This is a genomic window from Mycobacterium sp. BK086, assembly GCA_004362315.1.
Taxonomy (GTDB): Bacteria; Actinomycetota; Actinomycetes; order Mycobacteriales; family Mycobacteriaceae; genus Mycobacterium.
Window position 1 is genome coordinate 288,358 of the sequence record SNWL01000006.1, and the last position, 115,343, is coordinate 403,700.

General features: G+C 66.6%; 98 protein-coding genes and 2 pseudogenes (2 of these 100 only partly in view). 56 read left to right on the forward strand and 44 right to left on the reverse strand.

Annotation, left to right across the window (positions count from 1 at the left end):
• Positions 1-19: the start of a cytochrome c oxidase subunit 3 gene (locus tag EV580_RS22165; RefSeq protein ID WP_133693641.1), read on the reverse strand. Its footprint begins 599 nt before the window's first position; 19 of the gene's 618 nt are visible here — the first part of the coding sequence; its start codon is at positions 17-19; its stop codon lies off the left edge, out of view.
• Between the two features lie 179 nt (positions 20-198).
• On the opposite strand from EV580_RS22165, the gene EV580_RS22170 reads away from it, so the two are divergent.
• Complete coding sequence (locus tag EV580_RS22170) at positions 199-972, forward strand: hypothetical protein (RefSeq protein WP_133693643.1); 774 nt, start codon at positions 199-201, stop codon at positions 970-972.
• Positions 973-976: 4 nt separating this feature from the next.
• On the opposite strand, the gene EV580_RS22175 is transcribed toward EV580_RS22170, so the two are convergent.
• The 7 genes from EV580_RS22175 to EV580_RS22205 form a co-directional block, all read right to left on the reverse strand.
• Positions 977-1,942 (reverse strand): acyl-CoA dehydrogenase family protein, encoded by a 966-nt coding sequence (locus EV580_RS22175; RefSeq protein WP_133693645.1) that lies wholly within the window; start codon positions 1,940-1,942, stop codon positions 977-979.
• Positions 1,939-3,063: an acyl-CoA dehydrogenase family protein gene (locus tag EV580_RS22180; protein WP_133693647.1), complete on the reverse strand. Its 1,125-nt coding sequence runs from the start codon at positions 3,061-3,063 to the stop codon at positions 1,939-1,941. Before EV580_RS22180 ends, EV580_RS22175 begins: the two co-directional genes overlap by 4 nt.
• The gene (locus tag EV580_RS22185) at positions 3,060-3,839 is read right to left on the reverse strand and encodes an enoyl-CoA hydratase/isomerase family protein (protein WP_133693649.1); all 780 of its coding nucleotides are present in this window, start codon (positions 3,837-3,839) and stop codon (positions 3,060-3,062) included. Before EV580_RS22185 ends, EV580_RS22180 begins: the two co-directional genes overlap by 4 nt.
• A gap of 83 nt (positions 3,840-3,922) precedes the next feature.
• On the reverse strand, positions 3,923-4,480 hold the full coding sequence (locus EV580_RS22190) for a TetR-type transcription factor C-terminal domain-containing protein (protein ID WP_286171746.1): 558 nt from the start codon (positions 4,478-4,480) through the stop codon (positions 3,923-3,925).
• A gap of 135 nt (positions 4,481-4,615) precedes the next feature.
• Positions 4,616-5,377, reverse strand: coding sequence for a crotonase/enoyl-CoA hydratase family protein (locus EV580_RS22195; RefSeq protein WP_133693653.1), 762 nt, complete (start codon positions 5,375-5,377; stop codon positions 4,616-4,618).
• Positions 5,374-6,138 carry an SDR family NAD(P)-dependent oxidoreductase gene (locus tag EV580_RS22200; RefSeq protein ID WP_133693655.1) on the reverse strand — a complete coding sequence of 255 codons (765 nt, stop codon included), beginning with the start codon at positions 6,136-6,138 and terminating at the stop codon, positions 5,374-5,376. Before EV580_RS22200 ends, EV580_RS22195 begins: the two co-directional genes overlap by 4 nt.
• Before the next feature lie 94 nt (positions 6,139-6,232).
• On the reverse strand, positions 6,233-7,063 hold the full coding sequence (locus EV580_RS22205; protein ID WP_133693657.1) for a mycofactocin-coupled SDR family oxidoreductase: 831 nt from the start codon (positions 7,061-7,063) through the stop codon (positions 6,233-6,235).
• Positions 7,064-7,196: 133 nt separating this feature from the next.
• On the opposite strand from EV580_RS22205, the gene EV580_RS22210 reads away from it, so the two are divergent.
• The 4 genes from EV580_RS22210 (at position 7,197) to EV580_RS22225 (ending at position 10,432) form a co-directional block, all read left to right on the forward strand.
• On the forward strand, positions 7,197-7,670 hold the full coding sequence (locus EV580_RS22210) for a PaaI family thioesterase (RefSeq protein WP_133693659.1): 474 nt from the start codon (positions 7,197-7,199) through the stop codon (positions 7,668-7,670).
• Positions 7,671-7,741: 71 nt separating this feature from the next.
• The gene (locus EV580_RS22215; RefSeq protein WP_133693662.1) at positions 7,742-8,167 is read left to right on the forward strand and encodes a nuclear transport factor 2 family protein; all 426 of its coding nucleotides are present in this window, start codon (positions 7,742-7,744) and stop codon (positions 8,165-8,167) included.
• A gap of 31 nt (positions 8,168-8,198) precedes the next feature.
• Entirely contained in the window at positions 8,199-9,389 is a 1,191-nt protein-coding gene (locus EV580_RS22220) for a thiolase family protein (protein WP_133693664.1), read from the forward strand.
• Positions 9,386-10,432 carry an acyl-CoA dehydrogenase family protein gene (locus EV580_RS22225; RefSeq protein WP_166654835.1) on the forward strand — a complete coding sequence of 349 codons (1,047 nt, stop codon included), beginning with the start codon at positions 9,386-9,388 and terminating at the stop codon, positions 10,430-10,432. Before EV580_RS22220 ends, EV580_RS22225 begins: the two co-directional genes overlap by 4 nt.
• On the opposite strand, the gene EV580_RS22230 is transcribed toward EV580_RS22225, so the two are convergent.
• Positions 10,419-11,216 carry an enoyl-CoA hydratase/isomerase family protein gene (locus EV580_RS22230; protein WP_133693668.1) on the reverse strand — a complete coding sequence of 266 codons (798 nt, stop codon included), beginning with the start codon at positions 11,214-11,216 and terminating at the stop codon, positions 10,419-10,421. The two genes, EV580_RS22225 and EV580_RS22230, sit on opposite strands and share 14 nt — an antisense overlap.
• 64 nt (positions 11,217-11,280) lie before the next feature.
• Here EV580_RS22230 and EV580_RS22235 point away from each other — a divergent pair, with 64 nt between their 5' ends.
• Positions 11,281-12,081 carry an alpha/beta fold hydrolase gene (locus EV580_RS22235; RefSeq protein WP_133693670.1) on the forward strand — a complete coding sequence of 267 codons (801 nt, stop codon included), beginning with the start codon at positions 11,281-11,283 and terminating at the stop codon, positions 12,079-12,081.
• Here the strand turns inward: EV580_RS22235 and EV580_RS22240 are convergent.
• Positions 12,078-12,659, reverse strand: coding sequence for a TetR/AcrR family transcriptional regulator (locus EV580_RS22240; protein ID WP_133693672.1), 582 nt, complete (start codon positions 12,657-12,659; stop codon positions 12,078-12,080). The genes EV580_RS22235 and EV580_RS22240 overlap by 4 nt on opposite strands.
• Positions 12,660-12,662: 3 nt before the next feature.
• A complete protein-coding gene (locus EV580_RS22245; protein WP_133693674.1) occupies positions 12,663-13,811 on the reverse strand; it encodes an acyl-CoA dehydrogenase family protein in 1,149 nt (382 codons plus the stop codon).
• A gap of 203 nt (positions 13,812-14,014) precedes the next feature.
• Here EV580_RS22245 and EV580_RS22250 point away from each other — a divergent pair, with 203 nt between their 5' ends.
• The 5 genes from EV580_RS22250 to EV580_RS22270 all read left to right on the forward strand — a co-directional run bounded on the left by EV580_RS22250 (position 14,015) and on the right by EV580_RS22270 (position 19,440).
• Complete coding sequence (locus EV580_RS22250; RefSeq protein ID WP_133693676.1) at positions 14,015-15,181, forward strand: acyl-CoA dehydrogenase family protein; 1,167 nt, start codon at positions 14,015-14,017, stop codon at positions 15,179-15,181.
• A 129-nt stretch (positions 15,182-15,310) separates the two neighbouring features.
• Positions 15,311-16,549, forward strand: a complete 1,239-nt coding sequence (locus tag EV580_RS22255; RefSeq protein WP_133693678.1) for a cytochrome P450 — start codon at positions 15,311-15,313, stop codon at positions 16,547-16,549.
• 5 nt (positions 16,550-16,554) lie between these two features.
• A complete protein-coding gene (locus EV580_RS22260) occupies positions 16,555-16,749 on the forward strand; it encodes a ferredoxin (RefSeq protein WP_133693680.1) in 195 nt (64 codons plus the stop codon).
• A gap of 4 nt (positions 16,750-16,753) precedes the next feature.
• Complete coding sequence (locus tag EV580_RS22265; RefSeq protein ID WP_133693682.1) at positions 16,754-18,298, forward strand: aldehyde dehydrogenase family protein; 1,545 nt, start codon at positions 16,754-16,756, stop codon at positions 18,296-18,298.
• The gene (locus EV580_RS22270) at positions 18,295-19,440 is read left to right on the forward strand and encodes a CaiB/BaiF CoA transferase family protein (protein ID WP_133693684.1); all 1,146 of its coding nucleotides are present in this window, start codon (positions 18,295-18,297) and stop codon (positions 19,438-19,440) included. The genes EV580_RS22265 and EV580_RS22270 overlap by 4 nt, the downstream gene beginning before the upstream one ends.
• Before the next feature lie 16 nt (positions 19,441-19,456).
• On the opposite strand, the gene EV580_RS22275 is transcribed toward EV580_RS22270, so the two are convergent.
• The 10 genes from EV580_RS22275 to EV580_RS22320 all read right to left on the reverse strand — a co-directional run bounded on the left by EV580_RS22275 (position 19,457) and on the right by EV580_RS22320 (position 30,038).
• Positions 19,457-21,409 (reverse strand): flavin-containing monooxygenase, encoded by a 1,953-nt coding sequence (locus EV580_RS22275; RefSeq protein ID WP_133693686.1) that lies wholly within the window; start codon positions 21,407-21,409, stop codon positions 19,457-19,459.
• Between the two features lie 217 nt (positions 21,410-21,626).
• Positions 21,627-22,247 carry a TetR/AcrR family transcriptional regulator gene (locus EV580_RS22280; RefSeq protein WP_133693688.1) on the reverse strand — a complete coding sequence of 207 codons (621 nt, stop codon included), beginning with the start codon at positions 22,245-22,247 and terminating at the stop codon, positions 21,627-21,629.
• 10 nt (positions 22,248-22,257) lie between these two features.
• On the reverse strand, positions 22,258-23,040 hold the full coding sequence (locus EV580_RS22285; protein WP_133693690.1) for a hypothetical protein: 783 nt from the start codon (positions 23,038-23,040) through the stop codon (positions 22,258-22,260).
• Between the two features lie 54 nt (positions 23,041-23,094).
• The gene (locus EV580_RS22290) at positions 23,095-23,724 is read right to left on the reverse strand and encodes a TetR/AcrR family transcriptional regulator (RefSeq protein ID WP_133693692.1); all 630 of its coding nucleotides are present in this window, start codon (positions 23,722-23,724) and stop codon (positions 23,095-23,097) included.
• 290 nt (positions 23,725-24,014) lie between these two features.
• A complete protein-coding gene (locus EV580_RS22295) occupies positions 24,015-24,455 on the reverse strand; it encodes a DUF5078 domain-containing protein (protein ID WP_133693694.1) in 441 nt (146 codons plus the stop codon).
• 5 nt (positions 24,456-24,460) lie between these two features.
• Entirely contained in the window at positions 24,461-24,814 is a 354-nt protein-coding gene (locus tag EV580_RS22300) for a DUF732 domain-containing protein (RefSeq protein ID WP_133693695.1), read from the reverse strand.
• A gap of 37 nt (positions 24,815-24,851) precedes the next feature.
• Positions 24,852-25,790 (reverse strand): NAD(P)/FAD-dependent oxidoreductase, encoded by a 939-nt coding sequence (locus EV580_RS22305; protein WP_133693697.1) that lies wholly within the window; start codon positions 25,788-25,790, stop codon positions 24,852-24,854.
• Positions 25,791-25,855: 65 nt separating this feature from the next.
• Positions 25,856-28,762 (reverse strand): MMPL/RND family transporter, encoded by a 2,907-nt coding sequence (locus EV580_RS22310; protein WP_133693699.1) that lies wholly within the window; start codon positions 28,760-28,762, stop codon positions 25,856-25,858.
• The gene (locus EV580_RS22315; protein ID WP_133693700.1) at positions 28,759-29,229 is read right to left on the reverse strand and encodes an MmpS family transport accessory protein; all 471 of its coding nucleotides are present in this window, start codon (positions 29,227-29,229) and stop codon (positions 28,759-28,761) included. Before EV580_RS22315 ends, EV580_RS22310 begins: the two co-directional genes overlap by 4 nt.
• Positions 29,226-30,038: an oxidoreductase gene (locus tag EV580_RS22320; protein WP_133693702.1), complete on the reverse strand. Its 813-nt coding sequence runs from the start codon at positions 30,036-30,038 to the stop codon at positions 29,226-29,228. Before EV580_RS22320 ends, EV580_RS22315 begins: the two co-directional genes overlap by 4 nt.
• A 145-nt stretch (positions 30,039-30,183) precedes the next feature.
• Between EV580_RS22320 and EV580_RS22325 the strand changes: the two genes are divergently transcribed.
• From EV580_RS22325 to EV580_RS22375, 11 genes are all read left to right on the forward strand, one after another.
• A complete protein-coding gene (locus EV580_RS22325; protein WP_183504393.1) occupies positions 30,184-30,756 on the forward strand; it encodes a TetR/AcrR family transcriptional regulator in 573 nt (190 codons plus the stop codon).
• A gap of 18 nt (positions 30,757-30,774) precedes the next feature.
• The gene (locus EV580_RS22330) at positions 30,775-31,623 is read left to right on the forward strand and encodes a class I SAM-dependent methyltransferase (RefSeq protein WP_133693703.1); all 849 of its coding nucleotides are present in this window, start codon (positions 30,775-30,777) and stop codon (positions 31,621-31,623) included.
• A gap of 86 nt (positions 31,624-31,709) precedes the next feature.
• Positions 31,710-32,309 carry a LysE/ArgO family amino acid transporter gene (locus tag EV580_RS22335; protein ID WP_133693705.1) on the forward strand — a complete coding sequence of 200 codons (600 nt, stop codon included), beginning with the start codon at positions 31,710-31,712 and terminating at the stop codon, positions 32,307-32,309.
• Positions 32,310-32,318: 9 nt separating this feature from the next.
• The gene (locus EV580_RS22340) at positions 32,319-33,302 is read left to right on the forward strand and encodes an ABC transporter substrate-binding protein (protein ID WP_133693706.1); all 984 of its coding nucleotides are present in this window, start codon (positions 32,319-32,321) and stop codon (positions 33,300-33,302) included.
• A 22-nt stretch (positions 33,303-33,324) separates the two neighbouring features.
• Entirely contained in the window at positions 33,325-34,038 is a 714-nt protein-coding gene (locus tag EV580_RS22345) for a queuosine precursor transporter (protein WP_183504392.1), read from the forward strand.
• A 17-nt stretch (positions 34,039-34,055) separates the two neighbouring features.
• Entirely contained in the window at positions 34,056-34,679 is a 624-nt protein-coding gene (locus EV580_RS22350; RefSeq protein WP_133693708.1) for a 5-oxoprolinase subunit B family protein, read from the forward strand.
• A complete protein-coding gene (locus EV580_RS22355) occupies positions 34,676-35,569 on the forward strand; it encodes a 5-oxoprolinase/urea amidolyase family protein (protein ID WP_133693709.1) in 894 nt (297 codons plus the stop codon). Before EV580_RS22350 ends, EV580_RS22355 begins: the two co-directional genes overlap by 4 nt.
• Positions 35,570-35,579: 10 nt before the next feature.
• Entirely contained in the window at positions 35,580-36,131 is a 552-nt protein-coding gene (locus EV580_RS22360; RefSeq protein WP_133693711.1) for a GNAT family N-acetyltransferase, read from the forward strand.
• Between the two features lie 235 nt (positions 36,132-36,366).
• Positions 36,367-36,855 carry a MarR family winged helix-turn-helix transcriptional regulator gene (locus EV580_RS22365; RefSeq protein WP_286171751.1) on the forward strand — a complete coding sequence of 163 codons (489 nt, stop codon included), beginning with the start codon at positions 36,367-36,369 and terminating at the stop codon, positions 36,853-36,855.
• 14 nt (positions 36,856-36,869) lie between these two features.
• Positions 36,870-37,310: an MmpS family transport accessory protein gene (locus EV580_RS22370; protein ID WP_166654836.1), complete on the forward strand. Its 441-nt coding sequence runs from the start codon at positions 36,870-36,872 to the stop codon at positions 37,308-37,310.
• The gene (locus tag EV580_RS22375; RefSeq protein ID WP_133693713.1) at positions 37,307-40,210 is read left to right on the forward strand and encodes an MMPL/RND family transporter; all 2,904 of its coding nucleotides are present in this window, start codon (positions 37,307-37,309) and stop codon (positions 40,208-40,210) included. Before EV580_RS22370 ends, EV580_RS22375 begins: the two co-directional genes overlap by 4 nt.
• Here EV580_RS22375 and EV580_RS22380 read toward each other — a convergent pair.
• Positions 40,207-40,968, reverse strand: coding sequence for an isocitrate lyase/PEP mutase family protein (locus EV580_RS22380; protein ID WP_133693715.1), 762 nt, complete (start codon positions 40,966-40,968; stop codon positions 40,207-40,209). The genes EV580_RS22375 and EV580_RS22380 overlap by 4 nt on opposite strands.
• A gap of 155 nt (positions 40,969-41,123) precedes the next feature.
• Between EV580_RS22380 and EV580_RS22385 the strand changes: the two genes are divergently transcribed.
• The 5 genes from EV580_RS22385 (at position 41,124) to EV580_RS22405 (ending at position 45,266) form a co-directional block, all read left to right on the forward strand.
• Positions 41,124-41,420, forward strand: a complete 297-nt coding sequence (locus EV580_RS22385) for an Rv0250c family protein (RefSeq protein WP_133693717.1) — start codon at positions 41,124-41,126, stop codon at positions 41,418-41,420.
• 68 nt (positions 41,421-41,488) lie between these two features.
• Positions 41,489-42,325 (forward strand): succinate dehydrogenase subunit SdhC, encoded by an 837-nt coding sequence (gene sdhC, locus EV580_RS22390; RefSeq protein ID WP_133693719.1) that lies wholly within the window; start codon positions 41,489-41,491, stop codon positions 42,323-42,325.
• Between the two features lie 34 nt (positions 42,326-42,359).
• Positions 42,360-44,273 carry a fumarate reductase/succinate dehydrogenase flavoprotein subunit gene (locus tag EV580_RS22395; protein WP_133693720.1) on the forward strand — a complete coding sequence of 638 codons (1,914 nt, stop codon included), beginning with the start codon at positions 42,360-42,362 and terminating at the stop codon, positions 44,271-44,273.
• A 2-nt stretch (positions 44,274-44,275) separates the two neighbouring features.
• The gene (locus tag EV580_RS22400; RefSeq protein WP_133693722.1) at positions 44,276-45,031 is read left to right on the forward strand and encodes a succinate dehydrogenase/fumarate reductase iron-sulfur subunit; all 756 of its coding nucleotides are present in this window, start codon (positions 44,276-44,278) and stop codon (positions 45,029-45,031) included.
• A gap of 79 nt (positions 45,032-45,110) precedes the next feature.
• On the forward strand, positions 45,111-45,266 hold the full coding sequence (locus tag EV580_RS22405) for a hypothetical protein (protein WP_133693724.1): 156 nt from the start codon (positions 45,111-45,113) through the stop codon (positions 45,264-45,266).
• A 24-nt stretch (positions 45,267-45,290) separates the two neighbouring features.
• On the opposite strand, the gene EV580_RS22410 is transcribed toward EV580_RS22405, so the two are convergent.
• Entirely contained in the window at positions 45,291-45,773 is a 483-nt protein-coding gene (locus EV580_RS22410; RefSeq protein WP_133693726.1) for a flavin reductase family protein, read from the reverse strand.
• 86 nt (positions 45,774-45,859) lie between these two features.
• On the opposite strand from EV580_RS22410, the gene EV580_RS22415 reads away from it, so the two are divergent.
• Together EV580_RS22415 and EV580_RS22420 are read left to right on the forward strand one after the other, a co-directional pair.
• Positions 45,860-47,572, forward strand: coding sequence for an AMP-binding protein (locus EV580_RS22415; protein WP_133693728.1), 1,713 nt, complete (start codon positions 45,860-45,862; stop codon positions 47,570-47,572).
• Positions 47,573-47,583: 11 nt separating this feature from the next.
• On the forward strand, positions 47,584-48,219 hold the full coding sequence (locus tag EV580_RS22420) for a GAP family protein (RefSeq protein ID WP_133693730.1): 636 nt from the start codon (positions 47,584-47,586) through the stop codon (positions 48,217-48,219).
• On the opposite strand, the gene pe is transcribed toward EV580_RS22420, so the two are convergent.
• Genes pe through EV580_RS22435 form a run of 3 tightly spaced genes read right to left on the reverse strand, consistent with a single transcriptional unit; the run spans position 48,216 to position 53,776 of the window.
• Positions 48,216-49,334: an acyltransferase PE gene (gene pe, locus EV580_RS22425; protein WP_133693732.1), complete on the reverse strand. Its 1,119-nt coding sequence runs from the start codon at positions 49,332-49,334 to the stop codon at positions 48,216-48,218. The genes EV580_RS22420 and pe overlap by 4 nt on opposite strands.
• Positions 49,331-52,309 (reverse strand): MMPL/RND family transporter, encoded by a 2,979-nt coding sequence (locus EV580_RS22430; RefSeq protein ID WP_133693734.1) that lies wholly within the window; start codon positions 52,307-52,309, stop codon positions 49,331-49,333. Before EV580_RS22430 ends, pe begins: the two co-directional genes overlap by 4 nt.
• 57 nt (positions 52,310-52,366) lie before the next feature.
• Positions 52,367-53,776, reverse strand: coding sequence for a condensation domain-containing protein (locus EV580_RS22435; RefSeq protein WP_133693736.1), 1,410 nt, complete (start codon positions 53,774-53,776; stop codon positions 52,367-52,369).
• 351 nt (positions 53,777-54,127) lie between these two features.
• Here EV580_RS22435 and EV580_RS22440 point away from each other — a divergent pair, with 351 nt between their 5' ends.
• From EV580_RS22440 to EV580_RS22450, 3 genes are all read left to right on the forward strand, one after another.
• Positions 54,128-65,173, forward strand: a complete 11,046-nt coding sequence (locus EV580_RS22440) for a type I polyketide synthase (RefSeq protein WP_133693737.1) — start codon at positions 54,128-54,130, stop codon at positions 65,171-65,173.
• A 306-nt stretch (positions 65,174-65,479) separates the two neighbouring features.
• Entirely contained in the window at positions 65,480-67,315 is a 1,836-nt protein-coding gene (locus tag EV580_RS22445) for an acyl-CoA dehydrogenase (RefSeq protein WP_133693739.1), read from the forward strand.
• Between the two features lie 188 nt (positions 67,316-67,503).
• The gene (locus EV580_RS22450; protein WP_133694139.1) at positions 67,504-68,730 is read left to right on the forward strand and encodes an alpha/beta hydrolase family protein; all 1,227 of its coding nucleotides are present in this window, start codon (positions 67,504-67,506) and stop codon (positions 68,728-68,730) included.
• Between the two features lie 199 nt (positions 68,731-68,929).
• Here the strand turns inward: EV580_RS22450 and EV580_RS22455 are convergent, their stop codons facing one another.
• Positions 68,930-70,246 (reverse strand): acetyl-CoA C-acetyltransferase, encoded by a 1,317-nt coding sequence (locus EV580_RS22455; protein WP_208114648.1) that lies wholly within the window; start codon positions 70,244-70,246, stop codon positions 68,930-68,932.
• A 102-nt stretch (positions 70,247-70,348) separates the two neighbouring features.
• Between EV580_RS22455 and EV580_RS22460 the strand changes: the two genes are divergently transcribed.
• The gene (locus EV580_RS22460; RefSeq protein WP_133693742.1) at positions 70,349-71,707 is read left to right on the forward strand and encodes a 3-oxoacyl-ACP reductase; all 1,359 of its coding nucleotides are present in this window, start codon (positions 70,349-70,351) and stop codon (positions 71,705-71,707) included.
• A 10-nt stretch (positions 71,708-71,717) separates the two neighbouring features.
• Complete coding sequence (locus EV580_RS22465; protein ID WP_133693744.1) at positions 71,718-72,563, forward strand: MaoC/PaaZ C-terminal domain-containing protein; 846 nt, start codon at positions 71,718-71,720, stop codon at positions 72,561-72,563.
• Between the two features lie 3 nt (positions 72,564-72,566).
• Here the strand turns inward: EV580_RS22465 and EV580_RS22470 are convergent, their stop codons facing one another.
• Both EV580_RS22470 and EV580_RS22475 read right to left on the reverse strand, forming a co-directional pair.
• Entirely contained in the window at positions 72,567-73,184 is a 618-nt protein-coding gene (locus EV580_RS22470) for a TetR/AcrR family transcriptional regulator (RefSeq protein ID WP_133693746.1), read from the reverse strand.
• 34 nt (positions 73,185-73,218) lie between these two features.
• Positions 73,219-74,424 carry a glycoside hydrolase family 3 N-terminal domain-containing protein gene (locus EV580_RS22475; protein WP_133693747.1) on the reverse strand — a complete coding sequence of 402 codons (1,206 nt, stop codon included), beginning with the start codon at positions 74,422-74,424 and terminating at the stop codon, positions 73,219-73,221.
• A 120-nt stretch (positions 74,425-74,544) separates the two neighbouring features.
• On the opposite strand from EV580_RS22475, the gene EV580_RS22480 reads away from it, so the two are divergent.
• Genes EV580_RS22480 through EV580_RS22495 form a run of 4 tightly spaced genes read left to right on the forward strand, consistent with a single transcriptional unit; the run spans position 74,545 to position 81,483 of the window.
• Positions 74,545-74,718: a DUF2613 domain-containing protein gene (locus EV580_RS22480; RefSeq protein WP_071948071.1), complete on the forward strand. Its 174-nt coding sequence runs from the start codon at positions 74,545-74,547 to the stop codon at positions 74,716-74,718.
• Between the two features lie 46 nt (positions 74,719-74,764).
• The gene (locus tag EV580_RS22485) at positions 74,765-79,009 is read left to right on the forward strand and encodes an alpha-(1->3)-arabinofuranosyltransferase (protein WP_133693749.1); all 4,245 of its coding nucleotides are present in this window, start codon (positions 74,765-74,767) and stop codon (positions 79,007-79,009) included.
• Positions 79,010-79,019: 10 nt separating this feature from the next.
• Positions 79,020-80,024 carry a phosphotriesterase family protein gene (locus EV580_RS22490; protein WP_133693751.1) on the forward strand — a complete coding sequence of 335 codons (1,005 nt, stop codon included), beginning with the start codon at positions 79,020-79,022 and terminating at the stop codon, positions 80,022-80,024.
• Positions 80,017-81,483: an AMP-binding protein gene (locus EV580_RS22495; protein WP_133693753.1), complete on the forward strand. Its 1,467-nt coding sequence runs from the start codon at positions 80,017-80,019 to the stop codon at positions 81,481-81,483. Before EV580_RS22490 ends, EV580_RS22495 begins: the two co-directional genes overlap by 8 nt.
• On the opposite strand, the gene EV580_RS22500 is transcribed toward EV580_RS22495, so the two are convergent.
• Positions 81,461-82,087 carry a TetR/AcrR family transcriptional regulator gene (locus tag EV580_RS22500; protein ID WP_133693754.1) on the reverse strand — a complete coding sequence of 209 codons (627 nt, stop codon included), beginning with the start codon at positions 82,085-82,087 and terminating at the stop codon, positions 81,461-81,463. The two genes, EV580_RS22495 and EV580_RS22500, sit on opposite strands and share 23 nt — an antisense overlap.
• A gap of 100 nt (positions 82,088-82,187) precedes the next feature.
• On the opposite strand from EV580_RS22500, the gene EV580_RS22505 reads away from it, so the two are divergent.
• Complete coding sequence (locus EV580_RS22505) at positions 82,188-83,336, forward strand: spirocyclase AveC family protein (protein WP_133693756.1); 1,149 nt, start codon at positions 82,188-82,190, stop codon at positions 83,334-83,336.
• Here EV580_RS22505 and EV580_RS22510 read toward each other — a convergent pair.
• Genes EV580_RS22510 through EV580_RS22525 form a run of 4 tightly spaced genes read right to left on the reverse strand, consistent with a single transcriptional unit; the run spans position 83,333 to position 88,029 of the window.
• The gene (locus EV580_RS22510) at positions 83,333-84,298 is read right to left on the reverse strand and encodes an SIS domain-containing protein (RefSeq protein ID WP_133693758.1); all 966 of its coding nucleotides are present in this window, start codon (positions 84,296-84,298) and stop codon (positions 83,333-83,335) included. The genes EV580_RS22505 and EV580_RS22510 overlap by 4 nt on opposite strands.
• Entirely contained in the window at positions 84,288-85,505 is a 1,218-nt protein-coding gene (locus EV580_RS22515) for a glucosamine kinase (protein ID WP_133693760.1), read from the reverse strand. Before EV580_RS22515 ends, EV580_RS22510 begins: the two co-directional genes overlap by 11 nt.
• A 4-nt stretch (positions 85,506-85,509) precedes the next feature.
• Positions 85,510-86,817, reverse strand: a complete 1,308-nt coding sequence (locus EV580_RS22520) for a glycosyltransferase (protein WP_133693762.1) — start codon at positions 86,815-86,817, stop codon at positions 85,510-85,512.
• A gap of 36 nt (positions 86,818-86,853) precedes the next feature.
• On the reverse strand, positions 86,854-88,029 hold the full coding sequence (locus EV580_RS22525; RefSeq protein ID WP_133693764.1) for an acyltransferase family protein: 1,176 nt from the start codon (positions 88,027-88,029) through the stop codon (positions 86,854-86,856).
• Positions 88,030-88,211: 182 nt separating this feature from the next.
• Here EV580_RS22525 and pgfA point away from each other — a divergent pair, with 182 nt between their 5' ends.
• Genes pgfA through EV580_RS22545 form a run of 4 tightly spaced genes read left to right on the forward strand, consistent with a single transcriptional unit; the run spans position 88,212 to position 92,110 of the window.
• A complete protein-coding gene (pgfA, locus tag EV580_RS22530) occupies positions 88,212-89,411 on the forward strand; it encodes a cell envelope lipid trafficking protein PgfA (protein WP_133693766.1) in 1,200 nt (399 codons plus the stop codon).
• A gap of 8 nt (positions 89,412-89,419) precedes the next feature.
• Entirely contained in the window at positions 89,420-91,141 is a 1,722-nt protein-coding gene (locus EV580_RS22535) for an MmpA family trehalose lipid delivery protein (protein WP_133693768.1), read from the forward strand.
• Positions 91,135-91,581 carry an SRPBCC family protein gene (locus EV580_RS22540; protein ID WP_133693770.1) on the forward strand — a complete coding sequence of 149 codons (447 nt, stop codon included), beginning with the start codon at positions 91,135-91,137 and terminating at the stop codon, positions 91,579-91,581. Before EV580_RS22535 ends, EV580_RS22540 begins: the two co-directional genes overlap by 7 nt.
• Complete coding sequence (locus EV580_RS22545) at positions 91,565-92,110, forward strand: TetR/AcrR family transcriptional regulator (protein ID WP_133693772.1); 546 nt, start codon at positions 91,565-91,567, stop codon at positions 92,108-92,110. Before EV580_RS22540 ends, EV580_RS22545 begins: the two co-directional genes overlap by 17 nt.
• Here EV580_RS22545 and EV580_RS22550 read toward each other — a convergent pair.
• Positions 92,107-92,571, reverse strand: a complete 465-nt coding sequence (locus tag EV580_RS22550) for a DUF1003 domain-containing protein (protein WP_133693773.1) — start codon at positions 92,569-92,571, stop codon at positions 92,107-92,109. The two genes, EV580_RS22545 and EV580_RS22550, sit on opposite strands and share 4 nt — an antisense overlap.
• Before the next feature lie 509 nt (positions 92,572-93,080).
• Here EV580_RS22550 and EV580_RS33830 point away from each other — a divergent pair.
• Positions 93,081-94,145 (forward strand): annotated as a pseudogene (locus EV580_RS33830) (hypothetical protein); the annotation flags it as partial.
• Here the strand turns inward: EV580_RS33830 and EV580_RS22570 are convergent.
• Positions 94,142-95,299 (reverse strand): glycosyltransferase family 4 protein, encoded by a 1,158-nt coding sequence (locus EV580_RS22570; RefSeq protein ID WP_133693780.1) that lies wholly within the window; start codon positions 95,297-95,299, stop codon positions 94,142-94,144. The pseudogene EV580_RS33830 and the gene EV580_RS22570 sit on opposite strands and share 4 nt — an antisense overlap.
• Before the next feature lie 60 nt (positions 95,300-95,359).
• Here EV580_RS22570 and EV580_RS22575 point away from each other — a divergent pair, with 60 nt between their 5' ends.
• Entirely contained in the window at positions 95,360-96,139 is a 780-nt protein-coding gene (locus EV580_RS22575) for a class I SAM-dependent methyltransferase (RefSeq protein ID WP_133693781.1), read from the forward strand.
• Positions 96,140-96,180: 41 nt separating this feature from the next.
• Positions 96,181-97,653 (forward strand): aldehyde dehydrogenase, encoded by a 1,473-nt coding sequence (locus tag EV580_RS22580; protein WP_133693783.1) that lies wholly within the window; start codon positions 96,181-96,183, stop codon positions 97,651-97,653.
• Between the two features lie 52 nt (positions 97,654-97,705).
• On the opposite strand, the gene EV580_RS22585 is transcribed toward EV580_RS22580, so the two are convergent.
• Together EV580_RS22585 and EV580_RS22590 are read right to left on the reverse strand one after the other, a co-directional pair.
• On the reverse strand, positions 97,706-98,164 hold the full coding sequence (locus EV580_RS22585) for a MaoC family dehydratase (protein WP_133693785.1): 459 nt from the start codon (positions 98,162-98,164) through the stop codon (positions 97,706-97,708).
• 63 nt (positions 98,165-98,227) lie between these two features.
• Entirely contained in the window at positions 98,228-100,057 is a 1,830-nt protein-coding gene (locus EV580_RS22590) for an acyl-CoA dehydrogenase (RefSeq protein ID WP_133693786.1), read from the reverse strand.
• A 263-nt stretch (positions 100,058-100,320) separates the two neighbouring features.
• Between EV580_RS22590 and EV580_RS33835 the strand changes: the two genes are divergently transcribed.
• Positions 100,321-100,458 carry a hypothetical protein gene (locus EV580_RS33835; protein ID WP_166654838.1) on the forward strand — a complete coding sequence of 46 codons (138 nt, stop codon included), beginning with the start codon at positions 100,321-100,323 and terminating at the stop codon, positions 100,456-100,458.
• Positions 100,459-101,091: a TetR/AcrR family transcriptional regulator gene (locus EV580_RS22595; protein WP_133693788.1), complete on the forward strand. Its 633-nt coding sequence runs from the start codon at positions 100,459-100,461 to the stop codon at positions 101,089-101,091.
• On the opposite strand, the gene EV580_RS22600 is transcribed toward EV580_RS22595, so the two are convergent.
• Positions 101,081-101,605, reverse strand: coding sequence for a dihydrofolate reductase family protein (locus tag EV580_RS22600; protein WP_133693790.1), 525 nt, complete (start codon positions 101,603-101,605; stop codon positions 101,081-101,083). The two genes, EV580_RS22595 and EV580_RS22600, sit on opposite strands and share 11 nt — an antisense overlap.
• A 59-nt stretch (positions 101,606-101,664) precedes the next feature.
• Between EV580_RS22600 and EV580_RS22605 the strand changes: the two genes are divergently transcribed.
• From EV580_RS22605 to EV580_RS22615, 3 genes are read left to right on the forward strand one after another with little or no spacing between them, the layout of a single operon-like run.
• Positions 101,665-102,507 (forward strand): PaaI family thioesterase, encoded by an 843-nt coding sequence (locus EV580_RS22605; protein ID WP_133693791.1) that lies wholly within the window; start codon positions 101,665-101,667, stop codon positions 102,505-102,507.
• Positions 102,504-103,664, forward strand: coding sequence for an acyl-CoA dehydrogenase family protein (locus EV580_RS22610; RefSeq protein ID WP_133693793.1), 1,161 nt, complete (start codon positions 102,504-102,506; stop codon positions 103,662-103,664). Before EV580_RS22605 ends, EV580_RS22610 begins: the two co-directional genes overlap by 4 nt.
• Complete coding sequence (locus EV580_RS22615) at positions 103,661-104,707, forward strand: acyl-CoA dehydrogenase family protein (RefSeq protein WP_133693795.1); 1,047 nt, start codon at positions 103,661-103,663, stop codon at positions 104,705-104,707. The genes EV580_RS22610 and EV580_RS22615 overlap by 4 nt, the downstream gene beginning before the upstream one ends.
• On the opposite strand, the gene EV580_RS22620 is transcribed toward EV580_RS22615, so the two are convergent.
• Positions 104,701-105,597: a LysR family transcriptional regulator gene (locus tag EV580_RS22620; RefSeq protein ID WP_133693797.1), complete on the reverse strand. Its 897-nt coding sequence runs from the start codon at positions 105,595-105,597 to the stop codon at positions 104,701-104,703. The genes EV580_RS22615 and EV580_RS22620 overlap by 7 nt on opposite strands.
• Before the next feature lie 72 nt (positions 105,598-105,669).
• Here EV580_RS22620 and EV580_RS22625 point away from each other — a divergent pair.
• Positions 105,670-106,503 (forward strand): annotated as a pseudogene (locus tag EV580_RS22625) (DMT family transporter); the annotation flags it as partial.
• 25 nt (positions 106,504-106,528) lie between these two features.
• Here the strand turns inward: EV580_RS22625 and EV580_RS34310 are convergent.
• Positions 106,529-107,311 carry a crotonase/enoyl-CoA hydratase family protein gene (locus EV580_RS34310; RefSeq protein WP_133693798.1) on the reverse strand — a complete coding sequence of 261 codons (783 nt, stop codon included), beginning with the start codon at positions 107,309-107,311 and terminating at the stop codon, positions 106,529-106,531.
• 155 nt (positions 107,312-107,466) lie between these two features.
• Between EV580_RS34310 and EV580_RS22635 the strand changes: the two genes are divergently transcribed.
• The 4 genes from EV580_RS22635 to EV580_RS22650 are packed head-to-tail and all read left to right on the forward strand — an operon-like array spanning position 107,467 to position 112,015.
• The gene (locus EV580_RS22635) at positions 107,467-108,207 is read left to right on the forward strand and encodes a 1-acyl-sn-glycerol-3-phosphate acyltransferase (RefSeq protein ID WP_255496814.1); all 741 of its coding nucleotides are present in this window, start codon (positions 107,467-107,469) and stop codon (positions 108,205-108,207) included.
• Entirely contained in the window at positions 108,207-109,832 is a 1,626-nt protein-coding gene (gene fadD12, locus EV580_RS22640) for an acyl-CoA ligase FadD12 (protein WP_133693802.1), read from the forward strand. The genes EV580_RS22635 and fadD12 overlap by 1 nt, the downstream gene beginning before the upstream one ends.
• Positions 109,801-111,087 carry an alpha/beta hydrolase gene (locus EV580_RS22645; RefSeq protein ID WP_133693804.1) on the forward strand — a complete coding sequence of 429 codons (1,287 nt, stop codon included), beginning with the start codon at positions 109,801-109,803 and terminating at the stop codon, positions 111,085-111,087. The genes fadD12 and EV580_RS22645 overlap by 32 nt, the downstream gene beginning before the upstream one ends.
• Complete coding sequence (locus tag EV580_RS22650; protein ID WP_286171756.1) at positions 111,080-112,015, forward strand: DUF4436 family protein; 936 nt, start codon at positions 111,080-111,082, stop codon at positions 112,013-112,015. The genes EV580_RS22645 and EV580_RS22650 overlap by 8 nt, the downstream gene beginning before the upstream one ends.
• Here EV580_RS22650 and EV580_RS22655 read toward each other — a convergent pair.
• The 3 genes from EV580_RS22655 to EV580_RS22665 all read right to left on the reverse strand — a co-directional run.
• On the reverse strand, positions 112,012-113,430 hold the full coding sequence (locus tag EV580_RS22655) for a WS/DGAT/MGAT family O-acyltransferase (RefSeq protein WP_133693805.1): 1,419 nt from the start codon (positions 113,428-113,430) through the stop codon (positions 112,012-112,014). The genes EV580_RS22650 and EV580_RS22655 overlap by 4 nt on opposite strands.
• 55 nt (positions 113,431-113,485) lie before the next feature.
• Positions 113,486-114,682 carry an alpha/beta hydrolase gene (locus EV580_RS22660; RefSeq protein WP_133693807.1) on the reverse strand — a complete coding sequence of 399 codons (1,197 nt, stop codon included), beginning with the start codon at positions 114,680-114,682 and terminating at the stop codon, positions 113,486-113,488.
• Between the two features lie 143 nt (positions 114,683-114,825).
• Positions 114,826-115,343 carry the 3' portion of a glycoside hydrolase family 6 protein gene (locus EV580_RS22665; protein ID WP_133693809.1) on the reverse strand. Its footprint extends 469 nt past the window's final position, so only the last 518 of its 987 coding nucleotides appear in the window; its start codon lies beyond the right edge, outside the window — the gene reads right to left on this strand; its stop codon occupies positions 114,826-114,828.

Below are 115,343 nucleotides of genomic sequence, written 5' to 3' on the forward strand. Positions count from 1 at the left end.
TCACCTCCGATGCGGACATGCGCAACGCCTCCTCAGTCTTTGAGATTGGTTGTCTCATATTCTATGTGTGGCAGATAACACAGTCAATATACGGCGAGTGCTTCTATCACCGGAGATGCTCGACAATCCTTGACAGCCCTCTCGGGCGAGCCCTATTTTTGAGATTAGCTATCTGAAATTGGTCTAAGGAGCGAAATGATGACCACCAGCCGAAGCCGATTCTCGGAACAGAGCCAGCGTGCCATCTTGTGGTGGGGTATCGCGCTCGCCGTCATCTACACGCTGTCACTGATTTTCCTGCTCCAGCAAGTGCCGACCAAGAACCCCGCGTGGACCGCCGAGCAAATCGCGCAGTGGTACGCCGCCAACCAGACCAAGATCAAATGGGGCGCGGTGATCTGCAGCTGGACCGGTGCCTTCATGATGCCGATCCTCGCGGTCATCACCATCCAGATGGCCCGCGTGGAGACCGGCGGCTGGAAGATCTGGAGCGCGCTCTCACTGGTGAGCGGCGCAATGATGTCGCTGTTCCTGATGCTTCCGCCGATGTTCTGGGGCGTGGCCGCCTACACCGCGCCCCGCAAGGATCCCGAAGTCACCGCGCTGATGCACGAATTGGCGACCCTGACGCTCACGACGACCGACCAGTACTACATCTTCATGTGGGTCGGCGTGACCGTGATCTGCCTGCGCCCGGCCACCCAACTGGTCAAGAACAATCCGTTCCCGCGCTGGTGGGGCTGGATGTCGTTGTGGATCACCATCATGTTCGAGGCCGGCGCCATTGCCTTCATCCCGCGCAGCGGCCCGTTCGCCTGGAACGGCCTGCTGGTGTTCTGGTCCCCGTTGACATTGTTCGGCGTGTGGATCACCGTGCAGAGCTACCTGACGTTCCGCGCCATCCGCCTGCAGTCCGCCGATCCTGAGCCCGCACCGGTCACCGACCCGCGCGAAGCCGCAACGGTTTTCTAAAAGCTCAGGCGGTGAGCTGCTCCCACAGGGCAGCTTCATCGGCAGCGAGCGCCGCCGCCCCGAGCCGCGCACACCAGCGAAGTTCCGACTGATCCGCATCGCGCTGCGCCCAGAGCGTGCGGGTGTAGCGGTGCAGGCCGTACTCGGTGGTGATCCCGACGGCGCCGTGTAGTTGATGTGCGGTGCGCGCCACCGCGGTCGCGGATTGTGCCGCAGCGATGCGCGCGCTCGCCACCGCCCCAAGGCGCCGCAGGTCCGTGGCACCGGGATCGCATGACGTCGCCAACGCGCGGCGCAATGCCGATTCCGCGGTCCGGATGCCGACGACCATATGCGCCAAACTGGTTGAGACCGCTGAGATCTTGATCAGCGGTGCACCGAACTGATGACGCTCCATCACGTACTGTTTGGTCATTTCATAGGCACCCCAGCACGCCCCGATCAGCGATGCCGACCGCGCCAGTACGAGCCGCTCCATGACGGCGTCGGGCGTGATCCCCGGATGGGTGCACGGCGCATCGGCAAGACGCACCCGGCCGGCCGGCCGGCCGGCGATGTCCACCACCGGATCGACATCGGCATCGGCGAGTTCGAATACCGCGACATCCGATTCTCCGACGACGACCACACGGCGGGCCGACGGTGCGAACGTCACGATCCCCAAACCGGAATCGGCACTGACCGTGACGGTGTCGAATAGGCCGTCGTCGGCGGGACCGACCGCGAAGGCGGCAACCGCCGCTTCGACTATCGGGGTGTCGAGGCCGGCCCTGGCCAACTCGCGGATCACCACCAGAAGATCGCTGAGCTCACCACCGGAACCGCCTGCCTCCTCGGCAATTCCGATTCCAGTAAGACCCAATTCCTGAACCTTCGACCAGACACCGGGCAGCTGCCCGTCCACGGCCGGCACCGCATCCTTGGCCAGATCACGGACCAGGTCGGTCAATTCGTCGGCAAACTCGCTCATGGTGCGGTCTGACTCCTGACTTCGCTCTTGGCGATGATGGACAACAACACATCGGACGAACCACCGCGAATGCTGAAACCCGGGGCTGCACAGAGCGCCTGGGCGAGCGAATCATTGTGTGCCACGCCGAATCCGGCGCGCCGGGCGAACTCGATGACATCGACCTCGAACTCGGTGCCCAGGTACTTCAGGCTGGCGGCCTCGGTGATCGGCGCACGACCGGCGTCGAGCGCTTCCGCGATCTCCCAGCACTGGCGCCGCAGCACCGAAAGCCGGGCCACCAGCTCCCCCAGTTCGGCGTCGAACCGGCCTTCGCCGGCTTCGCGGAGCTCTTGCATGACCTCACGTAGCAGCGGGTAGGTGCTCAAAACCCGTTCAGGGCCGCCCCGTTCAAACGACAACTGCTCGGTGACCTGCCGCCAGCCATTGCCCACTTCGCCGATCAACCAGCCGTCGGGAACGAAGACGTCGGTGAACGACACCTCGTTGAAGTGATGCTCGCCGGACATGTCCCAGATCGGCGACACCTCGACACCATCACTGGCCATGTCAACGACGAACTCCGACAACCCTTCGTGCTTGCGGCCAGACGCGTCGGTCCGGGCAAGCAGGTAGGCGTGGGTGGCGTGGTGTGCCTGACTCGTCCATGTCTTACGGCCGTTGACCCGCCATCCGCCGTCGACCTTGACGGCTGTGGTGTGTACGGCCGCCAGATCAGAGCCTGCCTCCGGCTCGCTCATCCCGAGACAGAAGAGGTATTCGGCGGCAACGATTCCCGGCAACAGCTCGTGCTGGAGCTCGGGCGTGCCGTACCGCAGAATCGTCGGGCCGATCTGCCGGTCACCGATCCAGTGCGCGGCCACCGGAGCTCCGGCCCGCAACAGTTCCTCGGTGACGGCCAAGCGTGAGCGGGCATCCAGTCCGGCTCCGCCGAATTCCGTCGGCCAGGTCAGCCCGATGAGACCGCGGGCAGCCAGCTCGCGAGAGAACTCGAGATCGAACGAGCGCAGCCAGCAGTCGCTGCGCGGGACATAGCGACCGGCTGCCAGCCACTCGGCGGTCAAGTCACGAACGGTCTGCCGAAGATCGGTGACGGTACGGGCCGGATCGAGGACGCTCATCGTGCCGCGAAAATCGGGGCGCGGCGTTCGGTCGACGCACGCACGCCTTCGGCGAAGTCCGCGGTGTCCCGCAGCCAGGACTGTTCTGCCCGTTCATGTTCCGTCGCGACGCCAACAGCGTCCGCCAAGCCCTGGCGCAAGGTCTCGCGGATGCTGCGAACCGCCAGCGGCGCGGCGGTGGCGATCTCGCCGGCCAGTGCGATGGCGGCATCCCGAATCTCGGCGTCGGTCCCGACAAGACGGTCGGCCAGTCCGATCCGGTACGCCTCGGCGCCGTCCAACCGCCGGCCCGTGATCAACAGGTCCGCGGCATGTTGGGACCCGACCACCCGCGGCAGTGTCACGGTCATACCGAATCCGTGGTGCAGGCCGATGCGGGAGAAGTTCGCGGCGAACCGCGACGACGGGCCGGCGACCCGGAAATCCGCCGCCAGGGCCAACCCGAGTCCGCCGCCGACAGCGGCCCCCTGCACCGCCGCGACGATCGGAAGTGCGGCCTCGAAGAGCCGTACCGCCGCCGCATACAGCCGCCGCGCGCCCTCGTCGGCCGACACCTCGGCCGCGCCGCTGACTCCACCGAAATCCGCACCGGCACAGAAGTTCTTGCCTTCGGAGGCCAGCACCAGAACGCGGGCGGCGTCGGATTGTGACAGTTCGTGCGCCGCCGAGGCGATCGCCTCGATGAGGTCGGCGTCGAAGAAGTTGTTCGGCGGTCGCCGGATCTCCAACACGCCGACGCCGCCGGATAGCAATTCGATACCGAGATCGGTAGTCATGACTGAACCCCAAACTATTTTGAGTTTACTCGTCTCAAATAATAGTCACGGGCGTTGACGCGGTCAATCCGGTCGGTTTGTGGTCATGCACCTTCCGGCAGGACCAGCGATACCGCCACGCGCGCAATGTCTTCGATCTCGAAGCCGTCCTCGGGCCGATACCAGCGAGACACCCACAGGCACATGCCGAGCAACAGCCGGGTGGTGGTGCCGACGTCAGCCTGTTCGAGGACGCCCTCGGCCATCGCCTCTTCGACGCAATTGCGCCACGTCGCCTCGTAATCCCGGCTCCAGGCATGCCAGCGCTCGAAGACATCCGCGGGCAGACCCTCACCGCCGAAGAACACCGGCATGTAGCCGCGCATACGCACCGCGGCCTCGACTTGCATGCCGATCAGACGGATCAGCTTGTCCCGCACTGAGACCTCGGAATCCACCACGTCCGACATGACCTCGGTCTGCTGACGCGTAGCCCGCTCGAACATGATCCCGACCAAGTCCTCCTTGGTCGGGACCAGTCGATACAGCGTGGCCCGCGACACGTCGAGTCGTTCGGCCGCGCCGACTATCGAGATAGCCTTCTCGCCGCCGTCGATGACCAGGCCGGCCACGGCGTCCGCCACCGCATCGAGGTCGATCACCGTGCGAGGCCGGCCCCGCGGCCGCGGACTATCCGCAGGCGGGTCCTCAGGGTGCTGCCCCGGCATGGGTCGACCTCCCGCATCTAATCTGAGACTGGTGGACTCAGAATAGATGACGATCGGCCGTGCGGATGCTTAAGCGTCTTGCCAGACCGGTGGGCGCTTTTCCACAAACGCCCGGGCACCCTCGGCGGCATCAGCAGAATCACGCACCGGATCGGTGTAGCGGCGCTGCAACGCAAAGCCGTCGGAGCCATCCCAATGCACCGCGTTGACGGCCACCGCCTTGGCGGCGCGCACGGCCATCGGCGCGTTGGCGGCGATGGTGTGGGCGACCTCGATGGCCCTGGCCAGGGCGGTGCCCGCCGGCACGACGTGGTTGACGAGTCCGACCTGATAGGCCCGGTCGGCGGTGATCGGTGAACCGGTCATGATCATTTCCAGAGCCACTGCCCTGGGGATCCGGCTGGGCAGCCGGAGCACACCGCCTGCGGTGGCGACCAACCCGCGGGCCACCTCGGGAAGTCCGAGCTTGGCGTTGTCGGCGACGACGATGACATCCGCCGACATCGCGATCTCGAGGCCACCGCCGAGGGCGGCACCCTCGACCGCCGCGATCATCGGTTTGGCCGGCGGCTTCTCCACGATCCCGAAGGCACCGCGCGTGGCGGTGATGGGCCGCTGGTTCGTCGCGGTCAGCGCCTTGAGATCCATCCCCGCGCTGAAGATGCCGTTGCGCCCGGTGATGACGATCGCCCGGATCTCCGACCGGGCTTCGAAATCGTCGAGCGCGGCCGCGATCTCCTCGGCCGTGGGCAGGTCGATCGCGTTGCGGACGGCAGGCCTGTTGATCGCGAGGATGCCGACATTCTGTTCGACGTCGACCTCGATGTTCATCGGGGTGCCATCCGGATCGCCCCGTCCAACCGGATGGTCTCGCCGTTGAGCATGCCGTTCTCGATGATGGCCAGCGCCAGGTGGGCGAACTCGCCGGGATCACCGAGCCGGCTGGGGTGCGGGACGGTCGCGGCCAGCGAGTTGCGCACCGGCTCGGACAATCGCGCCAACAAGGGGGTGTCGAAAGTCCCCGGGGCGATGGTGTTGACGCGGATCTGCTTGCCTGCCAGGTCACGCGCCGCGACGATGGTCATGCCCACCACGCCGGCCTTGGACGAGGCGTAGGGAATCTGCCCGATCTGGCCTTCGAATGCCGCCACCGACGCCGTCATGATCACGACACCGCGATCACCGTCGAGGGGTTCGTTGCCCGCCATCCGGGCGGCCGCCAGCCGCAGCACGTTGAACGACCCGATGAGGTTGGTCGTCACGATCTCGGTGTAGAGCTCCAGCGAACCCGGTTCGCCGTTCTTGTCCACGACCCGGACCGGGCCACCGCGTCCGGCGCAGTGCACCACCGCGCGGACCGGTCCCGCCTCGGCGGCCAGATCCAGGGCTGCGGTCACCTCATCGGTGCTGCGGACATCCGCCGGCGAAAAACGCGCACGCGGACCGAGTTCGGCGGCCACGGACTCCCCCGCCGATGTCGGCAGGTCGACGATGACCACGTGCGCTCCGTGGTCGAGAAGCCGCTTGACGGTGGCCAGGCCGAGACCCGATGCGCCGCCTGTCACCACCGCGGATGCGCCGTCAATGTTCATGGGACTGCCTTTCACTGAGATGGAACGGACCTGCACACACCGACACGCCGATCCGGCAGTGTTTCTACCGGATCGGCGGAGTTCGTGGCGGTGATCAGGCCCGGCTGGAGAACCCGGCGTCGACGCGGAACTCGGTACCGGTGATGAACTGACCGGCATCGGAGACCAGGTGCATGATCGAGTTGGTCACGTCCTCGGGCTCCAACAGCCCGTTGGGCAACGGGAACGGGTTCTGCATGATGGCTGCGACTTCGGGATATTCCTGGACGAACCGGGCGAAGGCCTCGTTGGCCACCATCGGCGAATTGACTCCGGTCGGGTGCACGGTGTTGACCCGAATCCCGTCCTTGGCAAGGACATTCGACCAACCGCGCATCAGGCCCACCACGCCGTGCTTGGCGGCGATGTAGCCCTGGATGCCGGGGGAACCGTCGGACAGGCCGCCGGTCAGGCCGGCCGTCGAGCTCGTGATCACGATCGACCCGCCGCGCCCGCCGGCCCGCACGTGCGGAATCGACGCTTCGACGGTGTTGTAGACCCCGTTGAGCATCACGTCGATGCCGACATCCCAGGCGGCGCGACGCAGTCGGTGCTCACCGGTGATCGCCATGACACCCGCATTGGCGAGCACGATGTCCAGTCGGCCGAGCTGCGCGACACCGGAGTCGACGACGTTCTTCACGGCGTCGTAGTCGCGGACGTCGGCGACCTCGAGGATCGCCGTGCGCCCGAATTTCTCGATCAGGGCCTTGGTTTCGTCGAGATCGGCCGGAGTGGCCAGTGGGTATTCAACGGCGTCGTCGTCGGCGCAGATATCGAATCCGATGATGTCGGCGCCCTCTTCGGCAAGGCGCACGGCGTGAGAACGTCCCTGCCCACGCGCCACTCCCGAGATGAACGCGACCTTTCCTTCGGCCAGCCCCATATCCCGATCTCCTTGTTCTGGACTCATTTTTAAGTCGTGCTGTCTCATAATTGCCTACAGCCCCAGTCTGTGTCAACGCTCACAAGGCGGTTCTCATGAAAACGATCGTTATCGTTACGGCTAAGCTGAGGTCATGTCCGAGCGCTCCGATTATTACGATCCGCGTGAACCCTGGTGGTTACCCGCAGGTGATTCCGACGCGGACTGGCTGTCCTGGGTTCACACGCTGCCGTTCTGCCGGGATCTGGGCCTGGAGTGCGAGGAGTTCACCTCTGATCTCGCCGTGTTCCGGATGGCTCGACCTGTCCTCACCCCCAACCCGAACGGAGCGGTCAACGGCGGCATCGTCGTCGCCGCGGCCGATCAGGTGATGGGCGCGATGGCCATGCGGGTCAGCGAACCCGGCCAACTTCCCGCCACCGGTTCACTGCACATCCAGTACCACCTCCCCGCACTCGCCCCGCTACTGTTCCGTGCCACGCCACTCGGCGGTGGACGGCGGATGAAGTTCATCGAAGTGGTCGTCGAAGATGCGAACGGAAATCGCTGCGCCACCAGTCACGGAACGATGGTTGCGGGCGGCTCCTCCGCCGTCCGGCTGGACTGAGGCACATTGCCCTTCGATTACTGAGACGTTAGTGTCCTAAAATCGGATCGCCCAGAACACGAGGTGTCTTCATGCCAGAAACAACGTTCAGCCCGCGCCAGCTCGTCACCGATTTCTACAACGCGCTATCGGCCGCCGATACCGAAACGATCGTGCGCGCGATCGAGAATCGATTCGCCGAGAACGCGGCGATCGAATGGCCCCCGTCATTGCCCCACGGTGGTCGGATCGAGGGTGCCCGACGGTTGCGCGGGGTGTTCAGCGCATCAGCCAACCCGGACGCCCCCGCCGGCGCCAAGAATCTGCGGCTGGTCAACGCGATCGGTGACGGCGACGAAGTGGTCGCCTGGATCACCTTCGACTGGCTGCAGCCGGGAAGTGCTGCCCCCGTGGCCAATCAGGCCTTGGAGCTGTGGCGATTCACCGACGGCCAGGTGCAGGAGATCCGGGCGTTCTACTGGGATACCGACGCGATCTCGGCGCCCCAGCCCGCCTGACCGCCCACGCCGACTCGACTGGAGGAGAACCATGACACGACAAGCCGTCATCATCGATGCGGTCCGCTCACCGATGGCGAAAGGCAAGGCGCCCAAGGACGGTAAGCCGGGCGGCGCGCTGTCCGGTGTTCACCCGGTCGAGTTACTCGGCCAGGTCATCGCGGCCCTCGTCGAGCGGACCGGCATCGATCCGGCAACCGTGGACGACGTGATCGCCGGGTGCGTGAGTCAGGTCGGTGAGCAGTCCGGCCCGGTCGGCCGGTGGGCCTGGCTGGCGGCCGGGCTCCCCGAGACGGTGCCATCGGTCGCGGTTCACCGGGCGTGCGGTTCGAGTCAGCAGGCGGCCGACTTCGCCGCCCAGTCGGTGATCGCGGGCGCGTGTGACATCGTCATCGCGGCCGGCGTCGAGTCGATGAGTCGCATCCCGATGTTCACCGCCCGGATCGGCCAAGATCCCTACGGCCCGTCGGTCGCCGACCGCTACGCTCCCGGGCTTGTGCCGCAGGGGGTTTCGGCTGAGCTGATCGCGTCCCGGTGGAAGCTCGACCGCGAGGCCCTCGACGAATTCTCCGCGCGCTCGCACCGCAACGCCGCGGCAGCGGACTTCAGCGCCGAGATCGTCGGCATCACGACACCCGACGGTGTGGTGAGCACTGACGAGACCGTCCGGCCGGCCACCACTGTCGACGGCCTCGGCGCCCTGAAGCCGTCGTTCTATTCCGATGACATGGCGGCCCGGTTCCCGGAAATCACCGACTGGTCGATCACCGCGGGCAATTCCTCCCAGCTGGCTGACGGCGCGGCCGCGGTACTGATCATGGCCGATGACACCGCGGAACGTCTCGGCCTCACACCGCGGGCTCGGTTCCACGGCTTCGGTCTGGCCGGCGACGATCCGCTGACCATGCTGACCGGTCCGCTCCCGGCGACCGAGAAGGTATTGCGCCGAACCGGTTTGACGATCGACGAGATCGATCACTACGAGATCAACGAGGCGTTCGCGCCGGTGCCGATGGCGTGGGCCCAGCACTTCGGCGCCGATCCCGACAAGGTCAATCCCCGCGGCGGGGCGATCGCGCTCGGCCATCCGCTCGGGGCGTCCGGTGCCCGGCTGCTGACGACGATGCTCTACGCGCTGGAAAGCACCGGCGGTCGCTACGGACTGCAGTCGATGTGCGAGGCCGGCGGAATGGCCAATGCCACGGTGATCGAACGGCTGTGACGGCCCTGGCACGACGGCCGGATCCGACCTCGGACCACGCGGCCTTCCGGGAGAGCGCGCGCCGGTTCGTCGCCAGCAATGTCACGCCGAACCTGGCTGACTGGCGGCGGGACGGCGCCGTCTCTCGGGACGTGTTCAGCGCCGCGGGGGCGCACGGCTTCCTCGGCACCTGCGCGCCCGAGGAGTTCGGTGGCGGCGAGGCCGGCGACTACGCGTTTCTCGCGGCGCTGATCGAGGAGACCGTCGACGCCGGGTCGATCGGCTTGGCTCTCCTATGGGCGCTCCACGCGGGTGTGGTGATTCCCACGCTGCTCGGCCATGGCGGCTTGGAACTCCGGCAGCGGCTGCTGCCCGGCTTGGTATCCGGCGACACCGTCGCCGTCGCGGCGGGCAGTGTCGACGGACATGCGGTGATCGGCGCCCGGCTTGCCGACATTGTCCTCGTGACGGGCGACGGCGAGGCGGCTCTGCTGTCCGCCACCGGCCCGAGCGCATCGACCATCCCGTCGCCGGCCAGTCTGGCCGCGCCCGAAATCGGCTGCGCCGAAATCGTGATCGGATCGACCGACCCGGATAACCTCACCCCGTTGCCCGGATCCGGTGATGGGCCGCGGCGCGATATCGACCTGTGGATCGCCGTGGTGGCTCTCGCGGCCGCTCGCCGGTCGATGGAGCTGGCGGTGGAATACGCCGAGAGCCGGCGGGTATTCGGGAAGCCGCTTGCCCAATTCGAGAACACGCAGATGCGCCTGGCCGAGATCGCAGCTGAACTGCGCTCGGCCACAACATATGTCGACCAATGTGTGTCGGCACGGTCGGCTTCTGACCTGAGTGTCACCGATGCCGCGGCAGTCCGCGAGGTCGCTGTCCGGCTGGCCGGCCGGGCCGCCGATCAGAGCCTGCAGCTGCACGGCGGATACGGATACATGCGGGAGTACCCGATCGCGCAGGCGTTCGCCGACACCCGTTTTCTGTCCACCGCGGCGCAGGGGTTCTCCGACTCGCGCCGGGTGGTGGCGACGGGCCTGTTCAGCGACCGGTGAACTCCGGCGCCCGGCCTTCCTGAAACGCGGCGATCCCCTCGAGCAGGTCGCTACTGGTCAGCGTCTGATCCTCCAGCTCGAAGGCGAGATCGACGACCTCAGCGGCCCGCTGCTTCGCGAGATGGTTGAGTGCTTTCTTGGTGCCCTGCACAGCCATTGGCGGCAGTGCCGCGATGCGCTCTGCAATCAGTCGCGCGGCAGGGAGTGCCTGATCCGGCTCGTCCACCAGATCGGTGACGAGACCGATCTGGTAGGCGGTCTCTGCGTCTAACGCGTCGCCGGTCAGCAGGTGCCGTTTGGCGCGGAGCAATCCGGCGGCGTGCGGCCACACCAGGCAGCCACCGTCACCGGCCACCAGCCCGATCTGCACATGGGTGTCGGCGAGCTTCGCGCGCTTGGCGGCGACGACGACGTCGCACATCAATGCCACCGTGGCCCCGAGCCCGATGGCCGCGCCCTGGACCGCGACGACGACGGGCTGTCGCAGATCGAGGAAGGCGCGCAACAGATCCTGGCCGGCGGCCACCGTGTCGGCACGCACCGTGTCGTCATCGTGTGCGGCCCGCATCAGCGCGAAGTCACCGCCCGCGGAGAATGCCGGACCGGTCGAGCCGAGCACGATCGCGCGCACGCGGTCGTCGTCGCCGAGACGACGCAACGCCGAGGCGAGTTCGACCTGGAGCAGGTTGTCGAATCGGTTACGCAGGTCGGGCCGGGTGAGCGTGATCTCCCAGACCCCGGCGCCGCGGTCCGCCAGCTCCAGGCCGTGGAATTCCGGATTCATCTGTCCCTCTTCCCTATTATTAAGACTGATTGTATCATTATTGCGAATGGAGGTGGCTCGCCGTATGCCCATGATCGATGTGGAAGATCAAGTGCGCGTTCATGTTCAGGATCTCGGCGATGGACCTGCCGTGGTGTTCATCTCCGGCTTCGGACTCGATCACGAGCTGTGGGACCGCCAGGTTCGCGTGCTCACCGACGCCGGATACCGCACCATCTGCATCACGCAGCGCGGCCACAGCCAATCCGACCACCCCCTGCACGGCTATGACATCGATCGGCTCAGCGGTGACGTCTTGGCTGTCCTCGCCGCCCTTGACGTCGACTCCGCCGTGATCGTCGGGCATTCCTTCGGCGGGCAAGTGGCCTTCCACACCGCCGCACTCGCGCCCGAGTTGGTGACCCGGCTGGTGCTCGTCGGCTCGAATGCCGTACGAGCCAGCCGAAGCGAGGAATTCCCGTTCGGCGCGCCGCCCGACGACGTCGTCGCGCAGATGGTCAGAGCCGAAGAGACCGACCGGGTGGCGGCCCGATACCAGCTGATCCAGACGAACTTCGCCGTCGAACCCGATCCGCGCGTGGTCAATTGGTTGATGGGCACGTGGATGCGGATGCCGACCTGGTCGGCGATCGCCTGCTACAACACCTTGCTGCGCACGGATCTCATTGGTGAGATCGGAGCGGTGCGCCAGCCTGTGCTCCAGATCAACGGCACCGGTGACCGGGTGCATTCGACCAAGGGCTCGCATTGGCTCAAGTCCCAGTTATCGGACTCGACGATGGTCGAACTCGAATGCGGGCACTTCCCGATGCTGGAGTCTCCCGACGAGTTCGACAAGGTGCTCGTCAACTTCCTGGTGAGCTAGTCAAGCACCCGCAGGGCGCTCAGTCCGAGTCGCACGAGCAGCTCCTCGGCATGCGGAGCCGCCCGCCCGCCCGGTGGCCGAAATGCCTCCGACAGCAACAGCAATTGGACCCCGCGCGTCGCGGTGACGAGTTCATCCGTCGAGGCTCCGGGGTAGCAGCGGTGCAGACAGCTCACCCACCGTTCGGTCACCCGCTTGTGTCTACGGTCGTGCTGGTCGCGGTAACGTTGGGCCAGCGAGCGCTGTTCGCGCATCCAAATCGCGACGAGGCGCTCGTGACTGGCGACCAGACCGGCGAACGCACGCAGCAGCCGCTCCAGATCCGCATGCGGATCGTCGGCAGGTTCGCCGATCCGCAGGAGCAGCGTGTCGAGAACCTTGTCGAACAACGCCGCCAGGATGGCGTCCTTGTTCGGGAAGTACCGATAGATCGCCGATCCGCTGGTGCCTGCGGCCTTGCCGATCTCGTCGACACCGACGCCGTCAAAGCTGCGTTCGAAGAACAACCGCTCGGCGGCCGCGAGAATCTGTTCTTCGCGGGAGATCGTGTGGGTCGGAGCCGATCGTGTGGAGCCCATGGCTCACAGGCCCAGATCCTGGCCGATGATGACCTTCATGATTTCGCTTGAGCCACCGTAGATTCGGCTGACGCGTCCGTCGAGGAAGGCATTGCCCATCGGTGAATCGCTGTCCCACACGCTTCCCGGATCCCACAGGCCGAGGCACCGGTCGACGACCCTGCCCTGCATCTCGGTGCAGTACAGCTTCGCTACCGCGGCGTCCCGGCTCGTCAATCGGTCGGCGATATGGGCGGCCAGCGACTGATCGATCAGCGCCTGCCCCGCCGCCACCTCCGAAGCGCTCTGCGCCAGCGTGAACTTCGACTCTTGGCCGAGGTCTCCGCGAGACCGCTTCTCCCGCAACATCTCTGCTGTCCAGGAGACCGCAGCGGACGCCGCAGCCTGAGAGTTGATCGCGATCGACAACCGCTCCTGGGCGAGATTGGACGTCAGGTAGGCGAACCCTTCGTTCTCCCTGCCCAGCAGGTTCTCTGCGGGCACCGCCATATCGGTGAATGACATCTCGGCCAGGTCCTGGGCTTTCAGCCCGAGCTTGTCGAGCTTGCGGCCGCGCTCGAAACCTTGGGTGCCTGTGTCGACCAGCAACAGGCTGATCCCGTTGCGTCCCGCCGACGGGTCGGTCTTGACCGCGAGGATCACCAGATCGGCTGCCGCACCGTTGGAGATGAAGGTCTTGGCGCCGTTGACCACGTAATGATCACCGTCACGATGAGCACGGGTCGCCATCGACTTCAGGTCTGACCCCGCCCCAGGCTCCGAAAGGCCGAGCGCGACGATCGCTTCTCCGGAGGCCAGTTTCGGCAACCAGGCCTGCTGCTGCGCCGGCGAACCGTGGTGCAGAAGGTAGGGCACGCAGATGTCGGTCTGCACCCGCAGCCCGCCGATCGCCATCCCGAGCGCCTGGATCTCTTCGGTGACGACCGCGCTGTGCCGGTAGTCCGAGCCCGGCAGGCCGCCGTACTGTTCCGGGATCCCGATCCCGAGGATGCCCAAGGCTGCGGCACCTTCCCAGAACCGCCGAGACGGCTTTCCCTCGTTGACCCAGTCCGGATAGTCCGGGAGCACCTCACGGGTGAGGAACTGGCGGACCGCACCGCGGAACCGCTGCTGGTCGGCGGTGAAGATCGGGCGCTCGACCTCGGTGGCCATCTCAATGGCTCCCTTCTGCACGTCTCCAGCTAAAGAACGACCGTTCACTTCACGCGGTAGAAGCGGCGCGAACCTCGCCGCGACAGCCGCCGATTGACCGTTTCCAGCCTGAGGACTTATTATTTGAGACAATCTAGCTCATAAATTGGGATCCGAGTGCCGGTTGTGCTCGCCTCGTGATCAATCGTTCTCAGGAGGTACCCGTGGAAGCGTTGTCGCTCACCGAGGAGCAGCGCGAGCTCGCCGCGGCGATCCGCGAATTCGGACGCCGTGAGTGCGGAACGCGGGAGCAGCGCGACGCCCTGACCGATCACGGTGCCGAACAGCACCACGCCGGCGTGTACCGGAAGCTCGCGGAACTGGGCTACCTCGGCGTGTCCATCCCGGAGGAATACGGCGGCAGTGGTGGCGGCCTCACCGAGCAGGTGATCCTGTTCGAGGAACTGTGGCGTGCGCTGGTCCCGGTGCACGGCGCCGGTACCTCGCACACCGTGGCCGGCATCTACAAGCGCTTCGCCAGCGACGACCAGAAGAAGTCCGCCCTGGGTTCGATCTGTGCAGGCAACGTCATGTCGATCAGCATCTCCGAGCCGGGCGCGGGTTCGGACGCCGCCGCGGTCAGCTGCCGGGCCGACAAGGTGGACGGCGGCTGGCGCATCAACGGACAGAAGACCTGGTGCTCGGACGCCCAGTTCGCCACCACGATTCTGGTCGTCGTACGCACCTCCCGGGGCGCGCGGCCCCACGATGGCCTGACGCTGCTGGAAGTCCCGGCTGATGCCGAGGGCCTGCAGATCAGCCCCATCTCGACCATGGGCGGAAGCGAGGTCAACGACCTGTACTTCACCGATGTGTTCGTCCCGGAATCGGCGCTCGTCGGCGTCGAGGGCGGTGGCTGGAAGCACGTCATGGCCGGCCTCAACGGTGAGCGGTTGGTCTGCGCCGCACAAGGTCTCGGAATGGCACAGCGGGCATTCGACGATCTGCTGGCGTACGTGACGGAACGGCAGCAGTTCGGCGCCCCGATCGGCTCGTTCCAAGCAATGCGGCATCGGATCGCGGATCTCGCCATCGAGATCGAGGCCGCCCGGGCACTCACCTACGCCACCGTCCATCACATCGAGAACGCCATCGGTAGCCCCGAGGAATGGGTCCGCGCGACCTCGATGTCGAAGGTGAAGGTGACCGAGACGGCCAAGAAGGTGGCGCTCGAAGGCGTGCAGATGATGGGGGGCTACGGCTACTCGTCCGAATTCGACATGGAGCGCCACCTTCGCATCAGCATCCCCGCCACCATCTATGCCGGCACCAACGAGATCCAGCGCGACATCATCTCCTCGACGTTCGGCCTTCGCCCGTCGAATCGGTGAAAGCGCACCTTGCGTACCTGTGATGCTTGACACTGGACAGAGCATTCTTCAATAATTGAGATTGATTGCCTCATATTTACACCTCGGGAAAGTACCCAGGTCAGCGCCACCTTTGGTGAGGAGCAGGAAATGACTGTCACACAGCCCGACATCCGAGTGCTCGACGCCGAGACGTATGCGAACGGCGACCCGACCACGTTCGGCTTGCCGCTCGATCAGTACGCCTGGCTGCGAGACAACGAACCCTGCTATCTCCAGGAGTTCGACGACCCGATGCTCATCGACCGGGCCTGGGTGATCAGCCGCAACGCCGACATCTGGGCCGTCGATCGCAACTCGGAGCTCTACACCACCGCCCGTGGCGGGGTGAACATCTGGCGGGTCACGCCGCTGGACGCCGAGGCGGGCGGCAAGCCGGCCATGCTGACGATGGACGGCGCCAAGCATCGCGAGCAGCGCGGGGTGATGAGCAAGGCGTTCACGCCGAGATTCGTCCGCGGGCTGGAAGAGAAGTTCCGCGAGTACGCGGTCAACATCGTCGACGAGGCCCTGGAGAAGGGCAGCTTCAACTTCGTCGACGACATCGGCAACGCCATGCCCATGGAGGCGCTCGGCGACGTGCTCGGCGTGCCCGCGGGTGACCGGGCGAAATTCTTCGAGTGGGTCGACAAGTTCGCCGCACCGTTCGACACCAGGATCACCCCGTCCTTCGAGGTGGTGTTCATGTCGATCATGAACCTGTTCAACTACGCGGTCGAGCTCGGCGATCTCAAGCGCGAGAACCCGGGCGACGACGTGATCACCCAGCTGGTGCAGGCCGGTGCCGACGTGATTTCTCAGGACGAGCTGATGGGCAACGTCGCGCTGCTGGCCAGTGGTGCAGCGGAGAGCACGCGCACCGCCCTGTCGCACGGGATGCACGAGCTCATGCGCAATCCCGAGCAGATGGCCTGGCTGCGGGAGCGCGCCGACGACATCCCCGATACCGCCATCCAGGAGATCGTCCGTATCTCGTCGCCGTTCACCCATCTGTGCCGCACCGCGACCGCCGACCACGAGTTCCACGGCAAGGAAATCAAAGAGAACGACAAGGTGCTGATGCACTTCGCGGCGGGCAACTTCGACGAGCGCGCATTCACCGATCCGAATACCTTCGATCTCTCCCGGGAGAAGAACCCGCATGTGAGCTTCGGCCGCGGCCCGCACCAGTGCCTCGGCAAGCATGTCGCCTCGCTGGAAATGAAGATCCTGCTCGAGGAGCTGCTGCGGCGGACCAAGACCATCGAGCCGGCCGGCGACATCGTCTACGTCAAGGACGCGTATTCCCGTGGCGTATACCAACTTCCGGTGACGATCACAGGAGCGTGACATCCATGCGGGTCATCGTTGACAGCGACCGGTGTGAACTGCACGGCGAGTGCATGGTCGCCGCACCCGACGTGTTCGATATCGGAGACGACGACGAGGTGGTCACCGTGCTCGACGCCGAGCCCGGCGAGCATCTGCGCGCCGCCGTGGAACAAGCCGTCCTGATGTGCCCGCTCGGCGCGATCAGAATCGAGGATTGACAACGTGACCGCCATCAAGGACCCCGCCGCGACCGGAACCGTCGTCGAGGTGCGCAATCCCGCCGACGGCTCGGTAGTCGGGGTGGTACCCGACATGACACCCGAGGCCGTCGGCGCGCTGGCCGACCGGCTCCGCGCCGCGCAACCCGCCTGGGCCGCAATGACTCCGGAGGCGCGCGCCGGCCACCTGCGTCGCTGGCTGGACTGGATCGTGGACAACCAGGACCGCATCCTGGGGCTCGTCCACCGGGAGGCGGGCAAGTCCTGGGGTGACGCCCAGATCGAGCTCCTGGTGTGCATGGAGGTCATCAACTACTACGCCAAACACGGCGCCGAGTTCCTCGCCGACGAGACCCGGCGGCCGCACGGCCCGGCCTCGTTGACCAAGAACCTCCGAATCCGTTATGTGCCTTATCAACTCGTCGGCGTCATCACACCGTGGAACTACCCGGTCGGGATGCCGATGATGGACATCCCGGGCGCCCTGATGGCCGGTGCTGCGGTGCTGAGCAAGCCGTCGGAGGAGACACCACTGGCCTGGGCCGAGATCGTCCGGGGCTGGAATGAGGAGATCGGCGCACCGCCGGTGCTGGGCCTCGCGACCGGGCTCGGCGGTACCGGAGCCGCCGTCGTCGACGCCGTCGACATGGTGCAGTTCACCGGATCGACGGCAACCGGCCGGCGGATCGGCATGCGTTGCGCCGAACGCCTCATCCCGGTGAGCCTCGAACTCGGCGGTAAGGACGCGATGATCGTGCTCTCCGATGCACCGCTGCAGCGGGCGATTCGCGGCGCGATCTGGGGTGGCCTGTTCAACGCCGGGCAGTCCTGCATTGCCGTTGAACGCATTTACGTCGAGTCCCCGATCTACGACGAGTTCGTCGCGGGTTTGGTCGAACAGGTGAACACCCTGCGCCAGGGGCACGACTCGCAGGGCAGCTTCACCGCCGAGTTCGGCGCGATGGCCACCGAGAATCAGATGCAGATCGTCGAGCGCCACGTCGCCGACGCGGTGGCCAAGGGCGCTCGCGTGCTGACCGGTGGTCACCGCTCTGAGAGCGGGTTGTTCTATCCCCCAACGATTCTGGTCGACGTGGACCACACCATGCTCTGCATGCGCGAGGAGACCTTCGGCCCGTTGCTGCCGATCATGAAGGTCCGCGACGAGGACGAGGCCGTCCGGCTGGCGAACGACAGCCCGTACGGTTTGGCCAGTAGCGTGTGGACCTCGTCGGTGCGCCGCGCCGAGCGGGTGGGGACCCGCATCGAAGCGGGCGGGGTGAACATCAACAACGCGATGATCAACGTCTTCCAATTCCCGTTGCCGATGGGCGGCTGGAAACAGTCCGGCCTCGGTCATCGATTCGGCGGCCCGAACGGTGTGCGCAAGTTCTGCCGCCAGCAGGCCTTCGTCAGCGAGAAAGTGCACCTCGAGACCGAAACCCATTGGTATCCCTACTCGCGTAAGAAGGCACGCGTGACGGCTGCGGTGCTTCGGCTGGTCGAGATGAACGACTGGCGCCGTCGGCTCGGGCTGCGCCCGCGGTGACGAACGGAGGGCCACTCGCCGGGGTCAGGGTCATCGAACTGGCCGGTATCGGCCCCGGGCCATACGCGGCAATGCTGTTGGCAGATCTCGGCGCGGAAGTGATCCGGGTGGAGCGGCCGGGGCCGGCCGCCAGCGAGGTACCGCCGGAACTCGATGTGCTGCGCCGCAATCGGCGGTCCATCGTGATCGATCTGCGCCATCCCGAAGGCCGCCAGACGGTGCTGGCTTTGGCGGCCAAGGCAGATGTCCTACTCGAGGGTTTCCGCCCCGGCGTCACCGAACGCCTCGGGCTCGGGCCCGACGATTGCCTGGCGGTGAATCCGCGCATCGTGTACGGCCGGATGACAGGCTGGGGCCAGAGCGGCCCGCTGGCCCCGGCCGCCGGCCACGACATCAACTACATCGCCATCACCGGGGCGCTCGGCGCGATCGGCCGATCCGGCGACGCGCCGGTACCGCCGGTGAACCTTGTCGGCGACTTCGGCGGCGGCTCGACATTCCTGGTGATCGGCGTTCTCGCAGCACTTTTCGAGGCCGCACACTCCGGGCAAGGGCAGGTGGTCGATGCCGCGATCGTCGACGGCGCGAGCTCACTGACTGCCCTGCTGCACGGGCTGCTGGCCGCCGACCGCTGGATCGACCGTCGTGGCGAGAACTTCCTCGACACCGGCGTCCCGTGGTACGACAACTACCAGACCTCCGATGGCGAATGGATGTCGGTCGGCGCGCTCGAGCCGAAGTTCTACGCGGAGTTCACCACATTGCTCGGCCTGGATACCGAAACGGCTGCGCTGCGCGCCGATCCGTCGGGGTGGCCACGGCTGCGGGCGGCGATCACCGAGGCGTTCGCGGCGCGCACCAGGCAGGAATGGGCGGATGTCTTCGAGGGAACCGACGCCTGTGTCGCCCCGGTGCTCTCGCTCACCGAAGCCGTCAAACACCCGCACCTGGCCGCACGGGAGACCTTCATCGACGTCGGCGGGGTATACCAGCCCGCGCCGGCACCCCGGTTCAGCAGGTCTGTCCCCGGCCATCCGTCTGCACCGCCCGCCGTGGGAGCCGATGGGCGTCAGGTGTTGTCCGACTGGGGAATCCACGACGCCGAAAGGTTGATCGAGGCCGGCGTCATCGTCTGCGACTGACGCCGGCCCTCGCCGGTCAGCCCGTCAGCTCACCGGCGTCGACCGACGCCTTCACCTCGTGGTAGTCGGCGCGGTCGAACGGCAATAGCAGCCGCCAATAGTCGATGTACTTCCACGGCCCGGTCACCACGATGCGGCCGAACTCGTTGCGGTAGTAGGTTGTCATGCCCGGGTGCGACCAGATGCAATGCGAGAGAGCCTCATCCAACTTCGCGTTGTAATCCTCGAAGCGATCCCGATCCACCTCGATCACCCCCGACGGGGTCTGCAGCAATGCCCCGATCGCCTCCATGACGTAGCGCACCTGGAACTCGGTCGCATGAATGGCGCTACCGCCATGTCCGGCATTGGTGTTGGGGCCGTTGAGGATGAAGAAGTTCGGGAAGTCGGGCACGGTCACGCCCAGGTACGCCTTGGCGTCGTGCACTCCCCATTGCTCACGCAGTGTTTTGCCCGAGCGCCCGACGATGTCCATCGGCCAGAGGAACTGCAGGATGTTGAATCCGGTTGCCAGCGCGATCACATCGGCATCGCAAGCATCGCCCGACACCGCGACGACGCGGCTTCCGTCGATCTTGGCCACGGCCGCGTCGACCAACGTGACGTCATCGCGCGTCATCGTGCGATACCAGTTGTTGTCGATCAGGGGCCGCTTGCCATAGGGCGGGTAATCGGGCAGGCAAGCGTCGATCAGATCGGTTCGGTCGCCGAGTTGATCCTTGATGTACTTGGTCAAGAACACCCGGTGCCGCTCGTTGGTGGCGTTGACCGAGCGTTCCGGATGCTCCCAGTTCGGGTCGATCTGCAGCGAGGAATGCAGCCGGTCGCTGAAGTTCCAGAATGCCCGCAACCGATACCACTGAAGGTAGAACGGGACCTCTCGCATGAGGAACTGGACGGTCGACGGGACTTCGCGATGGTAGTTGGGGTGTGGCACCGCCCATTGTTTTGATCGCTGGAACACCGTCACGTGTGCGGCGTCGTCGGCGATCGACGGCACCAGTTGCATCGCGCTGGCGGCACTGCCGATCACCGCCACCCGCTTGCCGCTCAGGTCTACCGCGGGATCCCATGCGGCGGTGTGCAGTACAGGACCGGGAAACTCGTCCAGCCCCGGCAGTTCGGGGATCGACGGACGGTTGACCATACCCACGGCGCTGATGACGACATCGGCACGAATGGTCTCGGCCTGCCCGTTCGCACGGGTGTCGATGGTCCAGCGGCCGTCTCCCGACTCGTAGCGCACGGCCGCCACTTCGGTCCCGAATTGGATGTGCCGCCGCAGGTCGAACTGGTCAGCGAGGTGCTGCAGGTAGCCCTGCACCTCCGCCTGCCTGGCGAAGTAGCGGGTGATGTCCGGATTGGGCGCAAACGAGAACGTGTAGAGGTGCCCGGGGGTATCCACGCCGCACCCGGGATAGACGTTCTCCAGCCAGGTGCCGCCGAGGTCGTCGTCCTTCTCCAGAATCGTGAAATTCACTCCGGCAGAGGCGAGTTGAATGCCCATGGCAAGACCCGAGAGGCCCGCTCCGATGATCACCACCCGAAAGTCGGGATCGCGGGCCTCATCGGGCAGTGCCACGTCGCGGGAGATGAAACCCATCTCCTCCGAGAGGAGTTCGCCGTACTCCGCGGGGACGTCCTCGACCATCGCACAGGCCAGCATCTCGGCGACCGCCTCCGGCGCCGGTTGCACCGGAGCTAGCCGGCCTTCCCGATACGCGATCACCGCATCCAGGACCGCCTCGCGCACCTCGCGCTGGATCTCGGCCGGCAACTCGCCAGAGTCGTTGTCATCCAGCGGTTTACCGCGCAAAGGCCGGTACGGCTCCGCTGTCCACTTCGGATCGCCCGTCAGATGACGAAGAACCATCAGCAACGTCGGAATGTTGCCGTCGGGCAGAGCCTCGCGGATCGCATCAACCCATTCCCGAGGTGCCGCCGAGGGCACCTGATACGACGTGTGCATGACCCCAACCTTCGCGATGTAGTGGTCCTGACCTGGCCACCATGTTTTTGAACTTATGCGTCTCAATATAGCGTCGGGGTTGAGTACGCGCAATCCTCCTGCGAGATCCCTTGTACTGTTTGGCCATCGAGCGGAGGCATGCAGGAGGCAGCCCGTCACCTGTGCAAGTGATGGTTGTATTCGCCACCGCGGCGGGCGGCACCCGATCAGCCGGGCGTCAGGCCTTCGGCAGCTTCAATCGCAGCAGGGTGATCGCCGAATCCGCGATCTGATCGGCCGTGATCTTCTCGCTCGGCCGGTACCACCGCGACACCCAGATGATCATGCCGAGGATCAACCTGGTGGCCACCACGGGATCGTTCTTGTCCAGGCAACCCTTGTCCATACAAGCCGCAACGACAGTCGACCAGCGCTTTTCGAACTGCCGGCTCCATTTGCGCCACCGCATGAAAACGTCGGGCGGCAGCCCGCCTCCGCCGAAGAACACCGGCATGTAGCTGCGCATCTGGATGGCCGCCTCGGCCTGCAGTCTGATCAGTTCGACGAGTTGCTGGTCAGGTTCAGAGGTCGACGCCAGCACGGCATCGGTGCGCTCGGTGAGCTCGCGCGTGCTTCGCTCGAACAGAATCCCCAGCAGCTCTTCCTTGGTGGGCACCGTGCGATACAGCGTCGCGCGCGATACCGAGAGCTTCTCGGCGGTGTCCGCGATCGACACCGCTTCGATGCCGCCTTCGGAGAAGAGCTCAGCCACCGCGTCGGCGACCGCGTCCCGGTCGATCTCCAGGCGTGGACGTCCCCTGGACCGAGACGGACGACCGCCGTTCACTTCGGTTGACATCGACACCTCATCAGACGCGGGAGCGCGCAGGCGCAGAGCCCGGCGCTGTCATGGCGTCGATTTTAGAGGCAGGCTGCTCCGAAATCCCGGATGGGCCCAACGTCGCCGCGCCGCTGCGCAGCCGAGCAACGAGGACCGTGACGCCGACCAGCATCACGAATGCCGCGGCACCCACCGTGAGGTACTGCCAAGTGGTGAAGAACGGCCCGTAGAACGTGGCCGTGACTCCCCACCACAACACGACCATCGCGGCGAAACAGCCGTACATCAGCGCGTGCTGGCTCACCGCCGAGCGGCGCCGCAGAATCAGCGCGGTCGTCGCGACCGGCAGGGCGAACAGGGTGATGGCCGGTGCCGCCTGGTAGAGCGGATCCCCCCACAGTGACTTGAGGTACTCCCACAGGATCACCATCGCCGCCGCGCCGGCGATGACGAGGGCACCCCAGGCCGCGCGACCGCCATTGGGCAGGTACTCGCGGCGCCCGACGGCGATCGCCTGGTACAGAAACACCAGCTCGAGCAGGAATGCGGTCAACAGCCCGACCCAGAACAGTTTCAGGAACCAGTGGTCGTAGGTGTTGAACCAGGTGTCGAATCGGGCCACCACGCCGAGATCGTGAGCGAACCACAGGTACGTGCACGGGAGTGGAATCGAGATCCAGCCTTCGCGGCGGGTCATCACGACCGCGGTCACCATGGCGATGTTCTGCAACACCATCGCCAACCCGAAGCCGATCAGAATCGGGATCTTGTGCTGGTCGATCGCGGTAAGGATCATCTGCGGGTCGTACATGACCCGATTATGATACGAATCGTCTCGATATAGGAAGAGTTGGGCGGTCTGCCGCTACCGCGCGGGCGCGCTGACGCCGGCAGGCAGGAAGGCCGGCAGCACGAAGGACCGCAGCAGGACGCGGTGGCCCGGATCGTCGGCTCGCGCGAAATCGAGGCGCCCGACGAGAATGAACTGCACCAGGGCCAGCCATTCCGCCACATCGCCCATTGCGAGATCGTCGCGGATCTCGCCACGTTCGGCCGCAGCCTTGAGGATCGGCTCCCACATTTCGGCGGTCAGTGCGGCGGCCAGACCGGCTCCGCCGACCAGCGTGGTGGCCATCTCCATGTGTTCGGGGCTGACCAGGATGCGCACGATCGGGTCCCTGCGCCCATGGTCGACCAGATAGATCAGACCCTCGACGAGTTGTTCGGCGAACGTCTCGTGACTGGCGATGAAGGTTCTCGCGCGTTCGAACAACATCCGCGACCGCCGCTCGATGAGCGCACCCAGCAACGCGTCGCGGTCGCTGAAGTAGCGGTAGACCGTCGGGCGGGACACGCCGACTTCCTTGGCGATGTCGTCCATCGTGGTCTTGTCGACGCCGAACCGCAGAATGACCTGCTCAGCGGCACCCAAGATCTGCTGTCGCGCCTCATCGGCGTCGACACTGAGTCCGGTGCCGCCCCGTCGGCGCCCCATAATGTCTCCTGTCGACCTGTCGCTGGGCCAAGCCACAGCCCGCGATCTCACAGAATTTTACAATCATCTTTTCTTGTCAGTTGTCACATTGAGCAAGAGCGTAGATTTGGTGACCAGCGTGACGAGTACCCGATTCGGACGCCACCGTGCACCAGCGGCCGAAGAAAGGTCGGCGTGCCCTGTCTGGAGTCGGGGCGTCAGACGCGCAGGGCCCGTCTCAGACTCGCGGTGGATGACAGAGTGTCGACGGTCAGTGTGCACGCCTCAGACCACGGGACAAGGTCCGGTCGTTACCAGTCCCAGACGGACGCGTCGTTCGGCGGGTAGTCCAGGCAGATGTCAGTGCCGTGCGCGACGACACCCTTGTTGTTGAAGAACAATTTGGCCCAGTTTCCCCAACGGGTCGCCACCTGCTCGTAGTAGACCTTGGTCGCGGTGTCGTCCGAATACTGTCGGCGGGCAACGTAGTCCGGGGAGAAGAACCAGTAGATGCGATCGCGGGCGCCCTCTTGGATATCGGCGGGCCGGTTCTTGTAGTCGGTCATGTAGCGCTCGTAGTAGACCGGATCCACGTCGCGTACGGCAGCCATGTACTGGTCGACGGTGCAGGTGGTCTTCAGGATCCGACTCGGAATCGGGTAGTCGTCGCTAGCGTCAGCCGACGCGACTCCGGCTGTGGCGAGGATGGTTCCACTCGTCACGATCGCCACCAACCCTGCGTGTAAATTCATGGCGCTCAACCCAGTTCAGCTTCCCGGTGCAGCACGGGCGCCAGTTCGGGGCAGTAGGTGTCGATCGCGGCGCCAAGGAACTGCCACGTCTGATCGGTCGTGCTGCCCTTCGGCAGTTGAGCGAAGACGAACGTCGCGGACTTCTCGGCATCTGGGTCGAGCCCGTTGTTGAGCCGCTTGCACGTGATCTTCCCGATCCACGCGTTGTAGTCCTTCGGCCCAAAGATGCCGTACGTGTGGAGTTCGTTGGCGAAATCGGTGTCGGGATCGGCGTGCGCAGGCCCTGCAACAGCGATGCCGGCCACGACCGCCACGATCCCCGGCAGCACCCAGGCGCTCACACTCGTGATTGCTCTCATACGGTTGCTCCTGTCGGTGGTGCTGCCGGTGTCCCGTTCATTCCGGTGCCGGTAGGCCGGCGTCCTCGGCCAACAAACTCTGCACAATCGACGTCGCAGCGAGGGAACCTGTCGCAATCGCCGAGGCCACCTGCGGCATTTGCGCTGTGGCGTTGTCACCGGCCGCGAAGACTCCGGGAACCGTTGTCCGGCAGAGCGCATCGATTGCGATGGGATTCGCCGTCGTCGGCGTCGGCTCACCGAATCCGACGCCGAGTTGTTCAGCCAACTGCGACCGTTGATGGATTGTCGTCGCGACCAGCAGACCGCTGCGCGCCAGCCGAGTTCCGTCGGTGAACACGATGGCTTCCAATTCGCCATTGGTTGAGTCGAGTTGGGCAATGGACCGCTCGTCGACCGGGATTTGTGCGGCGGCCAACAGGGATCGGGCATCACCATCGAGCTCCGCAGGTCCTCCAGTCAGGAGTACAACGTCGTCACTCCATCCGCGCAGCAATACCGATGATTGCAGGGCCCGCTTGCCGTTCGCCAATACCGCCAACGGTTGATCGCGAACCTCCCAGCCGTGGCAGAACGGGCAGTGGAACACAGACCGCCCCCACAACTCCGCGAGCCCGGGCAGCGCAGGCGGCCGATACTCCATGCCAGCGGCCAGCAGCAGCCGCCGCGCGCGTTCACGCCGACCGTCGGACAGTTCCAGTTCGAACACATCGCCGGCACGCTCACCCGCCACTACTTCACCGGTCCGCACTTCGACGGACGGGTAGGCGGCAATCTCCCGCCGCCCGGCCTCGTACAGCTCACTCGGCGGCCGACCGTCGTGACCCAACAACCCGCCGATTCCGTGGGCGGCCAAGTTGTTCTGCTGTCCCGCATCGACCAGAAGCGTTCGCCGCCGCGCTCGGCCCAGTACGAGACCCGCGCTCAAGCCTGCGGCTCCGCCACCGATGACAACGCAGTCCCATGTAGTGTTCATGATCCAGTTCTCCTCATTGATTTGATTGTGCCGCAACGTCTTCGATATGCGATCCGCCCGCCCGGTCATGCCCCACCAGTCCCGCCCGTTGAGGGTCTGGGATCTGGTCCCAACAGTTTTCGGACGGAGATCCGCGAGCCGAACGGCTGCAGCATCTGACTGGCCGGCCTGGTGCGCACGTTCAGGGGCCACCAGAACCAGCGGCCCAGTAGCGCCGCGATCGACGGTGTCATGAGCGAGCGCACAATCAACGTGTCGAAGATGAGGCCGAGGCAGATCGTGGTGCCGATCTGCTGGATCATGACCAGGTCGCTCACGATGAACGAGCCGAGCGTGAAGGCGAACACCAGTCCTGCGGCGGTGACCACTCCGCCGGTGCCGCCCATCGCGCGGATGATGCCGGTATTCAATCCGGCACCTACCTCCTCCTTGAACCGGGAGATCAGCAGCAGGTTGTAGTCGGCCCCGACCGCGAGCAGGATGATGATGGCCAGAGCGGGCACGAGCCAGAACAGCTCGACTCCGAAGATGTACTGCCACACCAGGATCGATAGCCCGAGCGCCGCTCCTAGCGAAAGGACGACAGTGCCCACGATCACGATCGCGGCCACGAAACTGCGGGTGACGAAGATCATCACCAGCAGGATCAACGCGACCGCCGCCATCGTGACGATCATCAGGTCGTAGAGCGACGCCTCCTGGATGTCCTTGTAAGTCGACGCCGTCCCGGCGATGTAGATCCTGGCGTCGGAAAGGGGGGTTGCCTTGATCGCGTCGAAGGCAGAATTGCGGATGGCGTCGATATGCGAGATGCCCTCGGGGCTGGCGGGTTTACCCTCGTGCGTGATCGTCATCCGTGCGGCCTTGCCATCGGGCGACATGAACAGCTCGAGACCGCGCTTGAAATCGGCGTTGTCGAACGCCTCCGGCGGCAGGTAGAACGAATCGTCGTTCTTGGCATCGTCGAAGGCCTTGCCGAGCGCGGTGGCGTTTTCCAGTGCTTCGCGGCCCTGTGTCAGGGTTCCGTTGACCGTGGCGTAATTCGACTGCAGCAACGCGCGATTGGTCTCCTGGATGTCCACCTGAGGTGGGATCAGCGACAGCACCTGCGGCTGTAGCGCATTGAGCTTGTCGAGACTCGCGGTGATCTTGCCGAATTGATCACTGAGTCTTGAGATCCCGTCGAGGGAGTCGAATACCGATCGGAAGGCAGCACACGACGGGATGTCGTAGCAGTGTGGCTCCCAATAAAAATAGTTGCGTAGCGGTCGGAAGAAGTCGTCGAAGTTCGCGAGGTTGTCTCGGATCTCGTTGATGGTGGCGACGGTGTCGTGGAAGGCGCGCACCTGCTCGTCGGTGGCATTCGTGGCTTGCTGCTGCAAGGAGAGCTGACGCTGCAAGATATCGATCGCCTTGCCGGTTTGATCGATTTGGGTCAGGAGGTCGCGGGCCCTGTCCTCCTGGTAGCTCAGGTTCATGACCTGGCCTGCGCTCTGGGCGCTTATCTGAAACGGAATGGAACTGTGCTTGATCGGAGTACCGAGGGGCCGCGTGATCGACTGCACCAGTGCGACTCCGGGGGTGTGCAACACCGCCTTGGCCACGCGTTCCAGGGTCAACATGTCCGCGGGATTACGCATGTCGTGATCGGATTCGATCATGAGCAACTCGGGGTTGAGCCGCGCTTCCGAGAAGTGGCGCTCCGCGGCGGTGTAACCGACGTTGGCCGGCGCGCTATCGGGCATGTAGGGCCGTCCGTCGAAGCTGATCTGCGCTCCCGGCAGCGCGAGTAGGCCTACCGCGGACACAGCCAACGCGACGACGAGCACGGGCCCCGGCCACCGCACGATCGTCGTGCCGACACGGCGCCAGCCCGTGGTGCGAAGCACACGTTTGGGATCGAGGAACCCGAACCGCGAAGCGGTCGTCACCACCGCCGGTCCGAGGGTCAGAGCCGCGGTCAACGTCACGACGAGGCCCAGCGCCGTGGGGATGCCGATGCTGCTGAAATACGGGAGTCGGGTGAAGTGCAGGCACGCCACTGCTCCCACAATGGTGAGCCCGGAGCCGACGATGACGTGGACGGTGCCACCGAACATGTCGTGGTAAGCCGCCTCGCGGTCCAGGCCCTTGCCCCGGGCTTCTTGGTACCGCCCGACGAGGAAGATGGCGTAGTCGGTTCCCGCGGCGATGGCCATGCCCGTCAGCAGGTTCACAGCGTAGGTGGAGAGGTCGAACAGGCCCGCGTTGCCCAGCAGTGCGACCACCCCGCGCGTTGCGGCGAGTTCAACCGCGACCACGAGGAGAACGATCAGCATGGTGACCACTGAGCGGTAGACGATGAGCAGCATCACCGCGATGACGAGAAACGTGACGGCCGTGATGAGGTGGGTGCCTTCGTTGCCGATCTCGAAGTTATCGGTGATCAATGGGGCGGCGCCGGTGACGTACGCCTTCAGTCCCGGCGGGGGCGGCGTGTCGGCCACGATCTGGCGGATGCTGTCGACGGATTGATTGGATCGCGCCTGCCCTTGGTTGCCGTCGAGGTAGACCTGTACGAGCGCTGCCTTGCCGTCCTTGCTCTGGGCGCCGCCCGCGGTGACCGAATCGCCCCAGAAGTCCTGTACGTGCTGGACGTGTTTGGTATCAGCTCGCAACTTCGCGACGAGGCTGTCGTAGTAGGTGTGCGCGTCCTGGCCTAGCGGTTGATCGCCTTCGAGCACGACGACGGCTGCACTGTCGGAGTTGAACTCGCCGAACTTCTCCCCGATGTGCTTCATGTCCATGACCGATGGCGAATCTGGCGCGTTCAAGGCAACCGAACGCTCGGTACCGACGATCTCGAGTTGGGGCACAAGCACGTTCGTCAGGCCGGCGACCGCGACCCAGGACAGAATGATCGGGAGCGTAAGCCTGCGGATGACACGCGCTGCCCGAGAACGGTCGGATCCCGCCGTCCCGTGCTGGCTCACGCCGTCTTGTCCAGACAGGCGATGTATCCGTTCACGTCGTTCGTGGACCTTTCCTCTTTGACGATGCCATTGACGGTGATCCGGCAGGTGATGCTGCTCGAATCCCCCTGTGCGCGTAGGTCGGCGAACAGCGTCGTATCTTCGGTGACCAAGTCGTGCGACCACGGCAGGGGTGCGTCGTCGACGCGCTGGGGTTGAGCGTTCTCGTCGAGGAAGTTGATGGTTGCCCGCGCGCCGGGATCTCCGAGGACCTGCAGGTGGACCCGTTTGGGGTTGAATCCGGTGTTTTCGGGCGAATCAGCTGAGGGCCTTGATGTTTGGTGCTGTGATCCGAAGATGCCGTGCAACCGGTAGATGCCGCTGATAACCAGGGCTACCACCACGATCGCCACGAGCACCGCCCATTGGCGAGTGGCCGCCCGCCGAATTCGAAGACGGTCCGGCTTGCCGCCAGATCGGCTCGTCATCCCTCGACGCCCAGGGACTTGCGCAACTGTTTGTCGAAGATCCTGCGGGGAGCGAAGCGCCGCATCGCACTGAGTTGGCGCGCTGAGCCGGCGGGGTAACGCGGCTTCGGCGTCGAGTCCGTCGCGGCGGCCACGATTTGCTTCGCCACGACGACGGGATCGTCGCCGTTGTTGACCTGTTCGGACACTGCCCCGTTGGAGCGCTCCCGCTGCCGTTCATAGACCGCCAACGGATTGTCCGGCTTGGCCGTGTTGTCGTCGAAACCAGTTCTGGTTCCGCCAGGTTCGACAAGAAGCACGCGGATGTTGTGCTCGCGGACCTCATGGTCGACCGATTCGGAGTAGCCCTCGACGGCGTACTTGGTCGCGCTGTACGCGGCCATGTACGGCGCCGGCATCAATCCGAAGATCGACGAAATGTTGATGATGCGCCCGCTGCCCTGCTTGCGCATGTGCGGCAGAACGGCGTTGGTCATACGCATGACACCGAATACGTTGATATCGAACAGTCGCTGTGCCTGGGCGATCGAGTTCTCCTCGCTGGCTCCCGCCAGCCCCATACCGGCGTTGTTGACCAGGACGTCGATCCGCCCGAACTGCGCGATCACGGCATCAACCGCGGACGCGACCGATTCATCACGGGTGACATCGAGATCGACGAACGTCACCCCCTGATTGGACTCCAGGCCCGCCGTATTGCGGCTTGTGCCCACGACGGTGAATCCCGCCTCGATCAGAGCGCGTGCAGCGAACTTGCCAAGGCCAGAGTTGGCGCCGGTTACGAGTGCGACGGGTCGTGCTGTTGACATGTGAATCGCTTCCTAACGGTGTGGCGGTGGTGCGCTTGACGAGAAGAAACTCAGCCGATGTTCGCTCGCTCGCGGACCATACAGAACATAACCGTTCAATATCGGAACGTCAACGTTCTATTCCGGGACAGGCTAGGATCACATCGTGTCCGTGTCGGCAAAGCAACTTTCTGGTGTGCAAGCACGCACCAGAGCCGCGATCCTCGCAGCTACGGCCGCTGCGCTGGCTGCGAACCGGACGGCAACCATGCCGGAGATCGCTGCCGCGGCAGGGGTGGGCCGCACGACGCTGCACCGCTACTTCGCCGACCGCGAGACGCTGATCCACGAGGCGACCTTGGACGCGATAAGGGTGGTCAATGAAGCGGCAGACGAGGCCGCCACCGAGGACGGACCCGCGCTCGACGCGATGCGGCGCTTCATCACTGCAGCCGTCTCGATCGGTGAACGGCTGGTCTTCCTGTTCGGTGACCCGGCGGTGCTGCGCGATATTCAGCCGCCCCAGTCCCCGACTTTCGAGTTGGTGCTCAACCTGGTCACACGCGGACAGCATGAAGGCGTGTTCGACCCGGACCTCAACCCGACCTGGGTTCGGCACGCGCTCTACGGATTGATCCTGCAGGGCTGTGAGCAAACCATGGCCGGCGCACTGCCGCGGCACACCATCGCACCACTGATCATCCGGACCTTCGAGCGCGGCATCTGCCCGGCTCCCTAGCGCGACAGGAACACCGGCATGGATGTCCCACAACCGGCCAACGACGAACAGACCAACCACTGGAGCACAACAACGGGGTGTGCCTGGGTCGACGCGCAGGACCTGCTGGACCGGATGATGAAGGGATTGGAAGAACTGCTCGTCGACGCCGTGGCTGCCGGATCGGGGCGGCGGGTGCTTGACGTCGGCTGCGGCACGGGCGGCACCACCCTCGCCGTCGCCCGCAGGCTCGGCGCCGAGGGTCAGTGCGTCGGCGCCGACGTGTCCGAGCCCATGATCGCCGCCGCCCGCGCCAGGGCCGAAAGGGATGGCACACCAGCGAGTTTCATTCTCGCCGATGTGCAAACCCATCCGTTTGAGCCTGCCAGCGTCGACACGATCATCTCGCGATTCGGCGTGATGTTCTTCAACGACCCGGTCGAGGCCTTCGCGAACCTGCGGCGCGCCGCAACGGACGACGGCGCGCTTCACCTCGTCGCCTGGCGCAGCGCCGCGGAGAATCCGTTCATGACGACCGGCCTGCGTGAGGCGGCCCCGCTGCTGCCGAATATTGCCGTCCCCCCAGCAGACGGCCCGGGACAGTTCTCGTTCGGGGACCCGCAACGGGTCGCTGCGATTCTCGACTCGGGTGGCTGGACCGACGTCGACCTCCAGCCGATCGATGTCGGGTGCGCGCTGCCCGAGCCGGAGTTGATCGGCTTCTTCACGCGGCTGGGTCCTGTTGGTCTAGCACTTCAAGGCGCCGATGAGCGGACCCGCGCCCGCGTCATCGAGGCCGTCCGTCCCGCGTTTGATCCCTTTGTGCACGGAACCGAGGTTCGGTACACCGCCGCGTGCTGGATGATCAGCGCCCAAGTATCGGCATGACGCCCCACCCGCCTGATTAGTTGAACTTAACCTGCTGAAAAATCTTTAGCTGGACTCCCGTAGTGGCAGTTCATACCGTCGACTCCATGACCTCGCCCCTCCTCATCGGATTTCTGACGTCATTCACCCTGATCGCGGCGATCGGCGCCCAGAACGCATTCGTGCTGCGTCAGGGCATCCGCGGTGAGCACGTCCTCGCGGTCGTCAGCGTGTGCGCGGTCTCCGACCTGTTGTTGATCACCGCCGGGATCGCCGGCATCGGGGCGGTCATCACCGCTCATCCCCAGGCCGTCACGGTGGCCAAGATCGGCGGCGCCGGGTTCCTGTTCGTCTACGGCGCCCTGGCCGCCCGCCGTGCGTTGCGCCCGTCGAGTATGGCGCCGGCGCAGAAGGGGTCCGCCCGCCTGATCTCCGTCGTGCTGACGTGCCTGGCCATGACGTTTCTCAACCCGCACGTCTACCTCGACACGGTGGTCTTGATCGGGACGCTGGCCAACCAGCACTCCGACAGCCGGTGGTTGTTCGGGATCGGCGCGGTGACCGCGAGCGTGGTCTGGTTCTTCAGTCTGGGGTTCGGCGCGCGGCGGCTGGCCGGCCTGTTCGCCACTCCGCTGACATGGCGGATTCTGGACGGCCTGATCGCCGCCACGATGATTGGACTCGGCATCTCGCTGGTGGTGAGCTAATCTCGCGCCGTGAGGGCGCAGTGGTCGAGGCGGGGGTTCCTGGGAGCCGCGGGCGCGGCGGGCGCGCTGCTGGTCGCGGCGTGTTCGTCGGACGGATCGAGCGACGACGCCGCCCCCAAGTCGGTGACCATCAAACATCTCTTCGGCGAAACGACCATCTCGGCACCGCCCAAACGGGTCGTCAGTGCCGGCTTCACCGAGCAGGACGATCTCCTTGCCGTCGGCGTCGTACCCATCGCCGTGACCAACTGGTTCGGAGACCAACCGTTCGGGGTCTGGCCGTGGGCGCAACCCAAACTCGGCGCCGCCCAGCCCGTTGTCCTCAACCTGGACAACGGAATTCAAGTGGACCAGATCGCCGCGCTCAAACCGGATCTGATCGTCGCGGTCAACGCCGGGCTCGACGAGGACACCTACAAGAAGCTCACGGCGATCGCGCCGACCATCGCCCAATCCGACAATGCCTTCTTCGAACCATGGAAGGACCAGGCCACCGCGGTGGGGACGGCGGTGTTCCAGGGCAGGCAGATGAAGCAGTTGATCGCGGGTGTCGACAGCAAGTTCGCCGACGTCGCGAAGAACAACACCGCCTTCAAAGACAAGAAGGTGGCGCTCCTGGCCGGCAACTTCTTCGGCGGCACCCTGACCGCGACGCTGCCCGGCTGGCGCACCGATTTCCTGACCACCATGGGCTTTCAGGTGATTGACAGCATCCAGGCCTATGCCGCCGACGACCACCGGGCGGCCATCCCGCACGACAAGCTCGCCGACGCCCTCGACGCCGCCGATGTGTTGATCTGGTCCACCGAGAGCGACGCCGAACAAGCTGCGCTGCTGGCAGATCCGGCCGTCGCCGCGCTCGCCGCGACCAAGCAGAACCGCAACGTGTTCACCGGAAAAGACCTCGCCGGTGCGATCGCGTTCGCATCGCCGCTGTCCTATCCCGTGGTGGCCGATCAACTGCCACCACTGCTCTCACGCGCACTGGGCTGACCGGGCGTGCTTGGATAGCACCGTGACCAGCAGCCAGACCACCGCGCGCGATGCCATCACCCCCGGATTCGCACAGGTCGGTTCTCGCTATTATCCGGTCTTCGTCTCGGTCTTCACCGCCCTGGTGATCATCTCCAACGTCACCGCCACCAAGGGCGTCGCGTTCGGCCCCATCATCGGAAACTGGTCGATCATCACCGACGGCGGCTTCATCGTCTTCCCGCTGACCTATGTGATCGGCGACGTGCTCTCCGAGGTGTACGGGTTCAAGGCCGCGCGCCGGGCGATCATTCTGGGCTTCGCGATGAATATCCTGGCCGCACTGGCATTCTGGGTGACCATCTACCTACCGGCGGCCGATTTCTACACCAACCAGGAACATTTCGAGAACATCGTCCATGGCTACACCGGCCTGATCGTCGCCGGTCTGCTCGGCTTCATCGTCGGCCAGACCATCAACGCCTGGACCGTCGTCAAGATCAAAGAACGCACCAAGGAGAAGCACCTCTGGGCCCGGCTGGTCGGATCGACCTTCGCCGGCCAGCTCGGGGACACCCTGGTGTTCTGCAGCATCGCCGCCCACGTCATCGGCATCAACACCTTTGGCGACTTCGTCACCTTCACCGCGCTCGGGTGGGTCTACAAAACCGCCGTCGAAGTGGTCATGCTGCCGGTGACCTACCGGGTGATCGCCTACATCAAACGGCACGAGCCGACGTACACCCAGATGGTCTGAAGCCTCCGGCAGATCTCATGGCGTCCAACACAATCCGTGACTACGGCGACCAGGCTCTGTTACTCGAATGTGAGTCGACCGAGCAGGTGCTCGCGGTCGCCGCGGCGCTGCGCCGGGCGCAGGCGCCAGAGGTGCTGGACATCGTGCCCGCCGCCCGCACCGTGCTGATCACCCTGTCCGGTCCGCACCACCAGGCACCCACCCGGCAGCTGCTCGCACAGCTGCGGATCGACGACGCCGACAGCAGGACAGACCGGGACACCGAGGTGGTAATCGAGGTCGTCTACGACGGCGCCGATCTGGCCGATGTCGCCGAACTCACCGGGATGGACGTCGACGCGGTGATCGACGCGCATACCTCCACTCCGTGGCGGGTCGGATTCGGTGGATTCGCACCGGGTTTCGCGTACCTGGTCGGCGGTGATCCCCGGCTGGCGGTGCCCAGGCGCAGCGATCCGCGCACCGCGGTGCCTGCCGGCTCGGTGGGACTGGCCGGCGAGTTCAGCGGCATCTACCCGCGGCAGTCACCCGGTGGCTGGCAGCTGATCGGACGAACCGACGCGGTGCTGTGGGATATCGAGCGGCCGCAACCCGCATTGCTGGAGCCGGGCATGTGGGTGCGATTCCGGGCGGTCCGATGATCACTCTCGAGGTGTTACGCACCGGGCCCTTGGCGCTGCTCGAAGATCTCGGCCGGCCGGGCCTGGCTCATGTCGGCGTGACACGCTCCGGGGCGGCCGACCGCCGCGCGCACCGGCTGGCCAATCGCCTGGTGGCCAACCCCGACGGCCACGCCACCGTCGAGATCACCCTGGGCGGATTCGCCGCACGGGTCCACGGTGGCGACGTGGACATCGCCGTCACGGGCGCCGACGCCGATCCTGCAGTCGGCGGAATCCCTTTTGGCACCAACAGCATTCATCACGTACGTGCCGGCGAAGTGATAACCCTCGACGTCCCGCGGGCCGGCCTGCGCAGTTATCTCGCGGTGCGCGGCGGCATCGCCGTCGAGCCGGTTCTTGGTTCACGCAGTTACGACATGATGTCGGCGATCGGGCCTCGGCCACTGCGGGCGGGCGACGCGCTTCCGGTAGGTGTGCGCGCCGACGGTTATCCCGAACTCGACCAGGCACCGGTGGCGGCGATCGCCGAGGATCTCCTCGAACTGCGCGTGGTGCCCGGCCCTCGCGATGACTGGTTCACCGACCCCGACGCCCTCGTGCGCACCGACTGGGTGGCCACCGACCGCAGCGACCGGGTCGGCATGCGGCTGGCCGGGCTCCCCCTTGCCTTCCGCCGGCCTGAGCGGCAGCTGCCCAGTGAGGGTGCCACCCGCGGCGCGATCCAGGTGCCGCCCAACGGCCAACCGGTGATCCTCGGTCCAGACCACCCGGTCACCGGCGGTTACCCCGTCATCGGTGTCGTCATCGATGCCGACACCGACAAGGTGGCCCAGATCAGACCGGGCCAGACCGTGCGGCTGCACTGGAGCAGACCGCGTATCGCAGCGGGGAACTCCTCAGGCTGGTAGAGCTGAGGGGGTGCACGCGCAGGTCCACACCGCCCGGCTGGTTCACACCAGCGACCTGGACACCGAGACCCGCCAGAACGCCCGGCAGATGGTCACCGAGGCGTTCGTCGAGTGGACCGAGTTCACTGATTCCGACTGGGAGCACACCCTCGGCGGGATGCACGCCGTCATCGCCCATCGCGGTGTCCTGGTCGCGCACGCGGCCGTCGTGCAGCGCCGCCTGCTCTACGACGGCCGGGCCTTGCGCTGCGGTTATGTCGAAGGCGTCGCGGTGCACGAGGACTGGCGCGGGCAGGGTCTGGCGCATGCGGTGATGGACGCGATCGAGCAGGTGATCCGCGGGGCGTATGAGATCGGGGCGCTCAGCTCGAGTCCGATCGGGGAGAAGATCTACCGCCCGCGCGGCTGGCTGCATTGGCAGGGGCCGACGTCAGTGCTGGCACCCGCGGGGGTCGTGCGCACCCCCGCCGACGACGACTCGATCTTCGTCCTTCCGGTCGACATCGAGGTCGACGTGACGGCGGAACTGGCCTGCGACTGGCGCGACGGTGACGTCTGGTAGCCGCTGATATCAGCGTCAATAGATAGCCAACGGAATATAACCGGGCGCCGTGGTCATGACGGCCCGGATCTGTAGATGACGGCGTCGGCCGCGTTGGACTGGCTGCACCGCAACAACTCTGAGTCCTTCCAGGCTCACCCGGGCCATCGGTCAGCAAACCTGGGAGGTCCCTGTGAGGGCCTGGTCACGCTGGGTAGTTATTGCTGCTACATAGCACGCGTGATATAGATACCGAGTGAGAAATCAGCTGACTGACCAGCACGTCAGCGACAGCGTCGGCGATGCCCTTGACCAGGCAATGGACCTCACGATCCGATTTCTGAGCGACCGCGCCGACCTCAGTGCGTCCGCGGCATTCACGATGAACCGGGTGTGTCGCGAAGGGCCGATCCGGCTGACGACGCTGGCCGCCAAGGAAGGGGTCAGCCAGCCCTCGATGACCCAGCTGGTCCAACGGCTGGAGCGCGCCGGCCTGGTGACCCGGCTCGCCGATCCCGACGACGGCCGGGCTTGCCTTGTCGCGATCACCGACGAGGGTCAGAGCGTGCTCGACGAGCGCAAGCGCACGCGCCGGCAACGACTGTCCGCGCTGATGGAAACACTCACAGACGACGAGCAGACGCAGTTGTGGTTGGCGGCGCGCGTTGCGCTTCCGCTCATCGGCAAGCTCGCCGCCAATGCGGACTGTGCGACGGAGACGGTCGCACCGCGGCCGATCCACTGACGGAAGGTGTTCGGGTGAAACGTATTCCGGTGGGTCGCGTGCTGAAACGCATCTGGATCCCCTTGGTTCTCATCATCGTGCTGGCCGTCTCCGGGCTGGTTGTCTCACGGCTGCACAAGATGTTCGCGTCGCAGGACCTGAACGCCGGCGCCGGTGCGGGAATCGAGATCGTCCAGTTCAACCCCAAGGTGATGGTCTACGACGTCTACGGCGCCCCCGGGTCCACCGCCCAGATCAGTTACTTCGACCCGGAAGCCAAGGTGCACACCGTCAATGTGCCGCTCCCGTGGTCGGTCACCCTGTCGACGACGTTGCCCGCCGTCAGCGCCAGCCTCATGGCGCGGACCGATGGCGATGAGATTGGATGCCGCGTCACTGTGAACGGAACCGTCCGTGAGGAGCAATCGGCCAATGGCATCAACGCCCAGACCTACTGCCTGGTGAAGTCCGCATGACCCACACCGTCACCGCGCCCGAACCAGCCAGCAAGCCGAAGCGGCCCGCGCTGCCCCGCCTGATCCGCATCCTTGCCTGGCCGATCATCCTGTTCTGGCTCGCGGTCGCCGTTCTGGTGAACGTCGTCGCGCCACAGCTCGAAGTCGTCGGCGAGATGCACTCGGCGCCAATGGCACCCGAGGACGCGCCGTCGATGAAGGCCATGAAGTTGATGGGCGCCAACTTCCAGGAGTTCAACTCCAACAGCACGATCATGATCGTGGTGGAAGGCCAGAAGCCGCTGGGCCCGGACGCGCACCAGTACTACGACGAGATCATCCGCAAGCTGGAGAAGGATCCCGAACACATCCAGCACATCCAGGACTTCTGGGGCGACACTCTGACGGCGGCAGGCGCCCAGAGTGCCGACGGCAAGGCGTCCTACGTGATGCTCAACCTCGCCGGCGAGCAGGGTCAGACCCTGGCCAACGAAGGCGTGGACGCCGTCCGCAAGGTCATCGAGGAGACGCCCGCACCGCCCGGTGTGCAGGCGTACGTCGCAGGCCCGGCCGCGCTCACCGACGATATGCACGTCATCGGCAACGCCAGCCTGGTGCAGATCACGTTGATCACGCTCATTGCGATCGCGGGAATGCTGCTGGTGGTCTATCGCTCGATCCGGACCACACTGATCCAGTTGTTCCTGACGTTCCTCGGACTGCTGACCGCGCGTGGTGTGGTCTCAATTCTGGCCCTGCACGGCGCTTTCGGCCTGACGACGTTCGCCGGAAACATCCTGACGATGCTGGCGATCGCCGCGGCGACCGACTACGGCATCTTCATCTTCGGCCGTTATCGCGAAGACCGTGGGATGGGGCTGGACCGCGACGACTCGTACTACGCCACGTTCAAGTCCGTCGCACCCGTCATCGTGGGATCCGGTCTGACGATCGCGGGCGCGACGTACTGCCTGAGCTTCGCGCGACTGCCCTACTTCACCACCATGGGCGCGCCTGTCGCGATCGGCATGCTGGTGATCGTGGCGATCGCGGTCACGCTCGGACCGGCCGTTCTCTACCTGGGCAGCCGTGTTGGACTGTACGAGTCGAAGCGCCCCCCGCAGAGCCGATTCTGGCGGCGCGTCGGCACGGCTGTCGTACGTTGGCCCGCACCGATTTTCGTGGCCAGCCTGTTCGTCGTGCTGATCGGCATCATCGCCATCCCCGGGTACAAGCCGGCCTACAACGACCGCTACTACCTGCCGACCGAGGCACCGGTCAACCAAGGCTTTGCCGCGGCCGACCGGCACTTCACCCAGGCCCGGATGAACCCCGACATCCTGATGGTCGAGGCCGACCATGACATGCGCAATCCCGCGGACATGCTGGTGCTGAACAAGATCGCCAGCAACGTCATGCACACCGAGGGTATCGCGATGGTGCAGAGCATCACCCGGCCATTGGGTATTCCGATCCAGCACAGCTCGATTCCGTTCCAGACGTCGGTGGCGGGTCAGACCACCAACATGAACCTGCCGTTTCAGCGGGATCAGCTGGACAATCAGCTCAAAACCGTTGACTCGATGAATGTTTCGATCGACATCCTGGAGAAGCAGTACCAACTGTCACTGAAGCAGACACAGCTCACCCAGGACTCGGCGGCCCGGTCGCAAGACCTGCTCGAGACCACCAAGGCGCTCCGCGACAACATCGCGAACTTCGACGACCAGTTCCGGCCGATGCGCAATTACTTCTACTGGGAGCCGCACTGCTACGACATCCCACTGTGCGCGGCGGCGCGGTCGCTATTCGACTCCCTCGATGGGATCGACGAGGTGACCGACAAAACCGAAGGGGTGCAAGGCAATACCGACCAGCTCGCGGCGATCGCACCGCAGCTGACCGCGCTGCTCCCCCAGACGATCGCGTCGATGAAGGTCAGCCGGGATCTGGCGCTGGCGTCGTACAACTCGCAGAAGGCCCTGCTGGACCAGATGCAGGCGACCAACGACACTGCGCTGGCGATGGGTGAGAGCTTCGACCAGGCCAAGAACGACGACCTGTTCTTCCTCCCGCCGGAAGCCTTCCAGAATCCGGACTTTCAGCGCGGCCTGAAGATGTTCCTCTCGCCGGACGGCAAGTCGACCCGCATGTTCATCACGCACGAGGGCGACCCGGCGACGGTGGACGGCATCGCGCGCGTCGAGTCGGAACGCAAGGCGGCACAAGAGGCCTTGAAGATGTCGTCGCTGTCGAACGCCAAGATTCACCTCGGCGGCGTCGCGGCCACCTACAAGGACATGTCCGACGGGGCGCGCTACGACCTGCTGATCGCCGTGGTGTCGTCGCTGACGCTGATCTTCATGATCATGCTGATCCTCACCCGCAGCGCCGTCGCGGCGTTGGTGATCGTCGGTACGGCGGCCAGCTCGATCGCCGCATCCTTCGGCATCTCGGTTCTGCTGTGGCAGGACCTGTTCGGAATACAGGTGCAGTGGCTGGTCATGTTGATGTCCGTCATCATCCTGTTGGCGGTCGGCTCGGACTACAACCTGCTGCTCGTCTCGCGGTTCAAGGACGAGATCCACGCGGGCTTGAAGACCGGCATCATCCGCTCGATGGCCGGTACGGGTGGCGTGGTGACGTCGGCCGGTCTGGTGTTCGCCGCGACCATGGCCGGGATGATGGGCAGCAAGCTGATCGTGTTGGCCCAGATGGGGTCGACGATCGCGATCGGCCTGCTGATCGACACCTTCATCGTGCGGTCGCTGCTGATGCCGTCGATCGCCACGATGCTCGGCCGGTGGTTCTGGTGGCCGCTGGTGGTCTACCCGCGCGGCGACAACCATTTCCTGCCGCCCAGGCCCAATCGCCCGGCTGGCGACGACGTGGATACGGCGGCGCTACCCGCCCAGGCTTAGCGCCAGCGCTCCAGGATCTCGTTGGCCCGCACGGACAGCGCACGCTGCCAGAACGGCCCGAAGCTGATCCGCGCCACCCCCAGCGGCCCGAATGACGCCGGGTCGTCCGACTCCGGGATGCCGATCGCATTGATCGGCAGCGGAAGCTCAGAGGTCAAGCGGCGCATCACGTCTGGCTCGTGCCTGCCCACCGGGTACAGCACGTCGGCGCCGGCGGCGGCGGCCTCGCTCAGCCGGGCAATCGCCCGGTCGACACGGTCGGCGTCGTCACCGTCGTTGCGCAGAAACAGATCGGTCCGGGCGTTGACGACCACGTGGACCCCGGCTTTGTCGGCCGCGGTGCGAAGTGCCCCGACGAGTTCGGCATGCTCGCCTGCCGACCGCAGCCGCTTGCCCTCGCTGTGCACGGTGTCCTCGATGTTCAGACCGACCGCCCCGGCGCTGAGCAATCCCTCGATCAGGCGCTGCGCCGGCTGGGCGTAGCCCGACTCGATGTCGACCGACACCGGAACGTCCACCGCCGCGGTGATTTGGGAGACCCGCGCGACAACGTCCTCGAAGCTCATGCCTTCGCCGTCGGGCTTACCGACCGAGTCGGCCATCGGGTGGCTACCGACCGTCAGCGCCGCGAACCCCGCTTCGACCGCCAGGTTGGCCGACCAGGCGTCCCAGACCGTCGGGAGCACCACCGGATTCCCCGGCTGATGCAGGGCCAGGAGTGCGTCAGCGTGCTTGGCGAGACTGCTCTTATCGGACACCGGTGTCCCCTCTCTCTTTGTGTTGATCCTGGGCGGTGCAACACGGCTGTCGCAACGCCATTCCCGACGTGACCTGTCTCACGTTGCGTTCTAAATGTGGCTAGCATCGGTTGTCGTACTGTGATCCATGACACCTTCAGCCCAGGGAGGTCCCGTTGTCTACCACTACAGAATTGGCCGAACTCCACCATTTGATCGGCGGATTGCGGCGTTGCGTGACGTCGTTGCAGGCGCGCTATGCCGACACTCCGGCAATGCGCCGAATCGTGAATGACGCCGAACGCATCCTCAATGACGTGGAACTTCTCGATATCGATGCCAATGAGCTTGCCCTAACCCAGCAAACGGTGGTGGTCTCCGGAGAGAAGATCGGAATTCCGGATACGCCATACGACAGCGCCTTCTGGCAAGACGTCGATGACGAAGGCGTTGGCGGCCACAATCGCCGCTGACCCCGATTTAGCGGGGTGCCGTGATCTAGGTACCCTCCGATGAGTTAATGCGAAGGGGATCACAGTAGATGAGCGCACCTGCGGGTAACCGCCCTGCGACCGGCGTCTTCTCACCCGGCCGTGCCCAGATACCGCAACGCACGCTGCGGACCGACAACTGGCTGAAATCGCCGATCTGGACGGACTTGGGCTTCGCCGCGTTCGTCATCTACGCGACGGTGCGCGCGTTCCAGCGGGACTACTTCTTTGTCCCGCAGTACCACTACCTGACGCCGTTCTACTCGCCGTGCCTGAGCAAGGCATGCGGTGAGGCAAGCGACTTCTGGCCGCAGATCCTGCCCGCGACCGGGCCGCTGTCGCTGCTGCCGTACGCGTTCCTGTCGCTGCCGTTCCTGCTGCTGTTCCGGCTCACCTGCTACTACTACCGCGGCGCCTACTACCGCTCGGTGTGGCAGTCGCCCACCGCCTGCGCCGTGGCCGAGCCGCACGCGAAATACACTGGCGAGACCCGCTTTCCGCTGATCATCCAGAACACCCACCGGTACTTCTTCTACATCGCCGGCATCATCTCGCTGATCAACACCTACGACGCGATCGTCGCCTTCCACTCCGAGACCGGGCCTGGCGGCTTCGGATTCGGCTTGGGCAATATCATTCTGGTCGGCAACGTCGTGATGCTGTGGGTCTACACGATCTCCTGCCACTCCTGCCGCCACGTCACCGGCGGCCGGCTGAAGCACTTCTCCAAGCATCCGGTGCGCTACTGGATCTGGACACAGGTCAGCAAGCTGAACACCCGGCACAAGCTGTACGCCTGGATCACCCTCGGCACCCTGATGTTGACGGACTTCTACGTCATGCTGGTGGCCAGCGGCACCATCTCTGACCTGAGATTCGTTGGCTGACAAGCCATTCAACCTGAACTAGCGAGGAAGATTCATGGCTGAACTCGAACGGCACGAGTACGACGTCGTCGTTATCGGTGCCGGCGGGGCTGGGTTGCGCGCGGTCATCGAGGCACGCGAGCGGGGTCTGCGTGTTGCGGTGGTGACCAAGTCGCTGTTCGGCAAGGCCCACACCGTGATGGCCGAAGGTGGTTGCGCCGCCGCGATGCGCAACGTCAACACCAAGGACAGCTGGCAGGTGCACTTCGGTGACACCATGCGCGGCGGCAAGTTCCTCAACAACTGGCGGATGGCCGAACTGCACGCGCAGGAAGCCCCCGACCGGGTGTGGGAGCTGGAGACCTACGGCGCGCTGTTCGACCGCACCAAGGACGGCAAGATCAGCCAGCGCAACTTCGGTGGCCACACCTACCCGCGGCTGGCGCACGTCGGCGACCGCACCGGCCTGGAGATCATCCGCACCCTGCAGCAGAAGATCGTCTCGCTGCAGCAGGACGACAAGAAGGAACTCGGCGACTACGAGGCCCGCATCAAGGTCTTCCACGAGTGTTCGATCACCGACCTGATCAAGGACGGCGACGCGATCGCGGGGGCCTTCGGCTACTGGCGCGAGACCGGCAAGTTCATCCTGTTCGACGCCCCCGCCGTGGTTCTGGCCACCGGTGGTATCGGCAAATCGTTCAAGGTGTCGTCGAACTCCTGGGAGTACACCGGCGACGGGCACGCACTCGCGCTGCGCGCGGGTTCCGGCCTGATCAACATGGAGTTCATCCAGTTCCACCCGACCGGTATGGTCTGGCCGCTGTCGGTGAAGGGCATCCTGGTCACCGAGGGCGTCCGCGGTGACGGCGGTGTTCTGAAGAACTCCGAAGGCAAGCGCTTCATGTTCGACTACATCCCCGACGTGTTCAAGGGGCAGTACGCCGAATCCGAGGAAGAAGCCGACCAGTGGCTCAAGGACAACGACTCCGCACGTCGCACCCCTGACCTGCTGCCTCGCGACGAGGTCGCCCGCGCCATCAACGACGAGGTCAAGGCCGGCCGCGGCACCCCGCACGGCGGCGTCTACCTCGACATCGCCTCGCGCATGCCCGCCGAGGAGATCAAGCGTCGCCTGCCGTCGATGTACCACCAGTTCATCGAGCTGGCCGAGGTCGACATCACCAAGGACATGATGGAAGTCGGTCCGACCTGTCACTACGTGATGGGTGGTATCGAGGTCGATCCCGACACCGGCGCCGGCGCAACCCCGGGCCTGTTCGCCGCGGGTGAGTGCTCGGGCGGTATGCACGGCTCCAACCGTTTGGGCGGCAACTCGCTGTCGGACCTGCTGGTGTTCGGTCGGCGTGCCGGCCTGGGTGCATCGGACTATGTGCGGGCACTGTCGCAGCGCCCGGTGGTGTCGGATGCGGCGATCGACGAGGCCACCAAGCTGGCACTGTCGCCGTTCGAGCCGAAGGCGAACGCCGAGAACCCCTACACCCTGCATGCCGAGCTGCAGCAGTCGATGAACGACCTGGCGGGCATCATCCGCAAGGAGGGCGAGCTCGAAGAGGTTCTGGGCAAGATCGACGAGCTCAAGGCCCGCTACGCCAACGTGGTCGTCGAGGGTGGACGGATCTTCAACCCCGGCTGGCACCTCGCGATCGACATGCGCAACATGTTGCTGGTCAGCGAGTGCGTGGCGAAGGCCGCGCTGCAGCGCACGGAAAGCCGCGGCGGGCACACCCGCGACGACTTCCCCAAGATGGATGCGGAGTGGCGCAACAAGCTGCTGGTCTGCCGGGTCGCACCCGGTGACGCCGAAGCGGTCGTGCCCGACGTGACCGTCACGCCCGAACAACAGCCCGTGATGCGGCCCGATCTGCTGGCCACGTTCGAGCTGTCCGAGCTCGAGAAGTACTACACCCCGGATCAACTGGCCGAGCACCCTGAGCGGAAGGGCTGAGAATGGCTGCTTACGACGCGAAGCTGCGGGTTTGGCGCGGCGACGAAGACGGCGGTGACCTGCAGGACTACACGGTCGAGGTCAACGACGGCGAGGTGGTGCTCGACATCGTCCACCGCCTGCAGGCCACGCAGGCCGGCGACCTCGCGGTGCGGTGGAACTGCAAGGCCGGCAAGTGCGGTTCGTGCTCGGCCGAGATCAACGGGCGGCCGCGGCTGATGTGTATGACCCGCATGTCGACGTTCGGCGAGGACGAGGTCGTCACGATCACCCCGCTGCGGACCTTCCCGGTGATGCGCGACCTGGTCACCGACGTCTCCTTCAACTACGAGAAGGCGCGGGAGATCCCGTCGTTCACTCCCCCGAAGGATCTGCAGCCCGGTGACTACCGCATGCAGCAGGAGGACGTGAACCGCAGCCAGGAGTTCCGCAAGTGCATCGAGTGCTTCCTGTGCCAGAACGTGTGCCACGTCAACCGTGACCACGAGGAGAACAAGAAGTCGTTCGCCGGCCCGCGCTACCTGATGCGGCAGGCCGAGCTGTCGATGCATCCGCTGGACACCATCGACCGGCGCGATATGGCGCAGGACGAGAACGGTCTCGGCTTCTGCAACATCACCAAGTGCTGCACCGAGGTGTGCCCCGAGCACATCAAGATCACCGACAACGCGCTGATCCCGATGAAGGAGCGCGTGGCCGACAAGAAGTACGACCCGGTGGTGTGGCTGGGCAACAAGCTGTTCAGGCGCGACAAGTAGTCAGAGCTTTATCGAAGCGGGCCGCGAGAAATTTCTCGCGGCCCGTTCCCATTGCCGCCCATCTGGGTAGCCTCGAACCATGGGTAGCGTCCATAGCGTCAACGACATTCGCACGGCGATCCGCGAGCTCTCCGCCCGCGCCGAGCTGGCTCACAAAGAGGGCCGGCCCGACGACGCGGCCGAGATCGAACAGCGTATCGCCGGCTATCGCGAAGAACTCGGCGAGAAGCCCTGACCCGCGCGGCGGGAGCAGGCTGGGTTAGGCGCCCAGTCTGCGGAAAGTGCTGCGGTGGAACACGATCGGCGGCACGTCGTGCACGGTGACCTCGTTCACCCTGAGCACCACGATGATGTGGTCGCCGGCCTGTACCGACTGTTCGATGGAGCTCTGCAGCCAGACACTGGTGCCGTGCACGAACACCGCACCGCTCTCGTGCGAGTGGGTCTCCAGCCCCGCGAACCGATCGCCGGTCTTGGCCGCCAGCGTGCGCGCGGCGACGTCGTGCGACTCCCCGAGCAGGCTGATGCCCAGCGACGGCAGGTCCTTGAGCTTGGGCCAGGTCTCCGAATTGTTCTGCACACAGAAGGAAACCAGCGGCGGATCCAGCGACACGGGCACGAAGGTGCTGGCGGCCAGACCGACGCGGACACCGTCGACTTCGGCGGCGATCGCGATGACCCCGGACGGGAAATGACCGAACGCTTCACGCAGCGAAGCGGGGCTCAGTTCTGTGTTGCTCATAGCACTTCCATCCTCCCATGTGACCGGGTCCCGCGACCACAGCAGGGTCCGGCACGGCTCATATGACCGTTGAGTAACCTGGCGAAGTGCCGAACGTCTCGATCTTGTCCGTGTTGCGCGAACGCGCTGGTCTGACACCAGACGACATCGCGTTCACGTTCACCGATTACGACCGGGACTGGAACGGGACCGCCGAGACTTTGACCTGGTCACAGCTGTATCGCCGCACTCTCAACGTCGCACACGAAATCAGCCAGCAGGGGCTGCCAGGCGACCGGGCACTGATCATCGCCCCGCAGGGCCTGGCGTACATCGTCGCGTTCCTCGGTGCCATGCAGGCCGGTTTCATCGCCGTCCCGCTGTCGGTTCCGGTACCGGGTTCCCACGACGAGCGGGTCAGCGCCGTGGTGACCGATACCCAGCCGACGGTTGTATTGACCACCTCCGAGGTGTTCGAAGTCGCCGCGCAGTATGTGGACGACGGCGCCGCCGTGATCGCGACGATCGCGGTGGACACGCTCGACCTCGATGCCGTCCGGCCCGTCGACGACGAGATCCCCGAGGGACCGGATATTGCGTATCTGCAGTACACCTCGGGCTCGACGCGGCTACCGGCCGGCGTGATGATCTCGCACCGCAACGTGCTCGCGAATTTCGATCAGTTGATGGCCGAGTATCTGCCTCACCATGGTGGCAAATTTCCACCGGGAACCAGCTTGGTCTCGTGGTTGCCCTTCTTCCACGACATGGGTCTGATACTCGGGATCGCCGCACCCATCCTCAGTGGCCACCCAGCCGACCTGATGAGCCCGATCGCGTTCCTGTCCCGCCCGGTGCGATGGCTGCAGGCCATGGCCCGCCAGCCGAGGGCCTGGTCGGGCGCTCCCAACTTCGCGTTCGATCTCACCGCACGGCGCGCCACCGACGACGAATTGGCGACCCTCGATCTCAGCGGCGTCGTGGGCATCATCAACGGAGCCGAACGCATCCATCCGGAGACGCTGGTCAGATTCAACGAACGCCTCGCGCCCAACGGCTTCCGCCCAGAGATGATCGCGCCCTCCTACGGCCTGGCCGAGGCGACGGTCTACGTCACCAGCAGTGCTGCCAACCGGGTGCCGGAGGTTGCCGAGTTCGACCCCGTGGAGCTATCCCTCGGCACGGCTGTCCCCAAGACCGACGGATCACCATTGTTGCGGTACCGGCTGCCGGTGTCACCGCTGGTGAGGATCGTCGATGCCGACACCTGTCAACTGTGCCCGGACGGCACCGTCGGCGAGATCTGGACGAACGGCCAGAACGTCTCCGCGGGGTACTGGCGCAAACCCGAGCAGACCGGATCCGCGTTCGGTGCGACGCTGCTCGACCCGCCCGCGGGTACCCCGGAGAGCGGTTGGCTGCGGACGGGCGATCAGGGCTTCATCTCCGAGGGCGACCTGTTCATCGTGGGCCGCATCAAAGACATGCTGATCGTGCGCGGCCGCAACCACTACTCCGACGACATCGAATCGACGGTGCAAAAGATCACCCGGGGCCGGGTGGCCGCCATCGCGGTGTCCGACGAGCAGACCGAGACGTTGGTGACCATCGTCGAGCTCAAGAAGCGCGATGATGTCGACGAGTATGCGGTTGTGAAAAACGATGTGATCGCCGCGATTTCGCGTGCGCATGGTTTGCAGGTCGCCGACATCGTGCTGGTGGAACCGGGCTCGATCCCGACTACGACGAGCGGCAAGGTCCGGCGAGCAGCCAGCATCGAGCAGTACCGCCAAGGACAGTTCGTGCGGTTGGATGCGTAGCTGATCAGCCGATGTGGTTCACCCTTCTGGTGATGGCTGCCGCGGTCAGTCTGGAGCCGTTTCGCATCGGGATGTCGGTCCTGATGCTGAACCGTCCCCGGCCCCATCTGCAGCTGGCGGCGTTCCTGTGCGGCGGCTTCGTGATGGGCCTGACCGTCGGTGCGGTAGTGCTGTTCCTGCTCGAATCCCGGATCCCGGCCTCGGCGCATTTCACCCTGCCCCGAGTGCAGGTCGTCATCGGTGGATTGGCCCTGCTGGCGGCGGCGCTGCTGGCGCTCACCAAGGGCCGCGACCGCACCCCGCCGGCCTGGCTTAGCCGTCTGCTCGACGGCCAATCACTGTGGGTGGCCGGTGTCGCCGGTCTGGGTATCGCGCTGCCCTCGATCGACTACCTGGCCGCACTGGCGGTCATCGCCGCGGGCGCGGTCGCCCCCGCGGTCCGGTTCGGGGCGTTGGTGACATTCAACGTGGTGGCCTTCGCGCTGGTGGAGATCCCGCTGCTGGCCTATCTGGTGGCGCCACAGCGCACCCACGCGGCGATGACCGCACTACATGGCTGGGTTCGTGCACGGCGCCGCCGCGAGGTCGCGGTGCTGCTGGCCGTTGTGGGTGTCGTCCTGCTGACGGCGGGGCTGCTCGGCGTCTAGTGCGCGCTTGGTCCGTGACTCAACACGTACTGCATACCGGCCAGCAGCTGCGAGACCGGATCGGTGCCACCGCCGAACGCGGCCTGGGTGGCCGGTGCGGTGACCGCGGCAGGGTCGTAACCGTTCACCGGGTCGACCTCGATCGGCGCGGTCAGCGGATCGTCGTTGCGTGAATAACCGGAATCCACCATGGGTTTCAGCACGCCATCCAGCTGGTTGAGAGTGGCCTCGTCGACGCCGGCGTACTTGAACGGCATGACCAACGGCAGATGCTGTTCGGGGATCAGATAGGTCGTGGTCTTCGCGCCCCTGGAGTTCACCGTCGTCCGGATGTTCTGCGGCGGAACCATACTCGGATTGGTGAAGGCCACGGCGGTGTGACCGGTGGCGAGTCCCACGACGGCGTTGAGCATCGCCATCCAGTTGTCCTGCCGATCGGGCCAGTCGGCGATGCTGTCGTAGGCGGAGACGAAACGGTAGGAGTCGTACTGGCTGTCGATCTGGGGCGGGATCCGGTAGTCCAGCGCGGGAACCACGCTGCCGACCGGGAAGTTCTGTGTCAGGAAGCCCTCGCCGAAGGCGTGCGGCGCAACCGGATCGCCAAATGTGGCGAACGACAACTGGTCTGGCGGCGGCGCATTCGGATCGGTGGCCAGCCGGTTCTGCACGGCATTGAGCACCATCGCACCTTCGGACAGCCCGATGGCCGTGCCCTGGCCGCCGGCCTGGATCGCCCGGATGACATTGCCTTCACCCTCGTCGACCGACTCGCCGATGCTCGGGCCGTCGATACCCAGGCCGGGGAAGTTGTCGTCGAGCCGGCCGATGCCGGGGAACAGGCGCTCGAGGGTGTGGCCCTGGACCTGGCCCGCGGGGTAGTCGACGATCTGCCGGTCAAGGCCGGGGAACCAGTCCGCACCGGTGCGACGGATGTACTCGTCGTACGGGATGCCCAGCACGTGGGCGCCACCCAGGGCATAGCCACGCCCCGGCGTCCCGATCGGCGTCGGCCCGTCGTTGTTCGGCTGACTCGGCGACGGCTGGTCGGCGGTGGCGATTCCGCCGGTGGCACACAGCGTGACGACTGTGGTCACTGCGGCGAAGAGCTTCTTCATGCGGTACTGCTTCCCTGCGTTCTCACTCGTGACGGCCACCAGTTCGCCTTTCCGACCAGAGTAGCCATGGCGGGCACCGTGACCGTCCGGACCAGGAATGTGTCCAGCAAGATCCCGACACCGATGACAAACCCGCCCTGCACCACGGTACCGATGCTGGAGAACAGCAGCCCCCACATCGACGCCGCGAAGATCAGCCCCGCAGCGGTGATCACACCGCCCGTCGACGACAGTGTTCGGATGACGCCGTAGCGGGTGCCACTGAACGATTCGTCCCGCAATCGCGACGCGAACAGCAGGTTGTAGTCGGCGCCCACGGCGACCAGCACCACGAACGCCAGCGGCGGCACCGTCCAGTGCAACTGCTGACCGAACAGGTACTGGAACGTCAGGACACCGATGCCCAGTGCGGCGAAGTACGAAAGCACCACGGAGCCAACCAGATACAGCGGCGCGATGATCGCGCGCAGCAGCAGCATCAACGTCAGCAGGACCACGATCATGGTGATCGCGATGATGAACCGGATGTCCTTCTGGTAGTAGTCACGGGTGTCGCGCAACGCGGCGGGATACCCACCCATCGAGATCGTGGCGTCGGACAGGCTCGTGTTCGGCTGCGCGCTGCGGGCGGCGTCGCTGATCGCATTGACCTGATCCATCGCCGCCGCGCTGAACGGATCGAGCTTGGTCAGCACCAGATACCGCACCGAATGCCCGTCCGGCGAGATGAACATCCTGGAGGCCATCTTGAAATCGGGCAGATTGAGGACTTCTGGCGGAATGTTGAATCCCGCCATCGCCGGGCTCGCGGCGTCCTGTTTCATCGACAACAGGAACGCCGCGGCCTGATCGAGACCGGTCCGCATGAGCTGGATCTGGTCGACGACCTGGCCGACCCCGTTGGCGACGTCCCGGCTGCCGCTGGCCGCGCGGTCGGCACCCTGGCGGAGTTTGTTGGTGGTCGATTGGGCGCCGCCTGGCGAGTCAAGCCCCATCGTGTGCATGACCTTGGTCAGTCTGCCGAAGGCATCGCTCAACTGGGTCAGCGCCGCGTTGAGGGACTGCTTGTCCTGCATCGACTGCAGTTGTGCGGCCAGGGAATTGATCTCGTCCAGCGTTCCGTCGTTACGGGCGTCGACCAATTGCTGGAAATGGCCCCGGGTTTCGGCACAGGACGGATCGAGGTCGCAGACCGCGTTGCCGTGCAACGCCACCAGAACCGGACCCACCCAGGCGAATAGATCCTTGGCCGCCTGGACGTTGATGCCCATCGAGTTGCCGAGCCGGTTGACCGCGTTGACGAGCTTGGCCGCGACTTCGACGTTCTTGACCAGCTTGTCGCCGCCGTATTGGCCCTTGATGGTGGTGAACGCGTCGACCATGCTCTGGATGCTGCTCGCGATCCCGTTCACCTGGCCGCGCACATCGCTGAGGTTGTTCGCGAGCGTGTTGGCCCCGCCGGACAGGCGATTGAGGTCGTTCATGTTGGCGGCGATCATCGACGCGCCGTTGCCCAGCTGAGTGCCGACCAGGCCGGCCTGGAATGTGGCCCTGAACTCTTGGGGCACCGATCCCGTCGGCCGGGTGATACCGCTGACCAGAGCGATGTCCGGCACCTGGCTGATGCGTTCGGCCATCTGTTCCAGATCCGCAAGCGCCTGCGGGCTACGCAGGTCGCGCGGCGAGCGCACCAGTACGTAGGACGGGATGGACTGATTGAGGTCGAAATGGCGTTCCAGGGCGGTGTAGCCGACCGAGCTCGGGTCCGAAGCCCGCACCGCCTTGCGATCGTCGTAGTTGTACTTCGCCAATCCCACGCAGCTGGCGAGCAGGATCAGGATCAGCACGCTGGCCACCAGATGGACCCGCGGCCTGCGCACGATGCGGATGCCCGAGCGTCGCCACCACCGGGCGGTCAGCTCGCGGCGGGGCGTGATCCAGCCACGCGGCCCGGCGAGAACGATGATGGCAGGCAACAACGTCAGCGCGGCGAGGTAGGCCACGCCAACCCCGATGGCCGATGACACACCGACCGTGGAGAACACGCCCATTTTCGCGAAACTGATGCCCAGGAACGTGATTCCGATGGTCGCCGCGGATGCGGTGATCACCTTGCCGACCGACCCCAATGCGTGCCGCACCGCGTCGTCGGAGCTTTCGCCACGTCGCACATAGTCGTGATAGCGACTGATCAGGAAGACCGCGTAATCCGTTCCGGCACCGGCAATCATCGCGCTCAGCAGGATGATGGCCTGGTTCGACACCCCCAGCCCGCTGATATTGGACAGGCCGGCGACCACGGACTGCGCGATCACCAGCGATATTCCGATCCCGATCAACGGCAGCAGCATGGTGATCGGATTGCGATACACCACGAGAAGTACCAGAAGAACCAGGATGCCGATCGCGAGTTCGATTGGCAGCCGGTCTCGTTGGCCGGCGACGGTGAGGTCGGCGACGGTGGCCGCCGGCCCGGTGAGGTGCACTTCCAGCGGGCTGCCCGCGGTGTTCTGTTTGACGAGATCGGCGACCCGCTGGTAGGCGGCATAGGACTCCGGGGTTCCCAACGCGCCCTTCAGGCCCACGGGTACGACCCAGGACTTGTTGTCCTTACTCGTCAAAAATGAACGCAGAGCCGGTGTTTCGACGAAGTCCTGCAGCATCACGACGTCGTGCTGGTCGTCACGCAGCGCCGTGACCAACTTGCGGTAGGTGGCTTCGTGCGCTGGGTTGAGCCCGCGCTCGTCGGTCAGCACCACCAGGAGCAGGTCGTCGCCGCCGGGTTCGGAGAAGGCCTCGGTCATCTGCCGGGCCGCCACGCTGGACGGGGCGTCGCCGGGCAGCATGGCCAGGGGGTGCTTCTGAGCCATGTCGTTCAGGCTCGGGAACGTCAGCGGCAGCGCCACCGCCAGAGCGACCCAGAGCCCGATCATCGCCCAGGGCCACCGCACTACGAAATCGGCTAGCCGTCGCACTTGTTCCTCACCAGCACTGCCCTCACCTGTCCGTGAGGCCTCGCTACACGCAAGTCGTCACCAATGTCCGCTGTCGGCGACCCGCCCGCACACCGACTTCATCGCTGCTATGTATCGGGCGACCGACTTCTGGGCGATCGGGTTGTCCGGGAACATCACCGACATCGCGGTACCGGCCTCGTACCGAAATATATAGATCGTCAACTGGTAGGAGAATCTTCCGTCGGAGTAAATCCCGATGTTGTTCGAATAGCCCATGTCAGCGGCGGCGAGCACCGCGTTCAGCGGCGCCGCCCCGCCGTGCAGGAAGTTCGAGACCGGGAAGTTGGGCCGGGGCTTGTCCAGCCAGGGCGCCAGCTCCAGCACGCGGTAATACGGAACCCTCGCCAGGCTCAGACCGCTGTCGAAGGAGGTCTGCGCCGCCCAGGCGGCCTCGGCGAACTCGGTCGCGGCGATCGGGACGGTGATCGGAACCAGGCCGGTGAACCAGCCCTGGGTGGTGAAATTGTCGGTCGTCCGGCGGGTGTCCCTCGGGGTGAGCCCGTAATAGGTTGCCGCACCGGTGAACTCGTGGTCCGTCATCGCGGTGCAGGCGAACAGACCACCGACATAGCGGACACCTGCCGCCGTGCAGGCCGCTTCGAATCTGACGGTCTGCTCGGCATCCATGATCATGTCGCCGACCATGTCCGCGACGGTCGGTTCCAGCGGGTTGCCCAGCGGCAGCGGGAACTCGGGAAGCGTGCCGTTGTTGTTCTCGGCAAACTCGATCCAGGCGCGGACCTCGGGGGAATCGACCGTCAAATCCGCTGTGGACTCGTGCTCCTGCAGACAGAAATCGTCGAAGCTGCCGGCCTCGGGCAGGGCCATCGGCTGCCCGGTCATCGTCAGCGACGTGTACATGCCGTGGGCCTCGAGCATGGTGATCCCGATCAGCGCCGCGTCGCCGTGGACATGGTCGATGCTGGCATAGAAATCGAAGTGATCGGCACTCTGAACGACCCCGAAGGAAAAGCAGCCCCATTCCAGGGGAGTCGGAATGTCGACGATATGTTTACGCGCATCTTCGGGTGCCATTTCGCCGAATTCAATCGGCTCGAATTCGATATCGTCGGGATTGGCGATCGTGCGCCTGACAATATCGCCGGAGCCGGAGTACTCGAACCAGCTCCGATAGGTGTCGTGGCGGCGCAGGTACGCGTTCAGCGCGTGATTCATGGCCGGAATATCACACTGACCTGGCACTTCGCAGGTCGCAATGATTTGACGCGAATAGTCGAGTCCGGCCGCGTCCTGTTCATACACGCCGCGAATGTGTTGGCCCTGCATATAGCTGACCGGCACCGAACTGACCGGCGCTTGCCGGGCTTTCTCCAGGGCCGCACTTGTCGGACGCCAGGAAATCACCGCACCGGGCCTCGGCGACCAATCATCGATTGTGCCGATTGAAATCTTCCCGATACGCAAATTCTTCTCCTGGGTCGCAGCGGCTACGGTCTCCAGACCGGCAACACTGGTGGCCAGACCAACATAGCGCCTGCGGCTGAGACGGTCGCCGACAGACCCGATAGGCCAGCTCAGAGGTGGTAGCGGACCCCGAAGCGAGGGTGCGGCCACCCCGCTGTCAGGCGCCTGACAGCCAACCCGAAACGACGTCCTTCAGCAACGCACATGCAATACTGACCCACGGGAGATGAGCCGGCCGTCGCAGTCGGGAGATGACCGGGCCGTGGCCGATCGGAACCTAATCCTGGCCTTGACGTGGTCTCCCGGAGTGAATCGACGTATTTACCGGCCCGACGCGGAGAACACAATCTGATGGCTTTAACCGAACATCCGACGCAGCAGGCACCCCGCTTCGCGATCGTCGGCTACGCGGCCCGGTTCCCCGGCGCCGCGGATGCGGACCAGTACTGGGACCTGCTGCAGGACGGTCGGGACGCGGTCACCGAGGTGCCCCAGGACCGGTGGGATGTCGAGGAGTTCTTCGACCCGGACCCGGACGCGCCGGGCAAGATCGTCACCCGGCGCGCCGGGTTCATCGACGATGCGACCGGGTTCGACGCGCCGTTCTTCGGAGTCTCGGCCCGCGAAGCCAAGGTGATGGATCCTCAGCATCGGCTGCTGTTGGAGACCGCGTGGCGCGCTGTCGAGCATTCCGGAACCGCGCCAACGTCTTTGGCGAACACCCGAACGGGTGTGTTCGTCGGATTGGCCACCCATGACTTCCTGGGCATGGCATCGGACTCGCTGACCTACCCCGAGATCGAGGCCTACCTGGCGGTCGGCACGTCCAGCGCCGCCGCGGCCGGCCGGATCAGTTATCGGCTGGGGCTGCAGGGACCCGCCGTCACCGTCGACACCGCGTGCAGCTCGTCGCTGGTGGCCATTCACCAGGCCTGCCAGGCGCTGCGGCTCGGCGAATGCGATCTCGCGCTGGCCGGCGGCGTCAACGTCATGCTCAGCCCGGCCACCATGATCACGTTCTCGCACTCCCGGATGCTTGCGCCCGATGGTCGCTGCAAGACCTTCGACGCCGCCGCCGACGGCTACGTGCGCGGCGAGGGCTGCGGCGTCATCGTCGTCAAGCGCCTCGAAGACGCCATCCGCGACGGTGACCGCATCCGGGCCGTGATCCGCGGCAGCGCGGTCAACCAGGACGGCGCATCGGGCGGCCTGACGGTGCCCAACGGAGTCGCCCAGCAGCGGGTGATCGGCGAGGCGCTGGAATGCGCGGGCCTGACCCCGAGCGATATCGGCTATCTGGAGGCACACGGCACCGGGACGTCGCTGGGCGATCCCATCGAGGTCCAGGCCGCGGCCGCCGCCCTCGGCAAGGGCCGCGCCGCCGACCAGCCCCTGCTGATCGGCTCGGCCAAGACGAACATCGGCCACCTGGAAGCCGCGGCCGGCGTCGCCGGTGTGCTCAAGGTCGTGCTGGCCCTGGAACACCAGGAACTGCCGAAACACCTCAACTTCCGCACCCCGTCCCCGCACATCCCGTGGGATCGCATCCCGGTGCGGGTGGTGGACCAGGCGGTCGCCTGGGAACGCTCCGAGCGGCCCCGTATCGCCGGCGTCAGCTCCTTCGGGTTCTCCGGCACCAACGCGCACGTGATCCTCGAGGAAGCTCCGCCGGCGGCGCCCGTCGCCGCGGCTGCCGATGCCGACGAGCGCCGCTTCATGGTGCTGCCCGTGTCCGCGCGCACCCCGGCCGCCCTGGTGCAGACCGCGGAGCAGTATCGCGGCTGGCTCAGCGCCCATCCTGAGGCCACACTGGCCGACGTGTGCCTGACGGCCGGCGCCGGTCGCGCACACTTCGAGCACCGGGCCGCCCTGGTGGTGAACTCCCTGGAGTCCGCACGCGAACTCCTCGGCGCGCTCGCCGACGACCTGCCCGCACCCGGGCTGGTGCGCGGCGACTCGGTCGACACGCCCAAGACCGCCTGGCTCTTCCCCGGGCAGGGCAGCCAGTACGCCGGTATGGCCCGCGAATTGTTCGACACCGAGCCGGTTTTCGCCGAGACCATGACCCGGTGCGCGGAGGCGGTTGCCGATGTTCTCGAAAGACCGTTGCTGGACATCATATTTGACGCGGACGGCACCGAAACCCTGAAGCAGACCCGGCACGCTCAGCCCGCGATCTTCGCCGTGGAGATGGGTTTGGCGAGGCTGTGGCAGTCACGCGGATTCGAACCGGATGTGGTGCTCGGACACAGCGTCGGTCAGTATTCGGCGGCCTGCGTGGCAGGCGTTTTCGGCCTCGAGGACGGCGCCCGGCTGCTGGCCGAGCGCGGCCGGCTGTTCGGAAATCTGCCCGACGGCGGGCGGATGTGCGCGATCTTCGCGGACCCGGATCGCGTCGAGCGCCTCACCGACGAATTCCCCAGCCTCTCGGTGGCCGCCTACAACGGCGCCAACACCGTGCTGTCCGGACCCGCCGCCGACTTGGAGCGCGCGGTCGCCGAGCTGACCGACGACGGTGCCCGCTGTGACTGGCTGGACACCAGCCACGCCTTCCACTCCGCGCTGCTCGACCCCGCCCTCGATGAGTTCGAGACCTATGCCAATGGGTTTGAATTCGGTGCGCCACAACGGATTCTGGTGTGCAACCGGACCGGGGCCGCGCTCGGGCGCAATGCGAAACTCGACGGCTCCTACTGGCGCCGCCACGCGCGCCAGCCCGTCCAGTTCGCCAAGGGCGTCGCCACGTTGGCCGAACTCGGCTGCGCACTGCTGCTCGAGATCGGCCCCCAGCCGGTGCTCACCGCAGCGGCCCTGCGGGCCTGGCCGGATCCCGCGACCGCACCCAAGGCGGTCCCGTCGTTGCGCCGCAACGGCGCCGACCACCGGCAGATCACCGAAGCCCTGGCCAATGCCTACGTCGCCGGACACCTGCCCGACTTCGCCGCCTTGATCCCGCACCCGGCGCGCAAGGTCGATCTGCCCACCTACTCGTTCCAGCATCGCCAGTACTGGTTCACCAGCAAGCAGGTCCAGACGGCCGCCAACGACTCGGCGCGCACCGAGGCTGTCCGGCTGCTCGAGGACGGCCGGATCGAGGAACTCGCCGCGCTACTCGACGCTTCCGGCGGAAGTCAGACGACCGCCGAAGTGCTGAGCAAGCTTGCCGCACAACACAACCAACAGCGCAGCGCGCAAACCATCGCCGACATTCGCTACGAGGTCCGCTGGGAGAAGTCTGTCAACTCCTCCCCTGACGAGATCGGCGAAGGGACGGCCTGGCTGCTCATCGGGGATGACGCGGCCGTCATGCGGCCCTTGATCGATGTGTTGACCACCAATGGCCACCGGCACCGTGTCCTCGGTCTGCCGGTGTCCGATGCCGACGAAGAGCGCCTCGTCGACGAATTGCGGTCCGCGGTCAACGACGAGCCGGGATTGCGCATCCTGCACATCGCCGCGCTCGACACCGACGGCGCGCCATCGATGCGGTCGCTGCTGCGAATGCAGCACCGTGTCCTCGGTGGCACCCAGCGACTGTTCCGCGCGGCCGCCGCTGCCGAACTTCGCACCCCGATCTGGGTGAGCACCCACGGCGCCCAACGGGTTACCGACACCGACACCGTGTCGCCAGAGCAGACCGCCCTCTGGGGCTTCTGCCGCGCCGCAGCCCTGGAATACCCGCAGGTGTGGGGCGGACTGGTCGATCTGTCCGCCCGTGGCACCGACGAGTGGTCCCGGGTGATCAAGCAGGTCGTCACGGCATCTCCTGGCGAGGACCAGATCGCGCTGCGTGAGGATTCCGTACTGGTTCCCCGGCTGGTTCGCCGCACCGGTCAGGCGAACTCGACGCCGTTGGAATTGCGGTCCAACGCAACGTATCTGGTGACCGGCGGGCTGGGCTCGCTCGGCCTGGAGATCGCCGGATATCTGGCCGCGCACGGTGCCAAGCAGCTGGTGGTGACCGGGCGCCGAGCACCCAGCGAAGCCGCGCAACGTCGTATCGACGCGATCCGCGAGCAGCACGGATGCGATGTCCGTGCGATCGCCGCTGACGTCTCCGACCCACACGACATCGCCCGTCTGCTGGCCACGGTCCAGGCCGAACTTCCCCCGTTGGCCGGCATCGTCCACGCCGCCGGCGAGAACAACACCACCGCGCTGAGCTCGCTGGACAGCGCCGAGGTGGACCGGGTGTTCTCCGGAAAGGTCTGGGGTGCTTGGTATCTGAGCGAGGCAAGCGCCGACCTGCAGCTGGACTTCTTCCTATCCACCTCGTCGATCTCCTCGGTGTGGGGTAGCTACGGGCAGAGTGCCTACAGCGCCGCGAACGCCTTCCTGGACGGGCTGACCTGGCGCCTGCGCGAGCAGGGCGTTCCCGGGATCAGCGTGAACTTCGGCCCGTGGTCCGCGGGCATGGCCGATCAAGATGCCCGCGCGCAGCTGGACCGCCGCGGCATTCGCACCCTGTCGCCATCCGACGCCCTGGCCGGGATGGCCGATGTCATGGTGGCCGCCGGTTCCCAGGGCCCGGCAGAAGCTGTTGTGGCACGCATCGATTGGGCCCGATTCCTGCCGATCTACCTACAGGCCGGCCGACGGGCGCTGCTGGCCGAGGTGGCCCGTGAGGTGCCGGAGTCGGTGTCCGCCGCGACAACCGCATCAGGGACCACGCGCCTGGTCGAACAGCTCACCGCGGCCCCTGTGCAGCAGCGGAAGAAGCTCGTCCTGGAACACCTGCGCAACACCGTTGCCGAGGTGACGCGAATCGACGCGTCGGAGATCCGCGAAGAGGCCGGATTCTTCGATCTCGGCATGGATTCTCTGATGGCTGTGGAACTGCGCCGCCGGCTGGAGCAGGCGGTCGGCAAGGAACTGCCCGCGACGCTGGCAATGGACTTCCCCCGGCTGTCCGATGTGGCGGACTATCTGCTGTCCGACGTGCTCAACCTCAACGAGAAGGCCGGCAGTCAGCTTGTGGCTCAGCCCACCTCGCTGGCGACATCGGCAACCGATGAGCCGATCGCGATCATCGCGGTGGCCTGCCGGTTCCCCGGAGCGCCCGATGCCGACGCGTACTGGGACGTGCTGGCCGGCGGAGTGGACGCGATCCGGGAGATCCCCGAAGACCGGTTCGACGTCGATCAGTTCTACGACCCGGATCAGCAGACGCCGGGCAAGATCTACACCCGCAGCGGCGGATACCTGGACAGCGTCGACGGATTCGATCCGGAGTTCTTCGGCATCTCGCCGCGCGAAGCGGTGTGGATCGACCCGCAGCAGCGCCTGATGCTCGAAATCTCCTGGGAAGGCCTGGAAAGAGCGGGCTACGCGCCGTCCTCGTTGCGGGGCAGCCGCACGGGTGTGTTCGTCGGCGTCGGCGCCAACGAATATTCTCATCTGCTGTCGGGCGAATCGGTCGAGAACCTCGAAGCGCACTTCATCACCGGCAACGCGCTCAACGCCATTGCGGGCCGGGTGGCGTTCACCCTCGGCCTGGAAGGCCCGGCGATGGCGGTGGACACCGCGTGCAGTTCCTCGCTCGTGGCGGTCCATCAGGCCAGCCAGGCCTTGCACTCCGGCGACTGCGACATGGCCATCGCCGGCGGCGTCAACGTTCTGCTGAGCCCGGCCTCCATCGTCGCTGCGTCCCGCGCACGGATGCTGGCCCCCGACGGCCGGTGCAAGACATTCGACGCGGCCGCGGACGGTTACGTGCGCGGTGAAGGCTGCGGCGTCCTGGTGCTCAAGCGCCTGAGCGACGCTCAACGCGACGGCGATCGGATCTGCGCGGTCATCCGCAGCAGCGCGGTCAACCAGGACGGCGCCTCGAGCGGCCTGACTGTGCCCAATGGTGGTGCGCAACAACGGCTCATCAACGCCGCACTGACTCGTGCCGGGCTCACCGGCGGCGACGTCGACTACCTCGAGGCGCACGGCACCGGAACTCCGCTGGGTGATCCGATCGAGGTGCAGGCGGCCGCGGCGGTGTACGGCGCGGGCCGCGACCCGAACCGTCCGCTGCTGATGGGCACCGCCAAGACCAACATCGGCCACCTGGAGTCCGCGGCCGGTGTGGCCGGTCTGGTCAAGGTCGTGCTGTCGTTGGAGCACGAACTGCTGCCGCAGAACCTGCACTTCCAGAATCCGTCGCCGCACATCCCGTGGGACTCGTTGCCGGTGCAGGTGGTGGACAAGGCGACACCGTGGCACGCCAACGGCAGGCCGCGCCGGGCCGGGGTGAGCTCGTTCGGGTTCACCGGCACCAACGCGCACGTGTTGATCGAGGAGGCACCGCAACCGCCGGTGTCCGACGACGCCGCCGACGAACCGGTCGACACCACAGTCGTGGCCGAGTCACCCCGCGAACCGTTGAGCCTGCTGCCGCTGTCCGCGCGGTCGTCGCAGGGCCTGGTCGCGTTGGCCCAGCGGTACTCGACCTGGCTGGAGACGCACCCCGAATCCTCGCTCGCCGACGTGTGTTTCACCGCCGGAGCGGGCCGGTCCCACTTCGAGCACCGCGCTGCGGTGGTGGCCACCTCCGGCCAAGAGGCCAAGATGCTGCTGGACGATCTGGTGGCGAATCGGTTGCGTCCCGGCGTGATCCGGGGCGAGTGCACCGACCCGCCGACCACGGCGTGGTTCTTCCCCGGTCAGGGCAGCCAGTATCCGGGTATGGCGCGCGAACTGTTCGACACCGAACCGGTGTTCGCCGACACCGTGCGCCGCTGCGCGCAGGCGGTCGACCCGATGCTCCCGACGCCGCTGCTGGACGTGCTGTTCTCCAGCGACCGCGAGGCCGCGGAGACGCTGCGGCACACGTCATTTGCCCAGCCGGCGATCTTCGCCGTCGAGATGGGGCTGGCCCGGCTGTGGCAGTCGTGGGGCATCGAGCCCGACGTCGTGCTCGGCCACAGCGTCGGCCAATACGCGGCCGCGTGTGTGGCCGGGGTCTTCAGTCTCGAGGACGGCGCGCGGCTGATCGCCGAGCGCGGCCGGCTGTTCGGCAGCCTGCCCGCCGGCGGCCGGATGGTGGCGGTGTTCGGCGACCCCGAGTACGTCGAGCGTTCCGCGGCTGCCTTCCCGCGTGTTTCGGTCGGCGCCTACAACGGCCGCAACACGGTGCTGTCGGGTCCCGGCGAGGATCTGGAACAGATCGTCGCCGCCTGCAGTGAGGACGGCACCCGCTGCACCTGGCTGGAGACCAGCCACGCCTTCCATTCGGAACTGCTGGACCCGGTGCTCGACGAATTCGAAACGTTCGCCACGCAATTCGATTACGCCGTACCGTCGCGGCCGCTCGTCTGCAACCGGACCGGAACCGTGCTCACCAGCGAGACGCCGATCAACGCGCAGTATTGGCGCAGGCATTCCCGCCAGCCGGTGCAGTTCACCGAAAGTGTGCGCACCGTGGCCGATCTGGGCTGCTCGGTGCTGATGGAGATCGGCCCGCAGCCGATCCTGACCGCCGCCGCACTGCAGATCTGGCCGGAGTCGTCGGCCACGCCGCGGGCGATCGTGTCGCTGCGCAAGGGCGCCAACGCACAGCGCCAGATCACCGAAGCGCTTGCCACGACGTACATCTGCGGGCACCGCCCCGACTTCGCCGCCAGGTATCACGCGCCGGGCCACCGGCTCGAACTGCCGACGTATCCGTTCCAGCGGCGCCGGTACTGGCCCAAGACCTCCGGCATCCGGGCTGACGGTACGGCCGCATCCGGAATCCTCGGCAGTGCCAAGGATCTCGCCTCGGGCGACACCGTCTACACCAATGTGCTGTCGGTCAAGACCCAACCGTGGTTGGCGCATCACGTCATCTACGGCACCGTGGTGGTTCCCGGTGCGACGTACGCGGCGATGGCGCTTGCCTCGGCCGGAGCTCCCGCGCGGGTGAAGGAAGTCTTCTTCTACGAGCCGATCATCTTGCCGGACAAAGCTTCCCGCGAAGTCCAGCTCACCCTGCATCCGGTCGACGACGGCTGGAAGTTCCAGGTGCACAGCCGCCCCTTCGGCGTTCGCGACGCCGACTGGTCGCTGAACTCCGACGGAACCCTGCTGGCCGGCGCCGAGCCCGAAGCGGAATCGCAGGAGGCCGCGACCTCTCCCGACGAGGCGATCGAGCAGATGAATCGCACTCGCCCGCAGGAACTGTTCGAGATCTTCCATGACATGGAATTGGCGTGGGGTCCGACCTGGTCCACCTCGCTGAAGTCGCTGTGGGTCGGCGAGGGCGAAGCGATCGGTGATATTGCCGTCGGCGAGGAACTCGGCGAGCATCTGGGCACCGAGCCGATCCACCCGGTGCTGCTCGATCTGTGCACCGGTGTGGCGTTCCCCGCCTTCCCGGCGACCCTGGCCGCCGAGCAGGGCATGACCGACCTGTTCCTGCCGCTGCGGTACGGCCAGGTCCAGCTCACCGAGAAGATGCCGCGGCGGTTCTATTGCCGAGCCCGCTGGCACGAGAACGCCATCACCAACGAAACCCAGGTCTTCGATATCGATTTCGTGGACCGCGACGGGCGAGTGCTGGGCGGGATCAGCGAATTCACCGTCAAGCGTGCCCCGCGTGAGGCACTGCTGCGCGGGCTGGGTGGCGACTCGACCCGGCTGCTCTACACCCTCGGTTGGCAAGAGGCCGCGGCACCGACGGCGGAAGGCACCGACGAAGCCAAGACCGCGACGGGCACCTGGTTGATCGCCGGATTCGACACCCTGGCGACCGACGTGCCGGGGGCCGCCACGGTCACCGACGCCACCGACGCGCAGTCCTGGCAGCGGGCCTTCGCCGAGGCCGCCGAGCGTGGCGCTCCGGTCAGCGGAATCGTCTGGCGCAGTTCGGGACACACGAGCCCCGACGGTTCGACCACCGACCTCGCCGCACGACTCGAGGCCGAGGTGGCGACCCTGCTCGGCGCGGCCCAGACGGCGCTCGCGGAGGGCAATCACTCACTGGCCGATGGGTTGTGGATCGTCACCGAGCGCGCGGTTGCCACCGAGCCCGGTGAGCCCGTGGACCCGGTCCAGGCGGCTCTGTGGGGATTCGGGCGCACCCTGATCGCCGAGCAGCCGTCGCTGCGCGTTCGCCTGGTCGATGGTGACGGCGGCGAGGAGTCGCTGAATTGGCTGGCCGGTGCACTCGGCACGCCGGTGACCGAGCCCGAAATGGCGGTGCGACAAGGGCGTTTCCTGGTGTCCCGGCTCCTGCACTGGGCGCGCAGCGGTCAGCTCACGATGCCGCGCAGCGACGACTACGTACTGGCACCGACCGAGCGCGGCGCGATCGACAACCTCCGACTCACCGAGAAAGAGGTCACCGCGCCCGAGGCGAACGAGGTGCAGGTGCGGATCGAGGCCGCCGGCCTCAACTTCCGCGACGTGCTCAACGTGCTGGGCCTCTACCCGGGTGATCCGGGCCCGATCGGTGGGGACCTGTGCGGTGTGGTCACCGAGGTGGGTTCCGACGTCACCGGATTCAAGGTCGGTCAGCGGGTGTTCGGTTCCATGCAGGGTGCGTTCGCCAGCCGGCTGAACGTTCCGGCACCGCTGCTGGCGACGGTTCCCTACGGAATCGGCGCTGTCGACGCGGCGACCATTCCCGCTGCGGCACTGACGGTCCGGCTCGCCTTCGACTGGGCACAGCTCAAGCCCGGTGACAAGGTGCTGATCCACGCCGCCAGTGGTGGTGTGGGGTTGGCCGCCGTACAGATGGCCCGCCACCACGGCGCGATCGTCTACGCCACCGCGAGCAAGTACAAGCAGGCCACCCTGCGCGACATGGGTGTCGAGTATGTCTACGACTCGCGCACAACGGATTTCGCGGATCAGATCCTCGCCGACACCGACGGCAAGGGTGTTGATGTAGTGCTCAACTCGTTGACCAACGAAGGCTTCATCGAGGCGACGGTTCGGGCGACCGCCCAGGGCGGCCGGTTCGCCGAGATCGCCAAGCGCGACATCTGGACCGCCGAGCAGATGGCTGAGCTGCGGCCCGATATCGACTACGAGATCGTCGCACTGGACGTCACGATGATGACCGATCCCGACCACATCCAGCGCCTGATGGCCGAGGTGTCCGACGGATTGGCCAGCGGCGAGTGGACCCCGGTACCCGCCGAGGTCTATCCGCTGACCGAGGCCAGAACGGCGTTCCGCCGGATGCAGCAGGCCCGGCACATCGGCAAGATCGTGGTGCAGATGCCGAAACCGCTTCAGCCGCACGGGGATCGGAGCTACCTGGTCACCGGCGGTCTCGGTGCGCTCGGTCTGCACACGGCGGCGTACCTGGCGCAGCTGGGCGCCGGCGACATCGTGTTGACCAGCCGTCGCGCCGCGGACGCCGAGACGCAACGGGCCATCGATGCCATCACCGAGCGGTTCCACTGCCGGATCCACGTCTTCTCCGCCGACATCGGCGACGAGACCGACGCTGCCGCACTGCTGGGCAGGATCCGCGCCGAATTGCCGCCGCTGGCGGGCATCGCCCACCTGGCCGGTGTGCTCAACGATGCGCTTCTCCCGCAGCAGGATCTGGAGCACTTCCGGACCACGCTGGGGCCCAAGGCCTATGGCGCTCATCATCTACACCGGTTGACCCAGGACGACGATCTCGAGTTCTTCATCCTGTACTCGTCAGCGTCAGCGGTGCTGGGTTCGCCGGCGCAGGCGAACTACGCCACGGCGAACGCGCTCCTGGACGGGCTCGTCGCGCAGCGGCGGGCGCAGGGACTGCCCGCCATTGCCGTCAACTTCGGCCCGTGGGGTCATGGCGGTATGGCCAGCTCGGAGGCCGCGTTGGCCAACCTCAGCGCGCAGGGCATGATGCCGCTGGAGCCGTCGGCGGCGCTGGCCGCGCTCGGGGAGGCCATCCGGCACGGCGCGGCACAGGCGACCGTCCTCAAGGCCAACTGGCAGCGGACCGCGAAGGTGCTCGGCGGCATCCGGCCGCCGCTGCTGGACCAGGTGTTGCCCAGCGGAGGCGGGGTGGTCGTCGGTGACAGCGAATTGCTGCGGCAGCTGCAGGAGACACCCGTGGCGCAGCGGGCCGCGTTCATCACCGAGTTCCTGCAGCGCGAAGTACAGGGCTTCCTGCGGCTGGCCCAGCCGCCCGCGGCAACGAGCAGGTTCCTGGACCTGGGCACCGACTCGCTGATGGCGGTCGAGCTGCGCAACCGGTTGTTCGGGCAGTTCGGCGGCAAGTTCGACATCAGCCCGACGGCGGTGTTCGACTACCCGACACTCGGAGAGCTCGCCGAGCACCTGGTGTCGCAGCTGCCGGATGCCGACGCACCGTCGGGCGAGGCGGACGCCGCGGAGACTTCGGAAGGCCCCGAGGTCGCGGATTCCCCGGCCGAGGCCGAGGCGGTTTCCGAAGCCGACGCGGCGCCCACATCCGAGAGCTGACAGCCGTCATTGCGGTAGCGGTGTGACCAAGGTCGCACCGCTACCGGCGTGTCCGACAATCCCACACGACGTCGCTGTGCGCTCGCTGTAAACCCACGCTGAACTGCAGAAATGAGCAGGCGGGCATGTCCCGCGAAACGCCAACCCAACCAGTGGGTTGATTAGCCGGCTGAACTTGCTCACAGGGACTTGCGTTCCGGTTACCGGCCGGTATAGTTCACCACTGTTACTGGTGGGTAACTTAGCCCTGAGTCCCCAACCACAAAGCCCAAGTTCAGATGACATTCTCGCTGAGGAGTAACCGTCATGAGCCACTACAAGTCCAACGTGCGTGACCAGGTATTCAACCTGTTCGAGGTCTACGGCATCGACAAGGTATTCGGTGAAGGCAAGTACACCGAGCTCGACGTCGACACCGCCAAGGAAATGCTCGCCGAGATGAGCAAGCTGGCCGCGGGCCCGCTCGCCGATTCGTTCGCCGACTCGGACCGCAACCCCCCGGTGTTCGACCCCGAGACCCACACCGTCACGCTGCCCGCCCCGTTCAAGAAGTCGATGCGCGCGCTGATCGACGGCGGGTGGGACAAGGTCGGGCTTGCCGAAGAGCTCGGCGGGATGCCGGTACCCCGCGCACTGCAGTGGGCCCTGATCGAGCACATCCTGGGCGCCAACCCGGCGGCCTACATGTACGCGATGGGCGCGGGCATGTGCGAGATCTTCTACCACAACGGCACCGACGAGCAGAAGAAGTGGGCCGTCACCGCAGCCGAGCGCGGTTGGGGCGCCACGATGGTGCTGACCGAGCCCGACGCCGGCTCCGATGTCGGCGCGGGCCGCACCAAGGCGGTCCAGCAGGCGGACGGCACCTGGCACATCGACGGTGTCAAGCGCTTCATCACCTCGGGTGACTCCGACGACATGTTCGAGAACATCATGCATCTGGTGCTGGCCCGCCCCGAGGGCGCAGGCCCCGGCACCAAGGGCCTGTCGCTGTTCTTCGTGCCGAAGTTCCACTTCGACCCCGAGACCGGCGAGCCCGGTGAGCGCAACGGCGTGTTCGTCACCAACGTCGAGCACAAGATGGGCCTCAAGGTCTCCGCGACCTGCGAGCTGTCTCTCGGACAGCACGGCGTTCCCGCCGTCGGCTGGCTCGTCGGCGACGTGCACGACGGCATCGCGCAGATGTTCGACGTCATCGAGCAGGCTCGAATGATGGTGGGCACCAAGGCAATTGCAACCCTGTCGACGGGTTACCTCAACGCTCTGGAGTACGCCAAGGAGCGTGTGCAGGGTGCCGACCTGACCCAGATGACCGACAAGGCCGCGCCGCGCGTGACCATCACCCATCACCCGGACGTGCGTCGCAGCCTGATGACCCAGAAGGCCTACGCCGAGGGTCTGCGGGCGCTCTACCTCTACACCGCGACGTTCCAGGACGCCGCCGTCGCCAAGGCCGTTCACGACGTGGAGCCCGAATTGGCGGCCAAGGTCAACGATCTGCTGCTGCCGATCGTCAAGGGTGTCGGCTCAGAGCAGGCCTACGCCAAGCTCACCGAGAGCCTCCAGACCTTCGGCGGATCCGGCTTCCTGCAGGACTACCCGATCGAGCAGTACATCCGCGACGCCAAGATCGACTCGCTGTACGAAGGCACCACCGCTATCCAGGCGCAGGACTTCTTCTTCCGGAAGATCGTGCGCGACAAGGGTGTTGCGCTGGCACACGTAGCCGGCGAGATCAGCCAGCTCATCGCCAACGAGGCAGGCAACGGCCGGCTGAAGACCGAGCGCGAGCTGCTCGCCAAGGCCCTCGAGGACGTTCAGGCGATGGCCGCGTCGATGACCGGCTACCTGATGGCCGCGCAGGAGGACGCCGCCAGCATCTACAAGGTGGGCCTGGCTTCGGTGCGCTTCCTGATGAGCGTCGGCGATCTGGTCATCGGCTGGCTGCTGCAGCGTCAGGCTGCGGTTGCCATCGCGGCGCTGGATGCCGGTGCCACCGGCGCCGACCGCTCCTTCTACGAGGGCAAGATCGCCGTGGCGTCGTTCTTCGCCAAGAGCTTCCTGCCGCTGCTGACCAGCACGCGTCTGGTGATCGAGACGATCGACAACGACATCATGGAACTCGACGAAGCTGCCTTCTAAAGGTTCGACGCTCAGGCGGCCCCGGGATCGTTTCGGTCCCGGGGCCGCCGGCGTTCGGCACGCGGCCCTACGACCAGCGGCGCAGGGTCTTAGGTCACTTTTTGCCAGCAATTGGGCTTCATCAGATAAAGCTCGGGACTTTGGGCCCTGGCAGTTAGCTGACGATCCGCTACATTCTAGGAATGGCAATGCTTGACAGCAACGAGGCGATCGCGGCGAATCCCGTCTCGACCGGCAGAAAGCCGGCCAGTGCGAACCCGTTGGCGAATATTGTCGCGCCTTTCACGAAAGCCGGCGGCTACTACGCCCGCTCGTGGGGCGCATACCTCGACGGCGGCAGCGACGAGTTGCCAGTAGCCCGCCCGACGCTGTCGCTCGCGACCCACGCCCTGCGCGACGAGATCGTCCTCGTGGGACTGCGGTTGCGCCGTCCGCTGAGCGACGCGACCGTCTACGAGCACATCAACACCGAGGTCATCAAGGCCATCGACTTCTACGGCAAGCGGGGCTGGCTGGCCAGGCCGGAAGGCTTCTTCGCCGCGCCGCCCACGCCGACCGACGTCAAGATCACCGCGTACAAGGGCCGTGGCCGCCACGAGCGCATCTCGTTCGACAGCGGCTACAAGCCCTACAGCCGGGAACCCGGTCGCGCGCGCTGGCTGAGCTACACCGGCAACCACCGCGAGTACGCGATGATGCTGCGCCACAAGGAGCCGCGCCCGTGGCTGGTGTGTGTGCACGGCACCGAGATGGGCCGCGCCAACTTGGACCTCGCGCTGTTCCGGGCCCGGCATCTGCACGAGCGGTTCGGCCTCAACGTGATCCTGCCGGTGCTCCCGATGCACGGGCCGCGCGCCAAGGGACTGCCGAAGGGCGCCGTGTTCCCGGGCGAGGACGTCATGGACGACGTCCACGCCACCGCGCAGGCGGTGTGGGACATCCGCCGGGTGCTGGCCTGGATCCGGTCACAACAGCCCGGCGCGAAGATCGGGTTGAACAGCATCTCGCTGGGTGGGTATATCGCGGCCCTGGTCGCCAGCCTCGACGAGGACCTGACCTGCGCCATCCTCGGCGTGCCGCCGGCCAACCTGGTGTCGATCCTGGGCCGCCACGCCGGCCTGGGCATCGACGACCCGCGTCACCGGACACTGGAGTTGGCCGAACCGATCGGCGAGATGATCTCCCCGCTGTCGCTGCAGCCGAAGGTGGCTCCCGAAGGCCGGTTCATCTACGCCGGGGTTGCCGACCGGATCGTCCACCCGCGCGAGCAGGTACTGGGACTGTGGGAGCACTGGGGCCGCCCGAACATCGGCTGGTACCGGGGTGGCCACACCGGGTTCTTCCAAGCCCGTCCGGTTCAGCAGTTCGTCGATGCCGCACTGGTGCAATCAGGACTGGTGGATTCGAGGGCCTAGCCCCAAGAAAACCGCCGCTGGAATCCCCTCTTCTCCAGCGGCGGTTCCTTTGTTCCACGTCAACAGGGACGTAAACAAAGAGGATGCCCCGTGTTGCCGTCGGGTCGGGGGGTCAGACGGCAACACGGAGCTATCCAGTACATCTGTAACCCGCACGCGTTCGTTACAAACCCCGCAAAACTTTTTTCCTGAGATTTTTTCAGGCTTCGAGGATCGCGGTAACGCCCTGGCCGCCGGCCGCACAGATCGAGATGAGACCGCGAACCGGCTGCCCGGTTTCCTTCTTCTTTTCGGCCAGCTGCTTGGCCAGCTGGGCCACGATGCGCCCGCCGGTGGCCGCAAACGGGTGCCCCGCGGCCAGCGAGGAGCCGTTGACATTGAGCTTGGCGCGGTCGATGGAGCCCAGCGCGGAGTCGAGTCCTAGCAGCTCTTTGCAGTATTCGTCGGATTCCCAGGCCTGCAGGTGCGCGAGCACCACCGACGCGAACGCCTCGTGGATCTCGTAGAAATCGAAGTCCTGCAGAGCCAGACCGTTGCGGGCTAGCAGGCGCGGCACCGCGTACGTGGGCGCCATCAGCAGACCGTCGGGGCCGTTGACGTAATCCACCGCGGCGGTCTCCGAATCGACGAAGTACGCGAGCGGATCCAGCGAGTGTGACGTTGCCCACTCTTCACTCGCCAGCAACGCCACCGACGCGCCGTCGGTGAGCGGGGTGGAGTTACCCGCCGTCATCGTGGCGTCGCCGTTGCGCACACCGAACACCGGCTTCAGCTTGGCCAGTTTCTCGGCGCTGGAATCGGCGCGCAGGTTGTTGTCCCGGTAGAGCCCGAGAAAGGGCGTGACCAGATCGTCGAAGAAGCCGCGGTCGTAGGCGGCTGCCATCTTGCGGTGGCTGGCGGCGGCCAGCTCGTCCTGATCGACGCGCTTGATGCCCATCTTCTTGGCGGTGATCGCGGCGTGGTCGCCCATCGACAGCCCGGTGCGCGGTTCCCCGTTGGTGGGGATCTCGATGCCCAGCGAGGCGGGCAGCTTGCCGACGAGCTTGAGCCGATCCACGTTGGACTTCGACCGGCGCAGACCGAGCAGCGTGCGACGCAGCTCGTCGCCGAGCCCGATCGGGGCGTCGGAGGTGGTGTCCACCCCGCCGGCGGCGGCCACCTCATACCGACCGGCGGCGATTCCGTCGGCGGCCGCGATCGCGGCCTGCAGACCGGTGCCGCAGGCCTGCTGCAGATCGATCGCCGGGGTGTAGGCCGAGAGCTGGCTGCCCAGAACGCTCTCGCGCATGAGGTTGAAATCGCGGCTGTGCTTGAGCACGGCCCCGCCGATCACCGCGTCCAGGCGCTCGCCGGCCAGGTTGAACCGGTCCACCAGGCCGCCCAGCGCGGCGGTGAACATGTCCTGGTTGGATGCCTCCGCATACGCACCGTCCGATCGCGCGAACGGGATGCGGTTGCCGCCGAGAACGGCGACCCGTCGACTGTTTCCACTGGTAGAAGCCACGTCAATCTCCACCTAGAGTTCGGTTTGAGAGGGGGTATACCCACCCATACTACGCACCTACCTTACTCTGGAGTAAGTTCGTTACCGGTCCACCCGCATCGCAACTCGAAAGGCATGTTCGTGGCTTCCGACCTCTTCTCGCAGATCGTCAACTCTGCGCCTGGTTCCCTGCTGGCCAAGCAGCTCGGCATTCCGCAGCCGGAGACGCTGCGCCGCTACCGCCCCGGCGAACCGCCCTTGGCCGGCTCACTGCTGATCGGCGGCAACGGCCGCCTGGTCGAGCCGCTGCGGGCCGCACTGGCCGAGGACTACGACCTGGTGGCCGACAACCTCGGCGGTCGGTGGGCGGACTCGTTCGGCGGTCTGGTGTTCGACGCCACGGGGATCACCGAGCCCGCACAGCTGCGCGGCCTGTACGAGTTCTTCACCCCTCTGCAGCGCAACCTCGGACCGTCGGCGCGCCTTGTGGTGGTGGGCACCACCCCGGACGAGGCTGCCACCACCGACGAGCACATCGCCCAGCGGGCGCTCGAGGGATTCACCCGCTCGTTGGGTAAGGAGCTGCGCCGCGGGGCGACGGTGGCGCTGGTGTACGTGTCGCCCGGCGCCAAACCCGCTGCGACAGGCCTGGAGTCGACATTGCGGTTCATCCTGTCGGGCAAGTCGGCGTACGTCGACGCCCAGGTGTTCTACGTCGGCGCCGCGGATTCCACACCACCGGCCGATTGGGACAAGCCACTGGCAGGCAAGGTCGGCATCGTGACCGGTGCGGCCCGCGGCATCGGCGCCACCATCGCCGAAGTGTTCGCGCGCGACGGGGCCAGGGTGGTCGCGATCGATGTCGAGGCCGCTCACGATGCGTTGAGCGAGACCGCGGCGAAGGTCGGCGGTACCGCGCTGGCGCTGGACGTCACCGCCGACGACGCCGTGGACAAGATCACCGAACATTTACGTGAGCACTATGACGGCCACGCCGACATCCTGGTCAACAACGCGGGTATCACCCGGGACAAGCTGCTGGCCAATATGGACGATGCGCGCTGGGATGCCGTCGTCGCGGTGAATCTGCTTGCTCCGCAACGCCTTACCGAAGGTTTGATCGCGAACGGCAGCATCGGCGAGGGCGGGCGGATCATCGGGCTGTCCTCGATGGCCGGAATCGCCGGCAACCGCGGGCAGACCAACTACGCGGCCACCAAGGCCGGGATGATCGGGCTGACCCAGGCTTTGGCGCCACGGCTGGCTGCCAAGGGCATCACGATCAACGCCGTCGCACCCGGGTTCATCGAGACCGCGATGACGGCCGCGATCCCGCTGGCCACCCGGGAGGTCGGCCGCCGGCTGAACTCGCTGTACCAGGGCGGCAAGCCGGTCGACGTGGCCGAGACCATCGCCTACTTCGCCAGCCCCGCGTCGAATGCCGTGACCGGCAACGTGATCCGGGTCTGCGGCCAGGCGATGTTGGGGGCCTAGCGTGAGCACCGTGACCGAACAGCCCAGTGGCCTGCGGAATCTGCTGCGCGCCGCGGCCGGATCGCTGCCGTTCATCCCTCGCGGCGACCACCTGCCCGACCGCACGCTGACCGTCGACGACCTCGCCATCGATCCGTCGAACGTCGCCGCCTACGCGGGCGTCACCGGCCTGCGATTCGGTGACACCGTGCCGCTGACCTATCCATTCGCGCTGACGTTCCCGACTGTCATGGCACTGATCACCGGCTTCGACTTCCCGTTCGCCGCCATGGGCGCGGTCCACGTCGAGAACCAGATCACCCGATACCACCCGATCGCGGTCACCGACACCGTCGGGGTCAAGGTGCACGCCGAGAACCTGCGCGAGCACCGCAAGGGCCTGCTGGTCGACGTCATCGCCGATGTGAGTGTGGGCAACGAGCTGGCGTGGCATCAGGTCACCACATTCCTGCATCAGCAGCGCACCAGCCTCTCCGGCGGGCCAAAGCCGGAACCGCCCAAGCAGCCGAAACTACCGCCGCCCAACGCAATTCTGCGCATCAGCCCCGGCACGATCCGGCGTTACGCGTCGATCGGCGGCGACCACAATCCGATTCACACCAACGTGATCGGCGCTAAGCTGTTCGGCTTCCCCACCGTCATCGCACACGGAATGTTCAGTGCGGCAGCCGTTCTGGCGAACATCGAGGCTCAATTCCCCGATGCCGTTACGTACTCGGTGAAGTTCGGCAAGCCGGTGATACTGCCGGCCAGCGCCGGGCTGTACGTCGACCGGGTGGCCGACGGTTGGGACATCTCGCTGCGCAATATGGCCAAGGGTTACCCGCACCTGACGGGAACGATTCGCGGCCTGTAGCAATCAGGACGTCGCGGAGGCTTCCTTGTCCGACGGCGCACCTTTGAGGCCGCGCCAGAACAGGTTGATCAGCATGTCGGCGGCCTCGTCGACATCGGCGTCGCCCGCGCTGACCCGGGCTGCGACGGCCTCACCGGCACCCACCAGCGCGACCGCCATCATGTGAAAGTCGGTGCCGGGCTCGGGGTGCCGAGTGCCGGCCTCCAACAGCCGGGCCACCATGTCGATGATCTTCTCGCGGCCCTCGCGCACGGTGTGGGCGAACGCCTGCGAGCTGGTGGCCTGTGTGTAGAGCACGATCCACGACGCCCGGTTGGCGTCGATGTAGCGCAGCACCGAGAGGATGACGCTGCGCAACAGATCATGCGGGCTCTGCTGCAGGTCGATGTCGGCACCCACGGCCTCGATGAAGCGGCTCAGCTCGCGAGCCAGGCACGCCCCGAACAGTTCTTCCTTGGAGCCGTAGTACAGGTAGAGCATCGGCTTGGAGATCTGCGCCTCGGCGGCGATGACGTCCATCGACGTCTCGTGATAGCCGTTGACCGAGAACATCTGCACGGCGGCGTCGAGCATCTGCTGCTCGCGCACGGCACGGGGCAACCGCTTGGTGCCACCTGCCATTTCCTTGCCTTTCGCCGTCGGCCGATCTTTCAGGCTAGCCCCCGCAGCGGGGACTCTGCCCTTTCAGACGCGCCATTCGCAGCAGGGAAGTTTCGACGGCGGGCAGCGACAACTCCCCGGCGTTGACCGCCTTCTCCAGCCGGTCGAGCACCGCGGGCACCTCATCGGTGGTCACCCACAGCGCCACGTCGATGCCCGCTTGCAGGCTCTTCAGGACGGCATCGGCGACGCCGTACCGGTCGGCGATCGCCGCCATGCTGGACAGGTCATCGCTGAACACCGGGCCGTCGAACCCCGGGCCGCCGTACCCGCCGCTGCGCAGCAGACCCACCGCTGCCGCGCTGAGGCTGGCCGGCGTCGTGCCCGTCAGCCCCGGCACCTCGAGGTGGCCGATCATCACGGCGACGGGTGCTTCGGTGGTCAGCGTCTGGTACGGAATCAGGTCGCTGGCCTGCAGATCCGCCAGCGGCGGGGTGGTCACCGCGCCTGCGGTGTGCGAGTCGCCCGACCCATGCCCGTGGCCCGGGAAGTGCTTGAGCACCGGCAGCAGCCCGGCCTCGCGCAGGCCGCGCGCGTAGGCGCCGGCGAAGGCGGTCACCACGGCCGGGTCGTTGGAGAACGATCGGTCCCCGATGACAGAGTCGTCGGGGGCATCGGTGACGTCGACGACCGGCGCGAAGTCGATGGTGATCCCTAGCGCGCGCATCTTGCGCCCGCGGTCCAGGGCCAGCTGATACACCTGATCAGGGGTCTGGGTCTGGGCCAGCACCTTCGCCGACGGGGCTTCACCGATGAGGGACGCCAGCCGCTCCACCCGGCCGCCCTCCTCGTCGACGCTGACGGCCAGCGGCAGCGGCCCGGCGTTGACATAGTCGTTCAGCGAGCCGTCGGTCAGCATCGAGCGGTCGGTCCAGCTGCCGATGAAGATGCCGCCGACGTGATAGGTGTCCACCACAGCGCGTGCATCAGCGCTGTCCTTGACGCCGACCATCAGCACCTGGGCCAGCTTGTCGCGGGTGGACATCGAGCTCAGCAGGCCCGGGCCGTCGCCGCAGGCGGGCTGCGCCGGGGCCGCGGGCGCGGGGGCCGGACCGGCCATCGGGCTGGCCGACGATGACGTGCTGACCGGCGCCGATGACGTGGCGGCGGGGCGCGAGGGAGACGTTGAGCAGCCGACGAGCAGCACGGGCAGTGCCGACAGGGCCGCGATACCGCGAAGCGAGAGCAGTCGGGTAGGCATCCGGACATGCTGTCATGGCCGTCGCCGGGGGCCAACCAACGATTCGACGCGTGCTAGGTTGGCCAGCGGGTATTCACCCACGCGACCAGCCGTCCCCAGCACCTGCGAGGAGAACCGTTCATGACCCGGTTCGTGGTTCCTGCCGCCGCCAGCATCGTGGTCGGTCTGCTGCTCGGGGCCGCCGCGATCTTCGGCGTGACGTTGATGATCCAGCAGGACACCAAGCCGCCGCTGTCGCCCGGCGATCCTGCGTCGTCGGTGCTGAACCGCGTCGAGTACGGCAACCGCGGCTAGCCTGAGCACGCTCACCGCCGCCTCCTCCGCGGTCACGGAGGCGCCCATCACCACCCCGCCGCTCTCGCGGCGCTGGCTCGGCGGAGCTTTCGCCGTGGCGCTGGTGCTGTGCTTCGCGCAATCACCCGGGATGATCTCGCCGGATACCAAACTCGACCTGACCGCCAACCCGCTGCGCTTCCTTGCTCGCGCCGCCAACCTGTGGAACAGCGACCTGCCGTTCGGGCAGGCGCAGAACCAGGCCTACGGCTACCTGTTCCCGCACGGCGCGTTCTTCCTGCTCGGCGACACCCTCGGGGTGCCGGGCTGGATCACCCAGCGGCTGTGGTGGGCACTGCTGCTGACCGCCGGGTTCTGGGGGCTGCTGCGGGTGGCCGAGGCGCTCGGCATCGGAACGACGCCCTTGCGCATCATCGCCGCGGTCGCGTTCGCCCTCTCACCGCGGGTGCTGACGACGCTGGGCTCGATCTCCTCGGAAACTCTGCCGATGATGCTGGCGCCGTGGGTGCTGCTGCCGGTGATTCTGGCGTTGCGGGGCGGCAGCGGGAGGTCGCTACGGGTGCTGGCCGGACGGGCCGGGCTCGCGCTGGCATTGATGGGCGCGGTCAACGCCGTCGCGACGTTCACCGGCTGCCTGCCCGCGATCATCTGGTGGCTGTGTCACCGGCCCAACCGGGTGTGGTGGCGGTTCAGCGGATGGTGGGCACTGGCGTCGATGCTGGCGGTGACCTGGTGGGTGGTCGCGCTACTCGCGCTCGGGCGGATCAGCCCGCCGTTCCTGGATTTCATCGAGTCCTCCGGGGTCACCACCCAATGGACGTCGCTGACCGAGATGCTGCGCGGCACCGACAGCTGGACGCCGTTCGTCGCGCCTGACGCCACCGCGGCTGCCGAGCTGGTGACCCAGCCGGCGATGATCCTGGCGACCACGTTGGTGGCCGCGGGTGGGATGGCCGGACTGGCGCTGCGCTCGATGCCGGCGCGCGGCCGGCTGATCGCCATGCTGCTGATCGGCGTGGTCCTGCTGGGTGTCGGCTACTCGGGCGGCCTGGGCTCGGCGGTGGCACACCAGGTGCAGACCTTCCTCGACGCCTCCGGCGCCCCGCTGCGCAACGTGCACAAGCTGGAACCGGTGATCCGCATACCGCTGGTGCTGGGCGTCGCTCACCTGCTGAGCCGTATCCCATTGCCCGGCAGTGTGCCGCGGCCGGTGTGGATCCGGGCCTTCGCCCATCCAGAGAACGACAAGCGGGTGGCCGTCGGCATCGTCGTCCTCGCCGCACTCATGGTGGCCACGTCGATGGCCTGGACCGGCCGCCTCACCCCGCCCGGCGCATTCAAAGCCATCCCCGACTACTGGCACCAAGCCGCCGACTGGCTGACCGCGAACAACACCGGCCAGCCCACGCCGGGGCGGGTGCTGGTGGTGCCCGGTGCGCCGTTCGCCACCCAGGTATGGGGTAACAGTCACGACGAACCGCTGCAGGTGCTCGGCGAAAGCCCTTGGGGTGTACGCGATTCCATTCCACTGACCCCACCCCAGACGATTCGGGCGCTGGACTCGGTGCAACGGCTGTTCGCGGCGGGCAGGCCCTCAGCGGGGTTGGCCGACACCCTGGCCCGCCAGGGCATCTCCTTTGTCGTCGTGCGTAATGACCTCGACCCGGACAAGTCCCGGTCGGCACGTCCGCTGCTGGTGCACCGGGCCATCGACGGTTCACCAGGGCTGCAGAAGGTGGCACAGTTCGGCGATCCGGTCGGGCCGGGCACACTGGACGGCTTCATCAGTGACAGCGGGTTGCGCCCACGGTACCCAGCTGTCGAGATCTATCGTGTTGCCACACAAGGCAATCCGAGCGCACCGTATCTGACCGACGCCAGCCGGATGGCCCGCGTCGACGGTGGACCCGAGGTGCTGCTGCGCATCGACGAGCGGCGCCGCCTGCTTGGCCAGGCCCCGTTGGGGCCCATGCTCCTGACGTCCGACGCCCAGCGTGCCGGGCTTCCCACCCCGCTGGTCACGGTCACCGACACCCCCGTCGATCGGGAGACCGACTACGGCCGCGTCGACGACCACTCGTCGGCGGCCAGGGCCGAAGGCGACCGTCGCGACACGTTCAACCGGGTGCCCGACTATCCGGTCCCGGGCGCCAAACTCGTCCATGGCGCCTGGACCGGCGGGCGGCTGTCGGCGTCGAGCTCGTCATCGGATGCCACCGCACTGCCCAACGTCTCCCCCGCCAGCGGCCCCGCCGCCGCGGTCGACGGCGACTCGGCCACCGCGTGGGTGTCGAACTCGCTACAAGCCGCGGTCGGTCAGTGGCTGCAGATCGACTTCGACCGGCCGGTCACCAATGCGACACTGACGATCACCCCGAGCGCCACCGCCGTCGGCGCCCAGGTGCGTCGCCTCCAGGTGTCGACCCAAAATGGCACCACCACAGTGCGTTTCGACGAACCGGGTAAGCCGCTGTCCGTCGCATTGCCGTACGGCGAATCGCCGTGGGTGCGGATCACCGCGATCGGCACCGACGACGGCTCGTCGGGAGTCCAGTTCGGGATCACCGATCTGTCGGTCACCCAGTACGACGCGTCCGGCTTCGCCCATCCGGTCGACCTGCGGCACACCATGGTGGTGCCCGGCCCGCCCGGCGGATCAGCCGTTGCCGCATGGGATCTGGGCTCCGAGCTGCTCGGCAGACAGGGTTGCGCGGATTCCCCCGACGGCGTGCACTGCGCGGCCTCGATGGCGCAGGCGCCCGAGGAACCCGTCACGCTGAGCCGCACCCTGACGGTGCCCAAACCGATCGAGGTCAGCCCGACGGTGTGGGTGCGCGCCCGGCAGGGCCCGCACCTGGCGGATCTGATCGCCCAGCCGGGCACCACTAGGTCCCGCGCCGACGCCGACCTCATCGACGTGGACGGATCGGCCTACGCGGCGACCGACGGCGATCCCCGTACCTCGTGGACCGCGCAACAGAATGTGGTGCAGCACCGCAGCGCGCCCACACTGACCGTGACACTGCCGAAGCCGACCGAGGTCACCGGGCTGGTGCTGACCCCGAGCTCCTCGCAGCTGCCCACCCATCCGACGATGGTGGCCATCGACCTTGGTGACGGCCCACAGACCCGTAGGCTCGACGCCGACCCGGATGCGGGGGCTCAGACCGTGTCGCTGCACCCCAGGGTCACCGATACGGTGCGGATCAGCCTGCTGAACTGGAATGACGTAATCGACCGCACCGCACTGGGTTTCGATCAGCTCAAACCTCCCGGCCTGGCTGAGGTCGCGGTGCTCGGCCCCGACGGCAAGGCCGTCGCGGCCGCCGACGCCGCCACCAATCGCGCACGCACCATCGAGATCCCGTGCGGCCAAGGCCCCATCGTCGCGGTATCCGGGCGGTTCGTGCAGACCTCGGTGACCACCACGGTCGGCGCGCTGCTCGACGGCCAGCCCGTCCCGGCCCGCGCGTGCGACGCGACGCCGATCGCGTTGCCCGCCGGTCAGCAGGAACTGCTGATCAGCCCCGGCTCGGCGTTCGTCGTGGACGGCGCCCAGCTGAACGGTCCGCAGGCCGGTCAAATACCCACCGCACCAACGACTCCCGCGCAGGTCACCAACTGGGGCGCGGACCGCAGGGAGTTCACCGTCGACCGGTCACCCACCGCGCGGGTGCTGGTCGTCCCGGAGAGCGTGAACCCCGGCTGGGTCGCCCACTTGCCCGACGGGGTCACGCTGACACCGGTGGTCGTCAACGGCTGGCAGCAGGGTTGGGTGCTGCCCGCCGGGGAACAGGGCACGGTCACGGTGAGCTTCCCGTCGAACCGCGGCTACCGGATCGGCCTTGCCGCCGGGCTGTCGCTCCTGCCACTCCTTCTTCTGCTGGCGCTGATGCCGCCACGGCGCCGCCCGACCGACCTCGAACCCGCCCGGCCGTGGGCCCTCCCGGTTCTGGCGGGAGTGGGAGTCCTGGCCGTGGGCGGACTGATCGGCGGAGCAGGTGGCCTCGTGGTGTTCGGCGCCGCGATGGTACTCGGCTATCTGCTGAGGCACCGGGGACTGCTGCGCGACCGGGTGACGCTGACCGCCAGTGCCTGCGGTCTGATCGCGGCGGGCGCTTTGTTGTCGCGCTACCCCTGGCGGTCGGTCGACGGGTACATCGGGCATTCCCCCTGGGTACAGCTGCCGGCACTGATCGCGGTCGGTGCGCTGGCGGCCTCCGCCGTCAGGCGTCCGCCGCCGCAGCGAACTGACAGCGAAACCGCCGAGGACACAAGCATTTCGCACTAGGGTGCCTGGTATGGCTGCACCTGATCTGACGACGCCGTCACAGGTCGAGACCGTGCGCGGGCCGATCCCGACCAGCGACCTGGGTGTCGTCTTCATGCACGAGCACGTCTTCGTTCTGTCGCACGAGATCATCAACAACTTCCCCGAAGGCTGGGGGGACGAAGCGACCCGGGAAGCCGACGCCGTCGCCAAACTCAACGAGCTCAAGGCCCTCGGGGTCGACACCATCGTCGACCCGACCGTGATCGGGCTGGGCCGCTACATTCCGCGCATCCAGCGGGTGGCCGCGCAGACCGGCCTGCAGATCGTGGTCGCCACCGGGGTCTACACCTACAACGACGTCCCGATGTACTTCCACTTCAGCGGGCCGGGGACGCTGCTCGACGGCCCCGAGATCATGACCGAGATGTTCGTCCGCGATATCACCGAGGGGATCGCCGGCACCGGCGTCAAGGCGGCAATCCTCAAGTGCGCCACCGACGAACCCGGTATCACTCCCGGAGTCGAACGGGTGCTGCGCGCGGTGGCCCAGGCGCACCGGCAGACCGGCGTGCCGATCACCACCCACACGCATGCCCTGACCCGGCGCGGCCTGGAACAGCAGCGAGTCTTCGCCGAGGAAGGCGTGGACCTGAGCCGCGTCATCATCGGGCACAGCGGGGACACCACCGACCTGGGCTACCTCGAAGAGCTGATCGCGGCCGGCTCCTACCTCGGCATGGACCGGTTCGGCCTGGACAGCATGCTCAGCTTCGACGACCGGGTCGACACCGTCGCGCGGATGTGCGAACGCGGCCACGCCGACAAGATGGTGCTGTCCCACGATGCGTCGTGCTACATCGACTGGCTGCCCGAAGCCTTGGTGCCGGTGGCCCTGCCGAACTGGCATTACCGCCACATCCACAACGACGTCCTGCCCGCGCTGCGTCAGCGCGGCGTCACCGATGAACAGATCACCACCATGCTGGTGGACAACCCCCGCAACATCTTCTCCAAGCAAGGTGCCTATGAGTGATCAGACTCCCGCGATCGGGACCCGGATGAGCCAGCTCGCCGCCGAGGCGCCCGACCGCCCGGTGGTCAGCTGCGATGGCCGCACCATCACCCGCGGCGAACTGGAATCGGCCTCGAACCGGCTGGCTCGCGCCTACGCCGAACTCGGAGTCAAACAAGGCGATTACGTCACGATCGCGGTACCGAACTCGATCGAGTGGGTGCAGGCGACGGTCGCGGTGTGGAAGCTCGGCGCGATTCCGCAACCGCTGTCGCCGCGGCTTCCCGACGCCGAGTTCGAGGGTCTGCTCGATCTCACGCCGCGCGCCCTACTCGTCGGCCGCGCCGACCCGCGCGGTCTGGTGCCGTCGGTGGACGCCGACTTCACCGGCAGCCCGGAGCTCTCGGATGAGCCACTGCCCGAAGCGGTTTCGCCGGTGTGGAAGTCGATGGCCTCCGGTGGCAGCACCGGGCGGCCCAAGCTGATCGAAGCCGGCGGGGACGGGCGCTACCCGGCCGACCTGGTGGCGATGGGGATGGGCAACGAACCCACCGACACCCAGCTGCTGCCGGTTCCGTTGAGCCACAACACCGGATTCACCTCGGCGGCCATCGCGCTGCTGACCGGGCAGCACCTGGTGTTGATGCGCCGCTTCGACCCCGAACACTTCCTGCGGCTGGTCACCGACCACCAGGTGAACTACCTGGCGACCGTGCCGACGATCATGCAACGGCTGCTGCCGGTATATCACGCCAACCCCGACGCCTACGACCTGTCGTCGCTGCGCCGGCTGTGGCATCTGGCCGCACCGTGTCCGCCGAACATCAAGGAGGCCTGGATCGACCTGCTCGGTCCGGATGCGGTGTGGGAGTTGTACGGCGGCACCGAACTTCAGGCTCTGACGTTCATCAGCGGTTCGGAATGGCTGACCCACCGCGGTTCGGTCGGCCGGGTGGTGTCCGGCGAGATGAAGGTGCTCGACGACGACGGCAACGAGTGCGCACCCGGCGAAATCGGCGAGATCTATATGCGCCCGCACGAGGGGGAGGGCGCGACCTACCGCTACATCGGCAGCACCGCGAAGTCCCGCGACGGCTGGGATTCGCTGGGCGATCTGGGTTGGTTCGACGACGAGGGCTACCTGTACCTGGCCGACCGGCGGGTCGACATGTTCACCGTCGGCGGCCGCAACGTCTATCCGGCGGAGATCGAGAACGCGCTCGCCGAGCACCCCGCCGTGCTGTCCTGTCTGGTGGTCGGGGTGCCGCACGACGATCTCGGCCAGGTGCCCTATGCGCTGGTGCACACCGACGGAACCGCGCTGGCCGCAGAGGATGTCGCGGCGTTCGTGGCGGAGCGGCTGTCCGATTACAAGGTGCCGCGGACAGTCGAGTTCGTCGACACCCCGCTGCGCGACGATGCCGGTAAGGCCCGTCGCTCCGCGGTGCGCGACGAGGTCATCGCCCGCTTGACCGCTTAGCCGCGGGCAGTTTGATCGCCGACATGTACATCTCGACCATCGGCCGATAGAGGTCGACACCGTCGAGTTCGCTGCCCAGCACCACGGAATCACTGGTGGCGATCAGCGTCTGCGCGAACGCCATCGGTGAGATCACCAGCGTCGCGCCGAGTCGGTCGACGCCCGCGACGATGAACTTCGCCAGCGACTCCAAGACCTCGGACCGCTTTTCGGCCACCCGTTCGCGGGCATCGGGGTTGCGCAGCAGATAGAGGGTGAACTCGTGGCCCAGTGCCGCGTGCTCGGCGCCGCGGTCCGAACTGAGCTGGCGCCAGCGCGCCGCGACATCGTCCAGTTCGCGCGCCCCGACTTCGGTCGCTTTGCCCAGCACCTCGGCGAAGTTGTCGAAATAGCGCCGCCAGTACCGGTCGCTGACCGCGAGGAAAAGATCTTCCTTCGTGCTGAAGTGCTTGTAGATCGCACCCTTGGTGTAGCCGGCGGTATGGGCGATGTCGTCGAGAGTGGCCGGGGTGAAGCCCTTTTCAGCGAACACGGCTTCGGCCGCGTCCAAGAGCAACGCCCGGGTGTGCTCGAGGCGGCGCTCGCGTGTCCAACGCTCGACCATGACGCCGATTCTGCCACGGAATCTCAGATACCCGTTCCCCTTTTAGATACCCGTTGGTATATTTTGGCGCATCGGCCCGCCAATCGAGAGGGACGCCGCCATGAGTGAGCTGTCGACGAACGCCGTGCGTGAACCGGCCGACGGGAACCCGGTCGACGCCGGTGTCGAGAAAAAGGTGCGGCCCATCCAGGTGTGGGCGGCCATCGGCGCGGCGCTGCTGGCATTCCAGATCTACGTCTGGATCCGCTGGGTCAGCGGCCCCTACTTCGAGCGGGTGCCCGGCGGTATTCACGAGCCCCCGCTGTACATGAAGATCCCGCTGCTGGCGAACTCGATCGTCCTCTGGATCGGATTCCCATTCGCGTTGTGGTTCTTCATCATTCGGCCCTGGGTTCGCGACCGGCGCATCACGTTGGACGGCATGCTTTTGGTGTCGATGGCGCTGATGTTCTTCCAGGATCCACTGCTGAACTACTTCAACACCTGGTGCACCTACAACACCTGGTTGTTCAACCGCGGCTCGTGGTCATCGGATATCCCGGGTTGGGTATCACCCGAAGAGCCCGGCCGCCAGGTGGCCGAGCCGCTGCTGACGAACGTCCCCGGCTACGCCTACGGCGTGCTGCTGATCACCATCGCCGGGTGCTGGCTGATGCGGAAGATCAAGGCGCGCTGGCCCCACATCAGCAATATGAAGCTGATCCTGGTGACCTACGCGATGGCCTTCGTCTTCGACTTCGTCATGGAGGCACTGGTCATGCTGCCCATCGGGTTCTACACCTACCCGGGCTCGATCCGCGCGGTGTCCTTCGCCGCGGGCACCTATCACCAGTGGCCGATCTACGAAGGCTTGATGTGGGGCGGGGTGCAGGCCGCCCTGTGCTGTCTGCGCTTCTTCACCGACGATCGCGGCCGCACGGTCGTCGAACGCGGACTCGACCAGGTGCGCGGCGGAGCCGTGCGGCAACAGCTCGTCCGGTTCCTGGCGATCTTCGCCGGGGTGAGCGCCTGCTTCTTCGTCCTCTACAACATTCCCGCACAGTGGATCGGGATGCATTCCGACCCGTGGCCCGCCGACCACATGAAGCGCTCGTACCTGACGGGCGGCATCTGCGGCGACGGCACCGAAACCCCCTGTCCGGATCCGGTTCTGCCGATCCCGACCAAGCGATCGGGCTTCATCAACACCCACGGTGAGCTCGTCCTGCCCGAAGGCGCGCAGCTGCCGACCGTCGTCCCGCTGCGCTAGGCCTGGTGCTGCCAGGCCCGGGCCGCGATCAGTTCGGGTACCAGCACTTCGGTGAGCAGCCGGACGTCATCGTCATCATCACCGGGATAGCGCACCGCCAATTCCGCACCCGGAACGCTGCCCCCGACGCCGACAACCCTGCTGGCGCGCAACGTGACCCATTCCGCCATCTGCTCCTCCCACGGTGAACCGGCGAACACCAGCAGCCGGTAGTCAGTGGTCTTGGTCAGGTACACGTCGACGTGGCTCCAGTCGCCGGTCTCACAACCGACTGCCGCGCGCCGCGGACCCTCCCGCAGCATCAGCGCACCCTGTTGCGCCGAACAGAATCGCTGCGCAGGCGCGGCCAGGTGGGTACCGTCCGGCCCGAGCAGGCTGTCGGAAACCTGTGGAAGCCAGTCCGACTCGGTGTCCAGTAGATGCGAGGTTGCCTCGGCCGTCTTCGTGATCGAGGCCGTCAAGGCGGCGGTGTCCACACCCAACAGATGCGCTTCGAGCGCCATCAACAATGCCAGCGTGTGCTGATAGCTACGGCATGCGACGCCGCCGTGCTCCACCTCCGCAGCCAATTCCACCACCGCATCGCATGATTCGGTGATCGGTGATCCCGCGGTGTTGGTCAGCGCCACCGTTGTCGGTCCGGCGGGCAACCGGCGCAGCGCGTCCAGCGTCTCCACCGATCCGCCGCTCGCCGACGTCGCGATGACCAAAGTCCGCTCTCCCCAGGCCGGTAGCAGCGGCGTGGATGCGAGCTCCGAGGCGGCTACCAGCCCGCGCGCACGCATCCGCGCGGCCGCGACACCACCGGCGTAGGCAGACGATCCCATGCCCAGCAGCACCACCCGCTCGGTGTCGGGCGGGACGACGGTCGCCCATGGGTTGTCCGCGCTGAGTCGGTCGGCGAGGCGGCCCAGCACCTCGGGCTTTCGGACCAGGTCGCCGGCGAAGCGGTCAGGATCCACCGGAATTCCTTTCCTCGAGCAGCATCGGCAGCGCGGCATCCGGAACGTACATCCAGCGCGGAAGATGTCGTGCTGCGTAGACGATCTCGCGCAACGCCTGCTGCAGCCGTAACGCCGCCAGTGGCGCGGCGTCGTAGAGTTCGCCGTGGCCCAGCTCGGCCAGGCGAGCGGCGTAAGCCTGCAGAAAGGCCTGCCGGACAGTCTTTTCCACCGCGATCAGCGCCCCAGGGTCGACCTGGTGGTGACGGCGGGCCACGATCGCCGCGTGGGTCAGCGACTGAGTCAACCCCGCGACATCGACGACCGCTGGAATGGGGAGCGCACGCTCTTCGGCAGGCAGCACCGGATTGCCGTCGAAATCGGTGACCACGTAGCCGCCGTCGTGCCGCAGCACCTGGCCGACATGCAGGTCGCCGTGCCCCTCGATCACGGTGCTGCCCGCCAATCCGCCGAGAGCGCCGAGGATCTGCTCGATCTGCTCACGCCGTTCGCGCAGCAGCGCCGAGGTTGCCGAATTGCTCAGCGCTTGAGCCTGATCCAGGGTCGCGAAAGCCGCCGAACACCAGCGGTCAGCGTCGGCCTGGGTGGCGATGGTGGCGGTCACCGACAGCGCGGAATGCAACTCGGCGATCACCACGCCGACCTCGGCGGCGGCCGCCACCGCCGGACCTGTTCGTGGTGGCGTCCGGTGGGCGGCTTCGGCGAGCAGGTCCACCGCCCACGTCCATCCGTCCACCGCATCGGGGAGGTACTCGTCGACGCTGACCACGAGCGTCTCGGGACCATCGGCGGGGCGCCAGGTGACCAGGCCCCACGGGGAAGGCATGTGCCGAAAACCGTTGGCACGCAGCACTTCGATGCGATGCGGGGCCGGGTGTGGCCCCTCCTGCAGATGAGTGGCCCACTTGACCACCGCCGCATCGCCGACGATCACCGACTCGTTGGTCTGGTCGACCGTGATCGGCCGCTCGCCGAGGGCGCAGCGCGACGCCCACGAGTGCAGGGTGAACGAACCCACGGCCCGGGTCGCCGGCGCAGCGGTGAGCAGTTTCAGCAGCGACTCGCCGACGCCGTCGCCGGGGCGTGCGCGCCGCCACCGGCCGTCCGGATCACACACCTGGGGCAGTGCGGCCAGACCGTCGGTACCGGCGATCACCGAAAGTCGTTTTCCGGCATCGAGATCCAGTGAATCGCATTCACGACCCACCGGGTCATCGGCTTCGATGCCGACCCACCTGTTCGATCACGTCGGCACCCGTCCGCAGGCCGTCGCGGGCGCGGATCGCAGCACCGATCTCGGTGAGGCGCGCCCGCAGGGCACTGTCCGACAGGATCGTGTCCACCGCGCTGGTGAGCTGACCGTCGGTGAAACCATAGGTGTCCAGCCGCACACCGTAATCGAGTTCGTCGATCCGCTGGGCATTCTCGTACTGATCCCAGAACAACGGCAGCACGATCAACGGCTTGCCGAAGTGCAGCGTTTCGGTCACGGTGTTGTTCCCACCGTGGGAGATGACCAGGTCGACCTGCGGGATGATCTTGGTCTGCGGCAGCATCTGCTCACCGACCATGTTGTCGGCAAGAGTGATTCGGTCCGCTTGCGGGCCTTTACTGACGATGAACCTGTGTTTGGTGGTGCCCAGCACATCGACCAGCCGTTGCATGAGTCCGACGTCGGCACCGCCCAACGATCCTAGCGAGAGATAGATCAGCGCGCTGTCCGCCGGACGGTGGGCAACCTGTTGTGGAACAACGTATTCCGCGTCGGTTTCGCGCACACTGGAGTCCATTCGTGTCCAGCTGGTATCCAGCGGGCGCACGTCGACATAGTCGGCCTCAGCCGGATACACGTACAGGTTGGCGGCATTGTCACGGGGCATGAACTCCAGATCCGGCAGCGGATCGGCGCCCTGGTGCTGGACCCAGTCGTTGAATTCGGTCCACATCGCCCGGTGGGTGCGATCGAACTCGGCCCGGTAGGCGTCCCATTGCGAACGGTCGGCGCTGGGCAATCCGGAAAAAGGCGGCGGGACGTCAGGACCCGGTATCTCGAGCGGGCTGCACGACACGATCCGCACGAACGGCGTTCCCCCACTGACCAACGCGGGAAAAAGCACAACGTTGTCTTCGACGATGACGTCGGGTCGGTGGTGGGCGACGATCTCGCGCAGCCGGGGCTCGGCGTACTTCGCGCCGTCGACGAGAGCCTGATAGGTCGGTTGGATGAAGGTCTCGAGTTGTTCGATCGTCGGCTTGCGGAACTCCGGCGCGGTTTCGGCGATGAAGTCGGTCCAGAACTTGCCAGGATCCTCATCGGCGGCACCCTCGGCAGGCTCGGCCAGATCGACCAACTCTTCGACGAAGCCGAGTGGGGCCAGCTTGCCCGCCCACGAGCTCTCCGCGGCGAACACAATCCGGTGGCCGCGATCTCGCAGAATCGCGGCCAGGCCGATGCACTGATTCGTTGGCCCGTAGGCCGATTCCGGCCAGAACATGATCGTCAGCGCATCAGCGGCCATTGTGGTCCCTTCGGACTCGAGCGGGCAGGACACCCATCATCGCGCGATCACGGGCTCGGGCACATCGCTGACCGAACTGTCCAGGGGCGGCACCGCTTTCTGCCGATACTCCCAGCGTCGCAGAGCATTCCGGCAGGGCGACTCGATCAAGGCGTAGCTGACCGCCGCCATGGCGAAGCCCAGGACCGTCGTCAGCACCAGCATCACGATGAGGTTGCCGTTGAACATGAACTTGCCGACCATCGGGAAGACCATCACCAGCGCGGCCAGATGCCAGACGAACAGCCCGTAGGACCAGCGGCCCAGCGTGACCATGAACCTGCTCCCCAGAATCGGGTGCGGCGTGTCGGGGCGATCGAGGACCAGCGGCGCGAGCAGCGCACCGGCGACGATGGCTCCCATCGAAGTGCGGATCACGAACTGCCCCAACGTCGCGGGAACCAGATCCTTCGGCCCGGCAAGCGGTGAAGCCGAGATCAGGTAGGCCACCAAGGCGATACTCGTGATGGCCCAACGATTCCGGGCCAATGCGTGCATCCTGCCGACCGGACTGACCGTCCACTCCGCAAGAAGCATGCCCGCGGCGAACCAGGACGCGTAGGCCGGCGGCCAGTTCAGGAAATTCACGCCCTGCATGGTGTGAATCGGAAGCAGGCCCCAGCCCAGACTGGCCAGCGCCACCGCCGCGATCACCGGAATCCGGGCCCGCACCGGAAGCCTGCGCGCCAGGAACGCCAGGATCGGCAGCGCGAGATAGAAGCTCACCTCCACCGACAGGCTCCACATCTGGGTGAGCCCGGCGGTCAGGGTCAGCGGCACGTACACCTGCGTCAGCGTGAGGTTGGCCCACCACACCGTCCAGCTGGCGTGGTTGGCCTCTGGTAGCAGCGTCAGGATGACGACGACGGCCACCACATAGCCGGGCATGATGCGCACCAGCCGCGAGCGCAGGTAGTGGCCGGTCGGCGGCCGCTTGCGCAGTCCGCGGGCGGCGGCCGCGTGACCGCGCCACAGCAGGAAGCCCGAGAGCGCGAAGAACACCGCGACGGCCAAGTCGAAGCGATGCAGCAGGCGGCCCACGACCTCGCCGGATGTGCCGGTCTGGAACGCGACGTGGGTGAGGACCACCCCCATGGCCGCACACGCGCGCATGCCTTCCACAGCGGGCAGGAAGCTGCGGGTGCCGCCGACCTGCTCCGCCTCCTCTGCCATGGCTGCCAGTGTGCTCTCCCATACTGGTTGCCCGCGAAAGTGGGTACACCTGGGCTAACCGTGCCAGTGGCGATGACCTCCTAATCTGCCAGTGCCTTGGCCTCTGCTGTTAGGGTCAGACACGTTTGCTTCGCCGTCAGGCGGTGTAGAGCACGATCGGGAGCGAGGGAGGCCACGGCAGCGTGAATCGCGCGGGCATGTTGCGTATCACGGCGTACGGCATCATCGGGCTCGGAGCCGCCCTGCTGATCGCGGCGCTGCTGTTGTCGACTTACACCTCCGGCAAGATCAAGAAGATTCCGCTCGATATCGACGAGACCTTGGTCAGCGACGGAACCGGAAGCGCGCTGGACCCGTCGTCGCTGACGGGTGAGAAGTTCATCGTCGACAAGAACGTGCCCCTGGTATCCCAGCAGCAGATCACCGTCGAGTCGCCGGCCAACGCCGACGTCGTGACGTTGCAGGTCGGCACCAGCGTGCGGCGCAGCGACAAGCAACAGGACAACGGTCTGTTGCTTGCCATGGTCGACACCGTGACGGTGAACCGCAGCACGGCTTTGGCGGTGTCGGATGACACCCACCCGGGTGGCTCGGTGCAGAAGCCGCGCACGATCGAAGACACCAAGCCGCCGACGAACATTGCGCTGCCCCACGAGGGCCTGGCCTACCGCTTCCCCTTCGGCACCGAAAAGAAGACGTATCCCTACTTCGACCCGATCGCGCAGAAGGCGTTCGACGCCAACTACGACGGCCAAGAGGACGTCAACGGGCTGACGACCTACCGGTTCACCCAGAACGTCGGCTACGACGCCGACGGCAAGCTGGTCGATCCGATCAAGTACGCCTCCCTGTACGACAAGAACGAGGACGGCGAGGTGACCGCGCGGGCCGAGCTGTGGGGCCTGCCCGGACCGCCCGAAGAACCGATCACTATGACCCGCTACTACGCCGCACAGCGGACGTTCTGGGTCGATCCGGTCACCGGCGTCATCGTCAAGTCGACCGAGCACGCGAACCACTACTACGCCCGCGACGCGGTGCGCCCGGAGATGGAGCTGGCCGACTACAAGGTCACCTCAACCGAGCAGACCATCGAATCGCGAGTGGCGACGGCCCGTGACGAGCGCGACCGGGTGGGGCTGTGGTCGCGGGTGCTGCCGATCAGCTTCACCGCGGCCGGCCTGGTGGCACTGGTCGGCGGCGTGCTTCTGGGAACGTTCAGCGTGCGCGCGGAGTCCGCCCTGATCGACCCGGGCCTGGACACCGCGGATCACGGGTTCTTCGGCAAGGATGAAACCGGGCCGATGCCCGCCGCCGAGGCGCAGACCGAGAAGCTGCCCGCGGCGAGACCGGATCTGGAGCCTCCGCCGCCCCAGCGGTGATCTCTCCCGTGATCCAGGCACGCCCTGCGCTCCGGTGGGTGGTGCCGGGATACGCCCTCCTGCTGGCGCTGGTGGTGACCGCACCCCTGCTCGCCCCCGGATATCTACTGCTGCGCGACGCGGTCTCGACGCCGCGGTCGTACCTGTCGGATAGCGCACTTGGTCTGGGTGAGTCGGCGCCGCGGGCGGTGCCGCAAGATTTCCTGATCGCCGTGGTCTCACCCGTCCTCGACGGCGGGTTGCTGGTCAAGCTACTGCTGATCGCCGGGATCGTCCTGGCCGGTTGGGGGGCCGGCCGCTTGGCGAGCCTGCTGGTCCCGGACGCCGGGCTGGCCGGCCAACTGGTGGCGACCACGCTCGCGGTGTGGAATCCCTACGTCGCCGAGCGGCTGCTGCAGGGCCACTGGAGCCTGCTCGTCGGGTACGGCGCCTTGCCGTGGGTGGCCGCCGCGGTGCTCAGGCTGCGCGACGACTCCGCGCCGGCGTGGGCGCGCTGGGCGACGGCCGTGTTCTGGATCGCGCTGGCCGGGCTGACGCCGACGGGTCTGTTACTGGCCGCCGTGGTGGCGCTGGTCTGTGTTGCGGCACCCGGCGACGGGGTGTCCCGGCTGCGGTGTGCGATCGGAGTGCTGATCGCTTCGGTGCTTGCCGCGTCGCCGTGGCTCACCGCCTCGGCCCTGGGCGACGCGCTTGACTCGACTCCGTCCTCGGGGATCGCCGCGTTCGCGGCCCGCGCCGAACCGGGTCTCGGCACGCTGGGCAGTCTGGCCGGTCTCGGCGGGATCTGGAACGCCGAGGCCGTTCCGCCTTCTCGCACAACGCTATTGGCCCTGTTGGCCACGGCGGTATTGCTGGCCGTGGTGGTTGCGGGACTGCCGACGGTGCTGCGCCGCCGGTCCGCGGTGCCGCTGTTGGTCTTGGCCGCGGTCAGCGTGCTGCTGCCCGCGGCGGCGGCCACCGGTCCCGGGTTGTCGGTGCTGCGGGCGGTGGTCGAGGCGGCACCGGGCGTGGGGGTGCTGCGCGACGGGCAGAAGTGGGTGGCGCTGGCGATGCCGGGCTACGCGGTCGCGGGGGCCGCCTCGGTGCTGACGTTGCGACGGTGGCTGCGCCCGGGGGTCACCGCGATGCTGTGTGCGGTCGCGCTGATCGCCGTCCTGCCGGACCTGGCTTTCGGCGCTTGGGGCAAGGTCACGTCGGTGCAATACCCCCCGGGATGGTCGGCGGTGGCCGGGATCGTCAACGGGGCACCGGCGGATGTGGCGGTGCTGCCCGCCGACAGCATGCGGCAATTCGGGTGGTCCGGCCCGGCGCCGGTGCTCGATCCGTTGCCGCGCTGGGTCCGTGCCGAGGTGCTGGCCACCGGTGACCTGACCATCTCGGGCCAGTCGGTACCCGGCGAGGGCGGCCGCGCGCGCGAGGTGCAGCGCACGCTGCTGGCGGGCGGGCCTGGCCAGGCGCTGGCGGACGCGGGAATCGGGTGGGTGGTCGTGGAGTCCGGCAGCGCGGGAGAGATGGGCGACGCGCAGCGGACCCTTCAGAATCTGCCGGTGGCCTATCGCGACGGCGACCTGACGCTCTATCGCGTGGGCGGGTCGAGTCAGGCTGCGCCGCAAGGGAAACGGACGCTGGCCGTGGTCGCCCACCTGGTGTGGCTCACCCTGCTGATCGGGGCCGGGATTTTGGCTCTGGCGGGCCGACGAACCAAAGATGTACCATCTGGTACATGTTGAGCTCCAGCAGCGTCGCCATCGACGCACCCGTGGACGTGGTGTGGGGCGTGTTCACCGATGTCGAGAAGTGGCCGGAGTGGACCGCGTCGGTCACCCGGTTGACCGGCCTGGACGGGCCGCAGATCGCGGTCGGCCGCCGCTTCGAGATCAAGCAACCGCGCATGCCCAAGCTCGTCTGGACCGTCACCGACGTCGACCCGGGCGCGTCGTGGACCTGGGTGCAACGCTCTCCCGGCGGGCGAACGTCGGCGCGACACCTGGTATCAGCGGCCAACGGCGGTGGCACCCTGGTGCGTCAGGAACTCGTGCAGGGCGGACCCCTCGGATCTTTGGTGGGCGTGCTGATGCGGGGGATGACGCAGCGGTACCTCGCGATGGAGGCGCAGGGACTGAAGGCGCGTAGCGAAGGTCTGTGGAAGCTTCGTGGTTCGAACGCCTGACCTCGCTCGGCGCCGCGAGCTGCTCGACGCACTGGTACGCGAGTGCGCAGAAAGCGGGGTCGGCGGGCGCTCGTTGCGCGAACTGGCCGAAGCGATCGGTACCAGTCATCGAATGCTGTTGCACCACTTCGGTTCCCGCGAAGATCTTCTACTCGCCGTGGTGGACGATGTCGAGCGTCAGCAGATGACGCTGCTTCAGGAGCTGCCGCCGGACACCGGTTTCGCCGCGATGTGGGCGCACCTGCGCCGCCCGGAGCTACGTGGGCTGGAGCGGCTGTTCTTCGAGTGCTATTCCCGTGGTGTGCAAGGCGAATCGCCGTTCACCGCCATGTTGCCCAGTGCTGTCGATGACTGGCTTGCGTTGGCGCAGACCGACCCCGCCACGGATCCCGCGCTGGCTCGCCTCGGGTTGTCGGTCATGCGCGGCCTGCTGCTCGATCTGGTCGGGACCGACGACGAGGCCGGCGTGGACGCTGCCGCACGGCGCTTCATCACATTGCTCGGCGCCCGTGAGAACGGTTCTGATTAGCCAGTTTTGGGGGCCATTGGACCGAGCTGCGTGAGGATGTGCGAGATCAGCTCGTCCTGCTTCGTCAGGTGATCCTGGATCATCGCCGCCTCCTTCAACACCGCTTCGGCGTCCTTGTACGTCTCGTCGGCGCGGGTGTCAGACGCCTTGGCCTGAATATTCTGACCGACGATGATGATCGGCAGCAGCACCAGCTGTAGGAAGCTGCTGGACAACCACACGACTACGAAGTACGTGCCCTGCTTGATGGCGTCGGGCAATGCGAACAAGGCCAGCAGCGTGAAAAGGTAAGCGGTCCACATGGTGCCGACCACGACCGTGATCCTCAAGCCGAACTTCGCGTTGAAGCGGACCAGCCAGTTGTCGTGGTCGATGCCGCGGATGTGGGCCACCTTCACTGGTTTCTTGGCCGCGAGTTCCGCGGCCCGGGGATGGCGGACGTACTCATAGATATTCGACATCCCGGGATGATCACACGGCGAACCCGGGAATCAGCTGTGAATTTTCTCTGCAGCATTGAACTTTGCCGGGACATCTCTCGTGAAACAGCGTGATGCCGTCTGTCGGTTCAACGGAGTACCTGCCTCGAAAGGCTTCGATCGTGTCCGATTGTCGAAAGTTGTTGTCTGCTGTGCCATTTGTCGGGATCGGATTCGCCAGTGCGGCGATTGCCGGCGGTGCGTTTCTATTCGCCACCGACTCAGCCCCCGATCCGGGATATCCGGCGATCACGTTGGCATCGTTCTCGGTGCCCCTGCCGTTGTCACCGAATACCCCGACCTGCGACCGCGCGACGGCGTTGTGTTCGAGCGGCGCCAAGACTCTCGGCAACGCCGTCGTCGCCGCCGCCGCGCCGATATCGATCCCCAGGCTCATCGGCAACGGCACCGCTGACCACCCCAATGCCGGACTGCTGTTCGGCAACGGCTTCAGCTACGACGCCGCCACCTGCACGTCCGGAACCTGCAACGGCGGTAACGCGGGTCTGTTCGGCGGAAACGGGGGCAACGGCTTCAGGGGCGGCCGAGGCGGCGATGCCGGTCTGGTCGGCAACGGCGGAAACGGCGGAAACGGCGTCTCGGGAGCGGTCGGCTCGTCGGGCGGCAACGGCGGCAGCGCCGGCCTGTTCGGCGGCAACGGCGGAAACGGCGGGAGCGCCGGCAATGGCGGACCCGGGGGCAACGGTGGAAACGGCGGAAACGGCGGCCGTGGAGCCATCGTCGAGATCGGCTCCCGCGGACGCGGTGGTACCGGCGGAAACGGTGGCAACGGCGGAGCAGGAGCCGGCGGCGGAAACGGCGGGAACGGCGGCCAAGGCTCCGTGATGCAAATCGGACCGGGCGGACGCGGCGGCGACGGCGGAAACGGCGGCAGCGCCGGGGCCAACGGCAACGGGGGCAACGCCGGCAACGGTGGAACCGGCGGCTTGTTCAGCTCCGCCGACGGCGGTGCCGGTGGCAGAGGCGGTAGCGGATCCACTCTGGGAACCCCGGGCACCGGGATCGGCGGTATCGGCGGTCTCGGCGGGGCCGGTGGCGCCATCGGAGGCGACGGGGGCCGCGGCGGCGACGGCGGCAACGCCCAGTCCAGAGGCGGTCAGGCCGGCGACGGTGGTCAAGGTGGCATGTTCGGCCGCGGCGGCGACGGCGGAAACGGCGGAGCGGGAGCCGGTGGCATCTCGACCACTGTGAACGGCGGAGACGGCGCACGCGGTGGAAACGGCGGTAGCGGCGGCATCGCCGGCGGCAACGGGGGCACCGGCGGAAGCGGTGGACAGGCCACCGGCAGTGGGAAAGTCGGCGGCCACGGCGGCGACGGCGGCAACGGTGGTACCGGGCTCATCAGTGGGGGCAAGGGCGGAAGCGGTGGAAACGGCGGTAGCGGCGGCGCAGGCTCGCCGGCCACGGGCGGCGCGGGCGGCCACGGCGGTAAGGGCGGCGGCTCGATTCGCGGTGCGGGCGGCGCAGGCGGCCCCGGGAATCCCGGCGCCGGGCAGGGCGGAGGCGCGGGCGGCGGGGGCGGCAAGGCCGGCTAGATCACGCCGCTGACTCGTGTTCCGGCGTGCACCGACTCCAGCACGTTGCGCATGGCGTCCGCGCTCTGCTGCCAGGAGAAGTCCCGGCTGCGGGCCTTGGCCTTGGCGCCCAGCTCGTCACGCAGAACATGTTCTGCCAGAAGGTGTTCGAGACGGTCCACCAGGTCGTCGTGGTCGTCCACGAGCACGCCGGTCACCCCGTCGATGACCGAGTCGGTGAGCCCGCCAGACGACCGGTAGCCGATGGTCGGCACGCCGTGCTGAGCCGCCTCGATGACGGCCAGGCCCCAGCCTTCCTTGCGCGACGGCAGCACGTGCACCCAGGACTGTTGCACGACAGCATGTTTGGTCCGGTCGTCGACGTGACCGTGAAAGGTGACGGCATCGGCGATGCCGAGGTGGCGCGCTCGCTCGACCAACCGGTCGTGCCACCAGCCGCCACCGACAACGTCCAGGTGAAGGTCCGCGACCCGCGGCCGGAGTGCGGCCACCGCATCCAGCGCGTCCTCGATTTGCTTGTGCGGCACCAGCCTCGACAACACCACGACCCGCGGCGTCGGGGACCGTTGCGCAGTCAGGGTGTCGGCCGGTGCCTCGTCAAGACCGTTGCGCACCACCGCGATCCGCGCGGGGTCGACCCCGAGATCGGACAGGTCACGGGCCGACGGCAGAGAGACGGTGACGTATTGATTGCGCCGGTGCATCCGCGGGGAGAGCCAGGATTCGACCAGCCAGCCCAGCCCGCCGACAAAACGACCGGCGACCGGCCATTGTTCGCGGTGGCAGTGGTGCACCAGGACCGCCACGCGTCGTCCGAACGCGAGCCGGGCCAGGAACGGCACCCCGTTCTGGGTGTCGATGACGACATCGGGACGCACCCGCCGCAGCGGGCCGAGTCGCAACCGCGCGGCGACCATGGCCAGGCCGGCCCAGATGTAGACGCTGTAGGGGCCACCACCGCGGCTGATCGTGATGCCGTCGACGACCTCGCGGCGGGGGGCGCCCCGGTAGCGGGCGGTGCGCAGGGTGACATCCATGCCCGATTCGGCCAGCAGCGTGCCGATGCGCTGAACGTAGGTTTCGCTGCCGCCGCCCTGCGGGTGGCCGGTGTCCCGCCAGCACAGCAGCAGGACGGAGCGAACGGTGGAGGACATCGAGATCAGACTAACCCCGCGCCGAAGTGCCCCGAAAATGCCGATCACTAGGGTGGGCCCGTGGCCGCCACCGATCTGTTCGCCCAGCGCGCGACGCTGCGGCGCTCGGTCCGGCTGCTGTCGCAGTTCCGCTTCGAGCAGAGTGACCCGGCCCGCTTCTACGGCGCCCTTGCCGACGACACCGCGCAGATGGTCACCGACCTTTGGCAAGCCGGCCACGGCGGTACCCCGGGTGGGCGCACGCTCGTCGACGTCGGCGGCGGTCCCGGCTATTTCGCCACCGCATTCACCACGGCCGGCTGGAAGTACGTTGGCGTCGAACCGGATCCGAGCGAGATGCACGCCGCCGAGCACGTGCGCCAGGCCAGCCCCGGCGCGTTCGTGCGGGCGTCCGGCATGGCGCTGCCCTTCGCCGACGGCAGCGTCGACGTCTGCCTCTCGTCCAACGTCGCCGAGCACGTTCCCCGCCCCTGGCAACTCGGTGCGGAGATGCTGCGCGTCACCCGCCCCGGGGGGCTGGCGATCTTGTCGTACACCGTCTGGCTCGGCCCGTTCGGCGGCCATGAGATGGGGCTGACGCACTATCTGGGCGGTGCGCGGGCGGCCGCCCGCTACACCCGCAAGCACGGCCACCTGCCCAAGAACAACTACGGGTCGTCGCTTTTCGCGGTGTCGGCGACCGACGGCCTGAGGTGGGCGGCGAGCACCGGGGCGCTGGTCGCGGCATTCCCGCGTTACCACCCGCGATGGGCGTGGTGGTTGACGAACGCCCCCGGTCTGCGGGAGTTCGCAGTGAGCAATCTGGTGCTGGTGATGCGGCCACCGATTCGCCGGAAATGAACAGGTTCTAGTTTCTGTCTTCAGTAGGTAATGTGACGGTCATGACACAGAGCACCGCGTTCAAGACCGAGTGGGACAAGCTGTTCATCGGTGGCAAGTGGGTCGAGCCCTCGACGTCCGACGTCATCGAGGTGCACTCACCCGCGACCGGTGAATTGGTGGGCAAGGTGCCGCTGGCCGCCAAGGCCGACGTCGACGCCGCCTGCGCCGCCGCCCGCAAGGCCTTCGACGAAGGCCCGTGGCCGCACATGAAGCCCGCCGAGCGCGCCGAGATCCTGGGCCGCGCCGTCAAGATCCTCGAAGAGCGCGCCGAGGAGCTGAAGTTCCTGCTGGCAGCCGAGACCGGGCAGCCCCCGACGATCGTCGACATGATGCAGTACGGCGCCGCGATGTCGTCGTTCCAGTACTTCGCAGGTGCCGCCGACAAGTTCACCTGGCGGGATTTCCGCGACGGCGTGTACGGCACCACGATGGTGCTGCGCGAGCCGATCGGCGTCGTCGCTGCCGTCACGGCATGGAACGTGCCGTTCTTCCTGGCCGCCAACAAGCTCGGCCCCGCCCTGCTGGCCGGCTGCACCATCGTCGTCAAGCCCGCCGCGGAGACCCCGCTGTCGCTGTTCGCGATGGCCGATATCTTCGCCGAGGCCGGGCTGCCCGAGGGTGTGCTCTCGGTGGTCCCCGGCGGCCCGGAGACCGGCCGCGCCCTGACCGCCAACCCGGAGATCGACAAGTACACGTTCACCGGGTCCAGCGCGGTCGGCAAGGAGATCGCCAAGATCGCCGCCGAGCGGCTCAAGCCGTGCACGCTGGAACTGGGCGGCAAGTCGGCGGCCATCATCCTCGAGGACGCCGACCTGGATTCCACGCTGCCGATGCTGGTGTTCTCGGGCCTGATGAACACCGGGCAGGCCTGTGTGGCGCAGACCCGGATCCTGGCACCCCGTTCGCGCTACGACGAAGTCGTCGAGAAGATCTCCGCCGCAGCGGCCGCCATGCCGGTCGGGTTGCCTGACAACGCGGGCGCCATGATCGGATCGCTGATCAGCGAGAAGCAGCGCGAGCGCGTCGAGAGTTACATCAAGAAGGGCGTCGAGGAAGGCGCTCGGCTGGTGACCGGCGGTGGCCGTCCGGAGGGCCTCGACAACGGCTGGTTCGTGCAGCCGACGGTGTTCGCCGACGTCGACAACTCGATGACGATCGCGCAGGAAGAGATCTTCGGTCCGGTGCTGTCGGTGATTCCGTATGACACCGAAGAGGACGCCGTGCGGATCGCCAACGACTCCGCCTACGGTCTGGCCGGTTCGGTGTTCACCACCGACAACGACAAGGCCATGAAGATCGCCTCGCAGATCCGCACCGGCACCTACGCGGTCAACATGTACGCGTTCGATCCGGGTGCGCCGTTCGGCGGCTACAAGAACTCCGGTATCGGCCGCGAGAACGGCCCCGAGGGTATCGAGCCGTACACGCAGGCCAAGAGCGTGCTGCTGCCGTTCGGCTACACGCCGGAATAGTCACAACGAAAGAGCCCCCGGCACTGTGTGCCGGGGGCTTTTTCGTCGGCGGTCAGAACAGTGCGCGGACGATCATTTCGGCCACGGCGGCGGGCTTGTCGACACCGTCGATCTCGATGGTGTGCTTGACGGTCATGTTGACGGTGTTGTCGTCGACCTTGTCGGCGCCGGCCAGCTCGGAGCGCACCCGGACACTGCTGTCGACGGGCACCGGGGACATGAACCGCACCTTGTTGAGCCCGTAGTTGATGGCCATCTTCGCGTTCTCGAGCCGGAAGTTGTCCTTGCTGAGAGCGGGAACCAGCGACAGCGTGAGGAAGCCGTGTGCAATCGGTGCGCCATAAGGACTTTCGGCCTTGGCCCGCTCGACGTCGACGTGGATCCACTGATGGTCGTTGGTCGCGTCGGCGAAGTCGTTGATGCGCTTCTGGTCGATCAGCAGCCACTCGCTGACACCGAGTTCCTGGCCGACCGCGGACGCCGCGTCGTCGATGGACGTGATCACCTTCATGGGGATTTCCTTTTCAATTCCGAATTAAATTCCGGGCGGTTACCCCGCCATCTTGACCGACGGCTAAAACGCCTCTTCGCTCAGGTCCATGATCGACAGGTCGATCGACTCGGCGATCTTTCGCTCAGCGGCCAGCCGGGGCAGCACGGTGGCGGCGAAGAAGTTCGCCACCGCCACCTTGCCGCGGTAGAAGGCTTCCTCGCGCGGATCGGGGTCGCCGTCCAGGGCGTGGCACGCAATCTCGGCCTGGCGCAACAGGAACCAACCGATCAGCAGATCGCCGACCGCCAGCAGAAAGCCCACCGACTCGAGCCCGACCCGGTACAGCTCGCGCGCATCGTCCTGCGCGCCCAGCAGGTAGCCGGTCATCACCGTCGCGACGGCACGCACGTTGTCCAACGCGGCGGCCAGCGAGGCGCGGGCGGCGGCCAGCTCCGGCCTGGCATCGGGGCTGTCGATGAACTTCTCGATCTGGGTGACGACGTGCGCCAGCGCCCCGCCCCGGTCGCGGGCGATCTTGCGGAAGAAGAAGTCCTGCGCCTGGATGGCGGTGGTGCCCTCGTACAGCGAGTCGATCTTGGCGTCGCGGATGTACTGCTCGATCGGGTAGTCCTGCAGGAAGCCGGATCCGCCGAAGGTCTGCAGTGACTCGGTCAGGGTCTGATAGGCACGCTCAGATCCGACTCCCTTCACGATCGGCAGCAGCAGATCGTTGACCCGCTCGGCCATCGACGCGTCGGCGCCCGAAACCACTTGTGCGACTGTGGGATCCTGATGCGCGGCGGTATAGAGGTACAGGGCGCGCAACCCCTCGGCGTAGGCCTTCTGGGTCATCAGGGCACGCCGCACATCGGGGTGGTGGATGATCGTCACCCGCGGTGCGGTCTTGTCGGTCATCTGCGTCAGATCGGCACCCTGCACCCGCGTCTTGGCGTACTCCAGCGCGTTCAGGTATCCGGTCGACAGGGTGGCAATCGCCTTGGTGCCCACGAACATCCGGGCATATTCGATGACCTTGAACATCTGCGCGATGCCGTTGTGGACATCGCCCACCAGCCAGCCGATCGCGGGCTTTCCGTGTAATCCCAGGCTGAGTTCGGTGGTGGCCGAAGCCTTCAGGCCCATCTTGTGCTCGAGGTTGGTGACGTAGACGCCGTTGCGGTCACCGGGAGCGCCGGTCTCGGGGTCCAGCAGGAACTTGGGGACCACGAACAGGCTGAGCCCCTTGGTGCCGGGTCCGGCGCCCTCGGGGCGGGCCAGCACGAGGTGCAGGATGTTCTCGAAGTAGTCGTCGGCGTCGCCGTTGGTGATGAACCGTTTGACGCCCTCGATATGCCAGGTGCCGTCGCCGGCGTCGACCGCCTTGGTCCGTCCGGCGCCGACGTCGGATCCGGCATCGGGTTCGGTGAGCACCATGGTGGCGCACCAGTTGCGCTCGGCGGCCAGCGTCGCCCAGTGCTTCTGCTGCTCATTGCCGATGTGGAACAGGATGTTGGCCATGATCGGGCCGGCCATGTACATGAAGACCGCCGGGTTGGCTCCCAGCACCAGCTCGTCGATCGCCCAGGTGACCATCGCCGGAGCCGGGACGCCGCCGACCTCCTCCGACAGGCCGATGCGGAACCACTCGCCCTGTTGCCAGGCCCGCATCGACTTCTTGAACGGCTCCGGTAGCGACACCACGTGGGTGTCGGGATCGAACGTCGGCGGATGTCGGTCGGTTTCGGCGAACGATTCGGCGACCGGCCCCTCGGCCAGCCGGGCGGCCTCGGCCAGCATCTCGCGTACCGAGTCGCCGTCGAGGTCGGGATAGTCGTCGAGAACTTTCCCCAGGTCCAGCAGCTCGAAGAGATTGAACTCGAGATCGCGGACGTTGCTCTTGTAATGGCTCATCGATTGCGTCCTTTTCAGTCGCCGACGCAGCCGAGCCTAGTCCGTTGAGCTGGCCTGATCAGGGCGATCCGACGGCCACCAGAAATATGATCTGGATCATACAAAGGCTTGCCGGCCAGGCCGGGCAGTCAGCTCAGCACCCCCGTTTGCCAGCTATTAACCTTCGCGACAGCTCATCGCTTGCGTTAATAGCGTTCTAATCCTATGGTCGTAACCATAGTTATGGAGTTGGTCTAGTGACCTGCCCCGCAAGGAGACAAACAATGTGGCTGATCGAGCTGAACATCGCCGGTCACCGGTTCACGCGCCAGGTGCCTGACAAGCGCAGGCAGCTGTTCGGGCGGGGCGCACGCGCCCTGGCGTGGCGGGGTACCCACGTCCGTCAATCCCCCGCCGCCTGAATGACCCAGACGCCGACCGGTAGCACCCGCCGAGCCCGTAGCTCCACCCGCACCAAGATGCTGGTGAGTGCCGCCGAGGTGCTGCGCGAGCGCGGTGCCGCCGGGGTGACCATCGACGAGGTGCTGGCCCGTAGCGGCGCGCCCCGTGGCTCGGTCTATCACCACTTCCCCGAAGGCCGGAGCCAGATCCTGCGTGAAGCCCTGGACTACGCCGGCTATGAGATCGGCACCAGCATCGACGAAGCCGCCGGGGAGAGCGCCGGGGTGCTGCTTCACCGCTTCGTCGAGCTCTGGGAAAACGCACTCCTCACCAGCGACTACACCGCCGGTTGCCCCGTGCTGGCCGCCGCCGTCGGCGCCGGCGAGGACGAACAACAGCTGACCGCGATCGCCGGTGAGATCTTCTGCCGCTGGCGCGAAGCCGCCAAGCAGGCCTACCTCCGTGAAGGCTTCGAAGCCGCCGAGGCAACCGCATTGGCCGACACCACGCTGGCCGCGATGGAAGGCGCGGTGGTGCTGTGCCGCTCGGTGCGAAGCCTGCAGCCCCTGCATGACGTCGCGGCGCAGATCGAGTTCCTGATCAAGGCAAAGGAATTCGTGACGAAGTTCGGCGTTCCGACCGTCAACGCCTGAATTGCCAACGGGCACAGACAAAATCGCCGTTGACTCCGGTTTCGGCGAGTATCCACTCCGAACGGATCGGCAGTACCGGCGCGCCGGAGCCCAGGCTGCACGGCGCATACGACACGATCAGTTCGTCGACCAGACCCGCGGCGACGAACTGTGCCCCAACCTCCCCGCCGCCGACCACCCACACGTCGCGCTCACCTGCGGCGGCGACCAGCCGAGGATGCAGGTCGGTGACCGTGCCGCTGAACACCGTCACCGGATGGCCCTCGGCGATGATCTGCGGGCGATGGGTCAGCACCCAGGTCGGCTGGTCGTACATCCACTCCCCCGGTTGATCGGCCAGCAGCCACTCGTAGGTCGCCGACCCCATCACCAGCGCGCCGACGGTCGCGCTGAACGCCTCGTAACCGAAGGGTCCGTTGACGTCGATGGCGCGGGAGGTCAACCAGTCAAGGCTGCCCGCGTCGTCGACGATGAAGCCGTCCAAGCTCGATGCGGTGAAGTACACGGTCGCCATGCGGCGAGTATGGTCGGCCCCTCCGACAGCGTCCGGGCCGCTGATGCTGGAATACAAGCGTGACGTTCATCGACCAACCGGCTGGGCGGCAGGACCCGGAGACTCCGGAAAGTGTCATCACCCGCTTCGGCATCCAGACCCTCGACGAGAACTTCACCGAGTTCACCGTGGTCGCGTCGATGCCGGTGGGCCACCTGGTCAACCCGTTCACCGGGATGCCGACGGTCGGACCGCTGGCCATCCTGGTCGACGACGTCGGCGGGCGGGCGAACTTCTACCGGCGCGGGTCGGGGCAGTGGACGGTGTCCAGCGAGCTGACCGTCGAGCTGTCCCCCGACGGGATCGACAGCCTGCAGGCCGCCCCCGCCGAACCCGTGGTCGCCAGTAGCCGCCCGTTGGGTCCGCACGGCGCAACGCTGCTGGCAATCTGCACACTCAGCCATCGCGGCACCACGATCGGCGGGGGCACTGTGCGAACCGTCGCGATCACCGGCGGCCCCGACGGCCCGATCCAACGTGGGCCCGACCCGTTGATCCGCACTCCGGAGACCTCGCTGGCGGAGCTGATGTCGGGCGAACCGCTTGACCCTGAATCCGGCACCTACCGGTTGGCCCAGCGGCCGGACTCGATCATCAACAATCTGATCGGGATCGTGCACGGCGGCGTCAGCAGCGCCGGGCTGGAACTCGTCGCCTCCGCGGCGATCAACCACGAGCAGGCAGAACCACTGCGCACCGCGTCGATCCGGGTCAACTTTCTGCGACCCTTCTTCGCCGGTGCCCAATCCCGTTATGAGGGAACGGCGTTGCGAATCGGTCGCAACTCCGCGATCGGGGACGCGCAGGCCGTCGGCGACGACGGCAAGGTGGCGATCATCGCGCGGGTCACGGGATACCGATGACCGACGACTTCGCGACACTGTGCGCCAACGAGCCGGAACTGGCCACGCTGCGCGCGTCGGTGCGCGCGTTCCTATCCGCCGATCGTGACGAATTCGGTTGGCAGCCAAGCGTCGACACGTGGCTGTCCAGCTGGGACGAGGGCTTCAGCGCCCGGCTGGGCGACGCCGGATTCCTCGGCCTGACCATCCCCCGCGAGTACGGCGGGCAGGGCCTCGGCCATCTGCACCGCTACGTGGTGACCGAAGAACTGCTCGCCGCCGGAGCGCCCGTGGCCGCCCACTGGATCGCCGACCGCCAGGTCGCACCCGGCCTGCTGGCCTACGGATCCGAAGAACAACGGCAGCGTCTTCTTCCCAAAATCGCTGCGGGACGGTACTTCTCATCGATCGGCATGAGCGAGCCGCAGGCCGGTTCCGACCTGGCCGCGTCCGCGGCGAAGGCCACCCGGACCGACGGTGGCTGGGTGTTGTCGGGCACCAAGGTGTGGACCAGTGGCGCTCACCTGGCCCATCAGATCGTGGTGCTGGCCCGCACCAGCCCGGTTGACCCGCAGCGACGGCACGCCGGGTTCAGCCAGTTCATCGTGCCGACTCAATCGCCCGGCGTCACCATCAGCCCCATCGTGATGATGTCCGGCGAACACCACTTCAACGAGGTGACCTTCGACGAAGTCTTCATCGAGGACGCCAACGTGCTCGGCGAGGTCGGGGCCGGTTGGCATCAGGTCACCGCCGAGCTGTCGTTCGAACGCAGTGGCCCCGAACGCATCTTGTCCACCGCGCCGCTGCTGACCGCGCTGGTGCGGCTGCTGGCCGGCCAGGACGTCGTCGACGACCACACCGCTGCGGCCGTCGGCGATCTGCTGGCCCGGGTCATCTCGCTGCGCCAGCTGTCGATATCGGTGGCCCGCGCGCTGGCCGCCGGGCAGTCACCGGCGAATGAGGCTGCGCTGGTGAAGGATCTGGGCACGCGCTTCGAGCAGGAGTCGGTGGATCTGGCTGCCGATCTCTTCTCGTATGTGGCCGAAACCCCGGGGCGCGAGCGGGTGGGCGCGCTGCTCGATGTCGCGCGGCTGCATTCGCCGCTGTTCACGCTGCGCGGCGGCACCAACGAGGTGCTGCGCGGTGTGGTGGCCAGGGGAATGGGGTTGAGGTGACGCGGGCATTGACCGGCGGGGTATTCGGACCGCTCGGCAGCACAGGCGATTTCGCCGAGCTGCGGCAACTGGCCGAGGATATCGGTGCGCGCTCGTTCGACGAGCGCATCGGCCACCGCGGCCTGCCCGACGACGTCGACACCACCGCCTGGCGCCATCTGCAGGACGCCGGCCTCACGCGGCTGACGAGTGATCCGGAATCCGGTGGCGGACCCGCAGAGTTGGCCGTGGTCCTGCGGGCGCTGGCCCGCCACGCGGTCACGGTGCCGCTGGCGGAGACCGACGTGCTGGCGGGCTGGCTTGCCGCCGCGGCCGGACTCGAGGTCCCCGGCGACGGGCCATTGACGATCGCCCTCGGCGATGTCGGCGCGACGGCCATCGCCGGTGTGCCCTACGCCGATGCCGCGGCCACCGTGGTGGTGGCCCTGCGCGACGGCGCCGACCTCCAGGTCGCGGCCGCCCAACCCACGTCAGTCATCAACGGGCACAACCTCGGTGGTGAGCCGCGCGACACGATCAGCATCCCGGCCGAGGGGTTCGTCACCGTTGACGGTGCCGCCGAGGAGCTGCTGCGCCGCGGCGCCTGGGCCCGCTGTGTGCAGTCACTGGGCGCGCTGGACGCCGCAGTCGAGTTCTCCGTGGCGCACACCAGGGAGCGTGAGCAGTTCGGCCGGCCGCTCAGCGCATTCCAGGCCGTGCAACACACTCTGGCTTCGATGGCCGGTGAGGTGGAGCGGGCCCGGGCGGCCACCGAGCTTGCCGTCGCCGCCGTCACCGACCACGGATTCGCCCATGCCCAAGCCGATTACGCCGTCACCGTGGCCAAGGTGGTGCTGGGCCGGGTCGTGCCGACGGTGGTCACCGCCGCCCACCAGCTGCACGGTGCGATCGGCGTGACGATCGAACACCGGCTCTGGCTGGCGACCATGCGGGCCCGCAGCTGGGTCGACGAGTTCGGCGACACCGCGACGCATGCGCGCAGATTGGGCCGCCTGGCGCTGACCGGCGGCGACCCATGGGATTTCGTCGTCGGGTGTCACTGATCGGCCACGTCGCGCGCGACCGCCTTGAGGATGTCGATCACCTGCGCGACGGCGGGGCGCGCGGCGGCTCCGGCGCGGGTGACAGCCTCGATCCGGCGGGCGATACGCACTCCACTGAGCGGCTTGCGGACCAGTGCCCGCGTGGTGTGGACGTAGCGGGGTAGAAGCGCGATCCCGATCCCTGCCGCGACGAGTTCCTCGACGACTCGGAAGTCGTTGACCCGCTGAACGATTCGCGGTCGTTCCCCGGCGATGGTGGCCAGCGAGCGTAGGACGTCGTCGACCATCAGTCCGCCCTCGACGCCGATCCACGACTCGTCGGCCAGCTCCCGCAACGAGACGCGAGAGCTACCGGCGAGTCGATGATGCTGTGGCAGGAGGATTTCGAGCGGTTCGCGCAGCAGCGGGGTCGCCTCGATTCGCGGTCCCCAGGGGTTGGTATCACGATCATCGCGGTGTACGACGACGACGTCGAAGTCGGCGAGCTGCGTGGGTGCGTAGCTCGCCGGCTGGTCGATGTCGCGGCCGAGCACCTCGACACCGACGGCGGCGGCCTCGGTGATGAGCCGAGCGAGAAGCATCGCGGCACCTGAGGGGAACATGGCCACCCGCACCGTGCCGCGCGGCGTGGACCGGTAGCTATCCATATCTGCCTGCGCCCGGTCGAGGGCGGCAAGCACCTCGTCGGTTCGGGCGACCAGGGCACGGCCGGCGTCGGTGAGCCGGACTCGGCGCCCGTCGGGTTCGAGCAGGGGCACCCCCGCCTCACGCCGCAAGATCTTGAGCTGTTGCGACACCGCAGACGGTGTCAGCGACATCGCCTCGGCGACCGCGTGCACGGTGCCGCGCTCGGACAATTCACGCAGCAGGCGCAGCCGCACGACATCCATGTAGTAAATCTACTTGGTTAGTTAAAAATGTATCGCTTGTCTACTTTGTCTGGAGACGGACACCATGGCGGTATGCCCCCACACCGCCGCGTCGACCTGGCGCTGCTCGCCGTCGCGGTCGTCTGGGGATCGAGCTATTTGGCGGCCAAGGGCGTCGCCACGTCCGACACCGCCTTCGGGTTTCTCGCCATCCGATTCGCCCTTGCCGCAACCGGACTCGTCGTCGTGCTCGGTGTCCGGCTGTGGCGCATCCGCCGCGCCGAACTGGTCCTCGGAGCCTTGTTCGGAGCAAATCTCAGCGTGATCTTCGCGCTGGAGACGTTCGGGCTCACCATGACCTCCGCGTCCCACGCGGGGCTGATCATCTCCCTGACCATCGTGCTGACGCCACTGCTGCAGCAGTGGACCCAACGGACCCGCCTGCGCGCCTCGTTCTATGGCGCGACCGTGGTCGCGGCGCTCGGCGTCGTACTGCTCACGCAGGCCGACGGGTTGTCCGCGCCAGGTCTCGGCGACCTCCTGATGCTGCTCGCGGCCGCGGCCCGCGCTTGCCACGTCGTCGTGATGGCACAGCTGAGCAGGGAGCGCCGACTCGATCCCGGGCGCCTCACGCTGGTGCAGATCTGCATCTGTCTGGCGCTGTTCGTCACCCTCGCCCCGGTCACCGGCAGCGGGCCCGGAGCCGTCGCAGCCCGCTTCTCCCTCGGCGACTGGCTGATCACCGCCTACCTCGCGCTGGGGTGCACCGTCTTCGCCTTCGTCGTCCAGGCGTGGGCGGTGCAGCGCACATCGCCGGCACGAGTCAGCCTGCTGCTGGGTACCGAGCCGCTGTGGGCGGCCGCGGCAGGCGTCCTCGTGGCCGGCGATCCGGTCACCCTGATCGGCACCGCGGGCGCGATCCTGGTCGTGACCGGAACCAATTGGGGCAGAGCTAGCTGCCCGTCCAATTCGGAGCGCGCTTCTCGGCGAACGCGATCGCGCCCTCCTGAGCGTCCTTCGACGCGAACACCGGCATCAGGATCTTGCCCTGTTCCTTCCACTGTTCCTCGGGAGACCACGCGCGCGACTCGGTGATGATCCGCTTGGTGGCGGCCACGGCCAGCGGGCCGTTGACGGTGATCCGCTCGGCCAGCTCGATCGCGGCCTCCAGCGCATGCCCGGGCTCGGCCACCACATTGACCAGGCCGAGTTCGTGAGCCCGCTCCGCGGACAGGTTCTCTCCGGTCAGCGCCAGCTCCATCGCGATCTGGTACGGGATGCGCTGCGGCAGCCGCAGCAGCCCGCCACCGCCGGCGACCAGCCCGCGCTTGACCTCGGGGATGCCGAACGCGGAGTCCCTCGCGGCGACGATCAGGTCGGTGGCCAGGGCCAGCTCGGTCCCGCCGGCCAGCGCGTAACCCTCGACGGCGGCGATCAGCGGCTTGAGCGGCGGGCGCTCGGTGAAGCCCAGGCCGCGGCCCTCGGCTACGACGTTCTCCCCGCGGGCGAAGGCCTTCAGGTCCATGCCCGCGCAGAACGAGCCGCCGGCTCCAGTGACAATGCCCACAGACAGGCCGGCGTCGTCGTCGAGCTCGTCCATGGCGGCGGCCAAACCGTTGCTGACCGCGGCGTTCACGGCATTCTTGGCCTTTGGCCTGTTGATGGTGATGATCAGGATGCGACCGCGGCGCTCGGTGAGGACGGCGGGCTCTTCGGTAACGGCGTTTTCAGTCACGTCCGGAATGGTAACTATCGAGGTACGACATCAGTCGCGAGCCCGGTAGCATACAAAACTAGAACACGTTCCAATTCTGAGGAGGATGTGTGAGCACCAGCGACGCGACACCCACCGAGACGGAGAAGTGGGACCCGGGCCTGGTCGAGAAGACCATGGGCGTGCTGCGCCCGTTCCTCAAGCTCTATCACCGCAGCGAGGTGCGCGGCCTGGAGTCGTTCCCGCCCGGCGGCGCCCTGGTGGTGTCCAACCACTCCGGCGGCCTGTTCGCCATGGACGTGCCGGTGTTCGCGCTGGGCTTCTATGAACACTTCGGCTATGACCGGCCGGTGTACACCCTGAGCCACGACCTGGTGCTGACCGGTCCGACCGCCGGCTTCTTCAAGCGCAACGGCTTCATCCGCGCCAACCACGAGAACGCCGACGAAGCCCTGCGCTCCGGCGGTGTGGTGGTGGTCTTCCCGGGCGGCGACTACGACGTCTACCGCCCGACCTTCACCCAGAACAAGATCGACTTCGACGGCCGCACCGGCTATATCAAGGCCGCCATCAACGCCGGGGTGCCGATCGTGCCCACGGTGGCGATCGGCGGGCAGGAGAGCCAGATCTTCCTCACCCGCGGGACCGGCGTGGCCAAGGCGCTGCGACTGGACAAGCTGCTGCGGGCCAAGATCCTGCCCATCTCGTTCGGCTTCCCGTTCGGGCTGAGCGCCGTCGTTCCGCTCAACGTGCCGCTGCCCACCAAGATCGTCGTGCGCGTGCTCGATCCGATCGACATCACCGAACAGTTCGGCGAGGACCCCGACATCCATGCTGTCGACGCCCACGTCCGCGGTGTAATGCAGAAGGCACTGGACGAGCTGGCCTCCGAACGCCGCTTCCCGGTGATCGGCTGATGGACCTGCTCGGCCGCCTGACATCGATTGGCGATGCGCTCGTCACCCTGGGCAAGGCCGGTTTCCTGACCCCGATGCGGCCGGATCGCACGGTGGCGATGGTGGCCGCCGCCCGCGACGAGGGGCTGAGCATCGCGACCGGGTTCGCGACGGCCGCCGCCCGCCGGCCGGACAGCCCAGGCCTGATCGACGAGCTGGGCACGCTGACCTGGCGCGAGCTCGACCAGCGGGCGCACGCCCTGGCGGCCGCGCTGCAGCAGCTGCCCGGCGGCACCCCCGAGGTCGTCGGCATCATGGCCCGCAACCACCGCGGGTTCGTCGAGTCGCTGATCGCGGCCACCCGCATCGGCGCCGACGTACTGCTGCTGAACACGTCCTTCGCCGGGCCGGCACTGGCCGAGGTGGTCAACCGCGAACAGGCCGACGTCGTCATCTACGACGAGGAATTCACCGCCTCGGTGGACCGGGCAGTGCAAGACCGCCCCGAAGCCCAGCGCATCCTGGCCTGGACCGATGAGCCCACCGATGCGCCGACGGTCGAGAAGCTGATCACGAGCCACGCCGGGCAGAAGGCCACGAAGACGGGCCGCAAGAGCCGGCTCATCCTGCTGACCTCGGGCACCACCGGAACTCCCAAGGGCGCCAAGCACTCTGGCGGCGGGGCGGGCAACCTCATCGCGATCCTGAGCCGTACCCCGTGGCGACTGGGCGAGACGACGGTGGTCGTGGCGCCGATGTTCCACGCATGGGGCTTCTCGCAGCTGGTGTTCTCCTCGGCGATGGCCTGCACCGTGGTGACCCGCCGCAAGTTCGACCCGGCGGCGACGATGGGTCTCGTCGACAAGTACAAGGCCACCGGATTGTGTGTGGTGCCAGTGATGTTCGACCGCATCATGGATCTGCCCGACGACGTCCGCAAGCGCTACAGCGGCCGCACCCTGCGATTCGCGGCGTGCTCGGGCTCGCGGATGCGGCCCGACGTCGTCACCAAGTTCATGGACGAATTCGGCGACGTCATCTACAACAACTACAACGCCACCGAGGCGGGCATGATCGCCACCGCGACCCCGGCCGACCTTCGGGTCGCGCCCGACACCGCGGGTAAGCCGGCTGTCGGCACCGAGATCCGCATTTACGACGACGAGTTCAACACAGTCCCCACCGGTGAGGTCGGCCGGATCTTCGTGAAGAACTCCACCCAATTCGACGGCTATACGTCGGGGAATACCAAGGACTTTCACGAGGGGTTCATGTCGTCGGGCGACATCGGCCGTCTCGACGAGGCCGGGCGGCTGTTCGTCGTGGGCCGCGACGACGAGATGATCGTCTCCGGCGGCGAGAACGTCTACCCGATCGAGGTGGAGAAGACGCTGGCCACCCATCCCGAGGTGGCCGAGGCCACGGTGCTCGGCGTCGACGACGAACAGTACGGTCAACGGCTGGTCGCGTTCGTGGTACTCACCGACGGATCGGGCGCGGGTTCCGACGAGCTCAAAACCCACGTCCGTGACAACCTGGCGAACTACAAGGTGCCTCGGGAGATCACCATCCTGGCCGAGCTTCCGCGCGGCAGCACCGGGAAGATCCTGCGTAATGAACTCATCGCTCGTACGTCTGACGGCTAAGCTGCGGCGTCCGCGCCCGCTGGCGCGCGCCCTCGTCGAATTGGCCAATGCGGCCAACGGGTTTCACCCGCTGAGCCGCAAAGGCTACAAGACCCTGGCGGTCTTCTCCTTCGGCTGGCCGACGTCCGAGCTACCGCTGGTGTACCTGGCCGGCTCGGTGCTCGACGCTGTGCGGCGCGGTCTGCGCGGGGACTTCCGCGGCAGGCGCGGCGGTACTGCGCTGATGCTGACGGCGTTGTCGTGGGTCTTCTTGGGGGCGATCCAGCGTCGCAACATGACCACGCCAAGGCCGGTGCTGCACGCCGCCCTGGTCGAGGGCCTCGGCGATGATTTCACCGACGTCCTCGACACCCTGCCCAGCACACCGTCCGCGTCGGGTCGGCCCACCGCCTGGCGAACCACCTGGTCGCGCAGGCAATTCGTCGAGAAGAGCAGCACCGTCATCTACGGGCCGCACGGCCGGGCGAACCTGGCCGACGTGTGGCGCCGCCGCGACCTGCCGCGCGACGGCAAGGCCCCGGTGATTCTCGAAGTGCCCGGCGGCGCGTGGGCCATCGGCTGGCGCCGCCCGCAGGCCTACCCGCTGATGAGCCACCTCGCCGACCGCGGCTGGATCTGCGTGGCGATGAATTACCGTGTGAGCCCGGCACATAGCTGGCCCGATCACATCGTCGACGTCAAGCGGGCGCTGGCGTGGATCAAGGAGAACATCGCCGAGTACGGCGGCGACCCCGATTTCGTCGCGATCACCGGCGGCTCGGCCGGCGGGCACCTCGCCTCCCTGGCCGCACTGACCCCGAACGACCCCGAATACCAGCCGGGTTTCCCCGAGGCCGACACCTCGGTGGTGGCCGCGGTCCCGGTGTACGGCCGCTACGACTGGTACACAGCCCACGGCGAGGGGCGTCGCGAATTCATCGCCTACCTCGAACGGCTGGTCGTGAAGCGGCAATTCAGCCGGTTCCGCGACATCTACACCGACGCGTCGCCGATCCGCCGGCTGCGCGCCGACGCTCCGCCGTTCTTCATCCTGCACGGCGAACACGACTCGGTGATCCCGGTCGGCGAGGCACGCGAGTTCGTCGAGGAATTCCGCCAGGTGGCCAAGGAACCGGTGCTCTACGCCGAATTGCCCGGCGCCCAGCACGGCTACGACATCATGCCCTCGCGCCGCGCACACGATTCGGCCGAGGCCGTCGGCCAGTTCCTGTCGTGGGTGTACGCGAGCGCGATGAAGAATAGGCCTCGTGCGTAGACATATCCGGCGGGTGCGCGATATCGGCCTGCGCAGGCTGACGATCGCGTTTCTCGCACTGGCCGCCGTGATCGGCCTGAGCGTCACGGGATACATCACCAGCAGGAACGACACTGATCAGGAAAGCTACTTCGGCGATCCTGATGCGCCGGATCGAGTGAACGTCACGGCCTGGATCACGAGAGTTGATTCAGCGACACAATCACTTTCGGTGACAATCGTCGATGTGTCGCCGAACGGGAAACTGGCCGACCCGGAGGGAAACTTCGCCCAGGACGCCACACTGACGACGGCCGCGATCGGAAATTGGAAGGCGGATATCAAGGCCGGCGATGCCGCTCCGGATATCGAACAGAAAGTCGGTGTGGACGGCGCCGTCACCGATTATCCGTTCGACCGGTACACCGGTCGCTTCGAGGTGCACGTCTTCAACGCCGACGGAAACAATGTTCCGGTGGCCCTCACCGTGGTCAACACCGATCCCTTCTTCCGGCTCAACACGTCGTCGGGGAGCACCCAAAACGGCGGAGTTGTGGTCAATCTCGGACTTCACCGCAGCATGCCCACGCTGATCTTCGCGGTGTTCGTGATGGTGCTGATGCTGGGTCTGGCGATCGGCGCGGTGGTTGCGGCCTACTACGTGCTGCACTGGCGACACGGCCTGATCTTCCCGGCCTGTTCGATGATGGCCGCCATCCTGTTCGCGCTGATTCCGCTGCGCAATGCCGTGCCGGGCAGCCCACCGATCGGATCGATCATCGACTTCGGGTCGTTCTTCATCGCCGAGGCCGTGATCTCCATTTCGTTGATCTCCGGCATCGTGATCGGCTTCCGCCATCAGCGCACCAAAGAGCGCGCCGCAAGCGAACCTGAGCCAGAACCCGACCCGATCGATTCAGCGGACGAACCCGTCGAGCAGCCGTCCTAGGCCTGCGCCATGGCCGTCTCCACGACCGCCAGCTCACCGGAAAGCCCTGCGGCCACCCGAATTTCGGAGAACGCCGCCAGCATCGCGTCGGTGACTTCATGGGGGTCGCGCACAGTCGAGCCATCGGTGAGCACCGAGATGTTGAGCTGATCCACGTAACTCCACACGGTGATGTTCAACCCGCTGCCCGCGGTGAGCGGCCCGACGGAGTAGATCTCGGTGACCAGCGCGCCGCCGACGCGACCGTGTTCGCGTGGGCCGGGCACATTCGAGATGGGCAGATTCAGCACCTTGTTCTGGCCGTCCCTGGTGGACAGCCACTTGAACAGGGCCTGTGCCGGCGCGGGCGGCAGGTACGTCGACCACCGGCTGACCAACTCGGGTCCGACCAGTTGGTGACTTTCCTTGGCCAGCACCGCGGCGTCGTGGGTTTGGCGCACCCGCTCGAGCGGATCTTCGACCTCCACGGGTACCGCCACCATCATGCCGGTGAAGAAGTTGCCCGATACTCGGTCAGGGTCGAAGTTGAAGCTCACCGGAACCGACGCCAGCAGCGGATGATTCGCCTTGCCGTCATAGCGCAACAGCAGGGTGCGCAGCGCCCCGGCCGCGGTGGCGAGCACCAGATCGTTGATCGTGACGCCGAGCGTCTTGCTGGTTTCCTTGAACTCGGCCAGCGCCAATGTCGCAGTGGCAAAACGCCTTTGGGGGTTGAGCATGTGGTTCATGAACGACGGCGGCGGCGTGAACGGCATGGTCAACTCGGGCGACAGCTTGCGGTCGCTTCGCCGTACCCGGCGCATCCCGTCATAGGTGTATTTCATGACCCCGGGCAGCTTGCCGAGCTGGCGCAGGTGGTCGGCGAACGCCGAGCGCACCAACTCGCCGCGGGCGGGCGCGGGGTCGGTCGGAAATTCCTGATCCGGGTCGGGGCCGCTCTGCAGATCCATCCCGCGGGCCATCAGATTGCCCGAGGCGACGCCGTCAGCCAGGGCGTGGTGGATCTTGCCGACGACCGCGATCCGGCCGTTGGCCAGTCCCTCGACGAAATACATCTCCCACAGCGGCCGGCTGCGATCCAGCGGGGTGCTGGCGATCTCGCCGATCGCCTCGTCGAGCTCGCGGCGGCCGCCCGGCTCCTTCACCCGCCACGGGCGGATGTGGTAGTCGAGGTCGACGTCGCAGTTCTCCAGCCACATCGGATGGTGGAACTTGAACGGGATGTTGATCAATTGATAGCGGAACGGGTCCAGCTTGTAGAGCCTGCCGCGGATGACTTGCCGGAACTCCTCGACGCCGAACGTGCGGCCGCCCCGATCGCCGAGCTCGATGATCGCGATCTTGAGGGTGTGCATGTGCACATTGGGTGCCTCGCTGTACAGCAGCACCGCGTCCCAGCCGCGCAGTCGTTTCATCGCTCACCTCTCCGCCCCTGTCCGTCCCAGCCCGGACGATACAGCCGAGGAGGGCTCAGATGACCTCTTTGGTGGACATGAGGGCACGGTCACGGCGAATCTGATTGAGGAACAGCCCGATTGCGGTGGCGACTGAGCCGGTACGCGCGCCGTCGGTCATGTCGAAACCGTGACCGGCACCGGGCAATTCGACGTAACCGACCTTCGAGCGGGACACCGAGCGAAGCCGGTCCACGAAGGCCTGGGCCTGCGCGACGGGGATCACGCTGTCACCGGAGCCGTGCACGACCAGGAACGGTGGCGCCTTGGGATGGATCCGCGCGATCGGTGAAGCCTTGCGGAACAGGTCGCCGTGGCGGCTCTGCTTCTTATTGACGACCACCCGCTCCAGGAAGTCGACGAAGCGGATGCGCTCGGGAGTCGAGCGGTCTTCCCAGTCGTAGCGGCCGTAGATGCCGACGACGGCGTCGACGGCGGTGTCCGACCCCTGCGGCAGGTGCGCCTGGTACTCGGGGTCGTCGATCGTCAGTCCCGCCAGTGCGGCAAGGTGACCACCGGCCGAACATCCCGCCACCGCAACGAAATTGCGGTCGCCACCGAAGCGGTCGACGTTCGCGCGAGCCCAGGCGATCGCCGCCTTGACGTCCTGGATGTGCCGCGGCCACCGGTGATGCGGGGCGACACGGTAATCGATCGACAGGCAGACCCAGCCCTGCTCGGCCAGATGCGACATCAGCGCGTAGCCCTGGATGATCCGGCTGCCGTGCACCCAAGCACCGCCGGGCAGGAACACCATGACCGGGGCGGGTTCGGCGGGCAGATCCTTGCGGCGCCAGACATCGAGCAGCTGCGAGGGGTCGTCGCCGTAGCGGACCGAACCCCGGTACAGGTTCTTGCGATGTTCGAAGGCCTTCAGCACGGGCGGCGCCTTTTCCGGCGCCGGCCACTCGATCTGCAGGTCCTCGGCGGCCACGACACCGCGCAGGCCGGCCTCGGCCACCGCACGCGTGCTTTCCCGGTCGGCCTTGCGGACCTCACCGGCGTTCGGGGCGAACCAGGACTTGGTGGCCGCACCGACGAGCTCCGGCATCTGCCGCGCACCCCAGACACTCATCGCGCTCAGCGCACCCAGCGGTTCGAGGTGCTTACCGACGACCGGCAGCTGAGCGGAGGCCACGCTCATGGCCAGCAGGTAGTCAGCGGGGCCGGCTTGCATCAGCCAGCGAGCTGTCGTCCACGGGTTCACCGTCATTGCGCGAGCGTACCCCGCAGTAGCAAGGTGAAACGACAAATTCTTCGGAATGTTCACTGCTTTGCTGGGTTCAGCGGAGATCGACCGTGCTACAACGCATGCCACATAAGTTGGCGTTTGCCCGTTCGCGTCAATTACGCACTTTAATGACCCGCGTTACGCGCCAAATCGATAGCGAACTGGTTCACAAAGTTGCCCGGCCCGGGATCCCCGCGCCCGCACGATCCATCGGAGTCACCCGGACGCTTGACCCACAGGAACGCGTCGATGTGGCCGTTACCGGTGGCCGTGGTGGGCTGGACTCCGAGCGCACGACCGCTGGGATTGCACCAATACAATTCGCCGTCGGCCGGTCCATTGCCGTTGCGGGACGTGTCGATCACATAGGGCTTACCGCCCGTCATCCCCGAAACCGCTTCGCCGTAACCGATTTCCTCGTCGGTGGTCAGGAAGTTGGAGGTGTTGAGGCTGAAACCTCGCGCGTTGGCGATGCCGACCTGGTTGAGCCGATTGGCGATCTCCTCGGCGGGCAGCCAGCGCGCATGCCCGGCGTCGATGTACACGGCGGCGGCGGGATTCTTGGTCAGGGTGTCGACGCCATAGCGGATCAGGTCGAAGCGTTCCTGGCGCGCGTCACCGGACAGGCAGTCCGCCATGTCGA

Bases quoted from the DNA above. Each gene is read 5' to 3' on its own strand.
- sdhC (WP_133693719.1), top strand. From the start codon at position 41,489: ATGAGCGCACCTGCGGGTAACCGCCCTGCGACCGGCGTCTTCTCACCC.
- EV580_RS22260 (WP_133693680.1), top strand. From the start codon at position 16,555: ATGCGGGTCATCGTTGACAGCGACCGGTGTGAACTGCACGGCGAGTGC.
- EV580_RS22200 (WP_133693655.1), bottom strand. From the start codon at position 6,138: ATGAACATTGACGGCGCATCCGCGGTGGTGACAGGCGGCGCATCGGGT.
- EV580_RS22305 (WP_133693697.1), bottom strand. From the start codon at position 25,790: ATGAACACTACATGGGACTGCGTTGTCATCGGTGGCGGAGCCGCAGGC.
- EV580_RS22660 (WP_133693807.1), bottom strand. From the start codon at position 114,682: ATGACGGTGAACCCGTGGACGACAGCTCGCTGGCTGATGCAAGCCGGC.
- EV580_RS22320 (WP_133693702.1), bottom strand. From the start codon at position 30,038: ATGTCAACAGCACGACCCGTCGCACTCGTAACCGGCGCCAACTCTGGC.
- EV580_RS22330 (WP_133693703.1), top strand. From the start codon at position 30,775: ATGGATGTCCCACAACCGGCCAACGACGAACAGACCAACCACTGGAGC.
- EV580_RS22580 (WP_133693783.1), top strand. From the start codon at position 96,181: ATGACACAGAGCACCGCGTTCAAGACCGAGTGGGACAAGCTGTTCATC.
- EV580_RS22350 (WP_133693708.1), top strand. From the start codon at position 34,056: ATGGCGTCCAACACAATCCGTGACTACGGCGACCAGGCTCTGTTACTC.
- EV580_RS22185 (WP_133693649.1), bottom strand. From the start codon at position 3,839: ATGACTACCGATCTCGGTATCGAATTGCTATCCGGCGGCGTCGGCGTG.
- EV580_RS22405 (WP_133693724.1), top strand. From the start codon at position 45,111: ATGGGTAGCGTCCATAGCGTCAACGACATTCGCACGGCGATCCGCGAG.
- EV580_RS22450 (WP_133694139.1), top strand. From the start codon at position 67,504: ATGCTTGACAGCAACGAGGCGATCGCGGCGAATCCCGTCTCGACCGGC.
- EV580_RS22400 (WP_133693722.1), top strand. From the start codon at position 44,276: ATGGCTGCTTACGACGCGAAGCTGCGGGTTTGGCGCGGCGACGAAGAC.
- EV580_RS22375 (WP_133693713.1), top strand. From the start codon at position 37,307: ATGACCCACACCGTCACCGCGCCCGAACCAGCCAGCAAGCCGAAGCGG.
- EV580_RS22645 (WP_133693804.1), top strand. From the start codon at position 109,801: ATGAACTCATCGCTCGTACGTCTGACGGCTAAGCTGCGGCGTCCGCGC.
- EV580_RS22240 (WP_133693672.1), bottom strand. From the start codon at position 12,659: ATGGGCTCCACACGATCGGCTCCGACCCACACGATCTCCCGCGAAGAA.
- EV580_RS22300 (WP_133693695.1), bottom strand. From the start codon at position 24,814: ATGAGAGCAATCACGAGTGTGAGCGCCTGGGTGCTGCCGGGGATCGTG.
- EV580_RS22275 (WP_133693686.1), bottom strand. From the start codon at position 21,409: ATGCACACGTCGTATCAGGTGCCCTCGGCGGCACCTCGGGAATGGGTT.
- EV580_RS22315 (WP_133693700.1), bottom strand. From the start codon at position 29,229: ATGACGAGCCGATCTGGCGGCAAGCCGGACCGTCTTCGAATTCGGCGG.
- EV580_RS22475 (WP_133693747.1), bottom strand. From the start codon at position 74,424: ATGCCTACCCGACTGCTCTCGCTTCGCGGTATCGCGGCCCTGTCGGCA.
- EV580_RS22445 (WP_133693739.1), top strand. From the start codon at position 65,480: ATGAGCCACTACAAGTCCAACGTGCGTGACCAGGTATTCAACCTGTTC.
- EV580_RS22180 (WP_133693647.1), bottom strand. From the start codon at position 3,063: ATGAGCGTCCTCGATCCGGCCCGTACCGTCACCGATCTTCGGCAGACC.
- EV580_RS22295 (WP_133693694.1), bottom strand. From the start codon at position 24,455: ATGAATTTACACGCAGGGTTGGTGGCGATCGTGACGAGTGGAACCATC.
- EV580_RS22245 (WP_133693674.1), bottom strand. From the start codon at position 13,811: ATGGCCACCGAGGTCGAGCGCCCGATCTTCACCGCCGACCAGCAGCGG.
- EV580_RS22495 (WP_133693753.1), top strand. From the start codon at position 80,017: ATGAGTGATCAGACTCCCGCGATCGGGACCCGGATGAGCCAGCTCGCC.
- EV580_RS22220 (WP_133693664.1), top strand. From the start codon at position 8,199: ATGACACGACAAGCCGTCATCATCGATGCGGTCCGCTCACCGATGGCG.
- EV580_RS22470 (WP_133693746.1), bottom strand. From the start codon at position 73,184: ATGGCAGGTGGCACCAAGCGGTTGCCCCGTGCCGTGCGCGAGCAGCAG.
- EV580_RS22570 (WP_133693780.1), bottom strand. From the start codon at position 95,299: ATGTCCTCCACCGTTCGCTCCGTCCTGCTGCTGTGCTGGCGGGACACC.
- EV580_RS22635 (WP_255496814.1), top strand. From the start codon at position 107,467: ATGGGCGTGCTGCGCCCGTTCCTCAAGCTCTATCACCGCAGCGAGGTG.
- EV580_RS22600 (WP_133693790.1), bottom strand. From the start codon at position 101,605: ATGGCGACCGTGTACTTCACCGCATCGAGCTTGGACGGCTTCATCGTC.
- EV580_RS22440 (WP_133693737.1), top strand. From the start codon at position 54,128: ATGGCTTTAACCGAACATCCGACGCAGCAGGCACCCCGCTTCGCGATC.
- EV580_RS22655 (WP_133693805.1), bottom strand. From the start codon at position 113,430: ATGAAACGACTGCGCGGCTGGGACGCGGTGCTGCTGTACAGCGAGGCA.
- EV580_RS22540 (WP_133693770.1), top strand. From the start codon at position 91,135: ATGTTGAGCTCCAGCAGCGTCGCCATCGACGCACCCGTGGACGTGGTG.
- EV580_RS22460 (WP_133693742.1), top strand. From the start codon at position 70,349: ATGTTCGTGGCTTCCGACCTCTTCTCGCAGATCGTCAACTCTGCGCCT.
- EV580_RS22590 (WP_133693786.1), bottom strand. From the start codon at position 100,057: ATGAGCCATTACAAGAGCAACGTCCGCGATCTCGAGTTCAATCTCTTC.
- EV580_RS22170 (WP_133693643.1), top strand. From the start codon at position 199: ATGACCACCAGCCGAAGCCGATTCTCGGAACAGAGCCAGCGTGCCATC.
- EV580_RS22500 (WP_133693754.1), bottom strand. From the start codon at position 82,087: ATGGTCGAGCGTTGGACACGCGAGCGCCGCCTCGAGCACACCCGGGCG.
- EV580_RS22410 (WP_133693726.1), bottom strand. From the start codon at position 45,773: ATGAGCAACACAGAACTGAGCCCCGCTTCGCTGCGTGAAGCGTTCGGT.
- EV580_RS33835 (WP_166654838.1), top strand. From the start codon at position 100,321: ATGTGGCTGATCGAGCTGAACATCGCCGGTCACCGGTTCACGCGCCAG.
- EV580_RS22195 (WP_133693653.1), bottom strand. From the start codon at position 5,377: ATGAACATCGAGGTCGACGTCGAACAGAATGTCGGCATCCTCGCGATC.
- EV580_RS22520 (WP_133693762.1), bottom strand. From the start codon at position 86,817: ATGGCCGCTGATGCGCTGACGATCATGTTCTGGCCGGAATCGGCCTAC.
- fadD12 (WP_133693802.1), top strand. From the start codon at position 108,207: ATGGACCTGCTCGGCCGCCTGACATCGATTGGCGATGCGCTCGTCACC.
- EV580_RS22525 (WP_133693764.1), bottom strand. From the start codon at position 88,029: ATGGCAGAGGAGGCGGAGCAGGTCGGCGGCACCCGCAGCTTCCTGCCC.
- EV580_RS22285 (WP_133693690.1), bottom strand. From the start codon at position 23,040: ATGTACGACCCGCAGATGATCCTTACCGCGATCGACCAGCACAAGATC.
- EV580_RS22395 (WP_133693720.1), top strand. From the start codon at position 42,360: ATGGCTGAACTCGAACGGCACGAGTACGACGTCGTCGTTATCGGTGCC.
- EV580_RS22230 (WP_133693668.1), bottom strand. From the start codon at position 11,216: ATGAATCCGGAATTCCACGGCCTGGAGCTGGCGGACCGCGGCGCCGGG.
- pe (WP_133693732.1), bottom strand. From the start codon at position 49,334: ATGAAGAAGCTCTTCGCCGCAGTGACCACAGTCGTCACGCTGTGTGCC.
- EV580_RS22255 (WP_133693678.1), top strand. From the start codon at position 15,311: ATGACTGTCACACAGCCCGACATCCGAGTGCTCGACGCCGAGACGTAT.
- EV580_RS22210 (WP_133693659.1), top strand. From the start codon at position 7,197: ATGTCCGAGCGCTCCGATTATTACGATCCGCGTGAACCCTGGTGGTTA.
- EV580_RS22420 (WP_133693730.1), top strand. From the start codon at position 47,584: ATGTGGTTCACCCTTCTGGTGATGGCTGCCGCGGTCAGTCTGGAGCCG.
- EV580_RS22215 (WP_133693662.1), top strand. From the start codon at position 7,742: ATGCCAGAAACAACGTTCAGCCCGCGCCAGCTCGTCACCGATTTCTAC.
- EV580_RS22355 (WP_133693709.1), top strand. From the start codon at position 34,676: ATGATCACTCTCGAGGTGTTACGCACCGGGCCCTTGGCGCTGCTCGAA.
- EV580_RS22205 (WP_133693657.1), bottom strand. From the start codon at position 7,063: ATGGGGCTGGCCGAAGGAAAGGTCGCGTTCATCTCGGGAGTGGCGCGT.
- EV580_RS22550 (WP_133693773.1), bottom strand. From the start codon at position 92,571: ATGTCGAATATCTATGAGTACGTCCGCCATCCCCGGGCCGCGGAACTC.
- EV580_RS22480 (WP_071948071.1), top strand. From the start codon at position 74,545: ATGACCCGGTTCGTGGTTCCTGCCGCCGCCAGCATCGTGGTCGGTCTG.
- EV580_RS22490 (WP_133693751.1), top strand. From the start codon at position 79,020: ATGGCTGCACCTGATCTGACGACGCCGTCACAGGTCGAGACCGTGCGC.
- EV580_RS22335 (WP_133693705.1), top strand. From the start codon at position 31,710: ATGACCTCGCCCCTCCTCATCGGATTTCTGACGTCATTCACCCTGATC.
- EV580_RS22505 (WP_133693756.1), top strand. From the start codon at position 82,188: ATGAGTGAGCTGTCGACGAACGCCGTGCGTGAACCGGCCGACGGGAAC.
- EV580_RS22280 (WP_133693688.1), bottom strand. From the start codon at position 22,247: ATGTCAACCGAAGTGAACGGCGGTCGTCCGTCTCGGTCCAGGGGACGT.
- EV580_RS22290 (WP_133693692.1), bottom strand. From the start codon at position 23,724: ATGGGGCGCCGACGGGGCGGCACCGGACTCAGTGTCGACGCCGATGAG.
- EV580_RS22235 (WP_133693670.1), top strand. From the start codon at position 11,281: ATGCCCATGATCGATGTGGAAGATCAAGTGCGCGTTCATGTTCAGGAT.
- EV580_RS22620 (WP_133693797.1), bottom strand. From the start codon at position 105,597: ATGGATGTCGTGCGGCTGCGCCTGCTGCGTGAATTGTCCGAGCGCGGC.
- EV580_RS22595 (WP_133693788.1), top strand. From the start codon at position 100,459: ATGACCCAGACGCCGACCGGTAGCACCCGCCGAGCCCGTAGCTCCACC.
- EV580_RS22585 (WP_133693785.1), bottom strand. From the start codon at position 98,164: ATGAAGGTGATCACGTCCATCGACGACGCGGCGTCCGCGGTCGGCCAG.
- EV580_RS22175 (WP_133693645.1), bottom strand. From the start codon at position 1,942: ATGAGCGAGTTTGCCGACGAATTGACCGACCTGGTCCGTGATCTGGCC.
- EV580_RS22610 (WP_133693793.1), top strand. From the start codon at position 102,504: ATGACCGACGACTTCGCGACACTGTGCGCCAACGAGCCGGAACTGGCC.